Annotated in this window: 103 protein-coding genes, 4 tRNA genes and 1 pseudogene (2 of these 108 only partly in view); 56 read left to right on the top strand and 52 right to left on the bottom strand. The window is 35.2% G+C overall.

Annotation, left to right across the window (positions count from 1 at the left end; genetic code table 11):
• Positions 1-497, top strand: the 3' end of a protein-coding gene (locus EV142_RS02125) for a sigma-54-dependent transcriptional regulator (protein WP_132032253.1). 850 nt of this gene lie to the left of the window's left edge; 497 of the gene's 1,347 nt are visible here — the last part of the coding sequence; its start codon lies beyond the left edge, outside the window; it ends in the stop codon at positions 495-497.
• A gap of 325 nt (positions 498-822) precedes the next feature.
• Positions 823-2,148: a sensor histidine kinase gene (locus EV142_RS02120; RefSeq protein WP_132032251.1), complete on the top strand. Its 1,326-nt coding sequence runs from the start codon at positions 823-825 to the stop codon at positions 2,146-2,148.
• A 161-nt stretch (positions 2,149-2,309) separates the two neighbouring features.
• Here EV142_RS02120 and EV142_RS02115 read toward each other — a convergent pair whose 3' ends face one another.
• The 5 genes from EV142_RS02115 to EV142_RS02095 form a co-directional block, all read right to left on the bottom strand.
• Complete coding sequence (locus EV142_RS02115) at positions 2,310-2,636, bottom strand: MGMT family protein (protein ID WP_132032249.1); 327 nt, start codon at positions 2,634-2,636, stop codon at positions 2,310-2,312.
• Positions 2,637-2,791: 155 nt separating this feature from the next.
• Positions 2,792-3,427 carry a LysE family transporter gene (locus EV142_RS02110; RefSeq protein ID WP_132032247.1) on the bottom strand — a complete coding sequence of 212 codons (636 nt, stop codon included), beginning with the start codon at positions 3,425-3,427 and terminating at the stop codon, positions 2,792-2,794.
• A 40-nt stretch (positions 3,428-3,467) separates the two neighbouring features.
• On the bottom strand, positions 3,468-4,145 hold the full coding sequence (gene trmB / locus EV142_RS02105; protein ID WP_132033176.1) for a tRNA (guanosine(46)-N7)-methyltransferase TrmB: 678 nt from the start codon (positions 4,143-4,145) through the stop codon (positions 3,468-3,470).
• 240 nt (positions 4,146-4,385) lie between these two features.
• On the bottom strand, positions 4,386-5,768 hold the full coding sequence (locus EV142_RS02100) for an ammonium transporter (protein WP_132032245.1): 1,383 nt from the start codon (positions 5,766-5,768) through the stop codon (positions 4,386-4,388).
• Positions 5,769-6,031: 263 nt separating this feature from the next.
• Positions 6,032-6,523, bottom strand: coding sequence for a nuclear transport factor 2 family protein (locus tag EV142_RS02095; RefSeq protein WP_132032243.1), 492 nt, complete (start codon positions 6,521-6,523; stop codon positions 6,032-6,034).
• A gap of 331 nt (positions 6,524-6,854) precedes the next feature.
• On the opposite strand from EV142_RS02095, the gene EV142_RS02090 reads away from it, so the two are divergent.
• Positions 6,855-7,529 (top strand): hypothetical protein, encoded by a 675-nt coding sequence (locus tag EV142_RS02090; protein WP_132032241.1) that lies wholly within the window; start codon positions 6,855-6,857, stop codon positions 7,527-7,529.
• An 89-nt stretch (positions 7,530-7,618) separates the two neighbouring features.
• Here EV142_RS02090 and EV142_RS02085 read toward each other — a convergent pair whose 3' ends face one another.
• Positions 7,619-7,933 carry an HPF/RaiA family ribosome-associated protein gene (locus EV142_RS02085; protein WP_132032239.1) on the bottom strand — a complete coding sequence of 105 codons (315 nt, stop codon included), beginning with the start codon at positions 7,931-7,933 and terminating at the stop codon, positions 7,619-7,621.
• Between the two features lie 361 nt (positions 7,934-8,294).
• Here EV142_RS02085 and EV142_RS02080 point away from each other — a divergent pair, with 361 nt between their 5' ends.
• Positions 8,295-8,528, top strand: coding sequence for a hypothetical protein (locus EV142_RS02080; RefSeq protein WP_132032237.1), 234 nt, complete (start codon positions 8,295-8,297; stop codon positions 8,526-8,528).
• A gap of 248 nt (positions 8,529-8,776) precedes the next feature.
• On the opposite strand, the gene EV142_RS02075 is transcribed toward EV142_RS02080, so the two are convergent.
• Positions 8,777-9,562, bottom strand: coding sequence for an HNH endonuclease (locus tag EV142_RS02075; protein WP_132032235.1), 786 nt, complete (start codon positions 9,560-9,562; stop codon positions 8,777-8,779).
• A 205-nt stretch (positions 9,563-9,767) separates the two neighbouring features.
• Here EV142_RS02075 and EV142_RS02070 point away from each other — a divergent pair, with 205 nt between their 5' ends.
• Both EV142_RS02070 and EV142_RS02065 read left to right on the top strand, forming a co-directional pair.
• A complete protein-coding gene (locus EV142_RS02070) occupies positions 9,768-10,556 on the top strand; it encodes a HipA family kinase (RefSeq protein WP_132032233.1) in 789 nt (262 codons plus the stop codon).
• Positions 10,553-11,428 (top strand): DUF3037 domain-containing protein, encoded by an 876-nt coding sequence (locus tag EV142_RS02065; RefSeq protein ID WP_132032231.1) that lies wholly within the window; start codon positions 10,553-10,555, stop codon positions 11,426-11,428. The genes EV142_RS02070 and EV142_RS02065 overlap by 4 nt, the downstream gene beginning before the upstream one ends.
• A 171-nt stretch (positions 11,429-11,599) precedes the next feature.
• On the opposite strand, the gene EV142_RS02060 is transcribed toward EV142_RS02065, so the two are convergent.
• Positions 11,600-14,062 (bottom strand): AsmA family protein, encoded by a 2,463-nt coding sequence (locus EV142_RS02060; RefSeq protein ID WP_132032229.1) that lies wholly within the window; start codon positions 14,060-14,062, stop codon positions 11,600-11,602.
• A 262-nt stretch (positions 14,063-14,324) separates the two neighbouring features.
• On the opposite strand from EV142_RS02060, the gene trxA reads away from it, so the two are divergent.
• Positions 14,325-14,642 (top strand): thioredoxin, encoded by a 318-nt coding sequence (trxA, locus tag EV142_RS02055; protein WP_041516662.1) that lies wholly within the window; start codon positions 14,325-14,327, stop codon positions 14,640-14,642.
• A 196-nt stretch (positions 14,643-14,838) separates the two neighbouring features.
• On the opposite strand, the gene EV142_RS02050 is transcribed toward trxA, so the two are convergent.
• Together EV142_RS02050 and EV142_RS02045 are read right to left on the bottom strand one after the other, a co-directional pair.
• Positions 14,839-16,920: a tetratricopeptide repeat-containing sensor histidine kinase gene (locus EV142_RS02050; protein WP_132032227.1), complete on the bottom strand. Its 2,082-nt coding sequence runs from the start codon at positions 16,918-16,920 to the stop codon at positions 14,839-14,841.
• A complete protein-coding gene (locus tag EV142_RS02045; protein ID WP_132032225.1) occupies positions 16,921-17,625 on the bottom strand; it encodes a LytR/AlgR family response regulator transcription factor in 705 nt (234 codons plus the stop codon).
• Between the two features lie 203 nt (positions 17,626-17,828).
• On the opposite strand from EV142_RS02045, the gene EV142_RS02040 reads away from it, so the two are divergent.
• The 9 genes from EV142_RS02040 (at position 17,829) to EV142_RS02000 (ending at position 26,212) form a co-directional block, all read left to right on the top strand.
• Complete coding sequence (locus EV142_RS02040; protein WP_132032223.1) at positions 17,829-18,365, top strand: hypothetical protein; 537 nt, start codon at positions 17,829-17,831, stop codon at positions 18,363-18,365.
• Positions 18,366-18,432: 67 nt separating this feature from the next.
• Positions 18,433-19,026, top strand: a complete 594-nt coding sequence (locus EV142_RS02035; RefSeq protein ID WP_132032221.1) for a DUF4082 domain-containing protein — start codon at positions 18,433-18,435, stop codon at positions 19,024-19,026.
• Positions 19,027-19,123: 97 nt separating this feature from the next.
• The gene (locus EV142_RS02030) at positions 19,124-20,050 is read left to right on the top strand and encodes a DUF58 domain-containing protein (protein WP_132032219.1); all 927 of its coding nucleotides are present in this window, start codon (positions 19,124-19,126) and stop codon (positions 20,048-20,050) included.
• An 86-nt stretch (positions 20,051-20,136) separates the two neighbouring features.
• Positions 20,137-20,210: transfer RNA gene (locus tag EV142_RS02025), tRNA-Asp, on the top strand.
• Positions 20,211-20,690: 480 nt separating this feature from the next.
• Positions 20,691-20,764, top strand: a tRNA-Asp gene (locus tag EV142_RS02020).
• Positions 20,765-20,978: 214 nt separating this feature from the next.
• Complete coding sequence (locus EV142_RS02015; protein ID WP_132032217.1) at positions 20,979-21,800, top strand: AraC family transcriptional regulator; 822 nt, start codon at positions 20,979-20,981, stop codon at positions 21,798-21,800.
• A 386-nt stretch (positions 21,801-22,186) separates the two neighbouring features.
• Positions 22,187-23,497, top strand: a complete 1,311-nt coding sequence (locus EV142_RS02010; RefSeq protein ID WP_238698636.1) for a TolC family protein — start codon at positions 22,187-22,189, stop codon at positions 23,495-23,497.
• Between the two features lie 77 nt (positions 23,498-23,574).
• The gene (locus EV142_RS02005) at positions 23,575-24,627 is read left to right on the top strand and encodes an HlyD family secretion protein (protein ID WP_132032215.1); all 1,053 of its coding nucleotides are present in this window, start codon (positions 23,575-23,577) and stop codon (positions 24,625-24,627) included.
• A 1-nt stretch (position 24,628) separates the two neighbouring features.
• Positions 24,629-26,212 (top strand): efflux MFS transporter permease, encoded by a 1,584-nt coding sequence (locus EV142_RS02000; protein WP_132032213.1) that lies wholly within the window; start codon positions 24,629-24,631, stop codon positions 26,210-26,212.
• 61 nt (positions 26,213-26,273) lie between these two features.
• On the opposite strand, the pseudogene map reads toward EV142_RS02000, so the two are convergent.
• The 4 genes and pseudogenes from map to EV142_RS01980 form a co-directional block, all read right to left on the bottom strand.
• Positions 26,274-27,037 (bottom strand): annotated as a pseudogene (map, locus tag EV142_RS01995) (type I methionyl aminopeptidase).
• Between the two features lie 43 nt (positions 27,038-27,080).
• Entirely contained in the window at positions 27,081-27,440 is a 360-nt protein-coding gene (locus EV142_RS01990) for a nuclear transport factor 2-like protein (protein WP_132032211.1), read from the bottom strand.
• A gap of 131 nt (positions 27,441-27,571) precedes the next feature.
• Complete coding sequence (locus EV142_RS01985) at positions 27,572-28,045, bottom strand: YcxB family protein (RefSeq protein ID WP_132032209.1); 474 nt, start codon at positions 28,043-28,045, stop codon at positions 27,572-27,574.
• Positions 28,046-28,076: 31 nt separating this feature from the next.
• Complete coding sequence (locus EV142_RS01980; RefSeq protein ID WP_132032208.1) at positions 28,077-28,307, bottom strand: helix-turn-helix domain-containing protein; 231 nt, start codon at positions 28,305-28,307, stop codon at positions 28,077-28,079.
• Between the two features lie 163 nt (positions 28,308-28,470).
• Here EV142_RS01980 and EV142_RS01975 point away from each other — a divergent pair, with 163 nt between their 5' ends.
• The 11 genes from EV142_RS01975 (at position 28,471) to EV142_RS01935 (ending at position 39,626) form a co-directional block, all read left to right on the top strand.
• On the top strand, positions 28,471-28,626 hold the full coding sequence (locus EV142_RS01975; protein WP_306462524.1) for a hypothetical protein: 156 nt from the start codon (positions 28,471-28,473) through the stop codon (positions 28,624-28,626).
• A 514-nt stretch (positions 28,627-29,140) separates the two neighbouring features.
• Entirely contained in the window at positions 29,141-30,448 is a 1,308-nt protein-coding gene (locus tag EV142_RS01970) for a tyrosine-type recombinase/integrase (RefSeq protein WP_132032206.1), read from the top strand.
• A gap of 294 nt (positions 30,449-30,742) precedes the next feature.
• Entirely contained in the window at positions 30,743-31,030 is a 288-nt protein-coding gene (locus tag EV142_RS01965; RefSeq protein WP_132032204.1) for a helix-turn-helix domain-containing protein, read from the top strand.
• A 183-nt stretch (positions 31,031-31,213) separates the two neighbouring features.
• On the top strand, positions 31,214-31,453 hold the full coding sequence (locus EV142_RS01960; protein WP_132032202.1) for a hypothetical protein: 240 nt from the start codon (positions 31,214-31,216) through the stop codon (positions 31,451-31,453).
• 230 nt (positions 31,454-31,683) lie between these two features.
• Entirely contained in the window at positions 31,684-34,572 is a 2,889-nt protein-coding gene (locus EV142_RS01955) for a toprim domain-containing protein (protein ID WP_132032200.1), read from the top strand.
• A gap of 250 nt (positions 34,573-34,822) precedes the next feature.
• Positions 34,823-35,158, top strand: a complete 336-nt coding sequence (locus EV142_RS24185; RefSeq protein ID WP_132032198.1) for a hypothetical protein — start codon at positions 34,823-34,825, stop codon at positions 35,156-35,158.
• A gap of 153 nt (positions 35,159-35,311) precedes the next feature.
• Positions 35,312-35,476: a hypothetical protein gene (locus EV142_RS23955; protein ID WP_158286283.1), complete on the top strand. Its 165-nt coding sequence runs from the start codon at positions 35,312-35,314 to the stop codon at positions 35,474-35,476.
• Positions 35,477-35,682: 206 nt separating this feature from the next.
• Positions 35,683-35,847, top strand: coding sequence for a hypothetical protein (locus EV142_RS23950; RefSeq protein WP_158286282.1), 165 nt, complete (start codon positions 35,683-35,685; stop codon positions 35,845-35,847).
• A gap of 296 nt (positions 35,848-36,143) precedes the next feature.
• Complete coding sequence (locus EV142_RS01945; RefSeq protein ID WP_132032196.1) at positions 36,144-36,773, top strand: hypothetical protein; 630 nt, start codon at positions 36,144-36,146, stop codon at positions 36,771-36,773.
• 165 nt (positions 36,774-36,938) lie between these two features.
• Positions 36,939-37,460: a TlpA family protein disulfide reductase gene (locus EV142_RS01940; RefSeq protein WP_132032194.1), complete on the top strand. Its 522-nt coding sequence runs from the start codon at positions 36,939-36,941 to the stop codon at positions 37,458-37,460.
• 6 nt (positions 37,461-37,466) lie between these two features.
• The gene (locus EV142_RS01935) at positions 37,467-39,626 is read left to right on the top strand and encodes a peptidase domain-containing ABC transporter (protein WP_132032192.1); all 2,160 of its coding nucleotides are present in this window, start codon (positions 37,467-37,469) and stop codon (positions 39,624-39,626) included.
• 222 nt (positions 39,627-39,848) lie between these two features.
• Here EV142_RS01935 and EV142_RS01930 read toward each other — a convergent pair.
• Positions 39,849-39,930 (bottom strand) — tRNA-Leu (locus EV142_RS01930).
• Positions 39,931-40,038: 108 nt separating this feature from the next.
• Between EV142_RS01930 and EV142_RS01925 the strand changes: the two genes are divergently transcribed.
• The 4 genes from EV142_RS01925 (at position 40,039) to EV142_RS01910 (ending at position 44,197) form a co-directional block, all read left to right on the top strand.
• Complete coding sequence (locus EV142_RS01925) at positions 40,039-41,427, top strand: dipeptidase (protein ID WP_132032190.1); 1,389 nt, start codon at positions 40,039-40,041, stop codon at positions 41,425-41,427.
• Between the two features lie 394 nt (positions 41,428-41,821).
• On the top strand, positions 41,822-42,220 hold the full coding sequence (locus EV142_RS01920) for a toxin-antitoxin system YwqK family antitoxin (protein ID WP_132032188.1): 399 nt from the start codon (positions 41,822-41,824) through the stop codon (positions 42,218-42,220).
• 133 nt (positions 42,221-42,353) lie between these two features.
• On the top strand, positions 42,354-42,725 hold the full coding sequence (locus tag EV142_RS01915) for a BlaI/MecI/CopY family transcriptional regulator (RefSeq protein ID WP_127337971.1): 372 nt from the start codon (positions 42,354-42,356) through the stop codon (positions 42,723-42,725).
• Positions 42,722-44,197: a M56 family metallopeptidase gene (locus EV142_RS01910; RefSeq protein WP_132032186.1), complete on the top strand. Its 1,476-nt coding sequence runs from the start codon at positions 42,722-42,724 to the stop codon at positions 44,195-44,197. The genes EV142_RS01915 and EV142_RS01910 overlap by 4 nt, the downstream gene beginning before the upstream one ends.
• Positions 44,198-44,283: 86 nt before the next feature.
• Here EV142_RS01910 and EV142_RS01905 read toward each other — a convergent pair whose 3' ends face one another.
• Positions 44,284-45,648 (bottom strand): saccharopine dehydrogenase family protein, encoded by a 1,365-nt coding sequence (locus tag EV142_RS01905; protein WP_132032184.1) that lies wholly within the window; start codon positions 45,646-45,648, stop codon positions 44,284-44,286.
• 193 nt (positions 45,649-45,841) lie between these two features.
• On the opposite strand from EV142_RS01905, the gene EV142_RS01900 reads away from it, so the two are divergent.
• Positions 45,842-46,228 (top strand): DUF423 domain-containing protein, encoded by a 387-nt coding sequence (locus tag EV142_RS01900; protein WP_132032182.1) that lies wholly within the window; start codon positions 45,842-45,844, stop codon positions 46,226-46,228.
• 204 nt (positions 46,229-46,432) lie between these two features.
• Positions 46,433-48,037: a phosphoenolpyruvate carboxykinase (ATP) gene (pckA, locus tag EV142_RS01895; protein WP_132032180.1), complete on the top strand. Its 1,605-nt coding sequence runs from the start codon at positions 46,433-46,435 to the stop codon at positions 48,035-48,037.
• A gap of 166 nt (positions 48,038-48,203) precedes the next feature.
• On the opposite strand, the gene EV142_RS01890 is transcribed toward pckA, so the two are convergent.
• Positions 48,204-49,256, bottom strand: a complete 1,053-nt coding sequence (locus EV142_RS01890) for a phytase (RefSeq protein ID WP_132032178.1) — start codon at positions 49,254-49,256, stop codon at positions 48,204-48,206.
• 74 nt (positions 49,257-49,330) lie between these two features.
• Positions 49,331-52,141 carry a TonB-dependent receptor gene (locus tag EV142_RS01885; protein WP_132032176.1) on the bottom strand — a complete coding sequence of 937 codons (2,811 nt, stop codon included), beginning with the start codon at positions 52,139-52,141 and terminating at the stop codon, positions 49,331-49,333.
• A gap of 269 nt (positions 52,142-52,410) precedes the next feature.
• Here EV142_RS01885 and EV142_RS01880 point away from each other — a divergent pair, with 269 nt between their 5' ends.
• Positions 52,411-53,511, top strand: a complete 1,101-nt coding sequence (locus EV142_RS01880; protein ID WP_132033172.1) for a DUF4407 domain-containing protein — start codon at positions 52,411-52,413, stop codon at positions 53,509-53,511.
• A gap of 116 nt (positions 53,512-53,627) precedes the next feature.
• On the opposite strand, the gene EV142_RS01875 is transcribed toward EV142_RS01880, so the two are convergent.
• From EV142_RS01875 to ruvC, 8 genes are all read right to left on the bottom strand, one after another.
• Positions 53,628-54,335 carry a PH domain-containing protein gene (locus EV142_RS01875; protein ID WP_132032174.1) on the bottom strand — a complete coding sequence of 236 codons (708 nt, stop codon included), beginning with the start codon at positions 54,333-54,335 and terminating at the stop codon, positions 53,628-53,630.
• Positions 54,336-54,382: 47 nt separating this feature from the next.
• On the bottom strand, positions 54,383-54,754 hold the full coding sequence (locus EV142_RS01870; RefSeq protein ID WP_132032172.1) for an MmcQ/YjbR family DNA-binding protein: 372 nt from the start codon (positions 54,752-54,754) through the stop codon (positions 54,383-54,385).
• Between the two features lie 8 nt (positions 54,755-54,762).
• On the bottom strand, positions 54,763-55,113 hold the full coding sequence (locus tag EV142_RS01865; protein ID WP_132032170.1) for a DUF4260 domain-containing protein: 351 nt from the start codon (positions 55,111-55,113) through the stop codon (positions 54,763-54,765).
• Positions 55,110-55,517, bottom strand: a complete 408-nt coding sequence (locus EV142_RS01860; RefSeq protein ID WP_132032168.1) for a GNAT family N-acetyltransferase — start codon at positions 55,515-55,517, stop codon at positions 55,110-55,112. Before EV142_RS01860 ends, EV142_RS01865 begins: the two co-directional genes overlap by 4 nt.
• A gap of 33 nt (positions 55,518-55,550) precedes the next feature.
• On the bottom strand, positions 55,551-56,612 hold the full coding sequence (locus EV142_RS01855; RefSeq protein ID WP_132032166.1) for a DUF4421 family protein: 1,062 nt from the start codon (positions 56,610-56,612) through the stop codon (positions 55,551-55,553).
• A gap of 47 nt (positions 56,613-56,659) precedes the next feature.
• Complete coding sequence (locus tag EV142_RS01850; RefSeq protein WP_132032164.1) at positions 56,660-57,433, bottom strand: cyclase family protein; 774 nt, start codon at positions 57,431-57,433, stop codon at positions 56,660-56,662.
• 93 nt (positions 57,434-57,526) lie between these two features.
• Positions 57,527-58,663: a radical SAM family heme chaperone HemW gene (gene hemW / locus EV142_RS01845; protein ID WP_132032162.1), complete on the bottom strand. Its 1,137-nt coding sequence runs from the start codon at positions 58,661-58,663 to the stop codon at positions 57,527-57,529.
• 132 nt (positions 58,664-58,795) lie between these two features.
• Positions 58,796-59,350: a crossover junction endodeoxyribonuclease RuvC gene (gene ruvC, locus EV142_RS01840; RefSeq protein ID WP_132032160.1), complete on the bottom strand. Its 555-nt coding sequence runs from the start codon at positions 59,348-59,350 to the stop codon at positions 58,796-58,798.
• Positions 59,351-59,458: 108 nt separating this feature from the next.
• On the opposite strand from ruvC, the gene EV142_RS01835 reads away from it, so the two are divergent.
• Together EV142_RS01835 and EV142_RS01830 are read left to right on the top strand one after the other, a co-directional pair.
• Positions 59,459-60,403: a lysylphosphatidylglycerol synthase domain-containing protein gene (locus EV142_RS01835; RefSeq protein WP_132032158.1), complete on the top strand. Its 945-nt coding sequence runs from the start codon at positions 59,459-59,461 to the stop codon at positions 60,401-60,403.
• The gene (locus tag EV142_RS01830) at positions 60,400-61,503 is read left to right on the top strand and encodes a glycosyltransferase family 2 protein (RefSeq protein WP_132032156.1); all 1,104 of its coding nucleotides are present in this window, start codon (positions 60,400-60,402) and stop codon (positions 61,501-61,503) included. Before EV142_RS01835 ends, EV142_RS01830 begins: the two co-directional genes overlap by 4 nt.
• Before the next feature lie 69 nt (positions 61,504-61,572).
• Here the strand turns inward: EV142_RS01830 and EV142_RS01825 are convergent, their stop codons facing one another.
• Positions 61,573-62,058, bottom strand: coding sequence for a hypothetical protein (locus tag EV142_RS01825; RefSeq protein WP_132032154.1), 486 nt, complete (start codon positions 62,056-62,058; stop codon positions 61,573-61,575).
• Positions 62,059-62,218: 160 nt separating this feature from the next.
• On the opposite strand from EV142_RS01825, the gene EV142_RS01820 reads away from it, so the two are divergent.
• Together EV142_RS01820 and EV142_RS01815 are read left to right on the top strand one after the other, a co-directional pair.
• Positions 62,219-62,719 (top strand): DUF456 domain-containing protein, encoded by a 501-nt coding sequence (locus tag EV142_RS01820; RefSeq protein WP_132032152.1) that lies wholly within the window; start codon positions 62,219-62,221, stop codon positions 62,717-62,719.
• Positions 62,720-63,003: 284 nt separating this feature from the next.
• Entirely contained in the window at positions 63,004-63,603 is a 600-nt protein-coding gene (locus tag EV142_RS01815) for a DUF937 domain-containing protein (protein ID WP_132032150.1), read from the top strand.
• A gap of 83 nt (positions 63,604-63,686) precedes the next feature.
• Here the strand turns inward: EV142_RS01815 and EV142_RS01810 are convergent, their stop codons facing one another.
• From EV142_RS01810 to EV142_RS01785, 6 genes are all read right to left on the bottom strand, one after another.
• Positions 63,687-64,595 carry a pseudouridine synthase gene (locus EV142_RS01810; RefSeq protein WP_132032148.1) on the bottom strand — a complete coding sequence of 303 codons (909 nt, stop codon included), beginning with the start codon at positions 64,593-64,595 and terminating at the stop codon, positions 63,687-63,689.
• Between the two features lie 195 nt (positions 64,596-64,790).
• Entirely contained in the window at positions 64,791-65,747 is a 957-nt protein-coding gene (locus EV142_RS01805) for a geranylgeranylglycerol-phosphate geranylgeranyltransferase (protein ID WP_132032146.1), read from the bottom strand.
• 116 nt (positions 65,748-65,863) lie between these two features.
• Entirely contained in the window at positions 65,864-66,802 is a 939-nt protein-coding gene (locus tag EV142_RS01800; RefSeq protein WP_132032144.1) for a mevalonate kinase family protein, read from the bottom strand.
• Between the two features lie 2 nt (positions 66,803-66,804).
• The gene (locus tag EV142_RS01795; RefSeq protein WP_158286281.1) at positions 66,805-67,110 is read right to left on the bottom strand and encodes a type II toxin-antitoxin system RelE/ParE family toxin; all 306 of its coding nucleotides are present in this window, start codon (positions 67,108-67,110) and stop codon (positions 66,805-66,807) included.
• Positions 67,110-67,328, bottom strand: a complete 219-nt coding sequence (locus EV142_RS01790) for a hypothetical protein (protein ID WP_132032140.1) — start codon at positions 67,326-67,328, stop codon at positions 67,110-67,112. The genes EV142_RS01795 and EV142_RS01790 overlap by 1 nt, the downstream gene beginning before the upstream one ends.
• A gap of 30 nt (positions 67,329-67,358) precedes the next feature.
• Positions 67,359-68,462, bottom strand: a complete 1,104-nt coding sequence (locus EV142_RS01785; protein WP_132032138.1) for a diphosphomevalonate/mevalonate 3,5-bisphosphate decarboxylase family protein — start codon at positions 68,460-68,462, stop codon at positions 67,359-67,361.
• 228 nt (positions 68,463-68,690) lie between these two features.
• Between EV142_RS01785 and EV142_RS01780 the strand changes: the two genes are divergently transcribed.
• Positions 68,691-69,167: a TspO/MBR family protein gene (locus tag EV142_RS01780; RefSeq protein WP_132032136.1), complete on the top strand. Its 477-nt coding sequence runs from the start codon at positions 68,691-68,693 to the stop codon at positions 69,165-69,167.
• A 17-nt stretch (positions 69,168-69,184) separates the two neighbouring features.
• On the opposite strand, the gene EV142_RS01775 is transcribed toward EV142_RS01780, so the two are convergent.
• The 10 genes from EV142_RS01775 to EV142_RS01730 all read right to left on the bottom strand — a co-directional run bounded on the left by EV142_RS01775 (position 69,185) and on the right by EV142_RS01730 (position 84,222).
• Complete coding sequence (locus tag EV142_RS01775) at positions 69,185-69,931, bottom strand: hypothetical protein (RefSeq protein WP_132032134.1); 747 nt, start codon at positions 69,929-69,931, stop codon at positions 69,185-69,187.
• 211 nt (positions 69,932-70,142) lie between these two features.
• Complete coding sequence (locus EV142_RS01770; RefSeq protein WP_132032132.1) at positions 70,143-71,351, bottom strand: BaiN/RdsA family NAD(P)/FAD-dependent oxidoreductase; 1,209 nt, start codon at positions 71,349-71,351, stop codon at positions 70,143-70,145.
• Positions 71,352-71,476: 125 nt separating this feature from the next.
• Positions 71,477-72,154 carry a glycerophosphodiester phosphodiesterase gene (locus tag EV142_RS01765; protein WP_132032130.1) on the bottom strand — a complete coding sequence of 226 codons (678 nt, stop codon included), beginning with the start codon at positions 72,152-72,154 and terminating at the stop codon, positions 71,477-71,479.
• Between the two features lie 316 nt (positions 72,155-72,470).
• Positions 72,471-74,060 (bottom strand): alpha-amylase family glycosyl hydrolase, encoded by a 1,590-nt coding sequence (locus EV142_RS01760; protein WP_132032128.1) that lies wholly within the window; start codon positions 74,058-74,060, stop codon positions 72,471-72,473.
• A gap of 179 nt (positions 74,061-74,239) precedes the next feature.
• Positions 74,240-76,114, bottom strand: coding sequence for a glycoside hydrolase family 13 protein (locus EV142_RS01755; RefSeq protein ID WP_132032126.1), 1,875 nt, complete (start codon positions 76,112-76,114; stop codon positions 74,240-74,242).
• Between the two features lie 103 nt (positions 76,115-76,217).
• Positions 76,218-78,332, bottom strand: a complete 2,115-nt coding sequence (locus EV142_RS01750) for a glycoside hydrolase family 97 protein (RefSeq protein ID WP_132032124.1) — start codon at positions 78,330-78,332, stop codon at positions 76,218-76,220.
• A gap of 27 nt (positions 78,333-78,359) precedes the next feature.
• Positions 78,360-80,666 carry a glycoside hydrolase family 65 protein gene (locus EV142_RS01745; protein WP_132032122.1) on the bottom strand — a complete coding sequence of 769 codons (2,307 nt, stop codon included), beginning with the start codon at positions 80,664-80,666 and terminating at the stop codon, positions 78,360-78,362.
• Between the two features lie 174 nt (positions 80,667-80,840).
• A complete protein-coding gene (pgmB, locus tag EV142_RS01740; RefSeq protein WP_132032120.1) occupies positions 80,841-81,497 on the bottom strand; it encodes a beta-phosphoglucomutase in 657 nt (218 codons plus the stop codon).
• Positions 81,490-83,010, bottom strand: a complete 1,521-nt coding sequence (locus tag EV142_RS01735; protein ID WP_132032118.1) for an MFS transporter — start codon at positions 83,008-83,010, stop codon at positions 81,490-81,492. The genes pgmB and EV142_RS01735 overlap by 8 nt, the downstream gene beginning before the upstream one ends.
• A gap of 180 nt (positions 83,011-83,190) precedes the next feature.
• Positions 83,191-84,222 carry a LacI family DNA-binding transcriptional regulator gene (locus EV142_RS01730; protein WP_132032116.1) on the bottom strand — a complete coding sequence of 344 codons (1,032 nt, stop codon included), beginning with the start codon at positions 84,220-84,222 and terminating at the stop codon, positions 83,191-83,193.
• A 235-nt stretch (positions 84,223-84,457) separates the two neighbouring features.
• Here EV142_RS01730 and EV142_RS01725 point away from each other — a divergent pair, with 235 nt between their 5' ends.
• The 4 genes from EV142_RS01725 to EV142_RS01710 all read left to right on the top strand — a co-directional run bounded on the left by EV142_RS01725 (position 84,458) and on the right by EV142_RS01710 (position 92,805).
• Positions 84,458-87,433, top strand: a complete 2,976-nt coding sequence (locus EV142_RS01725; protein WP_132032114.1) for a SusC/RagA family TonB-linked outer membrane protein — start codon at positions 84,458-84,460, stop codon at positions 87,431-87,433.
• Between the two features lie 37 nt (positions 87,434-87,470).
• The gene (locus EV142_RS01720; protein ID WP_132032112.1) at positions 87,471-89,096 is read left to right on the top strand and encodes a RagB/SusD family nutrient uptake outer membrane protein; all 1,626 of its coding nucleotides are present in this window, start codon (positions 87,471-87,473) and stop codon (positions 89,094-89,096) included.
• Positions 89,097-89,115: 19 nt separating this feature from the next.
• On the top strand, positions 89,116-89,865 hold the full coding sequence (locus EV142_RS01715) for a SusE domain-containing protein (protein ID WP_132032110.1): 750 nt from the start codon (positions 89,116-89,118) through the stop codon (positions 89,863-89,865).
• Positions 89,866-89,937: 72 nt separating this feature from the next.
• Positions 89,938-92,805: an alpha-amylase family glycosyl hydrolase gene (locus EV142_RS01710; RefSeq protein WP_132032108.1), complete on the top strand. Its 2,868-nt coding sequence runs from the start codon at positions 89,938-89,940 to the stop codon at positions 92,803-92,805.
• Positions 92,806-92,874: 69 nt separating this feature from the next.
• On the opposite strand, the gene EV142_RS01705 is transcribed toward EV142_RS01710, so the two are convergent.
• The 4 genes from EV142_RS01705 to EV142_RS01690 all read right to left on the bottom strand — a co-directional run bounded on the left by EV142_RS01705 (position 92,875) and on the right by EV142_RS01690 (position 95,420).
• Complete coding sequence (locus EV142_RS01705) at positions 92,875-93,099, bottom strand: DUF6814 family protein (RefSeq protein ID WP_127337929.1); 225 nt, start codon at positions 93,097-93,099, stop codon at positions 92,875-92,877.
• Between the two features lie 10 nt (positions 93,100-93,109).
• The gene (locus tag EV142_RS01700) at positions 93,110-94,606 is read right to left on the bottom strand and encodes an MFS transporter (RefSeq protein ID WP_132032106.1); all 1,497 of its coding nucleotides are present in this window, start codon (positions 94,604-94,606) and stop codon (positions 93,110-93,112) included.
• A 397-nt stretch (positions 94,607-95,003) separates the two neighbouring features.
• Positions 95,004-95,291 carry a GIY-YIG nuclease family protein gene (locus EV142_RS01695; protein ID WP_132032103.1) on the bottom strand — a complete coding sequence of 96 codons (288 nt, stop codon included), beginning with the start codon at positions 95,289-95,291 and terminating at the stop codon, positions 95,004-95,006.
• Positions 95,292-95,347: 56 nt separating this feature from the next.
• Positions 95,348-95,420, bottom strand: a tRNA-Phe gene (locus EV142_RS01690).
• 99 nt (positions 95,421-95,519) lie between these two features.
• Here EV142_RS01690 and EV142_RS01685 point away from each other — a divergent pair.
• From EV142_RS01685 to EV142_RS01655, 7 genes are all read left to right on the top strand, one after another.
• Positions 95,520-96,254 (top strand): type III pantothenate kinase, encoded by a 735-nt coding sequence (locus tag EV142_RS01685; RefSeq protein ID WP_132032101.1) that lies wholly within the window; start codon positions 95,520-95,522, stop codon positions 96,252-96,254.
• The gene (locus EV142_RS01680) at positions 96,247-97,476 is read left to right on the top strand and encodes a hypothetical protein (protein ID WP_132032099.1); all 1,230 of its coding nucleotides are present in this window, start codon (positions 96,247-96,249) and stop codon (positions 97,474-97,476) included. Before EV142_RS01685 ends, EV142_RS01680 begins: the two co-directional genes overlap by 8 nt.
• Before the next feature lie 50 nt (positions 97,477-97,526).
• On the top strand, positions 97,527-98,078 hold the full coding sequence (gene lptC / locus EV142_RS01675) for an LPS export ABC transporter periplasmic protein LptC (RefSeq protein ID WP_132032097.1): 552 nt from the start codon (positions 97,527-97,529) through the stop codon (positions 98,076-98,078).
• An 11-nt stretch (positions 98,079-98,089) separates the two neighbouring features.
• Entirely contained in the window at positions 98,090-98,284 is a 195-nt protein-coding gene (locus EV142_RS01670; RefSeq protein ID WP_132032095.1) for a hypothetical protein, read from the top strand.
• A gap of 3 nt (positions 98,285-98,287) precedes the next feature.
• Positions 98,288-99,547, top strand: a complete 1,260-nt coding sequence (locus EV142_RS01665; protein ID WP_132032093.1) for a hemolysin family protein — start codon at positions 98,288-98,290, stop codon at positions 99,545-99,547.
• 109 nt (positions 99,548-99,656) lie between these two features.
• The gene (locus tag EV142_RS01660; protein WP_132032091.1) at positions 99,657-101,756 is read left to right on the top strand and encodes a peptidylprolyl isomerase; all 2,100 of its coding nucleotides are present in this window, start codon (positions 99,657-99,659) and stop codon (positions 101,754-101,756) included.
• A 297-nt stretch (positions 101,757-102,053) separates the two neighbouring features.
• On the top strand, positions 102,054-102,506 hold the full coding sequence (locus EV142_RS01655) for a hypothetical protein (protein WP_132032089.1): 453 nt from the start codon (positions 102,054-102,056) through the stop codon (positions 102,504-102,506).
• A 33-nt stretch (positions 102,507-102,539) separates the two neighbouring features.
• On the opposite strand, the gene EV142_RS01650 is transcribed toward EV142_RS01655, so the two are convergent.
• Together EV142_RS01650 and EV142_RS01645 are read right to left on the bottom strand one after the other, a co-directional pair.
• On the bottom strand, positions 102,540-103,454 hold the full coding sequence (locus EV142_RS01650) for a GYDIA family GHMP kinase (protein ID WP_132032087.1): 915 nt from the start codon (positions 103,452-103,454) through the stop codon (positions 102,540-102,542).
• 108 nt (positions 103,455-103,562) lie between these two features.
• Complete coding sequence (locus EV142_RS01645) at positions 103,563-104,876, bottom strand: hydroxymethylglutaryl-CoA reductase, degradative (protein WP_132032085.1); 1,314 nt, start codon at positions 104,874-104,876, stop codon at positions 103,563-103,565.
• 182 nt (positions 104,877-105,058) lie between these two features.
• Between EV142_RS01645 and EV142_RS01640 the strand changes: the two genes are divergently transcribed.
• The 6 genes from EV142_RS01640 to EV142_RS01615 all read left to right on the top strand — a co-directional run bounded on the left by EV142_RS01640 (position 105,059) and on the right by EV142_RS01615 (position 112,341).
• Positions 105,059-107,230 (top strand): S9 family peptidase, encoded by a 2,172-nt coding sequence (locus EV142_RS01640; RefSeq protein WP_132032083.1) that lies wholly within the window; start codon positions 105,059-105,061, stop codon positions 107,228-107,230.
• A gap of 34 nt (positions 107,231-107,264) precedes the next feature.
• On the top strand, positions 107,265-108,941 hold the full coding sequence (locus EV142_RS01635; RefSeq protein ID WP_132032081.1) for a peptide MFS transporter: 1,677 nt from the start codon (positions 107,265-107,267) through the stop codon (positions 108,939-108,941).
• Between the two features lies 1 nt (position 108,942).
• On the top strand, positions 108,943-110,427 hold the full coding sequence (locus tag EV142_RS01630) for a peptide MFS transporter (protein WP_132033170.1): 1,485 nt from the start codon (positions 108,943-108,945) through the stop codon (positions 110,425-110,427).
• Positions 110,428-110,480: 53 nt separating this feature from the next.
• Positions 110,481-110,948, top strand: a complete 468-nt coding sequence (locus EV142_RS01625) for a thioredoxin family protein (RefSeq protein WP_132032079.1) — start codon at positions 110,481-110,483, stop codon at positions 110,946-110,948.
• A 221-nt stretch (positions 110,949-111,169) separates the two neighbouring features.
• Positions 111,170-111,622 carry a thioredoxin domain-containing protein gene (locus EV142_RS01620; protein WP_132032077.1) on the top strand — a complete coding sequence of 151 codons (453 nt, stop codon included), beginning with the start codon at positions 111,170-111,172 and terminating at the stop codon, positions 111,620-111,622.
• Between the two features lie 269 nt (positions 111,623-111,891).
• The gene (locus EV142_RS01615) at positions 111,892-112,341 is read left to right on the top strand and encodes a thioredoxin family protein (protein WP_132032075.1); all 450 of its coding nucleotides are present in this window, start codon (positions 111,892-111,894) and stop codon (positions 112,339-112,341) included.
• Between the two features lie 21 nt (positions 112,342-112,362).
• Here the strand turns inward: EV142_RS01615 and EV142_RS01610 are convergent, their stop codons facing one another.
• From EV142_RS01610 to EV142_RS01600, 3 genes are all read right to left on the bottom strand, one after another.
• Positions 112,363-114,384: a ComEC/Rec2 family competence protein gene (locus EV142_RS01610; protein ID WP_132032073.1), complete on the bottom strand. Its 2,022-nt coding sequence runs from the start codon at positions 114,382-114,384 to the stop codon at positions 112,363-112,365.
• Positions 114,385-114,566: 182 nt separating this feature from the next.
• Positions 114,567-115,037 carry an Imm26 family immunity protein gene (locus tag EV142_RS01605; protein WP_132032071.1) on the bottom strand — a complete coding sequence of 157 codons (471 nt, stop codon included), beginning with the start codon at positions 115,035-115,037 and terminating at the stop codon, positions 114,567-114,569.
• Between the two features lie 198 nt (positions 115,038-115,235).
• Positions 115,236-115,343, bottom strand: the end of a protein-coding gene (locus EV142_RS01600; RefSeq protein ID WP_132032069.1) for a C40 family peptidase. It continues 375 nt past the right edge of the window; 108 of the gene's 483 nt are visible here — the last part of the coding sequence; the start codon falls outside the window, past its right edge — the gene reads right to left on this strand; it ends in the stop codon at positions 115,236-115,238.

Below are 115,343 nucleotides of genomic sequence, written 5' to 3'. Positions count from 1 at the left end.
CAGCAACGAACAGCGACATTAAAGCGGAAGTGAAAAACAAAAACTTTAGAGAAGATTTACTTTACAGGATCAACACGATGGAAATTTCCCTGCCATCACTTCGCGAACGAAAGGACGATATTGTTCCGATGGCGGATTTTATTTTAGATCAGATTGCAGCCAAATACAATCATCAGAACTGGCATTTTGAAGCCAATGTTGGGCCTTACTTAGAGAAGTATCCCTGGAAAGGAAACATTCGTGAGATGGAAAATAAAATCGAGCGCGCTTTGATTCTGGCAGATAATAATACCATTACTGTAACCGATCTGGATATTCTGGATTTCGAGGATTTTCAGGAAAACGACGATAACCCATTATCGGAACTGGAGAAAAATGCAATTGAAAAAGCATTATTCAAACATAACGGAAACATTAGCAAAGCAGCTGAGGAGTTAGGTTTGTCAAGAGCCGCTTTGTACCGAAGAATTGAAAAATACGATTTGAAAAACACATAGATGCAGAGTGGTAAATAGTTTATTCTCTCGCAGATTTTGGAGATTTAGCAGATCAATTAGCTTTAGAAACTTTAAACTTTCAATCAGTGAGAATCTGCTCAATCTGCCAAATCTGCGGGAACCAATATTAAGAAACAATTTAAAAGATTAGAATGATGAACAGTTTTTTACTCTCGTAGATTTTGGAGATTTAGCAGATCAATTAGCTTTAGAAACTTTAAACTTTCAATCAGTGAGAATCTGCTCAATCTGCCAAATCTGCAGGAAACCATTTTAATAAATCATGTGAAATCCCTTAATCTGTGGCCCTAAAAAAAATAAAATAATGAAAAACCTGAAATTCTACAATGCTTTGTTTTTAAGAATACTGTGTATCATGGTATTGTTTTTCTTTTGCGTTTTTCTGATTTACAAGGGACTTCATTACAATGCCATTTTGGTTGGCTTTTTTGTGGTTATATTAGTATCGGAGATGTATTTCTCGATCAGGAATCAGTTATTGTTTTACGATAAAACCCTGCTTTCGATATTGAAGAATGATTTTTCGACCAATTTTCCGGAAGAGAATAAAAAAGACAGCTATCAGACTTTATACCTTTTATACGAGACACTGAAAAATCAAAAACAGGAGCAGACTTCCAAAGAACTGATCTATCGTTCTATTTTGAACAGTATAGACAGCGCCGCTTTAATTCTGGAAAAGGAAAACGATGAATGGCATATTTTTTTAATGAACGATTGTTTTTCAAACCTGTTTAAAGTCCCAAAAGTCAGTCATTGGAAATACCTTAAAAATTATCTGCCATCACTTTGTGCTGAAATTGAGAAAGTTGGTTTTGCCGAATTAAAATCAGCTATTTCCATAAAAATTGAAGAACAGGATTTGCAGACTTTTATGCTGCAGACCTCCCTTACAAAAACATACAATAAAGAATATTTCATCATTTTACTGGACAGTATACAGCGTGTCATTGAGAAAAAAGAAAAAGAAGCCTGGATCAATCTGATGAAAATTATTTCGCATGAATTAATGAATTCCCTGACGCCAATACGCGCGCTTTCACAAAACTTACTGCACATTGTAGATCAGGAACAACTCGGGGAAGAAGATTTTGAAGATATCAAAAGCAGTATTTCAACGATCATAAACAGGAGTGACCATTTACAGGTTTTTGTAGAAAATTACCGAAAACTGGCCATGCTTCCCACACCCACAAAAGTAATGACGCCAATCAATGCGCTTTTTGACGATTGCATGCGAATCATGAGTCCGATTCTGAAAGCGGAGCAAATTGAACTGATCAACGAAATTAATAGTTCAAGATCGATTCTGATTGACAAAAACCAGATGGAACAGGTGATTATCAATTTAATTACCAATAGCGTTTATGCGTTGAAAGAAAAAAGCGAAAAGAAAATGTTTTTGTCGAGTTATACCGAAAATAACCGCTTTTTTATCACCATTTCAGACAACGGAAAAGGAATCGACAATGAAATCAGGGACAAAGTATTTCTCCCGTTTTTTACTACCAGAAAAGACGGTGCCGGAATTGGGCTAACGCTTTCTAAAAACATCATAGAAGCACACGGCGGCTACTTAAGCTACCAGACCGATGAAGACCGGACGAGTTTTGTGATTTGTTTGATTTAACTCTTGAACTTTTCTACCATATAAGTGATTATAAGTTCATTTAAGTTTTGGCTTAAAAACGTTTCAGAAATTTTACGAAGTAGCGTCTGCATATTTTACACATCAGCATAACATCCCTGTTATATGAACTTATAATCACTTATATGGTAAAATTAAAATATCTAAAGCTCAATTTGAGGTGTCCAAAAGTGTTTTTCGAGATCTATGATCTGATTGTTGACTACCTCAATACCTTCGCTTTCCAGAAGCTGCTGCATTAAGTTGGTTCCGTCAAAATGATGTTTTCCGGTAAGAAGTCCTTTTCGGTTGACAACCCGGTGAGCGGGAATATCTTCCCTATTGTGACAGGCATTCATTGCCCACCCCACCATTCTTGCAGAACGAGCTGTTCCCAATGCCTTTGCAATAGCACCATACGAAGTTACTTTTCCGTACGGAATTTGTCTGGCAACAGCGTAAACTCTTTCAAAAAAATTATCTTCAGCCATAGGTTGATTTTTTTCCTGCCACTCGATAGCTATAGTGATAAAAAGATAAAAATGATTTCTAATTAAAATAATCTGCTAAATCTCCAAAATCTGCGTGAAAAATATTCATCACAACAAGAATCATTTTAATCCTGTAATCTGTAGCAGGTGTATTTTTACCCGAAATAGTAATTCAGAATATTAAAAAGCGTTACAATAGCAATCAAACCGGTAATGCTTCCAATAATCGTATTCATGTTTCGCATCAGATAATCGGTTTTCTTTTCTATTCTTCCAAAGAAACCAATGTAGCTGTACAAAGCAGCAAATGAACCCACAACTGATCCGAGAACAAAAGTAAAAATGACATTGTTTTCAAAGGCAAAAAGATGATAAGAAGCCAGCGTTACACTGACTACCACATAATACGGAATCGGGAAGAAATTCAAACCCGAAAGCAGCATCCCAAGAAAGAAACGGCTTTTTTTACTGCTCTTTTTAATCTTCGATTTTTTGGCTTTCGGTTCCTTGGCGATAAACAAAAAGTAAATCGTCAGAATAGAAAAAATCGCAAACCCGACTTCACGTAACAAAGTAACAACGTCCGGTCTGTTATCGATCACCTGAGCAAATAATACCGCTAAAGATACCTGAAAAAGAATAACCAGAACAGCACCAATAACAAACCACAAAGCATTCTTTTTCCCTTCTTTCACGTTTATTTTAGCTGCCGTCATGTTAATTAAACCGGGAGGAATAATTCCGATGAAAGCGGCAATGAAACCTGAAAGTAATGGAGTAAGTATCGCCATTCAGTTAATTGATGGGTTAATATTTGTTTTTAAAACTAAATTAATCTTTAATTTTAAAACGAATATACGTAATTGCCTTATTAATTTCTAAATATTGTTTCTCGTAAAAAGTTTGGAAAGCAGTTACTTCTTCCGGACTTCCTTCGTTGGTATACACATTATGGTTAGCGTATAAAACTTCGTGTCCTTCTCCGTGAAGCAAACCTAAGGTATAACCGTGCATAAATTCACTGTCGGTTTTCAGGTTTACAACACCGTCTTTTTTGAGGATTTTTTTGTACAGTTTCAGGAACTCAGAATTGGTCATTCTGTGTTTCGTTCTTTTGTATTTAATTTGCGGATCCGGAAAAGTAATCCAGATTTCATCCACTTCATTTTCTGTAAAAATATGATCGATCAGTTCAATTTGAGTTCGGATAAAAGCAACATTATGCAGTCCTGTTTCTACAGCAGTTTTGGCACCTCTCCAGAAACGCGCTCCTTTAATATCAATTCCGATAAAATTTTTGTTGGGATATTTTTCGGCTAATCCAACAGAATATTCTCCTTTTCCACAGCCTAATTCCAAAACTAACGGATTGTCATTTTTAAAGAAATCAGTATTCCATTTTCCTCTTAAGGGCATTAAATTGCCTACCACTTCTTCTCTGGTTGGTTGAAAAACGTTTTCAAATGTTTCGTTTTCCCTGAATCTCTTAAGTTTATTTTTACTTCCCACTTTTACAAAAATTTTCAGCAAAATTAAGGAATATAAACGAATGAATTAGAGTGGTTTTGTTTTTTGCCACGAATTACACGAATTTGCACGAATTTTTTATGCGTAATGATATTTTTTTTTACCACGAATTACACGAATTCGCACTAATTTTTTCGCGTGTGCTGCTTAAATTAATTCGTGCAAATTCTTGTAATTCGTGGCAAACTATATTTTAATTATAATTCGTGGCAAACCAAATTTTTAATGGTATTGTGTTTCCGGTACGGCTAACATTTTAGGATCTAATGTCTCATCGTGTTGTGATAAATCCAGACCGATGTGTTCGGATTCTTCAGAAACACGCAGCGGAATAATAAAGTTAGTTACTTTGAATAAGAAATAAGCTCCGAAAAAAGTAAAGATCGAAACCAGCACCAAAGCCATCATATGATGACCAAATACACTCCAGCCACCGTGCAGTAAACTTGCCTTTTCGCCATGAGCAAAAATCGCGGTAAGGATCATTCCCATAATTCCGCCCACACCGTGACAGGCAAAAACGTCAAGCGTATCATCAAATCTTCTGGAGAAACTACAGTTCACCACATAATTGGAAACCAAAGCCGTTACAAATCCGAAAAACATACTTTCCGGAACCGAAACATAACCTGCTGCGGGTGTTATGGCCACCAGGCCTACCACAGCTCCGATACAGGCGCCGAGAGCCGACACTTTTCTACCGTTCATTCGGTCAAAGAAAACCCAGGTTAACATCGCTGCAGCCGATGAGGTAGTCGTTGTTGCAAAAGCCATGGCAGCGGTTCCGTTGGCCGCAAGTGCAGAACCCGCATTAAACCCGAACCAGCCGAACCATAACATTCCGGTTCCTAATAAGACAAACGGAATATTGGTCGGGATATGTAAACTGTTTTTTCTTTTCCCTAAAACAAGCACTCCGGCCAAAGCAGCAAAACCGGAACTCATATGTACTACGGTTCCTCCTGCAAAATCTTTCACGCCAAAATAACTGCCCAGAACCCCTGTCGGATACCAAACGGCGTGGCATAAAGGCGCATAGATGAAAATCGTAAACAAACTGATGAAAATTAAATACGATATAAAACGAACGCGTTCTGCAAATGAACCTGTAATAATCGCCGGAGCAATAATGGCAAATTTCATCTGGAACAAAGCGAATAACATAAACGGAATCGTGCTGGCTAATTTTTTATGCGGAAGAACGCCCACATAATCCATAAAAGCAAAAGTGGTCGGGTTACCAAAGAAACTGTAAAAATGCGCTCCTGAGCCAAAACCTACCGGATCTCCAAAAGCCAGACTGAAACCCACGGTAACCCATAAAAGCGTTACGACACCCAGGCAGATAAAACTTTGCAGCATGGTCGAGATTACATTTTTCTTACCGACCATTCCGCCGTAAAAAAACGATAATCCCGGTGTCATAATCAAAACCAGACAGCAGGAGGTAAGCATCCAGGCAACATCAGCAGGAACAATGTGGTCTGTAGTTCCAAATTCAGACAGTACGTAATTGTTTTCGGTAACCGTAGGCCAAAATGCACCTGTAATACAAACAATACTTATAATAATAAAGGAAATGATCCAGCGTTTTTCTATTTTCATTTTTCAGATACTTTATTTAAACCCTATTTTTTTTGGGGTCAAAGTTAAAAAAAAATAAATATTCAGCTTTTTAGGGCTGATAAAATAGAGGGCAGGGCTTTATTTTAGTCAATTTTGTAAAATTCAATACCTTTTTTTGATAGTATGCTATTTTCGGGATTAAAAAAACAGGCTTACTTGATAAATATGTTATAATTAAATCGATATTCGGTTTTGTAAAGCACTCAAAAAGTTAGGATTATAATAACAATCCCTGAATTTGTTTATTTTTTCTGAAGCTTTGCGATAAGGGCACCTTCAATGGGTGCTTTTATTTTGGTCACCGCATCAGCTTCTTCGTTCGGAACGGTCATCGATAAAACATAATGTTGAATTTTCCATTCTTTACCCACTTTCACCAAAACACCCGATCCGCGACAGATTTTCATTTGTGTATTGAGCAATTCATCAAACCACGCTATTTTCCCTGTTTTATCAAAAAAGATATGGCGTTCTAAAGCCGTAAAATTCCAGGTAGTTCCTTTGTCAAAAAAAGGCTTCGCCCAGGTTTTAAAATCCGGTTTGGTCCAGTTTTCTGTGGCATCTGTTCCGATATAAATAGCATCATCGGCGAAAGCATTAAAATAAGCCTCAAACTTTACCTCGGCAGCTGCTTTGTGCCAGTGGTCTAAAGTATTGTTGATGTTTTCTTTTTCAGCATTTTGTGCATGGGCAAAAGTCGCAACGAATAATAAAAGGAGAAGTGATTTTTTCATAATGGGTTTGTTTTGGTTTTAAAGTTAGTAAATATATTTAACCGCAAGGATCGCAATGAAAAAAGCGCGATCCCGATAGCTATCGGGAGCAAAGTTTTTAATCTTTGCGAACTTTGCGTAAATCTTAGCGCTCCTTGCGGTTAAAAACACAGTATTCACAACTTAAATGAACTTACATCCCTTATATGGTTTATCCCGCTACAATGTTAATCTTAGCGTGCTTTGCGTTAATCTTAGCGCTCCTTGCGTTTAAACAACTCAAAACTTAAATGAACTTATATCCCTTATAGGGTTTATTTAGTATATTTGAGAGCTCTTAAATAATACAGTTATGAATTCGAAAATCATTATAAGCTCCTTAGTCCTTTCTTCTTTGGTTTTAGTATCCTGCAAGAAGGAACTGGAACCACAGGAAAATACACCAACCTCTGAATTGGTAAAATTAGGATTGATAAAAGACACCACCAAAGTCAATACAGCTGCGGCAGCACCTGCGCCAGTTACAAACCCGAATACCGTTATGAACGCCACCGGAGGAATAAATCCGGCACACGGACAACCCGGCCACCGATGTGATATTGCGGTTGGCGCGCCATTAAATTCGGCTCCGACACAAACACAAACGCAGACCACGACTACTCAGACCGCACAAACCATGCAGGTCAATCCGGGCAAGCAGGTGGTTACGACCACAATGGCAGCACCGGTGAAAGTAGCTAAGGGAATGAATCCATCGCACGGGCAACCGGGACATAGATGTGATATTCCTGTTGGAGCACCGCTGAATTCTCCGAAAGCGAGTACAACCGCAACAACTTCGGCTCCTTCGCAAGGCGGAACGTTTTCTGAAAAAATCACCGTAACACCACCGACGGCAAATAGTACAGTTCCGGCATTGCTGAGTACAGAAACAGGCAATAAGGTAGCAGAAGGGATGAATCCCGCACACGGACAACCCGGACATCGTTGCGATATTGCGGTAGGTCAGCCGTTACCAAAATCATAAACACAAAAAAACCGAATACAAATCGTATTCGGTTTTTTGTTGCTACAAATTAGCAATACTGCTATTGGTAGAGTGGTAAACTATATAAATTAATACTCTTTCATTTTTTCGAAAGTCGTAGTAAGTGATTTTTTTGCTTTGGCCAGCGCACCAATGAAAGCTTTTTCAAGTGTATCGGAGTGGTCTGTTACAGTTAAGGGTTGTAAATTGGCTACACGAACTTCAATCACACATTTTTTATCGTTTAAGCTGAATTTCTCTCCGTTTTCATCTCCAAAATGTACTTCAACGCGGGTAATTTTTTCTTCAAAACGAGTTAAGCCTTTTTCTAATTCTTCAGAAAAGTAAGTCGCTAATCTTTCGTGTCCTTCAATGTTTTTGTCTGTATTAATTTGAATCTTCATAGGGTTTATATTTAATGATTGTTTCTCAAAGCTATCTTAATTAGATTGAAAAGCCAAGTGAGTTAATAAAACATTATGAAAATAATGACCCAATTTTATCATTTCGACGAAGGAGAAATCACATCACAAACTCCACAGCAATAGGTAAATGTAAATTGTAAGAATTTATCGCATATTTTTTTGTATTGATTCGTGGTGGTTCCCATCTTTTTTGGTATCTTCGCAGTCCTAAACGTTAAAAAATGAACTTGATTAAACTTTTGCCCGTGTGGTATGGTGGCGGTATTGGAAACAACCGCAACGCTTTTAACGGCGTAGGACACCTAAGCTATGCGGGCTTCATATTCCTAACCGTTAAATTATGAGTACCAACACCTTTTCAAAAGAAACCGAATTGAGGTTAAATGATTTCTTCACCCATTCAATTGATCCGGAGAGCATGGCCAAAACCATCAGACACGTCAATTATCTGCTTGCTCTTGGCGTCATGCGCGACCATGAACCGCTGCATTCAGATAAAAGAAGTCTCGAAGTTTGCTTTTATTGGATGAACGAATTAGCCGAAATCCTAAATCCTTATCTGGATGTTGACTGATTAAAAAACCGAAAAAGCCACTGTATTAGTGGCTTTTTTTTGTTTAAAGCCGATTTATTTTGAAAAAAAATCTGTTGTAAAATTTCTGTTGTAAAAAAAACTCCAACAAAATATTTTCAACAGTTTTGTTGTAAAAGTTTTGTTGGAAAAAAAAAGTACAACAGAAGTTTTACAACAAATTTGTTGTACAAATGAAATCAAAAAAGAAAAATACAACAGAGAAAAGCCACTCTAATAGTAGCTTTCTCTTATACGCTTATTTGTTTGTTGAAAATTGTGTCTAAATGATATTCGAGAAATTCTTTTCGGGGAGAATATTTTTGAGCTACAATGATTTTTTGATTTTCAAGAGAAGTAAAATATTTATTGTAGAACTCGCTTTCTTTTTTCTTTTTAATTGTGTCGGAGAATATTATCTCATGATTTGTGTTGATTCCGATTAATCCTGTATCAAAAGCTTTGTCGTAAAGAGCGGAAAAACAAATTCCATTCTCCGGGTTTAATCGATGTTCTTCATTTTTTGACCAAGGAATAATATGGCTTGCTAACAAAAGTTCAGGAATGTCAATACCTGTAATTGCACATTTATTATTATAGTTAGATAAAACCATTTGCCTAAAAACAGATTGATTAACTCTTGTTTTTACTGCCCGAATGATATCTTGTCCTTTGAGGTCTTTTAAATCGAAAAGTAGGTCTTCATATTTATTTTCAATTGAAGTATTCTCTTTTTGTGCAAGAATTTGCTCGCTTAAAAATATTAATTCTTCTTTGTTATTGAAAAATTCATTCCAGATTGGTTGAACTTGATTCATTCCGTTTTTTAAACCTACTACACCTCTATCAATATGAAAAGGATCAACACTGGCAAAATTTGCTAATCTCATTGCGATGGAACTAGGTGTCCTCTCTAGTATTTCAGCAAGTTTTTTAACTTCTGGAGTGGTTTTACTCACCTTAGCGTAAGGAAGTTTCAGGTATAAATTAAAAGCAAGAATAAGTTCTTCTTTTGTCCAAAGTCTTAGTGGTGGCATTTTTGTTTTTGGATTGGTTATATCAAATATAATGAAATAAGTGATTTTGTATTCCTATGAATGTTAAGGAAGACTGTCTGTACTTGAAATAAAAAGGTTTATTGATTGTGAAGTACGGTTAGGAGGTGTTAAAAGTAAAATTGGTAAGAAAAAACCATTAGTGTATTAAATAATCATTATATTTCCATATCAAAAATAAACTTTAATGCATCCTTTAAGTCTTTTCTCTATAGATAATATTGTTCCCGGAGGAAGTACTAAGCCTCTTTATATAACCGCTATCGATAAACAGCAAAACTCTAATGACTATGTTATGAAGCTGTTTAAACACGATTATGTTGAACAGAATTTTTCTGTAGCAAAAGAAATTTTAATAGTGGAATTAGCTAAAAAATTTGGTTTATCCGTTCCGGATTATGATATAATACAGATAGATGATTCTAATCTAATCCCGTTTTATAACCAGCAAGAAATAGATAAATTGCATAAAGGGTATAAGTTTTGTAGTAAGATTACTGGTCATTATGCAATATTCAATCCTAATTCAATTTCATTAAATTTTTTAAAAGAATATGAAGTCGCAAATATTTTTGCTTTTGACGTTTTAACTCTTAATGCTGACAGAGGCGGATTTAGAAAAAAATCAAATATTTTAATAAATGACAAAGATTTAGTGATTATAGATCACGAATTAACACTGCCGTTCATTAACAATAATATTGAGAATCCAAATTATTATAATTACATAATGCATTACCAATATAAACAACACGTTCTAATGAAATTTCTCAAAAATTACAGGACAAAGGGTTTATTTGTAGAGTTTTGCGAAATGTTAAAATATTTGAATGTTGGAAGTTTAAATCATACATTTGACCAACTTTCAGATTATAATATCCCATATGGTAATAAACAAGATATTTTAAATTATCTTCTTTGGGCAAAAAGCAAAACAGAATTTTTCGAAAAACATTTAAATAGTATAATCGTATGACAACCAAACATTATACATACAGCATTTTAAAATATAAACACTCTCCACTACTGGACGAGAGTATCAATATTGGTGTGCTTATATTTTTTGAAGAGACAAAGCGGTTTCATTTTAATTATTCTAAAAATCTTAGTAGAATAAAATATATATACCCTAATGTTCCTGAAAAAACCATACGGGAATATCTTAAACAGATAGATCGAAAGTTAACTCAATTCAATTTGGACTTTGGTTTTTTTACTGACAATGAATTAGAAAATTTATCAGATTTTATTTCAAAATATGTGCTTCCAATTGATGGAACAATTTTGCAATTTTCTGCTTTTAGAAGAGGATTGCAAAATAATTTCAGTGAGTCAGTTATTGAAAATACGATTGTAAAAAAGCATATAATAGAGGATATTAGGCTTAACAATAATCAGCCACAAGAACCAAAACTAGTTTCTACTTTGTTTCAAAATCTAAAAGAATTTGGGCTAAATGACATATCGTATAAACCTGATATTTTCCAGCAAGACTATACTTTAATTAATAAGTTGGGGACAGAATTTAAATTTGATTTAGCTTGGCAGAATGGTACCTATAATCTTGTGAAATCTATAGGTTTTGATTTAAAAGGTTCTAAAAGTATTGCTGATAAAGCTTATAAGTATTTTGGACAATTTTACGATTTAGAGAATGAAGCTCAGGAAAAAAAACTTAGATATGATTTATTAGTTGGTAAACCAACTCAAAAAGCATTATTTAAAGAGTATGACCATGCTCTAGAGTTACTTAAAAAAAATAATCATGTTGAAGTTATCGAAGAACAAGACTTAAAAAAGTATTCTGTAAAAGTCATTAATGCTATATCTGAACATTTAGAAAATTAAATCATTTTTATACAATTTATAGTTTCCAATATATCTATTTAAGGTGTTTTTTTACTTAGTTTCAGTTGCGAACTAGAATCACTCATTATAGATCAAATAAATTAAGATAGAAAACAGGAAAAATCGGGAAATAATTTTATGCCCTATGACCCTGCTGAGAATTACAAATTCCTACTTCCCCTTCTTCCCCCACTTAATTTTCATTTTCCCTTCATCGTCAACAGCCGTTAAATGCAGGACAAGACCACGCTCGCGAACCGCATCGCGTTCGGCCTGGGTGGCGAGGTTGATGTCGTTTTTGGAGTTTCGGAGTGGGATGGTGAGGGCGAGATTGGTGCCACGGCCAAAGGAATAAATACCTTCGGCATCGAGGTTTAGAACGCTCGAACTAATCGTGAAATCATTGACATCAACTTGCTCTCCGCGTAATTTAAGATTGCCCGATAAGTCGCTAAACGTTATATTCCTGACATCGCGAAACGGAAAAGCAAACTTTCCGATTTTTACAATAGGTTCGAATTCCAGCAAAGCGCCCTGTTTGACGTTGAAAGTCAGATTGCCGTGCATAGAATTGGTAATCAATCCGCCATTGCTGTTGATGAGACCCGTTACATTGGCCTGACTGCTGAGTTTTCCTTTGATATTGTTGGGATTAAAAGACGTAACGCCGAAGTTGTTGAACGAGCGTAAAAAACTCGCAATATCCACGCGATTGACCTGCGCGTCAGCACTAAAAGCGAAGTTTTTTCCGCTGGGCTGTACTTCGCTGTTAAACGTGATACTTCCGCCGGACGTTTGCAGCGAACCGTTTTTGATCACCAATTTCGAATCGACCATCTGGATGGTTGCAGTGGTATTCGTCGCCGTCAGTTTATTGTAATTGATTTTGTCGGCTTTGATGTCGATTACGACCAGACATTTATCGATTACGGTTCTTAGATGATTGGAGATTGTGGTTCGTTTGGTGGTTTTCGCAGCGGTTTTCTTTTTCTGGGAAGTAGCCAGAACACCCAAAAATTGCTTGAGATCGATGTTAGGGCAATAGATTTTCCAGTTGACAACCATTCTTTCGGGAGCATCATAATAGAGGTTCAGGAAATTGTCTATTTTTCCTTCTATGAAAACGGTGCTTTTTTTGTGTTTGTAAGCAATCTGTTTAATGAGCAGGGCTTTCTCTGTAAAATCGAGATGGATGTTGGTATTAACAGCCTGAATATCTTTTGGAATATAATGGAAAGAGGCGTTGTCGACGTCTATTTTGCCTATAAAACGTGGTTTTGTAATGTACAGATCGACAATGTCAAACTGAAATTTCAGGTTGGCTTTGGCGTGACCGGATGTAAACTGAATCCATTTGTCGTTGCTGATTTCGTTGAGTCTTTCTACCTCAAAGTCAGAACTTACGTTTCCGGTGGCGACAGGTTTTTCGAGATTGTTAATCGACAATTGCGGAATCGCAAGCGGAATATTTTCATATTCACCCACAAATCGGGTCAGAATAATCGCCGAATTGGCGTCGTTGAAACCTTCTTTGGGTTTGAAATTATTGGTAAAAATACCTTTGAAATTACAGTTTTTAATCTGTCCGTCGGGAATACTCAATTCGTTGTCTTTTATAATCGCCTGAACGACAATCTTCGGATCGCCTTCGGCATTAAAATCACCTCTGATGTCGCAATTTACATCAATAGGTTTGCTCAAATTGAATCGGTTTAGCTTCGAGCTGATGTTTGCAGATAAGACATTCGAAGCATTTTGCCATAAGATTGTAGTTCCGATATTGATTCCGAACAAGGCATTGCCCTGAGCTAAATTAAAAAACGCGGTGATGTCAAAAGCGTCCTTTCCGATTTTTAAATTTCGGGTTACGACATCTATTTTTTCTTTTTCGGAAGAGTAGGAAACATTAAAAGTTCCTTTTAGGTTTTTCTCCTTGGCAAAACTGCCATGTTTGGTATTAAAAGCCAGGCTTTTGATCTGAGTATCCAGAAACACATCGGTTTGCCAGTCGCTTCCGTCGTAATCTACTTCGGTTTTTAGGCTGGCAATATCAAAATCAAATAATTTATGCCCCAGTCGATTGTCCAGAATAAAATGTACATCGTTGAGGTCAACCTGATCTATGGTGGTTTCGGTATCGGATTTCTCTTCGGGTGCTTTTTTCTTTTTGGGTTTAAAGATATTAGCGTTCGAATATCCGTTTTCGGCTTTATAAACGTAAATATCGGCGTCGTTAATGAGGATTTTATGAATGTTGATTTCGTTTTGGAGTAAACTCCAGATGTTGAGACGGGCTTCGATTTCCCGGGCTTTTAAAAGAGTGTGTTGGTGTGTTTTCCATTGCTTGTCCTTAAGTTCAACGTCTTTTAAAGCCAGGGTAAAATTCGGAAAACCAACTAAAAATTTATATTGAAAATCACCAACATGAAATTCGCCATTAATGTTTTCGTTTATTTTAGTGTTTATTTTAGCGATGATTTCAGTCTTGTTCCGGTTGAAATAGAAAGACAGACTTCCGGCCAGAATAAGAACCAGTACAACGCATCCTGCAACGAAAAAGCCAAACCGTCTGGCGTATTTTCGAAAACCTGCCGATTGTAAAAAGTTTTTTATGTGTAGTAAAAGTGCTTTCATATAAACTGATTTTCAGGATTACTAAAGATACAGTAAAAATGTATGAAATTCCTAAAAACATGTACTTCAGACGGCTATAGGACAAAACTTACAAATAAGAATTTTAGTATTAATATAATTAATGACAATACGTTTATAATGAAAACTAATTTGGTTATGGCGTTTGATTGATTTAAAATTTCTAAATTTGTACTCAGTTAAGGAACTAATTAAAAATGCTCCCGAAAAGAAATTAACGGGATAAACTTTAAATAAAATTATTATGGCATTAGCAATAACAGATGCTACTTTTGACGAAGTAGTTTTGAAATCAGATAAACCAGTAATGGTAGATTTTTGGGCAGCATGGTGCGGTCCTTGTAGAATGGTTGGTCCGATCATTGATCAGATTAGCGAAGAATACGCAGGTAAAGTAGTTGTTGGTAAGGTAGATGTAGATGCTAACCAGGAATTCGCTGCAAAATATGGTGTGCGTAACATACCAACCGTTTTGGTTTTTCATAACGGTGAAGTAGTAGGAAAACAAGTAGGAGTTGCTCCGAAACAAACCTACGCAGATAGTTTAGACGCTTTGTTGTAATCGTAAGATTATAATTTATATAAAAAAGGTTTGGCGAAAGTCAAGCCTTTTTTATGTTTAAAAGGTTTTTTTTTGCCACAGATTACAGGATTAAAAAGATTTTTCTAATCTGTGAAAATCCTGTAATCTGTGGCAACATTTTCAAGCAAAATCAAAATAATTAATTCGCGGAAATTCGTGCCATTCGTGGCAAACTTTATTTTAAGAATTTAATTGTAAAAGTAGTGCCGGAATTGGGTTTTGAAGTTACTTCGATTTTACAATTAATAGCCGTGGCGAGATCGCGGATGAGGTGTAATCCCAATCCGGATTTGATTCCGATAACTTCGGAGTCGTCGTATAAAGCTTTAAATTGTTCCTGAGTTCCGCCGGGACCGTTATCGGTAATGGAAAGACAGGTTTGGTTGTTTTCTTTCCGGGCTTTCCAGATTATTTTTCCGTCGGGAGTTTTGTCCAGAGCTTTTATGGCGTTTCCGGTCAGGTTTCGGATAATGGTTTTCAGGTAATTTTCATCGGTATCTAAAATGATGTTTTCGGGATCTTCAAATGAAATTGCTACGGTTTCAATTCCCGAGAAATGTCTTTGCGTTTCATCAAATAAAACCGAAATCGGTGTTTTCTGCAGATGAGGTTTAAAGTTTTCCATCTGTCCTTTACTCCACAATAAAATATCTTCCATTGACGATAATAAATTCTCGGCCCCGCTAATAACTTTGGTTTGCATTCGTAAAGCAGTGGCTTCATCAATGAGTTCCGGACTTTCTTTCTGAAGGTGCAGGAAGTGAATTAAATTCGAAACCGGGCTTCGTAAATCGTGGTTCAGAATACTGAAAAAACGTGCTTTTATTTTATTGGCTTCATCTAATTCCTGATTCAAAACCTGTAATTTCTGATTGGTTTTCTTGCGGTTCTGGCTTTGTTTGAATAATAATAATCCGATAATGGCGACTGATGCCAGTCCGAAAATTAAAAATAAAAGCTGCTTTTTGGTTTCTTCAATCTGAATGTTTTTGATTGTATTTTGTGCTGACAAGCTTTTTATTTCCTGCTTTTTGGTTTTGTTCTGGTAACTTGCTTCGGCATTGGCAATACTTTGTTTGGCCGATTCCTGCATCATCTCGTCGTTATGTTTACTGTAGATTTCGTTATAGTAGAATGCTTCTTTCCAAAGTCCCAGTGCGGCATAACTCTGAGATAGTTTTTTATTGATATTTACAAACGATTCTTTATCGTATGTCAGCGCATTTTCCGAAGCTTTTTTTAAGGTTTCGATGGCCTTTTTGTATTCTCCTTTTTCATATAAAACTCTTCCCATTATGGCGTTTGCTTCCATAGTGATATCTTCATCATTCGATTTTTGTGCCAGGATAACGGCTTTTTTCGCATAACCTAATGCGGTATTTATTTTGCCTTCGTTAGCATAATATTCAGATACGCTTCGGTTGGCAAAACTTAAATTAAGAAATAGGGAATCTTTTTTAGAAGGGAATGTATATGTTAGACGGTAATATTTTTGAATGCTATCGAGGTTTTTTAAAGGAACAAAACACTGCAGGTAATAGTTACAGGAAAAAGCACTGACATATGGAGAAGTCTTTATATAGGGCTGGGCATAATTTAGATATTCAAGGGCTTTATTGTATTGTTTCATTTTAGTGTAGGCAGCTGCAATCTGACTGTAAGAAACGCCGATGGTCTCATCGTTGGCCACCGTTTTTCTGAGCAGTTTTTTGTAATTAATCGCTTTGAGCTGATAACTGATAAAGGTTTCATACTGGGCATTGTCCAGATAATATTCGCCCAGGCTTCCGTAAAGAACAGATTTGGTATAGCTGCTTTTTGTAGTGTCCAGCACTTGTTTGATGTGTGCTATTAATTGTTTTCGTTTTGAAGTTTCATTAAGGGCGTAATACGCATAACTGAGGCGCATCAAGGCTGAGGTTTCGTTTTTAAGATGTCGGGCCTTTTGTGCAAATTTTAAGGCAAGTTCATAATTAACGCAGGCTTGCTTGTTCTGATTGTTATTGAATTCGTAAGCGTTTCCTTTTAAGAAATAAAACCTTGATTGGTACGCGGGATGATCTTTAGAAAGTACAATTCCTTTTTGTGCGGCGATAAGCAGTCTGGGATAATCTTCGGAATCTAAAAACACATTGGTATATTTTAGCCAGACTTTTAGTTTTTCGTTTGTGGTTTTATATCGGGACAAATTCGGTTCTTGTTGTGCAAAAACAGAAAGGGTTATAAAAAACAGCAATAAAAAACCGGCCTTTTTCATCTAAATGAGGTTTAGATTTTCTTTATAACTTCTTCCCACAGGAATGGAAATGTTATTGTTTAAAATAATTTCCGTCGAATTCATTTTATGGATAAACTGTTTCTGAACGGCATAACTTCTGTGAATCCTGATGAAGGACTGAAAATGATCTTCTTTTAAAAGATTGCCGATACTCGATAAAACACAATGTCTCTTTTTTTCTGTAATCACCAGGGTGTAATCTTTAAGGGCTTCCAGATATAAAATTTCGTGTAGTTTGACTTTGGTCTGTTCGTGGCCTTCTTTGATGTAAATGGTATCGCCGCCAATACTGGCTTCAAAAAGAGATGCTTTCAGTTTAATTTCCATAAACTCTTCGATACGACTTACTGTTTGCGCGAAGCGATCGAGTTTTAATGGTTTTACAATAAAATCCAGCGTTTCTATTTGAAAACTTTCTACAGCATGTTCCGGATGTGCGGTTATAAAAATACAAACCGGAATTTCGAGTGCTTTTTTTCTAAACTCAATTCCGTTTAAGCCCGGCATATCGATATCCAGAAATAAGATGTCTACTTTTTGTTTTTCGATAAACGGAAGCGCTTCATCAGCCGATTCAAAAACACCTAAAATATCCAGAATCGGAAACTTTTTGGCAAACGATACTACCGTAAGTCTGTCTATTTCGTCGTCGTCAATAATAATGCAGGTGTATGTTTTATTCATTTAATTCGATTTTATGTCGTCTGTCTATTTAAAATGTCGTCTGTCTATTAGCTGTTTTTCCGCCTGTTTTAATCCCGCAAATTTGCTTTGTAATTAAGTCATCAGACACAAAGAAACGTTCTTTTAGAATCATTTGACTTTTACAAAAATAATGTTATTGAATTAAATAAGAATCATTTAGCCAAATTTAAACCAAAATTATTATGAAAACTTTAAAAACTATTTTTACACTTTTAATAGTTGCTATTTCTACCCTATCCTGCAGCAGTGATGATGGAACGGACGGAGTTGATGGACTTCCGGGAGCAGACGGGGCAACCGGAACAGCCAATGTTATTTACAGTGCGTGGATCACAGCACCAACGGCAGTTGCAGAAACCATTGACGGTACTTCGGGAATGTCTACGAGTATCAACGCACCCCAACTATCAGAAGATATTCTTGCAAAAGGAACCATATTGGTTTATATGTCTTTCGGGGCAGGAAACTATCCATTACCTTATACCTCAACAGCAGGAGGATTTGCTAACACCATTACAGCTATCTCAACGGCAAAGAAAATCAAATTGTTCCGATTTAGACATGACGCAGGAGGAACTGTCAATCTTCCAACATCACTTAGCTGGCGTTATATCCTGATTCCGGGAGGTGTTGCTGCTGCAACCGCAAAAACGGCACAACCGGATTATTCTAAAATGAATTACGAGGAAGTTTGTGCACGTTTTAATATTCAGCCTTAATTTTTGAGAAACAGATTAATACAGCATAAAACAATCCAATAAATAAAACCAGTTAAATTAAATCATTATGAAAACTTTAAAAACACTTTTCTTCCTCTTATCAATTGCGCTTATAACATTTTCATGCAGCAGCGATGACGATAAACCGGAACCAATTAAATATGCCGAAGAAAATCCTTTAGATGCTTATATGGCAGGTTCAGGATTCAGCCAAAAAGCGGTTGATGTAAAAAACTCAGGAATCTACGAATATGGTTTTAGCTTTAAACCAACGGTAACGGGAAAAATAAACGCTTTAGTGGTAAAAATTCCGGATGTAAACCCAACTTTGAGAATTACAGTATGGGATGCGGCTACGAAAACGGTTATAAAATCTGAAGTTATAAATGTAGCAACAGCCAATGTTACCGTCGAAAAAGCGATCACTCCGATTGCCTTGACGAAAGATAAAGAATATTTTTTTACTGTAAACAGCGACGACTGGATCAACAGAACCAAAACAGATGGATCAGCAGCGACTTATCCGATTGTAGCCGGAAACATAACCATTACAGGATATGCGTATATCTCAAGTACAGCTGCAGAAACTATTTTCCCGACAAATGCGCGTAATACCTACTATGCAGGAGATATGAGCTTTAAATTTCAACGAACTGAATAATTTTTATTTTGGATGATTTGAATTAGTTAAAAAGGTTTGGCGTCAGTCAGGCCTTTTTTTATTTTTAAATGATTTAATCTTTTAATACATTTGAAAGATGAAGATCGAATCGGAAATAGAGAAAGTATCCAGTTTTCAGCATCTTGAAATGCTGGCGAATCAGGTGGTGGAAGGATTTATATCGGGCATGCACAAGAGTCCGTTTCATGGGTTCTCGGCTGAATTTGCAGAGCATAAAGTCTATAATGCCGGAGAAAGCACCAAACATATCGATTGGAAACTGTTTGCCAAAACCGATCGGTTGTATACCAAACGTTTTGAGGAAGAAACCAATTTAAGGTGTCACCTTATTGTAGATAACTCGTCGTCGATGCATTATCCGGAACTAAAATCAAATCAGCCTTTTTACGAAAAGAAGATTGGATTTGCTGTTTTGGCTTCGGCAGTCTTAATGAATATTTTGAAGAAACAGCGCGATGCCGTTGGTTTGAGTGTATTCTCGGATACGTACGAATATTATGCTCCCGAAAAAGGAAGCGATCGTCACCACAGAATGCTGCTCAATAAATTAGAACAATTGTTAGAACAGCCAAAAGTCAAAAAAAGCACCGATACCATAACTTATTTGCATCAGATTGCCGAAAAAATGCATCGTCGCTCGATGATTATTCTGTTTACAGACATGCTGCAGTCGGAAGAGGATGAAAAGCTGTTTAATGCCTTGCAGCATTTAAAACACAATAAGCATAAAGTGGTGCTGTTTCATGTTATTGACGATAAAACGGAGCTGAAATTCGATTTTGATAATACACCAAGAAAGTTTATCGACTTAGAATCAGGTGAAGAAGTGTCGATTTTTGCCGATAATGTAATAGAGGAATATGAAAAAAGGGCTGAAGAGTATTTTAAAAGATTGGCTTTGATCTGTGCAAAGAACCAGATTAAGTACGTTCCGGTCAATGTGGGAGATAGTTTTGAAAAAATATTGACTACATATTTAGTTGAAAAACAAAACTTTGGCTAAGGATTTAAAAATTTATTCGATTTTTTTTAGCAAAACACTTGCAGAAATGAAATTCTGTACTATCTTTGCAACCGCAATAACGCAGAGGTTTGGTAGTTCAGTTGGTTAGAATACATGCCTGTCACGCATGGGGTCGCGGGTTCGAGTCCCGTCCAGACCGCAATATTGGGAGAAGCCTTTCTTAACGGAAAGGCTTTTTTGCCCAAATACGGTATCTAAGATTAGTTGTGTTGTTTGCTACGAATTTGTAACTCGTAGCTGGTTTAGTAGTTAGACCAATGAAAAGCTTTCCACTTTTGTGGATGGCTTTTTTGATTTAGGGCATATAGATAAATGCAAATTCCAATCCGAAGCCTCGGAATAAAATTCCAAATTCCAAATTTTTTAGTCGAAAAAAAATGCAATCCGGATAGCTATCGGGATCAAAGTTTTTTTAAGTTTTGCTCCCGATAGCTATCGGGATTGCGCTTTTAACCTTGCGCACTTTGCGCTTAAATGCAGTTTTTTTACTCTCTAAAATTGAAATTCTGGATTTTAAAAGATTGGAATTTAGTTCATTAAAAATTTCTCAATTTTAATTCATAAAAACCCTTGCAAAATCAAAGTTCTATTGTATTTTTGCAGTCACAATAACGCAGTTGGTTTGGTAGTTCAGTTGGTTAGAATACATGCCTGTCACGCATGGGGTCGCGGGTTCGAGTCCCGTCCAGACCGCAATATTGGAAGAAGCCTTTCTTAACGGAAAGGCTTTTTTGTTTTAGAACACTTTCTAAAATAAATTCCAATATTTAAATTGCTTCGCCTGTTCGCTAGCGCTCGAGTCCAAATTCCAATACTACTATAATGTCTTATTGGAATTTGGAATTTTTTATTTGGATTTTAATTTGCCTACATTTATATATCGCAAGAAAGATATTCAATTACTTCAATGGAACAATCCACTCATAAAGTAGACCAGTATTACATCAAAAAAGTAGATGCCGATCAAAAAAGTATTTACTGTCATCATGATGTGATGGGTGAATTGTTTGTTCCGACGCACAAACATGATAAAGCACAAATGCTCTATGCCGAAGGTGATGTGGTGTTTGTGACTACCGAAACCAAAACGTATTTTTTGCCGGCGCGACATTTTATCTGGATTCCGAGTGGAGTGGAGCATAGCATTCATCCCAAATCTGAAAATGTAATGATGCGAAATCTGTATTTTCCGGTTGAAAAAGACGAAGATTCTTTTTACCAAAACGAAGGGATTTATCCGGTCAATAATCTGCTGCTTCAAATGATGCTTTTCACGAATCAGTGGAATGGTGATCTAAAGAAAGATTCTCCCAATTTTGTGATAGCCAAAGCGATCAAAGCCATCTTACCTCAAATATGCCTGACGAATCTGCCTCTTGAATTACCACAGCCCAAAGATGCCCGCCTGGGTAAAATACTCCGTTATGTAGAGAATAATTTAGGAGAGACGATTCTGTTTGCAGCTGTTGCACATGAATTTGGTTACAGCGAACGCTCTTTGTATCGCTTGTTTCAGAAAGATCTTAACATGTCCTTCATTCAATATTACACCATCAGAAGGATTTTGAAAGCAATTGAACTATTATTGGAAAGAAAACTTTCTGTAAAAGAAGTTGCCCAGGAAGTCGGTTACAGCAGCGTACCAACGTTTAGTAATACCTTTTTTAAAATCCTCGGGCAACGGCCTTCCGATTACTTAAACGGAGAAGATGTTTTAAAAAGCCGATAAATTTATTTCTCCCGCAGATTTAGCAGATCAGGCAGATAAAAATAAATCTGCTCAATCTCCTAAATCTGCGAGAAAACATTTTTTAGACAAATACCTTCAGATTTATTTCTCCCGCAGATTTAGCAGTTTATTCTAAAAAAAGAAATCTGCCTGATCTGCAAAATCTGCGAGAAAACTCTTTTGCTTGGTAATGTATTAATTTTGAATATCTTAATAAAACGTTTTCGGAAATTACAATTTTAACATTTGTCCGAAATGAATACGTTATTGACTTTTTAGAATTATCAGTCACCAAAAAAATGCAGGAACTTTGCATTATAAAAATTATTTATAAATTCATGTTCCTTAAAACAACAAATTCTACAGCAGATTGTTTTCGCAAAATCGTGTGGCTATTTCTAATAGTAGTAACATTCAATAGTTTACAAGCGCAGGAAATTCATTCGGTTTCTTTAAGTGAAGCGGTAAAACTGGCTAAAGAAAACAATAAAAAAATCCTCAGATCTCAATTGGAGACAACGCTCTCCGAGCAAAACATCAAAGAAAGAAAAGAACTCCGTTTACCGGATATCGAATTAAACGGTGAATATTCCAGAATTACCAATATTACGGAATTCAAAGGAAGCGGTTTTTTAAATGGCAAAGAAGTGACCAAGGCAATTCCTGAAATTTATCAGGTGAATTCAACCTTTAAAATGCCAATCTACGCCGGAAATAAGATTAACAACGCCATTAAAATGGCCAGCCAGGAAAATGAAATTGCCAAAATAAAAACAGAAAAGGCCGAAAATGATATCGGGCTCGAAGTGGTGGCCAATTACCTGGCGATTTATAAAATGCTGGAACTTCAGAAGATTTTCGAGGAAAACATTAAGGAAGAAAAAAGCCGGTTAAAAGAAGTCGCGTCACTGCAAAAGCACGGAACTGTCACCAAAAATGAAGTCATCAGAGCCGAATTGCAGCTTTCGGACCGTGAATTGAGCGCGCTGACAAATTCCAAAAACATAAAAATCGCACTCCATGAGCTGAAAACTTTGATTCAGCTTCCGGAAGCCGAAGAAATTGCAATCGATACCACGGCTAGTCTTGATGAAATGAAGGGTTTGGACCCTTATGATTTTTATTTGAATAAAGCTTTTCAGAATGAGGAAATGAGAATGGCGAGCCAGGAACTGAACATCAAAAAAACGGAACTGAAGCTGGTCAAAGGGAATTATCTCCCGACTGTAAACTTTTTTGGGAATTATGGTTTTTACTATCCCAACTACAAATTTTTTCCACCGAATCCGTATTTGTACACTTTGGGACAAGTGGGTATCGAAGCGCATTTTGATATTTCGGCTTTGTATAAAAACAAAACCAAAGTACAGCAGGCGAATACGAAAATTGAATGGCAGCAGATGCAGTCCGAAATTATAAAAGATGAAATTCAGGATAAGCTGTTTAAGGAACATACCCAATATCAGGAAATCCTTGAAAAATTTGTGGTGGTCGATAAAGCCCTCGATCTGGCGAATGAAAATTACCGAATCGTAAAACTGAAATACCTCAATCAACTGGTTTTAATCACTGAAATGGTCGATGCTGATAACGCGTTACTACAGGCAAAATACAACAAGATCTCGACCCGACTGGATGCTGTTCTGAAACATTATGAATTGCTGCATACTGCGGGGATAATGCCGGAGGAGATTTAGGGTTGAAGTTAGAATTTAGAATTTAGAAGAAAGAAGCTAGAAGAAAGAAGTTAGAAAATAGAAAAGATATAGAGTTTATGGTTAAGATAAAAAATGAAACTAGGAGAAACAGGACGTTTCATATATTAATAACGATTATTGCCTGCGTATTGGTGGTAAGCGGGATCGTTTTAGGGATTTGGTTTTATGTGTTCAACAGAAACCATGAGGAAACCAATGATGCTCAGGTGGAGCAATACGTGACGCCAATCATGTCGCGTATTACGGGTTATGTGCAGGAAGTTCGTTTTGAAGAAAATCAGTTTGTGCACAAGGGTGATACTTTGGTGGTGATTGACAACAGGGAATACAAATCGAAACTGAATGTTGCCCTGGCCGATGTACAAAGTGCGAAGCAGAGCAGTGTCGTAGCCGAGAAAAATGTGACGACAACAGCAAGTTCTACTGCCATTGGAGAATCGCAGCTGGCAGCCGCTAAAACCAATCTCTGGAAGACAAAATTAGAATACGACCGATACAAAGCGTTGGTGCAAGACGAAGCGGCAACTTCGCAGCAATTAGAGAAAGTAAAAGCCGATTACGAGTCGGCACAGGCCCATTTTCAGGAAATGCGGGATCGAATCCAGTCTTCTCATTTAAACACTTCTCAGGCGCAGGCAAATGTTCCTGCGACGCAAACGAATATTGCATCCAAACAAGCAGTGGCCGACAATGCGGCATTGTTTCTTTCGTACACGGTAATCACGGCGCCTTATGACGGATGGGTGGGCAAAAGAACGTTGCAGCCCGGACAAATGGTCAAAGAAGGGCAATCGTTACTTTCGATCGTAAGCAAAGAAAAATGGATCACGGCCAATTTTAAAGAAACACAACTGCAATATTTAACCGTGGGTCAGGAAGTTAAAATTCAGGCGGATGCTTTAAACGATAAGGAATTTACAGGAATTATTACCTCGTTGTCACCTGCAAGCGGGGCGCGTTTTTCGCTGTTGCCTCCCGATAACGCCACGGGAAACTTTGTGAAAATCGAACAAAGGATTCCGGTGCGAATTCAACTAAAAGACACCGACAAACAAGCTGACTTTTTAAGAGCCGGAATGAACATTACCGTTATTGCGCAGCACAACTAAAATGGAAGATAAAAGTATTTTTAAATCCTGGGTTCCCAACTGGGCGATCATCATCATCTTGTTTGTATGTTTATTGCATTCTATGATTTTGCTAGGGGTTTACAGTTCGAACGTGGCCTACGCAGCAAGTTTTCTGGACATTGAAGCAGAAGATTTGCAGTTTTCCATGTGTGTAACCTATGGAACTTTGTTGGCTACAATCCTGATCGAAAGCCGGTTTTCGAATTACTTTCCTGCGAAAACGTACCTGATAGCGCTCTATATTTTGATAGCCGTCACCATAATTTCGTCGGGTTATGTAACCAATTTTGCGCTTTTTATCATGTTGAGGATAGCCGAAGGAATCCTGATGGCTTTGCCGGTGATGATCCTGAGACAATTACTGGTTGAACGTTTTAAGTCTAAAAATGCCATTATTATTGGTTTTTCCTTTTATTACGGATCACTTTTGCTCGCAACGCCTTTTATTATGAACATTGCGGTTTGGTTTCTGGATCATTACGATTGGAAATACATGCTGTACGTTTCCGGAATGCTTCAGCTGATTAATGTTTTTCTGATTCTGGTTACCTTCAGAAGTCATAGAATCACCAAGAAAATCCCTTTGTATCAGGTTGATTTGCTGAGTTATGTTTTGGTTTTGACTTCGATTTTAAGCGGGGCTTTCTTTTTTGTCTATGCCGAAAAGAAATATTGGTTTGAATCTTCGCAATTGATTTTGGCTTTGATTATTTGCCTCATTACAGGCGGATTGTTTATTTTCAGACAATTGCTGGTCAAACGCCCAAGTTTTGATTTTGAGGTTTTCAGGTATGCCAATTTAAGAACAGGATTTCTGTTGTTTTTTATTTTCTACATCGCCAGAGCCACTTTGAGTCTTTGTCACAGCGCGATGTTCAGCATCTGGAACTGGGATCCTTCCCGAGTGGCCGGAGTACAATACATCAACGGACTCGGAAATGTAATCGGGCTGATTCTGGCCGCATTTTTCCTGATGAAATCCATGGCGACCAAATACATTTTTATGATTGGTTTTACGCTTTTGGCGGTGTTTCATTTTTGGTTTACGTTTCTGTTTGTGTCCGATGTTTCATTGTCAGATATCGTGATTCCGTATATTTTACAGGGAATTGCCGTTGGTGTTTTATTTGTGCCACTGGTTTTGTTTACCGTTTCTGCAGTTCCTGCGAAAATGATGACTTCTTCCGGAATTGTCGGCGTTTCAGGACGTTTCTGGGGAAGCACGATTGGTTTTTGCATCATGCAGAACGCACAGGTATTTTTGAATAAAAAGCACTTTTTAAAACTCAGTCAGTTTGTAACAGGCGATAATCCTCAGGCGCAGGAAACCATTGCTAAAACAGCCCAGAGTTTCGCGGCAAAAGGATATTCGCTTGACGATTCTAATACACTGGCGCTAAAAAAAGTCTTTAGCTCCGTTGCCAGACAAGCGACTTTATTATCGAATATGGAAATCTACACCGTGGTAGGATATGGTTTATTGATTTTGGTTGTTTTGATTGGATTAAATCAGCATTTGAGACAAACCCTGAACGTATTTAAAACCAAAGTTTGGATTGGTTAAAAAATCAAAATGATATAAAATAAAAAATCCTTTAAGTTCAATTAAAGGATTTTTTTGTTTTCTAATTCCAGATTTCATTCATGGCTGTTAGTATAATCGGTTTGCCGTCGGTAACGACAATCGTATGTTCGTGTTGTACCATAAAACCGCCTTTGTTGCCGACCATTGTCCAGCCGTCCTGCAGCGTTTCGGCATAGGTTGAGGTTGTAGCAATGAAGGTTTCAATCGCAACCACAGAATTTTTCTTAAATCGGGTCAGATTAAATTTATCCCTGTAATTGGCTATTTCGTGCGGGGCTTCGTGAAGGCTTCTCCCAATTCCGTGGCCGGTTAGGTTTTTAATCACTTTGTAACCTCTTTTTTGGCTTCGGTTTCCATGATAAAACCAATGTCAGAAATGCGGACACCGCCTTTTATATTGTGTATGGCTTTGTGTAAAATTTGTTTCGAAGCCTCAATAAGTTTTTCGTGTTGGTTAACATCGGCACCAATCACAAACGAGCCTCCGTTATCGGACCAAAACCCGCCTAATTCTGCCGAAACATCAATATTAATCAGATCCCCTTCCGCAAGAATTCTTGTATCGGATGGAATGCCGTGACAAAATTCATTGTTCACGCTAATGCAAGTCCAGCCCGGAAAACCGTACGTTAGATACGGAGCCGATTTAGCGCCCATTTCATTAAGTATTTGCCCGCCATAATCGTCTAATTCTTTGGTAGACATTCCCGGCTTCGCAAATTCTCTCATTTTTTTTAAAGTGAAAGCAACAGCGTCACTGGCTTTTTGCATTCCAACTAATTCTGATTCTGTTGTAATTGACATAATTTTTCTTTTTATGAGAAAGTATTCAAAGATAAAAGTTTTATTATTCTTCTACCAATTCAATATCCATTGTATTGATGAGGTTGTTTTCGAAAGTATAAATATGCTTAACACTTCCGTCAAACATTAATTTGTCTTCCAGATCTTTTACAATTTGATGCACCACAACTTCCAGACTTCCATTTGGTCTTTCGTTAAATTCAGTTGGATATACTTTCGGATTAATTTCTTTCCATTGTCTGGTCCAGTAGGCGTTTATTTCGTCATGACCGCTAATGTAGCCGCCTTCCCAGGCCTTTGACCATTGTACATTAGGCTGCATGGTTTCAAGAGCTGCCTGTATGTTTCTGTCGTTGAAAGCTCCGTATGCCTTTTCGATTATCTTTTGAAATTCTGTTGCCATAATTTTTGATTAAGAGTTTTTATTTCCAGAAGAAATCCTGATAAAAGCTTAAAGATATCTATAATAAATGAATAGCCTCAAGTTTTAACTGGAGGTTTTTTACGTTTGGAAGGAAAGGCTTTAGCCGAAATTTATTTATTTTTAATCTTCAAAAACACTTCTTTTCTAAACCAATTTTCATCTTCTTGAGTTTCAAAAACTCGTTTTGGAAAATAGAAACATTGACCTTTTGAAATGTATAAAAGATAAAGACCTTTCAGTTCTAAAACTTTTATGAAACTTCCTATGGCAATTGTGCCTTCAGAGACTTCTCCCATGTTAGAAATTATTTTGTCCTTGAAAATTTCATATTGCGTTTCTTTGAAAAAAATCTCGTTTTCCTTTGAATTTGCAAATCTCCAATATTGAAATACTGTAACTAGCAGAAAAAGAAACCCAAAGGCAATCATAAAAATATCAGTAGAATCTTTCTGATCCTTAAATAAAAATGCTACCGAAAGGAATAATATAAAAGAATACAGCCACCATCGTTTTTTTAATAAAATTCTAATAATGAAGAAGAAATATTCTTTTTTTGTGAGATGGAATTTTTTGGTTTTAATCATTGAGGTTGGTGAAAATTAGTTTTGAAGGTTTTTATTTTATAGAAAAATCAAATAATTCTTTAGGTTCAACATCTAGCGCATTTGCGATTTTTACAAGAGTTTTTACACTTGTGTTTATTTTTGCAACTTCTATTCGGGATATTTGAGATTTGGTAATACCGCAATCATTAGCTAAATCTTTTTGAGATATGCCTTTCTTTTCACGTAGCTGTCTAACGTGAATGCCAAAATTTATTAGAAAAGTTTCTTCTGAAATATTCATAGTCCAAAAGTCCTAAGATTTATTTTCTAGTTGTAGGCAAATATGCCTACAATTTGTTATATTTGAAAAATCAAAAAATAAGATTATGACTACAGAAAACCTTTCAAAATAAGTTGAAAACCGACTAACCGAATTTTTCAGCAACACGATTGACCCGAAAGATATGGCAAAGACCATACGACAAGTGAATTATACGCTTTCTCTATGTACAATGAGTGGATGCGAAACAGTACAACCTGAATTAAACCATCTTGAAAGTAATTTTTATTGGCTGCATAGACTGGCAGAAGTTTTAGACCCTTATCTGGATGTGGAGTGAGCGAGTTTTGAAGGATATGGAAAACCGTAAAATAAAATCATCGCTATAAATTAGTTTTGGATTATTAATTAAAACCATAACTAAGATGAAATGCAGCAACTGCGGAAAACAAACATCGTTTATTGGTAAAGTCTGTCACTGGTGCAATAACGACAAATCAAAAGATCAGAGAACCAACTGCGTGATACTGATTATATCCATAATTGCGGTTGTTATTATATGGACGTGGTTTTGAAAAATTGGATTTTCGTTCCTCGAAATGACAAACCGCCTAAAAACAAAAAAGCTTCTGATTTCTCAGAAGCTTTTTTCAGTGCGGATAATAGTTTGACAACTTTCTTAATTTGTAAGAATTTAAAAATCACTAAAATCGAAAAATTTACAATAAAATTAATGCTTAACAAATTATTATCTTACAAATTAAATTAACTACAATTAAATAAAATTCAAATAAATTAAGAAGTTTTCGGCAATATTTCGGCAAAAAGTTATATTTGTTCTTTAATTTATTTTTATGAGAGTCTTATTTTTTATCGTCAAAGGTAAAAACGAAATATGTAGTATTCACGTTCGATTTGCCGATAGCAATAGATTTGATAAAAAAACCACAACAGGACTAACTGTAAATTTTAAAGACTGGAGCGAAAAAAAAAGCCAAGTTAAAATAATCGCTTCTAACGAACAAAAAGACTTTACAAATACAAAATTACGTGAAATCAAAGATTATCTAATTGAGCAGTATAATTTTGACTACAACATGCAAAAACACATTGGCAATACTTGGCTAAAAGATAAAATTAAAGAATTTTTTGGAAGAGCAGATAAAAACGAACTGTATAAAATTTACTTTATTGATTGGATACAAAAATTTATTGACGAAAGCCCTACAAGATTATACCAAGGACAACCAGTAAAAAAAAGAACAATACAGCACTACGTAACTACAAAATACAAGCTAGATAATTACGAAAAACATTTTAATACGAAATTACGTTTTCAGGATGTTGGATTAGAATTTTACCGAAACTTTTTATTTTACTGCCAAAATATTGAAAAAATAAATAACAACACCATTGGCGGTTATATTACCAATATAAAAAAATGGTGTAAAATTATCGACATTGAAGGGTTGCCTATAAATCCACAATACCGACACTCAGAATTTTCGACAATTTCAAATAAAACAAAAGATATTTATTTGACAGAAAAAGAAATTGACGCTGTTTTTAAGCATGATTTTAGCAATTCTGAAAGATTAGACAATGTAAGAGATAATTTTATAATTGGACTGCGTACAGGCTTGCGAATTTCAGATTTTATGCAGCTAAAAAAAATCAATATTATCGATGGAAATATTGAAATTGAAACTGCCAAAACTTCCCATCCAGTTGTAATACCATTGCACCAACAAATCAAAGAAATTCTACTAAAAAGAGACGAAAATTTACCCAATCAAATTTCGGACGCAAAATTCAACGAATATGTAAAAGAAGTTTGCAAAGAAGTTGGATTTACCCAAATGGTCGAGGGAGCAAAAATGATCAACAAAAAAGACGATAAAGATTTTTTTCCAAACATTGCAATAATTTCCAAAAACAAGAACCGAAAAGAGATCGGAATATACCCTAAATACGAACTTATTACATCACATACATGCAGACGCTCTTTTGCTTCTAATTTGTACGGAAAATTGCCAAATATGACTATAATGTCCATAACCGGACACAAAACAGAAGCACAATTTTTGAAATACATAAAAATTACTTCAGCAGAAAATGCAATGAAATTAAAAGAGCATTGGGATAAAGAGAAGTTAAAATAATTTAACAAAAAATTAACTATTTCACATAAAATATATTTTAAAATCACATGTGTCTGATTATCAGATTTATATGAAATATTTTAAAAATGGAATAACAGAAATTATTAGATTTTTTTGTAAAAATATAGTTTTTTGTAAAAATCTATAAATAAGAATCTTAATCGTATTTAACCAGATTGAAAGCGGACTAAAAGCGGATTGAAAGCGGACTAAATACCTATTAATCAATAGTTTAATTCAGATTAATTAAGTTTGTTAAAATTAATCAATCATCAATCAAAAAACGATTAAGTTATGACAAACGTACTACAACTGGAAAACACGAACGCCCTTGATTTCAAAAATGAAATTGTAAAAGAGGTTGTTGCTGCTCTTAAAGGTTTTGCAAACACTTTGCAACCCGACAATGAAAAACTACTAACGAGAGAGGAAACCGCTAAAATGTTATCGGTTTCGCTTGTAACCTTGTGGGACTGGACACGAAAAGACCTTATTCCTGCTTATAGAATTGGGAACAAAGTTCGCTACAAAAAAAGTGAAGTTTCTGAAGCTTTAAAGAAAATGAATAAATTTTCGTCTTAATCTGTTTCAATTGAAAAATTTTGTATGTTTGTCGTGAAACCGCATATCAGAGAGCAATCTCGAAAAACTTTATCGACAATAACGAAGCACCCCATGGGTAGCAATTCCGAAAGGATTGTACTTCATTCTCTGAATGTGGTTTCAACCCTAAAGGGTGTTTCGCCTATACAAAACTTTTTTCTTATGAAACCAGAAAAAACACCGTACGAAATTCTTAAAGCGAATTACGATTCTTTAAAAGACAGGCTCGACATTCTCTCTGAACTTAAAAACCTTTACAAACAAGACTTAGACCTGAAAGAAAAGGAACTTTATTTGTATAAGCAGGGAACGCCATCTTTTATAGAGCATTCCCATATTGATTTTGAAAAGGCAAAGATTTATGTAGAGCCCGATTTTTCAGAGTTGCAAATGCTTAATTAAAAATTTTGCAAAGGATTTGCAAAACCTTTGCAAAACCTTTGCAACAAAATTTGCAATCAAATAAATCATTAAAATGTAGATTTTTTTTAAGTTCCTGGACAAGCTCCGGATCAGATCTTAGCAAAATAAATCTACTTTTTAAATGCTTAAAGCATTACAATAATCACTTTAAATTTAACAAATAAGCCATTGCAACGGTTATTGCAATGGCTTATAAATTTTTCAATATTATGACAACTAATATTTTACGCAAAGATATAATTTTACAACATACTACGTCTGAAAATATTTATCTAAAATTTTTAAATCTTACTGAATTTCCAAAAGGTAATATTTCAAGCCCTTTTTCAGAAGATAAAAACGCATCGTTCAAGCTTTACAAAAATGGGTCTTTCAAGTGTTTCACTTCGGGGAAACAAGGAAAAGATGTTTTTCAATTCGTAGCTTACTTAAACAACTTGGATAATAAAGCCCAATTCAATGAAGTTTTAAAAATTGTTGCAATGGAAATGAATTTACCATTGCAACATCTTGGCAATGGTATTGCAACGAACGTTGCAACAAACATTGCAGGTTATAAAAAAGATGTGAGCGCAAGTAAAACAATTACATTAGCGAATTCCTCACAAGCTTTAGAAGAACCGTTGCAACATTCTCGCAATGATATTGCAACTTTTGTTGCAACAGAAAAAACACCATCAAAATTAACCGTATCAGTTAGAGAATTTAAGGAATTAGATTTAGCATACTGGAAAAATTTAGGTGTAGAAATAGCTGTGCTGGACACGTATAAAGTAAAATCTATTTCAAACTATAATTGGCCTGATAAAAAACCAATTTACACAAAAAATGAAACGGTTGCATTTGCTTACGAATTGGAGGGGATTTACAAAGTTTATGTTCCAGAACAAACAGTTTTTGGAATTAAAAAAAATGTTATTCCACATATTCCCGATAGTGTTTTTGGTTTGGAACAATTGGGAACAGAAAAAAAGGCGATTATTATAATTTGTGAAGGAGAAAAAGATACAATAATAGCTACTTCGAGAGGCTTTAACGCTGTTACTTTTGGAGCGTGCAACATTAGACCTAAAAAAGAAATCATAAAAATTTTACAATCAAAATGCAATCAATTATTTATTTGTTACGATACTGATGATTCGGGAATAAATGGAATGAATGATATTGTGAAAAATCACCCCGAAATCACCCCGATCTACTTACCAAAGAACGAAGCTATTAAAGGTTACGATCTTACCGATTATTTCCAAGAACACACCGCCCAGGATTTTCAAAAAATCATCGATTTAGCAGTAAAAAATAAAGCTGAAGTACAGCCAAAAAAATATAGCGAATATCAGTTCCCAGATGAAATAAAAGAACCAATTGAAAAATACATCAAGGACATAGAAAAATATAGAATGTTTATGGCAGACAATCAAATTTGGATTATGCAGGGAGATATAAAAAAGAATTTCAAATGTGTTTCCAATTTTGTTGTTAAAATCATTCAACATATGCAGGACGAAAAATTTCCAATGAAACTTATCAAAATTAGAAATGTATATAAACAAGAAAAAATATTTGATGTTCTTTCAGACAAATTAAACACCCCGCAAAAATTTGATGACATAGTTACTTCACATGGAAATTACCTTTGGTCAGGAACTCCAAAGGATTTCCACACGTTAAAAACTTATCTGTTTGATAAAATGGGGAACGGAAAGAAAATTGATTGCTTAGGATGGCAAAAAGAAGGGGATTTTTGGATATGGAATAATAAAGTAAATCTTTGTGATGGGAATCAAATCGAAATAGATGAAAACGGTATTTTTAAGCATAAAAACATTTCCTATTATGTTCCATCAGCAAACAAAGTTTACAAAGAAAATGCGTTTAAATATGAAACTCAAAAAAGAGTTTGCATAAAAATTGCGAATGTTCCAATCGAGACCTATTTATCTAAAATGTTCGAGGTTCACGGAATAAACTCAATATCAGCAATGCTTTTTACTATTTCGAGCATATTTCAAGATATAATAGAAGAGGAGATAAAAGGTTTTCCTATATTGTTTCTTCATGGAGAAACATCATCAGGGAAAGACCAGTTAGCAAACTGTTGTCAAAGCTTCTTTGGGAAACCGCAATCCGCAATAAATGTTGAGGGAGGTGTGTCAACTGCAAAAGCTCACATTAGGGAACTGGCTCAATTTTCAAATATAATTTCCCAATTTTCCGAATACAAAAACGGAGATAAGCAATTAGATGGAATGCTTAAAGGTATTTGGGATAGAAACGGGTATAAAAGAGGGACTTTAGAAAGTAACTCAAGTACTGAAACAATTCCTATCCTGTCGTCTTTGATTTTAACCGGAAACCATTCGCCCGATGACAAAGCATTGATTAGTCGTTTGCTTTGGATAGATATGAGCAAAAACGTTTTTACGGACGAGGAAAGGCAAAAATATAACGAACTTCACGATATGACTGAAAAGGGAATTAGTTCCTTTACTAACGACTTATTGCAGTATCGTAGCGTATTCAAAGATAGTTTTAAATCTAAATTTAGACTATACAAAACAAGTATAGAGGCTCAAATGCCCCCAAGTTCTCCCAGCCGAATATCTACTAATTTTGGTGTTTTGGGGGCTACTTACGAAATTTTCAAAGATTTTATAATATTCCCTTTTTCCTATAAAGAATTGATACGTCATTTTGTAAAAATAAGTGAGGTTCAAATGAATAAATTCAATTCTGCAAGTGTTACAAACAAATGGTGGGATTCCTTTTTAGCGTGTATAAAAAGTAACGGTGACAATAAACTGGAATTTGATAGAGATATAAAAGTGGAGGGCGATAATTTGTATTTTAATTTTTCAAATACTTACACAAAAATACAAAGACAATGGCACAATCAATACAAAGAATCCATACCAAGTAAAATGACAATGCAAGAATCTTTAAAAAAGGAAAGTTTCTTTGTTGAAGTGAAAAGTAGTTACCGATTCAGAACTGGAAAGGACGGCTCTAATACGTCTGCCTATGTCGTGGCTTTTAAAAAACTAAGCATTTATGAAGAGATAAACGAGCAAATTGTTTTTACAAATACACTGCCATAGGGCAGTAAAATAAAAAAGTGCTGTTTTTATCCCTTTTTATCCTATTTTTTTGAAAAATGCTTTTTTGGTTTCCAACAGTTCCAACAAACTCATTTATGTATGCTAACTTATTTATATATAGTATTTTATGTTAAAAAATAATTAAAAAAAATGTTGGAAAAGGTGTTGGAACGTGTTGGAACGTGTTGGAACGTGTTGGAACTGATTTTGACTTTCCAACACGTTCCAACAGTTGTAAGGTATTAAATATTTGATTTACAAGCTTGTAGGTGCTGTTGGAACGTTGGAAAGCGAAAATGACGATTTAAGTTTTTTTGATTTTATTTTTACTGTTAAAAAATGTAGATTTTTTTCAATCAGATCCGTGCCAGCATTTTGTCCAGGAATCAAAATAAATCTACATTTAAAAATTATTGTAAAAAAATACTTAGATTATTTTTTTAAACGATCAAAAAGTATACTTTTGGTTCTCGAAAGAAAAAACTGTAATAAATGGGGATTTATAACAAGACTTGCGGGTAGCTGTAGCTGGAATAGTTGTAGTAAATCTTATGTTTTAATAAGCGAAGAAACAAATCCGCCATAAAAAAAAGATTTAATAATTATTACGGAAAAACCGTAACTCATTTTATTAAGTTATCCCGATCATTGCGAAGTCAATTTTTTTAAATGACATTTTAAAACAATTATTAATTATAAATTTTAAATCACTTTTATGAAAAAATTAGAATTAAATCAGATGGAAAACCTTACAGGTGGAGGTCCAGGAAGACAATGTCTTATGATGGGTGTTGGAGTAGCGTTTTTAGCCGCAGCAACGGGTGTTGGCGGAGCTTTAGGTGCAGTTTTTGCCGGTGGCGCTATTGGCGGATACTTTCAAGCAGCTAGTTCAGGTTGCTTTTAAATTAAAATAGAATTATAAACACATGATGAGTAACACAAATTATGCAATTATTTTTATAGTCTTTTTTAATGTTTTTATATCAACTATATTAATACTAAATAGATACAATTTTATTTCCTTAGCCGATATTTGGTTTGGACTCATGTTAAATTTATTATTTATTTGGAACATCTTATTGTTATATCTTTTAATAAAAAAAATAAAAAATGAAAAAATTAGATAGAAAAAAATTAGAAAACTTAAAAGGAGGAACACTTTCATCAGCGCCAGGCTGCGGCACGATTGGTATCCTATTGATTTTTACAAGTGTTGGTTATGGTGGAAGCACTCCTTTCTGGAATGGCATGGCTAGCTCTTGTTGGAATAGTTAAATTTTAATAAAACTTTTTTAAATAATTCACTAATTTCTTTTTAGTGAATTATTTAACAATATTAAAATAAAATTTAAAGAATTTAGGCTTAAATAATCCGTCAACAACACTTTATTAGTAATAAGTTATTTTACAAAATTAGTTTAGAAATTAATAATATTTTAATTTCATGATTTTTATATCCTACATCAGATTAATTTTAGATGTTATGGATTTGTTTTTAATAAGCTACTTCACAATTTTATAGAGCAATAACAATAAAGTTTCTATTTTTCAACTCGTCAAATTTGTATTTTATGAAATCTCCATTTATAAAATGGTTAGTCCTTTCTATTGTCTTAATTCTTACCACTGAAATTTTTAAAAAAATAATCCATTTTGATGATTTGGTTTATAATTCACTTTCAGAACAACTTACTTCTCAGCAAGTTGAAAACTTCTTAGGCTTTCAAAAAAAATGGCAATGGGTTGGGTATATATTCATTCCCATTTTTCTATTAATCAAAACTTCTATAATTGCTACAATCGTTTATATTGGTTTATTTTTCTTTAATAAAAATTTTAACTTCAAATCTCTTTGGAATATTACCCTTAAAGCGGAATTTGTTTTTTTACTCGTTCCTATTTTTAAAACGATTTGGTTTTATTTTTTCCAACCTAATTATAATTTACAAGATATTCAAAATTTCTATCCGCTCTGTGCATTAAATATAGTGGGTTATAAAGATTTGGAAACTTGGTTTGTTTATCCGTTTCAAACCCTTAATTTATTTGAGCTTGCATATATTATTTATCTAGGATATCAAATTGGTCAACTAACGGGTACTAACACAGATCGGGGTTTAAAATTGGTTGCTTATAGTTATGTGCCTGCATTATTACTTTGGGTAGTAACAATAATGTTTTTTACACTAAATTATTCTTGAAATGCTAAGACTAAAAAAAATATTACTAATATCTTACTTCATCGTGATTATTGCACACATCATTGGGTATGTTTTTTACAATGAAAGTCTTTTTTCTTTGGTATTAGGATTACTGTCAATGGGAGCGATGATTTTGGTTGTAATACTATATAAAGAAGAAAAAAAATGAAACGATTTTTAAAAATAGTTTTTCCGATCGTATTTGCATGTTTTATTTGCTTTTTGGGTTATTTGATAATTACAAAAATAAATCGAAAAAAGGAATCAGCAGAAAACATCAAAACCATTCCTAAATTTTCATATAAAGATGTAAACGGAGGTTTTTTTACCAATCAGGATATAAAAATAAATACTCCAACTTTGTTTATTTACTTTAATACTGAATGTGAATATTGCAACGAAGAGACTAAAATGATAAAAGAGAATAAAGAAAAATTCCAAAACGTCCAACTCATTTTTGTGTCGTTTGAAAAACCGGAACTTATCAAAACATTTGCCACAAAACACCAACTTACTTCTCATGTTAATATTCATTTTTTATACGATAACAAAGTTACTTTTGCTACTACATTTGATGTTAATTCATTGCCTTGTTTAGTTTTATACGATAAAGATCAAAAACTAATAGAAAAAATAAAAGGGCAAACCAAAATCGAAATTCTTCTAAAAAAACTGACTTCTCAATAAAGCCTAATGAACCTAAAACATATTGAAAATACACATACGCTACAACTAGACCAATCAGATTGTGGCGTTGCTTGTTTAGTGAGCATCATAAGATTTTATCAAGGCAATAATACTCTTGAAAAAATTCGTGAATTAAGTGGTACAACCAAGCAAGGCACTACGATGTTAGGTTTGTATCAGGCTGCAAATAAATTAGGCTTTACTGCTGAGGGTTGCGAAGCCGATATTCAAGCACTTATCGACCACAAACAACCTTTAATCTTACTTGCTTTAATTGAAAATCAACTCAATCATTATATAGTTTGCTATACTTATGACGAAACAAAAGGCTTTCTAATTGGTGATCCGGGAAAAGGTGTCCTTTATTTGTCCATAACTGAATTGGAAAAAATTTGGGTTTCAAAAACCTGTCTTACTCTCGAACCAAATAAAACTTTTATCAAAGAAAAAACAGAGAAAAACGCTCAAATAAAATGGTTTTTAGAAATCCTGAAAGAAGATTATAAACTTTTATGGATTAGTATTTTATTAGGTGTTTTTATTGCTGGTTTAGGAATGGCAATGTCCCTATTTTCCCAAAAACTAATTGACGATATTTTGCCCTCTCACAATATCAAAAAATTAATTTCAGGTATTGGTTTGTTGACTATTTTATTACTAGCAAGAGTAGCATTAGCTGTTTTGAGAGAATTCTTTTTATTACAGCAATCTAAAGATTTCAATAACAGAATCAATAATCAATTTTTCTCTTCACTTTTGCATTTACCTAAAACGTTTTTTGATACTAGAAAAATTGGAGAATTAGTCGCTCGTTTAAACGACACACAACGCGTACAGAACGTTATAAAAACACTCACAAGTTCTTTAGTAATTGATATTTTAATTTCTGTTATTTCATTGGGCTTTTTGTTTAGCTATTCCCTGAAATTAGGTTTTATTTCTTTATTGAGCTTACCAATTTATTTTTTTATTATTTACAAGAATAACAAAAAAATAATCTACTTGCAAAAAGAGGTTATGCAAAGCTATGCCATAAATGAAAGTAATTACATCAATACCATACAAGGAATTTCGACTATCAAAAACGACAACAAACAAGAAATATTCAGTGAAACAAATAACCTTATATTTGCCAATTTTCAAGAAAGAATATTTAATCTCGGAAAAATAAATATTACTCTTTCATGGCAATCAGGTATGGCAAGCGTTCTGTTTTTAATTGTAGTTCTAATTTATGCTTCCATACAAGTTTCTAATAACGAAATGAAACTGGGGGAATTAATGGCAATTTTAGGAATCACCGGATCATTATTACCATCTATTGCAAACCTCGCATTGGTTGCAATCCCAATTAATGAGGCAAAAATCGCTTTTATTCGAATGTATGAATTTGCATCAATCGAAAAAGAGGAAAAAGAAGGTTTTGAAATTTCAGGAATTGAACAAATATCTATTCAAAATCTTTCATTTCATTTTGCAGGGAGGAGTGAATTGTTCAATAATGTTAATATAGAAATTAGGAAGGGAAAATTTATTGCTATAGTTGGAGAAAGCGGTAGTGGCAAAAGTACCGTCGGTCAGATATTACAGCGGTTTAACACTTATGAAGAAGGGAATATTATTATTAATAATCAATATGAACTTTCTGAAATAAATTTAGATAACTATAGAAATTTAATAGGTGTCATTCCTCAGGAAATAACAATTTTTAACGGTAATGTAGTAGATAATATTTTACTTGGGAGTAAATCCGCGCCTGAAACTTTAATCGATTTCATTGAAAATTATGGTTTTGATGTTTACTTTAATCAATTTCCACAAGGATTAGCTACAATTTTAGGGGAAGAAGGGATTAATTTATCTGGTGGACAAAAGCAGATTATTGCTTTAGCAAGAGTGCTTTACAAAAAACCACAGTTCTTAATACTTGACGAAGCTACTTCGGCCATGGATAGAAACACAGAAAATTTTACGATGACATTATTTCAAAAAATAAAACCAAATTGCGCTATATTTTTTATTTCACACCGTTTAAATATGCTTAAAAATGTAGCAGATACCATTTACATATTAGAAGATCAAACGATTTCTATATCAGGAAATCATCAGGAATTAATCGAAACTGATAATTTTTATAGTAATTATTTTAAACCCCAGTTTATTTAGCTTAGACGTTGCTTTTTAAGAGAGTTTAAGTAATTGATTAGGGAAGTGTATCGCTTAGACATTATATTGCCTTAAAATTACTTTTCGGTCAAAATAAACAATTGATAAGAATTAACTATTTTCTAATTGTATTAAAAACTGAATTTTCGGCAAATTTTCGGCAAATTTTCAAAGAAAAAACCCTTAAAATGTTGATTTTAAGGGTTTTGCAATTTTAATAAGTGCGGATAATAGGACTCGAACCTACACGCCTTGCGGCACCAGATCCTAAGTCTGGCATGTCTACCAATTTCACCATATCCGCTCAATTGTGGGTGCAAAGATAAACATAACTTCTAAATTTCAAAGCATTTTTGCAAAAAAATATTTATTCTCTTTTTTGTATTTTTGAAATTCTATAAAAATAATTGAAATGGAAAATATAAAGTCTTACGTTCAACAACATAAAGATCGCTTTATCAGTGAGTTGATCGAATTATTAAAAATTCCGTCGGTAAGTGCCGACACTGCTTACTCGCAAGATGTTATTGATACAGCCGAAGCTGTAAAGGAAAGTTTATCAAAAGCAGGCTGTGATTTAGTCGAAATTTGCGATACTCCGGGTTATCCGATTATCTATGGAGAGAAAATAATCGACCCTAATTTACCAACCGTTCTGGTTTACGGACATTATGATGTGCAGCCGCCGGATCCAATCGAATTATGGACATCACCACCTTTTGAACCCGTAATCAAAAACACGGAAATTCATCCCGAAGGTGCTATTTTTGCCCGTGGAGCCTGCGACGACAAAGGTCAGATGTACATGCACGTAAAAGCTTTAGAGCTAATGGTGCAAACCAATACATTGCCTTGTAACGTAAAATTCATGATTGAAGGCGAAGAAGAAGTAGGTTCGGCAAGTTTGGCCTGGTTCGTAGAACGCAATCAGGAAAAACTAAAAAACGACGTAATCCTAATTTCAGATACCGGAATGATTTCTAACCAACAACCGTCGATCACGACAGGTTTACGTGGTTTGAGTTATGTTGAGGTAGAAGTTACAGGTCCGAATCGTGATTTACATTCCGGTTTATACGGTGGAGCAGTGGCGAATCCGATTAACGTTCTTGCAAAAATGATCGCTTCGCTTCATGATGAAGACAATCATATTACGATTCCGGGTTTCTACGATAAAGTTCAGGAATTATCTACTGAAGAAAGAGCTGAAATGGCAAAAGCGCCGTTCAGTTTAGAAAAATATAAAAATGCCTTAGCGCTAAACGATGTTTATGGCGAAAAAGGATATGTAACCAACGAACGCAACTCGATTCGTCCAACGTTAGACGTAAACGGAATCTGGGGCGGATATCAGGGTGAAGGTGCCAAAACAGTTATTGCGAGCAAAGCTTTCGCTAAAATCTCGATGCGTTTGGTTCCAAATCAGGACTGGGAAGAAATCACAGCACTTTTCTCTAAACATTTCGAGAGTATTGCTCCGGCCGGGGTTACCGTAAAAGTGACACCGCACCACGGAGGTCAGGGTTATGTAACGCCAATTGACAGTATTGGATATCAGGCGGCAAACAAAGCGTATACAGAAACGTTTGGAGTTCCGGCAATTCCGGTTCGTTCTGGTGGAAGTATTCCGATTGTAGCCTTGTTCGAAAAAGAACTGAAAAGCAAAACGATCCTCATGGGCTTCGGATTGGACAGTGACGCGATTCACTCGCCAAACGAGCATTTCGGAATCTTTAATTACTTAAAAGGAATTGAAACGATTCCGTTGTTTTACAAGTATTTTGTAGAGCTTTCGAAGTAGGTTTTTTTGAAAAAGGTTCAAAGGAACAGAGGTACAAAGGTGCAAAGGTTTTGACACCGTATGTGTTTTAGATTATAGAGACTCCGGCTTTTAGTCGGAGTTTTTTTTGTTCTTAATCTTGGGGGTGTAATGATTTGGATAAAGCCATTTCTTCTCCTCTATTGTAAACCCGAGCTAAAGCTGGAGCCTATTGAAAAACCTCTGCGCCTTTACTTCTCAAAAAAACCTTTGTTCCTTTGAGCCTCTGCCTCTTTGCACCTGCCTACTGAACCTCAAAAGAAAACCTCAGAACCTTAGCAACTTAGCTCCTCAGAACCTTTTTTCTAAAAATTTCTTGCACATTAAAAATTAATCTCTACATTTGTAGAGTAGCAACTATAGATGTAGAGCAAAAATGAGAGATAAATTACTTTTTATATTAGTTCTGTTTTTATGGTTTGGATGTAAAGCACCGCTGATCAATCAGAAAGTTGACAAGAAGAAAGAAGGAAAATGGGTCGATGTTTATGTGCACGACAGTATTCAATACAAATCATTTGAATATTACAAACACGATCAACCGGTAAAAAAGTGGAAATCTTACATTAACGGAAAAATTCGCAAAACTGAAAAATATAAAAATGGAATTTGTACCGTCAAAAATTATTATGAAAACGGAAAATTAGAATCGAAAGGAAAAACTAAAATCGAAGTTAATTCAACAGAAACACATTGGTTTTATTTTGGAGACTGGAAATTTTATTCGGATAAAGGAAAATTAACGGAAATCAAAAAGTACAGTGATGGTGAATAAAGAGCATAGATTATAGAATATAGATTATAGAAGCAAGAAGCAAGACATGGAATAAAAATTATCTAATCGATTTAATCTGTGGCAAAAAAACTCAAAAACTTAGTAACTCAGAACCTTAGAACCTCAAAAAAAAATGCAGCTATCAAACTCAGAAGAACAATTAATGGAGCATTTGTGGAAGCTTGAAAAAGCTTTTATGAAAGATTTGCTTGAAGCGTATCCCGATCCAAAGCCGGCGACCACGACAGTCGCAACTTTACTAAAACGAATGATCGATAAGAAATTTGTTGCGTATAATGAATTCGGGAACTCGAGGGAATATTACCCTTTGGTCGAAAAGACGGTTTATTTTTCCAAACACGTCAACGGACTGATTAGTAATTTTTTTAATAATTCGGCATCGCAGTTTGCTTCGTTTTTTACCACCGAAACCAATCTTAGCACTTCTGAATTGGAAGAACTCAGAAAAATAATCGATTCGCAAATTCAAAAAAAGAAAAAATGACAGACTTTCTTATCAAATCAACGATCGCATTGTGTGTGCTTCTGGGGGCTTACTATTTGCTTTTAGAAAAGGAAAAATTTCATCAATTCAATAGATTTTTCCTGCTTGGTAGTCTTGTAATTTCGTTTGTACTGCCCTTTGTTACGATCGAAATTATAAAAGAAGTGGCAGATGTCGCAAATACAAATGTTGTGGTTCCGGGGAAAATTACCGCCAATATAGTAGCGGAGAAAACTTCAATTTATGTTATTCTTGGCTGGTTTTTATACGGAATAGTAACGACAGTTTTATTTTTCAGATTTGTAAACAATTTATATAAACTAATTAAAAAAACAAAATCCGGTGTTGTAATAAAACACCAAAAGGCAACCTTGGTTTTACTAAAAGAACAAACGCTGCCGTATACATTTCTCAATACTATTTTCATAAATGAAGAAGAGTTTCAAAACAATAAAATTGAAACCGAATTATTTACGCACGAGCTCATTCACGTTAATCAGAAGCATTCTCTTGATGTTTTATTGATAGAAATAATTAAAACTGTTTTTTGGTTCCATCCAATATTCATTTTCTATAAAAAAGCAATACAACTTAATCACGAATTTCTTGCGGATGAAAAAGTTGTAAAATCACATAACAATGTTTCGTTTTACCAGAATTTATTACTGGAAAAAGCGAATCATAATCCGATCTATTACCTGGCCAGTAATTTGAACTATTCTGTAACTAAAAAAAGATTAATTATGATGACAACCACAACCTCTGCTTCAAGAGGATTTTTTAAAAAGACAATTCTTTTGCCATTATTAACCGGACTGGTATATTTTTTATGTACTAAGACGGTGGCACAGGAAGCAAAAATCAAATCAACTTCAAATAAAGAAACTGATAAAAAGGCGAGTGCTTTGGATGCTTATTATGATAAGACCACTTTTAAAATAAAAGATGATAAAGGGATTGTAGTGGCTGAGAAAAAATATAAAGACCTTAGCCCGACCGAAAAGAAAGTAGTGCCAAATTTGTTTGAGGGAGTAAAATTTCCTGCGACCAAAGAGGAAATTGATTCAAAGCTCGAAAAGGGTGGTCCCGAATCTGTAGAAATCGATGTGTATGACCCGAAAAATCAAAAAGTAAAAAAAGAGGAAGGTGCAATTTATAAGACAAGTGATTTAACTGAAAATCCAAGTTACCCGGGAGGAATTGAGCTGTTTTATAAGTTCATTGGTCAGAATTATAAAATGCCAGTGACACCAGCAGATGTCAAATTAAAGGGAAGAGTTTATATCACTTTTATTGTAGAAAAAGACGGTGCTTTGTCTGATTTTAAGTTATTAAGGGATATTGGCTACGGAACAGGTGACGAAGCTATCAGAGTGCTTAAGTTATGTCCGAACTGGCTGCCGGGAAAAGTTAACGGAGAGCCGGTTGCTACGATGTACAGTTTGCCAATCACAATCCAGGCTCACGAGTAATTATAAAAAAAAATCCGCTTCTAAAGTTTAGAAGCGGATAAAATTAAAAACTAAAAAAATTCTCAAAAAAAATAAATAAATCAGAACTAAAATAAGTCCGGATTATATCCAAAATAAGGCATGGTTTGTTCGTTAAAAACGACACCATACTCTTCTAATTCTTTTAAAATAGGTACATAAACCTCTTTGTTTATAGGAAGTTGCACGCCCGGGGTTGTAATTTTTCCATTCAGAATCAATAAAGTAGCCATTGCAACCGGTAACCCAACGGTTTTTGCCATCGCGGTATACGTCTGATCGTCTCCAATACAGACCATTTTAGAATCGATTTGCTTTTTCTCGCCGTTTATTTCGTATCCGAATTTGTGATACATTACAATCATGTCTTTATCATCAGGTTCTAATGTCCAGCTGTCGGAAAGTATTTTTTCTAATATCTGAGCAGGAGTTGCATTCGACAAATTCACTTTTTTGTCAGGATTAAATAAATCCAGTTCCAAAAGTTTGTCCCACATAATATCGTCCTGATCAATTTTTAAGATCAATCGGGTCTTGATTTCAACAGAATCTGTTGGATGATACGGTAAAAAAGAATTCACAAACTGGCGGTAACTCATGTTTTCAGAATCTTCCATAACATAACTGTCATCGGTCATTCCAAGCTGCACAAACATATTCCAGGCTTTAGAATAACCCACTCTTCTGATGGTTCCTCTGTATAAAGTCAGGATATCATCCAATCCGTAAATAGAACGGTATTTTAACGAGTCACGATTAGAGTACGCTTCGAATTTTCCGTAACCTTCCACTTCAAGAAATTCAGTTCTTCGGAATAAATTGCAATACGGAATATATTTATAAGTGCCTTCCTGAACAAACTTGGCGGCGCCGCCCTGTCCTGCTAAAACTACATTCCGGGGTGCCCAGGTAAATTTATAATTCCATAAATTATTGTCGGATTCGGGAGCAACTAATCCACCGCAAAAAGATTCAAAAAGCAGCATTTTACCGCCTTTTACCCTGATTTCATCAATAACTTTCATGGCGCTCATATGGTCGATTCCGGGGTCAAGACCGATTTCGTTCATAAAAATCAGGTTGTTTTCTTTGGCTTCTTCATCTAGCGCCTGCATGGCATCACTTATATACGAAGCCGTTACGAGGTGTTTCCTGAATTGAATACAATCTTTGGCTATCTCAATGTGTAAATGTGCCGGAAGCATTGAGATTACAATGGATGCCTTTTCTATTGCCTCTTTTCTTTCTGCAATATTAAATATATCTAAAGCTATTGGAGTGGCATTCGGGTGTTGCTGCGTTTTTTTTTCGGCCAGGGCCAAAGACAAATCGGCTACAATAAGATGTAAATTTTCACTCTCTGATTTTGAGAGTAAATAACGTATCAGTGAAGAGGCAGAACGACCGGCTCCAATAATTAAAATGCTTCTCATGTTTTATATTTATAACACAAATATATTAAAATGTTATAAATATAACATTCAGAATATTCAAAAAAAATGATTTATTTTTAATTTTAAGAATAAAACGAACAAATTCCCTTTACTGCAAAAGATTTTTGAAAAGAGAAAAGTTTTTTGAATGGTTTGAAGTATTTTTGTTTAAATATTGAAAAACATAGAAAACATGAAAAGAAAAATTGTTTTGACAGGTGCATTTATCGGGATGTTAGCTATTATTTTGGGAGCTTTCGGAGCCCATCTTCTTAAAAAATGGTTATCGGTTGAACAATTAAATACTTTTGAAGTTGGCGTCCGTTATCAGATGTATCATGCTTTTTTTCTGTTTTTTCTTTCCACCAGAAAAGACATTGCTGAAAAAACCTTAAAGACCATCTATAGTCTGGCGGTTGCAGGTGTGGTTCTGTTTAGCGGGTCAATCTATTTATTAGTGACAAAAGAATACACAGTTTTTGACTCAAAAATTATCGTATTCGCAACACCTTTAGGAGGATTTCTATTAATTCTTGCATGGTTGGTATTATTTGCTACTATTTTGAGGAAAAAATCATAAAATCCCGAATAAAAAATTTTATCTAAAAATTAATCTTTAATTTTGTCTCATAAATAACATATAAGATTGCTTATGTGAATTTTTATTGGTTTTTATCTCTATTGATAAAAAATATAACAATTCATGTTTTAAGTATAAAAGCTTAGGAATCAAAGTAATTATGTTTGTTCACTAAAAAAAGAAACACACACAACAACAAAATTTATGGACACTAACACACTTTTCACGCAATCGATTTCGTTAAAAGAACTGGGAATTGAAAATGCAACAGTTCGCTATCAATTATCAGCAGATGAATTGCATGCGATTACTTTGCAGTCAGGCCAAGGTGTGGAGAACTCTACGGGAGCATTGGCAATTAATACGGGCGAATTTACAGGACGTTCTCCACAGGATCGTTTTATTGTAAAAGACAGTATTACAGAAGATAAAGTTTGGTGGGGAAATGTAAACATTCCATTTTCGCCGGAAGCTTTTGAAAAGTTATATAATAAAGTAACTCAGTTTTTATCTCATAAAGAAGTATTTGTCAGAGACTCTTACGTTTGCTCTGACGCCAATTACAGATTAAATGTTCGTGTAGTAACTGAAACGGCATGGTCTAATTTGTTTTGTTACAATATGTTTTTAAGACCGGAAGATTCAGAATTAGCCAACTTTACTCCGGAATGGACGGTAATTTGTGCACCAAGTTTTATGGCAGATCCTGCGGTAGACGGAACACGTCAGTCTAATTTTGCTATTTTGGATTTTACCAGAAAAATTGCCCTTGTCGGTGGAACAGGTTACACAGGAGAAATGAAAAAAGGAATTTTTTCTGCTTTAAATTTCATTTTGCCGGTTTTCAAAAATACACTACCAATGCACTGCAGCGCCAATGTTGGTGAAGCAGGTGATACTGCCATTTTCTTCGGATTATCCGGAACAGGAAAAACAACTTTATCTGCAGATCCTGATCGTAAATTAATTGGTGATGATGAACACGGATGGACTGCGGAAAATACTGTTTTCAATTTTGAAGGGGGTTGCTACGCAAAAGTTATTAACCTGACAGAAGAAAACGAACCGGACATTTTCAGAGCGATCAAAAAAGGAGCACTTTTAGAAAATGTGGTTTTCAAAGCAGGAACAAACGAAGTGGATTATGATGATGTATCCATTACTCAAAATACGCGTGTTAGTTACCCTATAACACATATCGATAATATTCAGCCGGGATCTATAGGACATAACCCTAAAAATATATTCTTCTTAACGGCAGATTCTTTTGGAATTTTGCCTCCAATCTCAAAACTGACTCCGGGTCAGGCTGCTTACCATTTTATCTCCGGATATACGGCAAAAGTCGCCGGAACTGAAGCAGGAGTTACAGAACCACAACCTAATTTCTCCGCTTGTTTTGGAGCGCCATTCATGCCTTTGCACCCAACTCGTTATGCAGAAATGCTGACTAAAAAGATGAAAGATGCAGATGTAAAAGTATGGTTGATTAATACGGGCTGGACTGGTGGTGCTTACGGAACCGGAACCCGTATGAAATTGAAATATACACGTGCCATGATTACTGCAGCACTTAACGGTGAACTGGACAATGTAGAATTTAAAAACCATGCCGTTTTTGGAATTGCAAAACCACAAAGCTGTCCTAATGTTCCAAGCGAGATTTTGAATCCTAGAAATACTTGGGAAGACAAAGATTTATACGATAAAAAAGCAATTGAATTAGCTCAGAAATTCAAAGCTAATTTTGCCAAATTTGAAGAATTTGCCAATGCCGAAATTTTGGCCGGCGCACCGATTACAGAATAAGGAAATTACTAATTCAAACCAGAAAAAGCTGTTCGTTATGAACAGCTTTTTTTATGTCTTGTTTTTAGTCTCAGTCTCAGTTTTCAGTCGCAGTTTTCAGTCCTCGGTAAGAAACTGAAAACTGCATACCGCCACTGTGACTGAACTCTGCGACTGCGACTCAAAACTACTTCTTATCGATACGTGCCTGAATCAAATCCCAGGAATAATACTGAAAAACCATTCCGTTGCTCATGGCTACGAAAAGCCCATTTTTATAATTTCCACCTAAATTAATGCTGGTTACATCGGCTCCGTCGCATTCGATTGTGGACGTTGGAATTTCTGCCAGCAGCGGATAATTATTTGGATTTCCCTTTACACCTTCTCTCGGATACACCATAAAGGTATTGGCCTGTTGGTTGGATACTAAAATGTAACCAGTAGAATCTGTTTTTTTGTAGATGGCGATTCCTTCATTATCGGCTTTGAAACCTGTTTTTCCAAAAAGTGCTATTTCCTTATTATCATTTAAAGCAGGATCAGCTTTGTATTTCCTGATTCCGAATTGTTCGTCACAATATAAAATGGTTCCTAGTTCATTATCGACAGCAATTGCTTCAATTTCTTTCTTTCCGCTATAGGCCCCAAATTTTCGAACTACTTTTGCAGTTGCCACTTTTCCGGCACCGGAAAGTTCGTACTGCCATAAATAACTTCCTGAAGGCCCTGATTTTCTTCCCACAATTGCAAAAATCTTTTTATCGTCCGGGCGTGTGTACAATGCAATTCCCATTGGGTCGCGTAATTCTTCACCTTCAAAAACAGGAATTCCCCCATTGTCAATGGGTTCTAAATCAGGTAAACTGAAAATCCTGATTTTGTTGCTTTCGCGTTCTGTAGTAACAGCAATATCTGTTTTTTTTCCGTCAATTAATAAGCCGTAAGCGATATCAACATTATTGGGTCTTTTTAATGGAATTGATTTTTTTAGAATTTTTCCATTCAAATCAAAAGCGTACAAACCACCATCAGTGTCTTTATCGGTTCCTATAATTATACTTTTTGAAGGATCTGTAGGGTGAATCCAGATAGAGGGATCATCTGTATCGTGAGGTAAAGCTGCTGTAAGGGCTGTTGGTTTTACGGCATTTTTAGCAATCGGAGCTAATTTGTCGTCTTTACAGGCGATTAATAAAAACCCTAAAAGTAAAAATAAGAGTATTGATTTATTTTTCATTTGGTTTAGTAGTTTAATGCAATTAGACAGAGCTATTAAGCCCTGTCTAATTTAAGAATTTTATAAATTGATTATTACAAGTCGAATTTCAATCCAAAATTATATCTGGCCTGGTAATATTCTGCTTGTTTGGTATGCGCTTCAACACCTTGGTAATAGCGCAATGGCTGGTTGGTTAAATTATTGGCTTCTGCAAAAAGACGAAGTTTTGGTGTGATTTTGAAAGAAGCATTGGCGTCAACAAAAAGTTGTTTATCGTAATAGCTGTCTTTGTAAGATTCTGAACCTAATTCATCTAAATAATCTGAAGTAAAGTTGGTCGAAACTCTGGCAGAGAATCTTTTGTTCTCCCAAGATAAAGATCCGTTAAACATATGAGGAGTGGTACCCGGAAGACTGATGTTGTTTCTTTCGTTTCCGTCTTCATCAGCAATTCCTTTTGCCTTAGATTTGGTGTAAGTATAGTTCAGATAGATTCCAAATCCTTTTAAAAATTTCCCTGGCAAGAAATCCAACTGACGCTGAAAAGCAACCTCAAAACCATAAACATCAACCGTGTCCCCATTTCTTGATTGTACAAATGACCAGTTTTCACCTGCCGGAATCGGATTTGCCTGATTTGGGAAATCAGCAGCAAATTTTGCATCCGTATATTGGTTGTCGCTGTAATTGTAAATGAAATCATTTAATCTTTTGTAGAAAACACCTCCTGAAATTAATCCGACAGATTTGAAATAATTTTCTGCCATGAAATCATAGTTATACGAATACGTTACGTCAAGGTCCGGATTTCCGGCTGTAATTTCTTTATCGGCTGCAATATTATTAACGTAAGGAGCCAGGGCGTAATAGTTTGGTCTTGCTAAAGCGGTTGTAGCAGCAGCTCTTAAAACTAAATCTTTTGTAGCATTATATTGGAAAGAGATGCTTGGCAATACGTTCGTGTATGAATTGGTAGTATTGATTTTACTTTCTAGTTCTTCTTCATCTAAGACACGATTTCCGGTATAATCGATATGCGTATTTTCAACACGGAAACCCAATACCATTGATAGTTTGTCATTGAAATCCTGATCCCATCTTACATAGGCAGCATAAATATTTTCTTTGGCATTATAGTTTACTGCCAAATATTCGGCAGCGTCAGCTTCTTTATCAAATAAAGTTGCGTTATTCAAGTCAAGACTTCCTAAGAAACCGGCAGAAGCAAAGGTTCCCGGAACATATTTGCTGCCCGGATTAAAATTTTTACCATCAAAATAACTTGTTGAAACATCAGATAATAATTCCATTCCATCGCCTGTTGGTTCGTACGAATAGAAAATATTATCTCTCTTTTTTTCTTTTAAACGAAGTCTAAGTCCTGTTCTAAGTCTTCCTTTTTGAGAAGGAATAATGGTGAATGGAAAACGGATGTTTACTTTAGCTCCAAATTCACTTTCGCTGGTATCATCGGTATTTTCTGTTACCGAATCAAATTTGAAATCCTCTACAGATTCTCCGGTTGTAGTTAGTAAAGGAAATCTCAGATCAGATAAATCTTCACTGATTTCCAAACCTTTCTGACGGTATTCAATATAACGTTCACCCGGACGGTATTCTCTCGCTTTGGCGTAATTCGCCGACCAGTCTAAATCTAATTTCGAATTGATTAAATGCTCTCCCCGAATAGAATAATTCTGAACACGCTGATCTTCTAATCTTCTGTTTTTGTTTCTGCTGTTATCAACTCCGCCTTTTGTCTGGCGTTTTACACGACCTTCAAAACCGGTAATGGTTTCACCATTGTAAATCGGTTCGATATCATCGTAAGTCGTTCTGAAACGATTTTCTCTGTCATCTCTCCAGTTATAAATAGCATTGGCGAAAATGGTATTGTTTTCATCAAATTTGTAATCTAAAGCAACAGATCCACTGCGGCGAATACGTTGTACATCGTACTTTCTAACTTCTGATGCCTGTAAATATTCATTTCCGAACTCATCTTTTACCCATTCGTTTTCAATGTTGTCAGAACCGTAATCTACATTGTTGTAAGATCCACTGAAAACAGCACCTAATTTATTATCAAAAAAACGATTTCCGTATACTAAACCTGCGGTGTAGCTTGCTTTTTCACGTATAGGCAAATAACCTCCTGCAAGAGTAGCAGAGATTCTTTCGCCGTTTGGAGTGGCTCTGGTAATTAAATTTACAGAACCTCCAATAGCATCTGCATCCATGTCTGAAGTCAGGGTTTTATTCACTTCGATAGTCGAAATCATATCCGATGGAATCAAATCCATTTGTACATTTCTGTTATCTCCTTCTGCAGACGGAATTCTGTCGCCATTTAGCGTAACAGAGTTCAAAGAAGGAGCCAAACCTCTAATAATAATATTACGTGCTTCGCCCTGATCATTTTGCATGGTGATTCCCGGAACACGTTTTAAAGCGTCACCCACGTTAGCATCGGGAAAACGACCTACCTGATCAGAGGAGATTACGTTTCCGATATTTTTATTGTTTTTTTGTTGATTTAGGGCTTTGGCCTGACCTTTTAAGATATCTCCGACAACAACTTCATTTAATTCGGTTCCTGAAGCTTTAAGAACAAAATCAAGTACATTGTTTTTACCTTGTTCTACAGTTATTTCATGCGTTATTGAAGTGTAACCAATATATTTTACTAAAACCTGATAAGTACCTACATTTATATTAAGCAATTCAAATCGCCCATTATAATCTGAAACAGTGTATTTGTTTTCGCCTACAATCTGAATCATTGCTCCCGGTAACGGGAGTTTGTCATCGGCATCTAATACCTTTCCGGATATTATCGCCTTTTGAGCATAACCGGACATGGTTAATAAAAAGAGTGTTACTACTAAATAAAAATTCTTCATTGTGTTTTTTGGTTTATTTTAATTGCGAAACTAAAACCTAAGTATTATTAAACTTGTTGAAAAAAATTAACATAGTGTTATGATTTGTGACCTGAATTACAAAAGGATTAATGTTTAAATAACATTTAATAAACATCATTTTGAAGTGGTCTAAGTAAAAACAAATCAACTATTTGCGTGAGAATCAAAATTTTGGCGCTAAATTTGCCCTATCACACGAGCCCGAAGGGCGAACTGACGAAGTAATCATCAATCAAAAATCATCAATCATGTTAAAACAATTTTTTATCCTTTGTTCAGGAGTCGACCGAGACTTGCTGGACGGTTGTTCAGAAGGGGAACAAACCAAATATGTGGGTATCGGCGCAACTGTTTTTTTTACTGCAGTTATGGCTTTCCTGGCCAGTGCTTACGCGCTTTTTACTGTTTTTGACTCCATTTATCCGGCTTTAATCTTCGGATTTGTCTGGAGTTTGCTAATCTTCAATTTAGATCGGTTTATCGTTTCGACGATTAAAAAAAGAGATCGTTTTTTAGATGAATTTCTTCAGGCTACACCGCGAATTCTTTTGGCGGTTATTATTGCCATCGTAATTTCGAAGCCATTGGAGATTAAAATTTTCGAAAAAGAAATCAATACTGTTTTATTGAAAGAAAAAAATGAAATGGAACTGGCCAACAAAAAACAGGTTGGCAATTATTTCAAATCAGATTTAGACAAGAATAAGGCGGAGATTACGGCTTTGAAAAATGATATTCTGAAAAAAGAGAAGGAAGTAAATGCCTTATATTCGACTTACATCACAGAAGCTGAAGGAACTGCAGGAACTAAGAAATTGGGAAAAGGCCCTGTTTATAAAGAAAAACGCGAAAAACACGACGCTTCCCTAAAAGAATTTGCAACGCTAAAGGCAGCTAACGAAGCAAAAATAGCTGAGAAAGAAAAAACAGGAAAACAGCTTCAGTCCGATTTAGATAAAAAAGTATCGCAAACACAACCCATCATAGAAGGTTTTGATGGTTTAATGGCGAGAATTAATGCTTTGGATAAATTGCCATGGCTGCCGTCATTCTTTATTATGTTGTTGTTTCTGGCGATAGAAACCTCTCCGATTATTGCCAAATTACTTGCTCCTAAAGGCGAATTTGATTTCAAGCAGGAAGAAGCCGAAACTGCTATGAAAGCTACTTTATCGCAGAATAAATACCAACGTGATTTATTGGTTAAAACCAGTGCAGAAATGCACGACAGAGTTTACTCGGATATAGCCGAAGATAAAAGCCTGTATGATCTGCAACGTAAAAATGCAAAAGAGTTACTGGAATTGCAATCTAATAGTTTTGTAGAAAAACAGAAAGCTACTTTGTAAAATTAACCGCAAGGAGCGCAAAGTTTATAAAAGAAAAAACCATCCTGTGAGATGGTTTTTTTATGCTTTTTCTTCGTGTGATTTGCGTAAAACTTTGATTTCCTTGCGGTTAAACACTACATGTAACTCAATATTTCTTTTTTGAATGTATCGTATTCACCTTGCATGATTAAACCGTTGTCGAGTAATTTTTTGTAATTCTGTAGTTTATCAAAAAGCTCTTCCTTGGATAATTCGCTTAATTTACGATCTCCGGTCGGAGCCTGAGGCTGAATTGGCTCAAAAGTCTCCGTGTAAGATGGCGTAACAGCCGGCATAATTTCTGCAAAACTGGTTACTTCTTCCGTTTCCACTTCTTCGATTTCGTCTTCTGTTTCAAATTCTTCTTCTTCCTGAACCGCTTCTGTTACAGGAGTTGCAGCAGTTGGGTTTTTTAATATATCCAGTTGTTCTTTAGCATAAGTAAAAATTTTACGAGCCTGAATTTTTGGAATATAATCTATCGAAGCCTGAATATCGGTTTTCGTAGAAAAAGAGAACTCTGAACCTAAAATGTTTTCTTTTACAAAAGTACCCACGATTTCATCCCAGGTGTAATCTGTAAAGTCCATTGAAAGACCTAAATTTTTAGGTTTACAAATAATAATTCTTTTGTTTGTTAATACAATACTATCAGGAAAAACAGTTATTGCTGGTTTTTTCTGAACCGCGATGTATCCGATTTCTTCACCTTTCATCAATAAATCATTGAGTTTCGAAGTGATTTTTTCAATCGCCTTTGGATCTTGTTCTTCGTTTAAAAACTTTTTAAATTGTTCTTTCATGGGGTATAAGTTGCTAAGTTTTTTTTCCTACGATGCAAATGTAATGCCTAATTTTCTAATTCAATAATTTCATTTTGAATTTTCTTTGTCAAACTTTTGAAAACCAGTTCATATGAATGATCAATTAATTCTTTTACGAATTTCGCTGGCAGATTTCCGTTTAGTGCAATTGTATTCCAGTGTACCTTACTCATATGAAATCCGGGTTTTATCTCTTCGTATTCTGCCCTTAGCTCCTGTGCACGTTCGGGATCGCATTTTAAATTTACGGACGGTTCGCTTTTTTCCCATTGCGATAAGGAGGATAAGGCAAACATTTTTCCGCCAACTTTAAAAACTAAAGTATCTTCATCAAACGGGAAATGTTCAGTCACTCCTTTTTTCGAAAGACAATATTCGTAAAACGTTTCTAAATTCATATCATTGTTTATTTACCTATTTCACCTAAATGGGTGTATTTAAATCCTTTTTCATACTTTAATCCATAACCAAATATTCGGTCCATTGCAGCATGCGAAAATAAAATAACGCCAACAAGCTGCAGCAATTCTATTTTTAAATAACAACCTGCTAAATACAGCAAAACGGAAAGCCCTTTATGATGAAATAGATTGTAGGAATAAGCACCAATTTTAGTATTCAGAATATAACCGAGCATCGAAAAATCCGGTGCTAAAATTAAGACCAAAAACCACCACCACTGATAATTTAAGAGACTGAATAAATAAATCCCAAAAATAAATAAGCCTAATTCTTCCAGTTTGATTATTGTTTTCATAGTAATTTCTTTTCCATCATTTTTTCAGGATGTTCCAATGCCTTAAACCCAAATTTCTCATATAAAAAATGTGCATCTGTTGTGGCTAATCTCCAGATTTTAATATCTTTCAGAACGGGTTCACTCATCATCTTTTCGATTAAGACAGAAGAGTAACCTTTGCCGCGATGTTCTTCGGTAATAAAAACATCCATCACATATCCGAAAACCACATAATCCGTAATCACGCGTGCAAAACCAATCTGTTTATCATTTAAATAAATTCCAAAACAAACCGAAGAATCAATAGTAGTCTGCACTTCTTCGATTGTTCGTGCCGCAGTCCAGTAAATATCTTTTAAAAAAGTTTGAATAAACGGAACATCAAGTTTGTTTTTATCTGTCGAAACGGTAATCTGATTCATGATTTGTTGCAGTACTATAGTTTTTAGGTGGTGTTACATTTTAATTTTCTCGTCAATTTTTTCAACTGGCTTTCTAATAAACCCCGGAGCATCAAAACGATAGCCAAAATACAATAATCCGTAGACTTTGTCATTAGAAATAATAGTAGATTTATCTTCGTTATACGAACTGTTGCTAAAGTTTAAGCTTGCTCCGCAAAGTATGCGATCGCTGTTATAGCCCACTTTTATACCGCCTTCAAGGTTTCGGGTTAAGTAAGTATGTTTCTCGATAGTTGTGACACCGGAATCAGTACTCTTGTCCTTTAAAAATTTTACGCCAAGCGATGGGGATAAATTGGGTGCAATATAAAACCTTTTCCCAATGATGAAATTATAATAATATCCCGCAGCCAATCGAACATCAAATTCTTTTTGTTTACCGTCAAGATCATCTGTTTTTGATTTAATGGTGTTGTAGGTGTAAATTAAGGAAGGAATAAAGCTTCCTGCGCTCTTTTTTTGCCATTCGGTAAGCGAGGTAATACTTTTTAGTGAAAATTTTGGGTTAAAAAGATAAGATGTTGACATTCCGTATTGTATTGTTTTAAAATCCGGAAACTGAAGATACGGATCTTTTCCCTCTACCCAGCCAGGTGAAAAATCAGACATATTGGAGACGTAATAACCTTTTGTTTTACTGAATTGGACTGTCTGAAGCCATCTTCCTAAAAAGAAGCGAAAATTGTAATCTGAAAATGAAGATTTTCCTTTTAAATTTTCATCTTTATTACCGCCAAAAAACTTCGGGTAGAATCCGTAACTAAATCCGATAAATTTATAATCGATATTTAAGAATAGCTTGTAGCTGTTGTTGGTCTCTAAATCTAAATTAGTCCCCTTTTTATTATTTAAAAAATAATTGTCACTTTGCGTGCTTACGTTTGCCCGAACCATTATTTTATCCGGATAATAAATAAAATTGGCCGTGTCTTTTTGTGGCTTGTTTTGGCTGAATATGCTGCTAAAAGAGAAAATAAAAACCGGAAGAAAAAGATAGGACCAAATTGCACGGTGACCGGTTCGTTTCAGGTTTGGTTTCTTTGCTGGTTTCATTTTTTAATATTTTTTTGCAGGTTCAAAACTACAAGTTAAAATTAGAATCAAAAAAATAGTACAGAATATAAAATTGGTTTACTCGGACTGGCATCATTTTCAAATGATGCAATTTGTAAATTTAGCAAATAGTTTCCATCTGCAATTTCATTGGGAACAAAAATCATTTCGGTAATTGTAGCGTTTAAACGCGCATCAGAATTTAAGTGTAAGGTGTCTTTTACGTTCCAGAATGCTTTATGAGCCAGGAGTTTTCCTTCGTCGTGTTCTTTGTCTACACTTGGCAAATCGATTAATAAATGCTGAATTTCGCTTTCGCGGATGAAAATTGCAGCTTCTTCAGATACATAAGGAGGATTGGTATTCGAATATTTTCTGGATTTTTTCTCTTTTTGATTCGGAATTGTTCTGATAATTAAAGCTTCAGTTTTAGCACTGGAAGTCCATGCATTTATCGCTTTTTCAACCTGATTTTTTGTAATAACCAAATCATCTCCCAATTTTTCAGGTTCAATGGTGATTAGTTGTGCAACAAAGAAAAACTGTTTCAGTGCTTGATTGATACTGTAAAAATTATTGGTAATATGTCCCAGGCATTCCGTGTGTGTGCCATGTCCGTGCGGATTGAAAAAGATATTGTTAAAATTGGTCGAAGATTTTCCTTCCGAAACTTTCCCGATCCATTCGCCAAAAACGACAGGTTCAATGGTTGGTTTTTCAATGTACCAGGCAATCGGATTTTCGTCTGTATTCGTTAACGGAATCGAGATGTCGATTGGTTTTGACAAGTCTATTTCGAAGTTGTTTATTTTTGCTAGCATAAGGGCACACGGATTTTACGGATATTCTAACGCGGATTTTACGGATTTTTTCAATCGGCGTTGCTGGCATCCGTTTTATCAGCGTTCTAATTTTTATTCTTCCAAATTTAAGTAAAACAGATCACTTGCGATTCCATCGGTTAAAAATTTTCCTTTTGCGGTTGGCTTTAGAATATTATTTTCAATAAAAACTAAATCGTCATTAAGAAATTTCTGCGTTTGTTTGTTCAGATATTCCAGATATTCAGATCCGAATTCATTTTCAATTCTGTCCAGCGAAATGCCCCAGATGGTTCGTAATCCTGTCATAATATATTCATTATAACGATCTGATTTTGATAGAATTTCAGTTTCAATTGGCAATACATTTTTCTGAATCGATTTGAGATAAAGTGAATTATTGGCAATATTCCATCCTCTTTTTTCACCATCATAACTGTGAGCAGAAGGCCCGGCTCCAATATATTTTTTGCCCAGCCAATAAGCGGAATTGTTTTTAGAAAAGTGATTCTCTTTTCCGAAATTCGATAATTCGTAATGAATGAAACCCTTTTTTTCAAGTGTTTCCACCAAAATCATAAAATGATTGGAAGCCACTTCATCTTGCGGTTCGGCAATCTTTCCGGTATCGATAAGTTTTCTTAAAGCTGTTTTTGGTTCCACTGTTAAGGCATAACTTGATATGTGCGGAATGCCGAAACTCAATGCCGTTTCAATATTCTGCCTCCACATTTCGTCGCTCATTCCCGGGATTCCATAAATTAAATCCAGTGAAATATTGTCGAAATATTTTGTCGCTTCTGTCAGACAATTGATGGCTTCCGCGCTGTTATGAGCCCGATTCATCATCTTTAAATCTTCTTCATAAAAAGACTGAATTCCAATACTTAGCCGATTTATGGGACTTTTAGATAATTCAAAAATTCTTTCTTTCGACAAATCATCAGGATTGGCTTCAAGCGTTATTTCCGGGTTTTCAGAAACCCTGTAATTCTCATAAATCGTATCAATCAGAAGCTGCAGTTCTGAATTTTCCAAAACCGAAGGAGTTCCTCCGCCAAAATAAATGGTTTCAACGATTTCATTTTCAAACTCACTTTTGCGCATCCCGATTTCTTTGGCAATAGCCAAAACCATCTGTTCTTTCTTCTTCATAGAAGTCGAAAAATGAAAATCGCAATAATGGCAAGCCTGTTTGCAAAATGGTATGTGGATGTAGATTCCGCTCATTTTTTTTAATTAGATAATTTGTCAATTAGAAAATTAGATAATGAGATCGCTATACGAATAAGAATTAACAAATTGGAAAATTAAAAGATACGCAATAAAGTAATTATCTAATTTTCTAATTGGCAAATTTTCTCATTTACGGATTTTGTCTTCATTCTGTTTCACAAAAGCATCCCAACCGGTATAACTTTTTCCGGCAACTATTTTTCCGGAGTTAAAGAAATGACAAACTGCAGCGGCCAAACCATCAGTTGAATCGAGATTTTTAGGTAATTCTTTTAAGCCTAAAAGCTGTTGCAGCATTTTGGCAACTTGTTCTTTACTGGCATTTCCGTTTCCGGTAATGGCCATTTTGATCTTTTTGGGTTCGTATTCCGTAATCGGAATATCTCTCGAAAGTCCCGCTGCCATTGCAACGCCTTGCGCACGGCCTAACTTCAGCATCGATTGCACGTTTTTCCCAAAGAAAGGCGCTTCGATGGCAATTTCGTCCGGATGATGTGTTTCGATTAATTCTATAGTACGGTCAAAAATAATTTTAAGCTTCTGGTAATGATTGTCATATTTAGAAAGCTGCAACTCGTTAAGCTGCAGAAATTCCATTTTTTTATTGATGACTTTAATCAATCCAAAACCCATAATGGTTGTTCCGGGGTCAATGCCTAATATGATGCGTTCTTTTGTCAAGTTTTTTGTTTCAGGTTTGAAGTTTCAGGTTGAAAGTTTTAAAAAAGGAATATAATTCATTTTCTAATTTTAAAATTGCCACATTTTCAAATTGATTACTTTTGCAGCATGATTTCAATTCCTCACAAAGCTAAACAATTCCTTGTTCTTCTGGCCAAACTTTTGATTGTTGGAGGTGCTTTTTATTTTATTTACGATCAGCTGGCGCACAACGATAAACTCGACTGGCAGAAATTTATTATTTTGTTTCGCAAAAATCAATCTGTATCAGGAATTGCCTTTATTTTGCTTTTAAGTGTTTTGAATCGTTATTTTGAGATTTTGAAGTGGCAGAATCTGGCCAGGGTAATTCACGAAATTTCAATAGGAGAAGCTACAAAACAAGTACTTGCCGCTCTGACAGCCGGAATTTTTACACCAAATGGAGTAGGAGAGTACGCCGGAAAAGCATTGTTTTATCCCAAATCGGAAGCAAAGAAAGTGGTTTTCCTGAATCTGATCTGCAACGGAATCCAGATGATTCTGACGGTGATTTTTGGTGTTTTCGGATTGCTGTATTTTAATGCGAAATACAATGTAATTACAACCAAAACCGTTGTCATTTTATTTGCCGTTTTCTTTTTGTTTTTTGCAATTTTATTTTCATTGAAAAAGATTAAAATCAAAGGGTATTCGATAGAAAAACTGCTTCATAAAATCAATGAAATTCCAAAGTCAGTTCATCAGAAAAATATATTTTTAGGCATTTGCCGTTACCTGGTTTTTTCACATCAATATTACTTTTTGTTTTTGGCTTTTGATGTAGAGTTGCCCTATTTTACACTAATCGCAACTATTGCGGTAGTTTATTTTTTGGCTTCATCGTTGCCGACTTTTCAGTTTTTGGACTTTGCAGTCAAAGGAAGTGTGGCTATTTATTTCTTCGGAATTTTAGGTGTTAACGAATGGATTGTCGTTTTTATTTCTACTTTAATGTGGTTTTTAAATGTTGTTTTACCGGTAATTTTGGGAAGTTATTATGTTTTGAATTTTAAAACGAAAGCTGTAAAATGAGTCTGGCCTTGTTCCTCCTGTTACAAATTTACATCATTACTATTGGCTTGTTGATTTATGGTTTTTTCAAAATAAAAAAATACCGGAAAAATAATTTAGATCCCCAGACGAGTTTTACGATTATTGTTCCCTTTCGAAATGAAGCTCATAATTTGCCTCATCTTTTGAAGAGTTTCACTGAACTTAATTATCCGGTTGATTTATTGGATGTGATTTTGGTTGATGATGAATCAACGGAAAAATTTCAGCTTTCAGCTTTTAAATTCCAAATTAAGATAATTGACAATATCAGGGTTTCAAAATCTCCTAAAAAAGATGCCATTGCTACAGCAATGAAGCACGTAAAAACAGATTGGGTTATTACGACCGATGCTGATTGTATTGTTCCTGAAAATTGGCTGCTGACTTTTGATAACTACATTCAGGAAAATGAAGTTTCAATGCTTGCAGGCCCTGTTACTTATGATTGCGAGAATTCGTTTTTGCATCATTTTCAGCAGTTAGATCTTACGAGTCTGCAAGGTGCTACCATTGGAAGTTTTGGAGTACAAAAAGCTTTTATGTGCAACGGGGCAAATTTTGCCTATAAAAAATCATTGTTTGAAAAGATCAATGGTTTCGAGGGAAATAATGCAATTGCAAGCGGAGATGACGTTTTTTTACTCCAAAAAGTTGCAAATTTAAATCAAAATCTGGTTCATTATCTAAAAGCAGAAGAAGCGATTGTTCATACAAAACCAACTCAGGACTGGGAATCGCTATTTTACCAAAGAGTGCGTTGGGCAGCGAAAACAAGTTCTTACGAAAGTTTATTCGGAAAAATTTTAGGACTGATTGTTTTCTTTGCAAATCTTAGTTTTGTAATCGGAACTGTATTTTTGTTTTTCGGAATCTGGTCGTGGCAACTTTTAACTTTATTGGTGGGTTTAAAGTTTATAATTGATTTTGGACTGCTTTACATCACCAATCAATTTTTAACGAACAAACGAATTAAGTATTTAGTTTTGAGTAGTTTGTTCTATCCTTTTTTCAGTTCGGCGGTTGCTTTGTATAGTTTGTTTGGCTCCTACAACTGGAAGGGACGAAGTTTTAAAGTTTAGTTTTTTATTTCAGAAAAAGCTATTCATGTTCGCTAAAACAGAACTTACGCATTCAAATCTTTCTAAAATTTACTTCATACTTTTTTCTGTGATAATGACAGGAAGAATAAACTGGGTTTTTACCGGAACTCCGCGTTTGATCGCAGGATTTACTTTTGGAAAATCAACCAGGCGCGCATGCAGGATGCTGTCGATCTTAATGGTGTCATAAGCGACCGAATCTTTTGGAAATTGGGGTTCGAATTTCATTGTGGCGTTAGGAAACACCGTTACTTTTACCTCAATAGTATCGAGTTCGGGATAAAGAATAGAAAGAGAATCTACATCTAATTTTTCCTGGATTAGTTGTGCCATTTTTTCGAAAAAGCATTGCTGACGCTGTTTTTTAGCTGCTATTTTTTCGCAATCGGCAACAGATGGAAATTCATCTACTTCTTTCCAGTTAATTGATTTCAGTTCTTTTTGTAGTAATTCTTTTTCAGACGGAACCTGCTTCTCAAAATATTGACAAGAATTGAAAAATAGTACGACTAAAAAAAGAGGGAAATGCTTCAAGATTTTGATGTTGAATGGAACTAAATTAATTATGGTATAAAAATACAATTATTTTTTTTTAGAAGCTTTGTATTACAGATATTCTTCGTAGCTTTCTAAAAGACATTGTTGTTTTAAATTGCAGTTTCATTTTGTTAAATAAAAAAATATTCTTTTTCGTATGGATATAGTATTGTTAGTACTTGGTTTTGTGTGCATGATTGTTGGAATATTCGGTAGTTTTATGCCGGTTTTGCCGGGATTATCCAGTTGTTGGGTGGGCCTGTTACTGTTATACTTAACGAAAGCAGTTGAAAATAATTATTGGGTATTAGGGATTACACTTTTAATAACAGTTATCATTACGATTCTGGATTATGTAATTCCGGCCAAAGGAACTAAGAAATTTGGCGGGAGTTCCTACGGAGTCTGGGGCACCAATATCGGTTTGATAGTCGGAATTCTTTCCCCAATTCCTTTTGGTGTGATTATCGGTCCTTTTGCAGGGGCTTTTATAGGGGAGCTTATTTATGATTCTAAAAATCACCGCAGGGCGTTAAAAGCGGCAACAGGATCCTTACTCGGATTTCTCGCTTCCAGTTTTGTTAATTTTCTTTTTTGTATCATTTTTCTCGGTATTTTTATCAGTATAGTGTGGCAAAACCGAAGTGGATTGTTTTAAATTTTTGCTCCGGGTTTAAGCTTTTTCTTATTTTTTTATTTTTTGTGAAAAATATTTTAATTTTCTTTCGTTTTTTTTTATTTGTTTTTGATAACGAAAGGGTTATGTTCATTGAGACTTTTTGAATTTGGTGTTGAATACGTCATAATTGCTTAGGGAAATTTTTAACTTATCTTTTGGAAATGTTAAAATATTTTATATTTTTATCCTGATAAACGATTAAAAGCCCCACTTTATCGGTTATTTTGAATGGATTTAAATAAATTTCTAAAAAATTAAATATTATGACTCCAAACCTACAAATTGAACTTAGACGTTTTATATCTTCCAATGTTGTTTCAAAGCTGAATAAATTTTATTTTGAAAATGATGCCCTTTTAATAAAAGGAATTGATGTTTCAATAGGTACAGTTCTAATGGGCTTGTACAATAAATCAGAGGAGTCAGGTTTTTATAAAGAAATTGTTTCATTAATTGGCGAAAATTCAACCTTTTATGGTGAAGTTGATTTTACTTCCGGAAGAATTTTATCAGTAGATGATTGTTATCGTGAAGAGGGAAATGATTTATTAAAAGAAATTTTCACCAACAAAAAGGGAAGAATTTCTGAGATGATTTCAAATGAAGTCGGAATCAAAAGTGAGACAGCAAGAGAAATTTTAAATTTTTCAGCACTACTGGTCGTTTCGTATCTTAAAAATAATATCCAGCTTTTAGACAGTTTAAAACTGTTATTGGAAGAACAGAAAAGAGATATCTTAAATAGTATTCACCCTGGAATCAAAATTATACTTGGCTTTTCGTGTTACGAATCAGTAGATGATAAAAATCAGGCCAATTTAGGAAGATCAATCTTTACACTTTTTGGTCACAATTTCTTTTAATATTTTCAAAATATTCTTAAAATAAAAAATCCCATTTTACAGCAGTAAAACAGGATTTATATGGATTGTCTGAAATCGTTTTATTAAACGTTTTTCAAGTTTATGACTTCCTGATCCGTTAGAAAACGCCAGTTACCACGTGGTAAATTCTTTTTGGTAAGACCGGCAAATGAAACACGATCTATACGCAAAACATCATAATCAAAGTTTTCGAAAATTGCACGAACCACCTTTACATTCGATGAACGTAATTTAAGACCCACTTCACTTTTTGCTTCTTTTTCAATATAGCTGATTTCCTCAACAAAAACGCGGTGTCCGTCAAGAACCAGACCTTTGCTGATTTTTTCTAAATCTTCAAATTTTAGATTTTTATCTAAAGAAACCTGATAGATTTTAGATGATTTCTGACTTGGTAAAGTAAATTTACGAATCATATCCGTATCGTTTGTAAACAACAACAAACCAGTTGTGTTTTTGTCCATTCTCCCAATTGGAGCAATCTTAGCGGTAGTAGAGCCACGAACTAATTCCAGAACATTACGATATTCCTGACCTTCATCTAAGGCAGTTGTAAAGTTTTTAGGTTTGTTCAACAAGATGTATTCTTTCTTTTCCGGAGTCAGAACAACACCGTCAAAGTTTACAACATCATTTAATTTTACTAAATATCCCATTTCAGTAACCGGTACACCATTCACTTTGACATTTCCGGACTGAATGTATATATCGGCATCACGACGCGAGCATACACCAGAATTTGAGATGTACTTGTTCAGACGAATTTCGTCAGCAGCTTTTTGCCTTTTTGGCGCCTGATTCTGTTTTTTAAGTTTTTGTGCCGCTTCTTCTTCAGCTGCTTTCACAGCAGGTTTCACTTTTTTCGGCCCTTGAGCACGCTTTTGCATGGCAGGTTTTGGCTTGTTAGAGTTTGATCTGGAGCTATTTGGTCTCGATCCGCCTCTGTCTTTATTGCCTTCCTTATTGTTCATATAATTCTGTAATTTGTGCAAAGATAGTTTATTCTTGCTAAATAATCCTAAGTTCATTGTCCTTAGATTAATAGCTGTTATTTTTTGGGCTTATTTACAGAGAGATTGACAAAGAATTCGACAGAGATTCGCAAAGGAATATATTTAATTTTTGTGCAGTTTTGTTTGAATTTTGAGAATCTGTGTGAATAATAATTAAGATTTCAACAGCAAACTCTTTCCGTGCCACAAAACACTTGGATTGATTAAAACAATGCAGAAAACTCCGGAGACAATCAGGAATTTCAATACGTTGTGCAGCAGTAAATATTGCCCTTTTGAGTTTGATTTCCAAAGATATAAAAGAAAAAAAAGCATTACCACAAAACAGATATAAAAATAAATATCCATAAAACCCACATCGTAAATGTTAATCAGGATATAAACGGGTAAAATCGTCAAAAAGGTTAAAACCGTAATGATTTGTTTTGAAGTGGTTTCGTTATATATTATGGGAATCGTTTTGTAATTGTTTACCAGATCACCTTTCAGATTCTCCAGATCTTTTATCATTTCGCGAATCAAAAGCAATAAAAATAAGAACATGGCATGTGCGGAAATTACCGCGAAATGACTCATGTGATCTTCGATTTCTTCGAAAGATATTTTGTTATAGAAATATAATAAGATGGCAAAAAAAGGAATTACAGCGAGTAATGCAGCGGTTAAATTACCAATAATCGGATATTTTTTTATCTTATGGGAGTAGAACCAAATTAAGAAAATATAAAGAGAAAAGAATAAAAAAGCACGCCAGGAAACGATTAGAGCCATTAGTACAGCGATAAAATTCAGAGTAAAATATACCGATAATTTAGTCTTCTGACTCACCAATCTATCCAGCATAGATTTGTTTGGCCTGTTGATTAGATCTTTCTGACTGTCGTAAAAATTATTGATAATATATCCCGAAGCAATAGTAATGGCAGAAGCAAAGACAATTAACAATAAATTGAAATCGAGTAAAATATCCAAAGCTCTTTTTTCGGGAGCCAATATGAAAATTGCCGATAAATACTGCGCTAAAACGATAATAGGAATGTTATAACCTCTCACCACAGAGAACAAACTAATAACTTTCATCGCTAAAATTTTATTCTTTCTGCTTAACATTTTGGGTTAACGGGTTATTTTTTAATAAAATAAATCAGACAAAGTAACAAAATAAAAAAAGGGAATAATGAGCTACACTCTCTATAGTAACGTCTAATTGGAGGGAAAATTATAATTTAAAATTGATAAACAACTTCCAGTTTGTAATCTTTCAGCGAAACTTTAGCACGCTCCAAATCTTCTGTAAAACCAAGAATATAACCACCGCCTCCGGAACCACAAAGTTTTAAGTAATAGTCGTTTGTGTCAATTCCGTTTTGCCAGATGCCATGAAATTGCTCTGGAATCATAGGTTTGAAATTGTTTAAGACAACCTTAGATAATTTTTTAGTGTTGGAAAATAAAGACTTCATGTCTCCATGTAAAAAGTTCTCGACGCAGGCATCTGTATATTTTACAAATTGGTTTTTAAGCATTGCACGGAAACCTTTGTCTTTCAGGTTTTCCATAAAGATGTTCACCATCGGAGCCGTTTCACCAACAATTCCTGAATCTAATAAAAACACAGCACCTTTTCCGTCAAAACTTTGAGTCGGAATTCCGGTTGCTTCAATATTGTCTTTAGAATTGATTAGAATAGGAATACTCAAATAACTGTTTAAAGGATCCAATCCTGAACTTTTCCCGTGGAAAAAACTCTCCATTTGAGAAAATATATTTTTTAACTGTAATAGTTTTTCACGGGTTAAATTCTCTAAAACCGTAATTTTTTGATGCGCATATTTATCATAAATTGCGGCAACAAGCGCACCGCTGCTTCCAACGCCATATCCTTGCGGGATACTTGAATCGAAATACATGCCGGTTTCAACATCATTTTTTAGGGAAGTCAAATCAAAAGTAACCAGTTCCGGTTGTGCTGTTTGTAAAGTTTCCAGATAAGTTACAAAACGTTTCAGGCTTAAGTTTGATGCAATCGCTTCTGCCGAAGGTTCTTCGGTTTTCTTCAAAGCACCATTGTAAAAATTATAAGGGATAGAAAGTCCTTTAGAGTCGCGGATGATTCCGTATTCTCCAAAGAGTAATATTTTTGAGTAAAATAAGGGTCCTTTCATGTTTATTTTATGTCTTTCTTTATTTTATTTGGGTCTTGTCGTGTGTCAAAAATGATATAAATTCTAATTTCATTTGAACCAAAACTATACAAGAGACTTGACTGTTTTGTTATAACACATTTTCGATATTTTTTATTTACTGATGATTTTGGGAAAATTTCAGGATTCATACTTATTATTGAAATTGCTTTATGAAATTTCACTAAATATATTTCTTTCGATTTTTTCGACCATCTGGCTTCAATAAAACTTAAAATAGTATTTAAATTCTTTTCAGCTGTTTTTGAAAAATTTACTTTAAGATTCACTACCTGTATTTTTTCATCACATCTTCATAACTGGTAAATTCTCCTCTTTCAAATTCTAATTCACTTTGAGCTACATCTGCTCTTTGTTCATCAGTCAAATCATCCCACCAATCTTTTTTCATCTCAGTCAACATTTTTTTGACTGCTTTAATGATTAAGGGATCATTTGTTTCTTCCAGTATTTTAATCACTTTAAGCTTTTCTAATTCAATGTCCATAATCAAAATTTTAACTAAAGATACGTAAAATTATAATGCAATTGCGCCGTCTCCAATCTGATCACAAATGTACTGACCATTCTGGCAAAATACAACTAATTCGTCCTGAATAAATTGAAGTACTTTTTCGCTAACGTTTTCGGGATATAAAACATGAACATTTGCTCCGGCATCCAGCGTAAAGCAAACCGGAATTTGTGTTTCATTCCTGAATTTCCAAATGGCATTTATGATTTGCAATGTATTTGGTTTCATTAAAATATAATACGGCATTGATGTCATCATCATTGCATGCAAAGTCAAAGCTTCGCTTTCAACCACTTTTATGAATTCTTCTAAATTACCACTTTCAAAAATCGAAATTAACTGGTCCAGATTTTCGTGCGCCTGAGCAAAACGTCTTTCGGCATAAGGATGGTTGTGCATCAAATCGTGTCCAACTGTGCTGGAAACCTGTTTTTCTCCTTTATCCACCAATAAAATCGTATCCTGATACTTCTTGAAATTATCATGAATGGTATGCGGAAATTCAACGCCAAATAAATCTGAACTTCCTTCAATATTCGCCTGTTTCCCCCAAACCACAACATTTCCTTTTACACTTCTGCAGGCACTTCCGGAGCCTAAACGGGCTAAAAAAGATGCTTTTTGAAAAAAATATTCATCACTCATCTCGGGATTTAATACTTTTTCCAAACTCATAAAATTCATTGCCAATGCAGACATTCCTGAGGCGGAAGAAGCAATTCCGGAGCTATGTGGAAACGTATTTTGGGTATCGATTGTAAAATGATAATCTTTTAAAAAAGGCAAATAAATTTCAATTCGTTCTAAAAACTTCTGAATTTTCGGTTTGAAATCTTCTTTCGGTTTTCCTTCAAAAAGTAAATCAAATGAAAAAATAGCTGTTGTCTCACTCAGTGGAGCCGAAGTATATCGCTTCGAAAAGCCTAACTTCGTAATGGTCTTGCAATTGCTTAAAGTAAAACTAACCGATGGATTTGCGGGAATCTGGTTGTCTTTTTTTCCCCAGTATTTCACTAATGCAATATTGCTGGGAGCACTCCATTCAAAGTTTCCGTTTTCGATAGTCGAAGTATATTTTTTTGGAATAAAATCAGTTGCTGTAAACATGAATTATAAAATTTTGGCAAAGATAGTTTTTAAAATATTTCACCATATAAGTTATATAAGAAAATGTAAGTCAAACTGAATCTAACTTGTATAACAATTTTATAAACAGTGTTTTTTGAATCAAAAATAAAAATGCACGTCAAACTAAGACTTAGCACTAAAATGAACTTACATAACTTATATGGTTTAACCTTTCTTTTGATTATTTTTGACTAAAAATTAAATAAAATGAACAAAATAGCCAAAATCGCAATTGCTCTGGTAGTTTGTCTGATGGTAGGATATTCGGCAAGTATGGTTACAAGACCGAGTGTTGAAACTTGGTATCCAACAATTATAAAGCCAGTTTTTAATCCGCCCAATTGGATTTTTATGCCGGTTTGGACGTTGCTTTATGTCTTTATGGCGGTTGCTGCAGGATTGGTTTGGGATAAAATAAAAGAACAGAATGCAGAAGTTAAAAAAGCATTAGGCTTCTTTGTGGTTCAGTTAATATTGAATGCCCTCTGGTCCTATCTTTTCTTCGGATTAAAAAACCCAATGCTGGCTTTAATCGAAATTGCAATTTTATGGCTTATGATTTACGAAACGTATTTAAAGTTCCTCAAAATCAATAAAACGGCGGGATATCTGCTGATTCCGTATATGGCCTGGGTAAGTTTCGCCGCAATTCTGAATGCGAGTATCTGGTGGCTGAACAGGTGATTTTTTTAGTCTCAGTCTCAGTTTTTAGTCTCGGCTTTCAGTTTTTTGAACATTTCATTTTTAGCATAAAGGAAATCCATTGTAGTTAATACGTTATTGTGTTCTAAAATAGTTTTAGATCTTGGGTCAGCGTCACAAAATTCGATAAATAACTCTTTTTCTTCGGGTTTTAATTTTAAATCTCGGGTAAAAAAATCTGAAGGAATCGACGCTGCTATAAGTTTTTTGAAATCAGTTTGCGAAGTTTTCTTTTTGAGCCCTTCCTTATCGTTTTTAAATAAATTTAAAAGCCCTGTTCCTATTCTGGTAAAGTCCATACCGTTTGTAATAGTTCCGTTATATACGCCGGTATATTTTTGCAGCGAACTGACATCTTTGGTAAATTTTATGGTATCAATATCGTGTTGGGAGATCTTTATTTTATCAAATTTTATCGCTGTAACGACTACTTCATCCAGTTCCTCAGGTTTTGTAATCATATTAACGAGAATGTTATTCTGATCAATCTCTTCCTGAGTAAGTTTCAATCTTTTGAAAAAATAGTCTTTTGAAAAAAAGAGCAAACTGTCTTTAGCCCTTACAAGAATCGAAAACTCTCCTAAATCATTTGTTCTCGTACTAGTTTTGGCTGTTTTGTTTATAACTTCTACTTTATTAAGCGGATTATTATTGAAAATAACTTTTCCGTGAACCAATTTTTCGGTTTGAGAAATAGAGAGCTGATACGTGAAAAAGGAAATTGTGGTAAGTAATTTTACTTTCATTTAGTGGTATTTAGTTGAAGGTAAAATTATTAGAATTGTCTTAATGAAAACTTAGCAAAGACGTAAAGTCTTGTTAATTTGGTTTTTGTTGTAGTTTACAGTCCCAGTCCCAGTCTCAGTTTACAGTTTTCAAGATTACGACTGAAAACTGTAAACTGGGACTGAAAACTGCTACTTTCCCCTCCGTATGATCCGTTTAAATTTCATTCTCTTATATAGAATTAGCCAAAATAAATCCGCTTGTCCAGGCATTCTGGAAATTAAACCCTCCCGTAATCGCATCAATATTGACTATTTCTCCGGCGAAATAAAGGTTTTGATGTAATTTGCTTTCCATGGTTTTAAAGTTGATTTCCTTTAAATCTATACCACCGGCAGTTACAAATTCTTCCTTGAAGGTGCTTTTTCCGTTGACCTGAAATTTTGCTTTTGTTAATTGGGAAGCTAAATTCTGCAATTGAATTTTAGATAAATCTGCCCATTTTGTTTCTGCTTCAATTTCGGAAGCGAGCACTAAACTTTCCCATAAACGATTCGGAAAGTCGAAAGGGGATTTTTTCGAAACTGCTTTTTTAGCGTGCTCCTGTTTTAAGTCTTTCAGGATTTTTTCTGCATCTTCGGTATCAACATCATTCAGCCAGTTGACGAAAATGGTAAACTGGTAATTTTTGTCGTATAAAATTCGTGCGCCCCAGGCAGAAAGTTTCAAAATTGCCGGACCGCTCATTCCCCAATGCGTAATTAACAAAGGTCCGGTTGATTCCAATTTGGTGTCTTTTACGTTTACGGTAACTTGTGCCGCAACGCCGGGTAATTCTTTAATGCGGGGATCTTTGATGTTGAAAGTAAAAAGGGAAGGAACCGGGCTTACAATTGCGTGGCCCTGCGCCTGAAGCATCTCCCAAATTTTAGGATTGCTTCCCGTGGCCAGCACTAATTTTTCAGTGGCATAATTTTCATCCTGAGTGTCGATTTTCCAATGATTTTCGGCTTTAAAAATGGACTGTACACTTTGTCCCGTCAAGACTTTAATGCCAAGTTTTCCGGTTGCTTCCAGAAAACAATCAATGATGGTTTGCGAAGAATTGGAAACCGGAAACATTCGGCCATCGTCTTCGATTTTTAATTCAACACCGTGTTTTTCGAACCATTCAATCGTATCACCGGAGCAAAACTGATGAAAAGGACCTCGAAGTTCTTTTTCACCACGCGGATAAAACTTAACCAATTCATTCGGTTCAAAACAAGCGTGTGTTACGTTGCACCTTCCGCCGCCAGAAACACGAACTTTAGAAAGTACTTCTTTGCCTCTTTCTAAAATAGCAATTTTCAGTTTCGGATTTTTCTCTGCAATATTAATGGCAGTAAAAAAACCTGCAGCGCCTCCGCCAACGATGATTATGTCGAAATTTTTGATCATATTTTATTTTTTGCAACGAATTGCACGAATTAGCACTAATTTTTATATGCCACAGATTACACAGATTTTGAAATCATTGTAATCTTTTATCCCAATATTTATCGGCAATGGCTAGATTTTTAATTTTATATTTTGTCCGGAAAATCAGTTATGATTCCGTCAACGTTATAACTTTTTATTTTTTGAATGTCTTCTTCAATATTAACGGTCCACGGTAAAACGAGAAATCCTTTTTTCTGCATTTCGCGAACATTTTCCGGATTCAGTAAATGGTAATACGGATGAATGGCGCGTGCTTTTATAAACTCAGCGAAAGCCAAAGCCAAATCAAGATTGGTTTCCGCTAAAACACCAATCGGAATTTTTGAATCTAAGTTGTGTACTTCCTGCAAAGCATTCCAGTCAAAACTTGAGACGATAAAATGCTCATACTTCCAGTTTTTTTCGGAAACATATTCATCGATTAAAGCAACAAGTTTTGTTAAAGCAGCTGCATTTTTCAGTTCGATATTGATCAGGCATTTTTTATTTACCAAATCAAAAACTTCTTTTAAAGTCGGAATTTCGTACTGACCGTCAATTAAAAATGATTTCAATTCGGGCAAAGACAGCGTATTTACAAACCCTTTTCCGTTAGTCATTTTGTCGATGGTTTCGTCGTGAATAACGATGATATGTCCGTCGGAGCTTAAGTGAACGTCGAGTTCTATTCCGTCAGCATTTAAATTTAATGCTTTCTGAAAGGCTTTTAAAGTGTTCTCAGGTTCGTAAGCTTTGGCACCTCGATGTGCTATTTTCAGCATGTCTAAAAAGTTTAACCGCAAAGGTCGCAAAGTTTTGCGCAAAGCACGCAAGGATTGTATAAAAAAGTTAGCCACTGAGTACACAGATTTACACAGATTTCGAAATCCTTTTTAATCCTTTAATCTGTGGCTGAAAAAATCTTTTCCGAGAGTTATCGGAATAAAAAAATTAAAATGTTTTTTGGTTCACGCAGATTTTGCAGATCAAGCAGATTTATTTAGAATCAAACATGCATTTATTTTTTAAATGCACCTTATCTGCAAAATCTGCGAGCGAAAAATTCCAGCACTAGATTTTAAGAAATCGTTTTGGCAACTAAGCAGGCTCCAATAAAACGAGTCCGAATTCAGAATCAATGAATGCTTTTCCGTTTTGAACTGTTGTTTCTTTTCCGGAAAAAGCATCTTTTAGTGGGGTACCGTCTTTAAAAATGGAGTCGACAGGAAGTTCTTTTAAACCAATTCCTAAATCTAACCCAATTACAACTTCATCTGTATAATTTCCATTCGTATAACTTCTCGAGAAAATATAGGGTTTTGCCGAAATCAGGTGGTGTATTCCTGCGCCCACTGCCGGATGATTTCTACGGAATTGACCCAGTTTTTGCCAATGCCAGAGTATTTTTTGTGTCTCGGAATTATTTTGAATATCATCCCAGTTCATGAAAGATCGTAAAGTAGCATCGCCTTCTGTACCTTCAATAACCAGTGAGCGACCTGATTCATCACCATAGTACACCTGAGACATTCCGGGCGAAAGCAATAATTTGGTTCCGGATTCGAACGTTCTGTTTCGATGCGCATCAAAAGGAGTGGGGTCATCGTGAGAGGATACATAATTTAATACACTATACCCTTTTAATTCATTTTGAAGTTTCTCCGAATATTTCGAAAAGATAAATTCATAATCGTTTTGGGCATCTAACTTAAACTCAAAATTAATCATGCAGTGAAAACCATGCTTAAAATAATTTACTTTTCTATCTCCAAAATCATAATCCTGACCACCGCTTATGGCATAACCGTACACTTCGGCAATGGTATAAAATGGGTTTTGATCTAAAACCTCTGAAGGATGATTTTTTTTCCAGATTTCAAAAGCGTAGTCACATTCTTTTCTGAAATCAACCCAGACAATTTCTTCGGTATGTTTTACGGTGTCGGCTCTGTAACCGTCAATTCCGAATTCCAGGATATAATCCGTGAGCCATTTTATAATGTAATATTTTGGTGTTCGGGGATATTTTGTTCTTTCGAAAAATTCATTTAAGGAAGTAACTTCTTTTTCATAACGGCCTTCATTTTTCCATTTTTTGATTAAAAAAGAAGGCAGCGCTACTTCCTGATTACTTTCGGTTCTGACGTCCGGAAGATTATCGACCAAAGTACACATGGTGGTATTTTCGAATGATTTGTAATCGCAGACCACTCCTGTTCTTACCCAGTCTTCCGGCCAAATGGGATCTTCGGGAGTTACCGGACCTGTATGATTGATAACGCCGTCCAGTACAATTCGGATGCCTTTTGCGTGCGCTTTTTTAACGAGATTGGCCAAATCTTCTTTGGTTCCGAAATTTGGATCTAAAGCCGTCCAGTCTCTTGCCCAATAACCGTGAAAGCCATAACTCAGCCCCGTTCCTTCGTCAACGCCATCGTGAATTTGTTCTACAATCGGCGTAAGCCAAATGGCATTTATGCCTAACAGCTCAAAATAACCTTCGTCGATTTTCTTCGTAATTCCGATAATATCCCCACCTTCAAAACCACGTAATTTCCCCGGAGTTTTGGTTCGGTTGTAATTTAAATCGTTAGCAGGATTTCCGTTATAAAAACGATCGGTAAGTAAAAAATAAACATTTGCCCCTTCCCAGATGAAAGGTATTTTTGAAGTATTGTCTTTATTCATTAAAACTAATTTTAAGCCATAAATATTAAAGATAAAGAAAGGAAAGTATAAAATTTAAAAAAATGCCACAGATTACAAGATTAAAATGATTTTTTAAAATCTGAGTTAATCTTGTAATCTGTGGCAGAAAATATTGCGAACCTTGCGATTGCCCTTGCTGACTTTCCGGTTAAACGTTTTTATTCCAATTCTAAAATAACAGCCGATTTAGGTTCTAAAGTGATTTCAGTAGCTAAATCGAATGTTTTTCCGGTAAGAATATCTTTTCCTGATTTAAAGTTTTTAATATTTTCTTTAAAACGATTTGTCTTAATTGTCTGCTCTTTTGCATTGTTATTGAAAACAACCATTACGGTTTTAACATCAGTGTATCTGAAATAAACATACGTATTGTTTTCCGGAATATAATGGGTCATTTTGCCGAAGTGAACAGCTTCATTTGATTTTCTCCAAGTGAATAATTTGGATGTAAAATCGAAAAATTTAGCCTGTTCCGCAGTTCTCCCTGCCGCGGTTAAAGCATTGTTTTTATCGCCGGCCCATCCGCCCGGAAAATCCTGGCGAATGTCTGCATCGCCGCTTTTGCCTTTATCACCGCCCATTCCAATTTCTGAACCGTAATACAATTGCGGAATTCCACGAACGGTAGCCAGTAAGGTCATGACCAGTTTGTATTTCGTGAAGTCATATTTGTAGGTATGATTGATACGATCTGTATCGTGATTTTCGGCAAAAACCATAATACTGTTCGGGTTTGGATATAAATAATCTAAAGCAAAATTGTTATAGAATTTAATCATGCCGTTATCCCAATTCGCTTCATTGTCATTAAAAGCAGAACCAATCTGATCCTGCAAAGTAAAGTCCATCACGCTTGGCAAATTGGAATTGTAATTTTCGATTGCACCAATTTTGCTGTCTTTTTGCCAATACGATAAATTCGCCTGATTGTGCATCCAGATTTCACCTACAATATTAAAATTCGGGTATTCGGTGGTAATTGCTTTTGCCCAATTGGCCATCGCGGTAGCATCAGAATAATTGTAAGTGTCAACTCTGAATCCGTCAAGATTGGCAAATTCAATCCACCAAATGGCGTTTTGCGTCAGGTATTTTGCAACGAGAGGATTTCTTAGATTCAAATCCGGCATTGAAGGAACAAACCATCCGTCAACACAAATTTCCTGATCTAATTTTGAGGCATGAATATCGGTAATTACTTCACGTCTGTGATGGGTTTGGGTGTAGTTTTCGAATTGATTGATCCACGATTTTGTTGGTAAATCTTTGATCATCCAATGTGTAATTCCCCAGTGATTGGTTACATAATCCATCACCAGTTTCATGTCTTTTTTATGCATTTCTGCTGATAGACGCGCATAATCTTCATTCGTTCCGTAGCGCGGATCAATTTTGTAAACGTCAGATTGTCCGTAAGTATGATACGAATGCTGTTTGTCGTTGTCTTCACATAAAGGAGTGCTCCAGATTGTTGTGGCACCCAAAGAAGAAATGTAATCCAGATTTTTGATGATTCCTTCGATATCGCCTCCGTGACGTCCACCCGGTTCAGCGCGGTTTGCTTTTTCGGTTAAGACAGCATCACTGTCGTTTTTAGGGTTTCCATTAGCAAAACGATCCGGCATGATCAGGTAAATCATGTCTGATGCATCGTAACTTTTTCTGTCGGCCGAATTGGCTCTTCTTTCCTTAAGCGAATATTTTTGTGTAAAAGCGACTTTGTTTTTCAATTTAAAGGAAAAAACCAATTCAGAAGCTTTGCTGTTTTGTGTATCGATCGTAACGAAAAGGTAGTTTGGATTTTCTGTTTTTTCGACATTTTTGATCGTCACATTGTTCGAAACCGAAGCGTCGTATTGCGCTATATTTTTTCCGTAGAACATAATTTGTACTTCAGGATTTTTCATGCCTGCGTACCAAAATGGAGGCTCCACTTTCTGGATTTGTGCTTTCGCGGAAGCAGAAATTAAAAGAACCATTAAGGCTAAAGTATAAATAGGAGTGGTTTGAAATAGTGTTTTTAGGTTTTTCATAGTAAAATAGAATTGAAACTATATAAGAAATGTAAGAACATTTAAGAAAAAAACTGGGGAATTTCTATTTAAATGGACTTACATTCTTATATGGTTAATTAAATTATTTATTTTCAATTATGCTGATCGCATAACCTCCGCCAGGAACGGATAACTGAGATAATTTTGATTTATTGGTTACAGCAATTTTTTTGATGGTGTAAGCCTGCGGATTTGTTTTGTAATGTGCATCCTTAGCATCAGCATAGATTGTTGCGGTGTATTTTTTACCTTTTTCAAGGAAAATGAAATTGATGTTTGAGGTACGGGAAGTTTCTCCGTTTACATTTCCAACGAACCAGTTGTTAGTTCCTTTTGCTTTACGGGCAACGGTAATAAAATCGCCTGGTTCAGCCTCAATGTATTTACTTTCAGACCAGTCTACCGCTACATCCTTAATAAATTGGAAGGCATCCGGAAAACGGTTGTAATTCCCAGGTGTATCAGCTGCCATTTGCAATGGGCTGTACATCGTAACGTATAATGCCAATTGGTTTGCAATGGTACTATTCACGTGCGATTTGTTGTCAGGATTCATTTTACTGATATCCATTTCGAAGATTCCCGGCGTATAATCCATTGGTCCGCCAATTAAACGTGTAAATGGTAAAACTGTAACATGGTTTGGTTTAGAACCTCCAAAAGCCTGGTATTCTGTTCCTCTTGCTGCTTCATTTCCAATTAAGTTCGGGTATGTTCTGCAGATTCCGGTTGGACGAACTGCTTCGTGAGCGTTCACCATAATTTTATAATCAGCTGCTTTTTCGATGGCATATTGATAGTGGTTTACAATCCATTGATCGTAATGGTTTTCACCGCGAGGCAAAATATCTCCAACGTATCCGCTTTTTACAGCATCGTATCCGTTGTCTTTCATGAATTGGTAAGCTTTGTCCATGTGACGTTCGTAGTTACGAACAGAACCTGAAGTTTCATGGTGCATGATCATTTTGATTCCTTTCGATTTTGCATATTCGTGCAAACCTTTCACGTCAAAATCCGGGTAAGGCGTTACGAAATCAAAAACATAATCTTTAGAGTGACCAAACCAGTCTTCCCAGCCTTCGTTCCAGCCTTCCACCAAAACAGCATCAAAACCATTTGCAGCAGCAAAATCAATGTATTTTTTTACGTTGGCATTATTGGCGCCGTGCGTTCCACTTGGTTTTGCTTTAGAGAAATCAGAAACGCCCAATTGTACGGTTGGAAAATCGTTAGTATACGACCAGGAGCTTTTTCCTGTAATCATTTCCCACCAGACACCAACATATTTTACAGGTTTAATCCAGGAAGTATCGTCAATTTTAGAAGGATCGTTTAGGTTTAAAGTCATTTTGGATGCTAAGATTTCTCTCGCGTCATCACTTACCATAATCGTTCTCCAGGGCGAGTGGCTTGGTGCCTGCATATACCCTTTGTCTCCTTTTGCATCCGGCGTTAACCAGGATTCGAAGATCATGTTTTTGTCATTTAAATTCAAATGCATACAGGAATAGTTGATCAGTGCCGCTTCGTGCAGGTTGATATAAATTCCATCGCTTGTTTTAAGCATCAGGGAAGTCTGAACTCCGGTTGGTGAAAAGTTTTTTTGCGAAACATTTGCGGTAAAAGCTTTTTCAGACAAACCTCTGATCTCAGATAATTTAGATTTGGTGTAATCGTATTCCTGGGTGTCGTAATCTCCCGGAATCCAGAAAGCCGTGTGGTCGCCCGCCATTGCAAATTGAGTTCTTTCTTCTTTGATTACGAAATAGGTAAGGTTCTTTTGTGTTGGAAATTCATATCTGAATCCTAAACCATCATCAAACAAACGGAAACGAATCACGATTTGACGATCTGTTTCTTTTTGGTTTAAAGTAACGGCCAATTCATTATAATGATTTCTAATTTGGTCCACTTCTCCCCAAACCGGTTTCCAGGTTTCGTCGAAAGTTGTTGTCTTAGAATCGGTGATCGTAAAATCATTCAATAAAGATTTTTTGTCGTCTTTAAGTTCAAGACCTAATTTACTGGTTTTTACAACTTCTTTATTTTTGTATTTTAAATTATAAGTCGGAGTTCCGTCATTCTGAAGCGAAAATTCCATTACGAACTTTCCTTCGGGTGATTTTAATTGCTGTGCATTTGCAATGGAGCTAAATGCAAACAAGAGTAAACTTGCGAAAAATAAGTTTTTCATGTTTTTTAGTTTTTAAAGTATTGTAATTTAATTAATTTGAACAAGTTGTTTATGGGCAACTACAGATTTTCCATTTACTATAATTGTTAAATCCTGATCTCCGTCTACTGTAAAAGTCGTTTCATTATGATTGACAGCAACTTTCAGAATTTGATTTCTAAAGTTTATTTTAAAAGAATATCCTTTCCATTCTTTTGGAATTTTCGGGGAAAAATGAAGCTGGTCATTTGTAACACGCATTCCGCCAAAACCTTCCACGATACTCATCCAGGTTCCGGCCATAGAGGTGATGTGACAGCCTTCTTCCACTTCCTTGTTGTAATCGTCTAAGTCTAAACGGGAAGTTCTTAAATAGAACGTATACGCCATGTCCATTTTGTCTAATGCAGCAGCCTGAATCGAGTGCACGCAAGGCGAAAGCGAACTTTCATGAACCGTAAAAGATTCGTAAAACTCAAAATTACGTTTTAATTCTTCCTTAGAGAAATGACTTTCGAAGAAATAAAAACATTGCAGTACATCGGCTTGTTTGATATAAGGCGAACGTAAAACGCGATCCCATGACCATTTTTGATTGATTGGACGCTGAGAACGATCCAGATCTTTGACAGGAACTAAATCCTTGTCTAAGAAACCGTCTTGCTGCAAATAAACTCCTAATTCCTTAGAGGTTGGGAAATACATATTGTCAGCCACTTTTTTCCATTCCTGAATTTCAGCAGCCGAAAGAGTTACTTTTTCTATAATGCGTTTGTGGTCTAAAGGATATTCTGAAGCCACTTTTTTAATTTGTTCTGTGGCATAATCAATACACCATTTTGCAATATAATTGGTGTAGAAATTATTGTTGATGTTGTTTTCGTATTCGTTTGGACCTGTAACGCCCAGAATCACATATTGGTTTTTGTCTTTAGAAAAAGAAGCTCTCTGGTGCCAGAAACGCGCAATTCCGATTAAAACTTCCAAGCCTTTTTCAGGGATATACGAGTAATCTCCGGTATAACGGTAATAATTGAAAATAGCAAAAGCGATCGCACCATTTCTGTGGATTTCTTCGTGTGTGATTTCCCATTCGTTATGGCATTCTTCCCCATTCATGGTCACCATCGGGTAAAGTGCAGCGCCATTTTTGAAACCTAAATTATCCCTGGCATTTTCAATTGCCTTGTCTAATTGATTGAAACGGTACGTTAATAAATTACGGGCAACCTGCTGATCTTTCGTCGCCATGTAAAACGGAATACAATACGCTTCAGTGTCCCAATAAGTAGATCCGCCGTATTTTTCTCCGGTGAAACCTTTTGGTCCAATGTTCAATCGGCTGTCTTTTCCTAAATACGTCTGGTTTAACTGGAAGATGTTAAAACGAATTCCCTGTTGCGCTTTTACGTCGCCATCAATCGTAATATCTGACATTTCCCAAATTTTACTCCAGGCGTCAATTTGATTTTGAAATAAAGTATCGTATCCTAAATGTAAGGCTGCTTTAATAACTTTTTCGGCAGCGGTTAACGTATTTTCATGATTTAAAGAAACCGTGTAGCCACCAATTTTCTGAATGGAGGAGGTTTGGCCTTTTGCGATAATAGTCCCGTATGTATACTGAACCCTGTCGGTTGTTGAATCGATTGTTGAAGGGGAAATGTTTACATTTTCTCCGTTTGCAAAAATCGTATTGTGCATGTAAGTCGTAACTTTAAAATGCGTTTTAAAAGTCTGCGCGGTTACAAAAGCTTCATTGGTACCTTTTTTAACTTCTAATGGCTCCCAGAATTTTTCTTCCCAGTTCGCATCTTCATTCGTTACGCCGGCATCAACATAAGGTTTGTAGACAATTTTGGCATCTTTGTTTAAAGGGGTAATATCAAATTTGATTACACCTGTCTCATCCAGGTCTAAAGAAAGAAAACGACGAACGTTTACGGCGATTTCAGTTCCGTTTTTCATCACGGCTTCAAAAGAACGATTGTACCATCCTTCTTTCATATTCAGTTCCCTGCGGAAATTTCTAACTTCGGTACATTGGTGTAAATCCAGGTTTTCTTCGTTGATTTCAACGTCAATTCCAATCCAGTTTGGTGCATTTAATACTTTTGCAAAATATTTCGGGTAGCCATTTTTCCACCAGCCCACTTTGGTTTTGTCCGGATAATAAATTCCGGCAATGTAACTTCCCTGAAAAGTTTCACCGGAATAGGTTTCTTCAAAATTGGCACGTTGTCCCATAGCACCGTTTCCGATACTAAAAAGGCTTTCCGACGATTTTACTCTTTCAGAGTCAAATCCTTCTTCTATGATGGACCAATTGTCTGGTTTTATATAATCTTGATTCATTTTTTCTTTAATTAGATAATAGGATAATTAGAAAATGTGTCAATTAGAAATTATTTTCCTATTGAATTTTTTAATTGTTTTATCCTTTAATTGATGTTGTTTTACTTTTTATAATTATATAATTGTCTTAATCATTAATTGCGTCATTCTCTCATTTTCTAATTGACACATTTTCTAATTGATTAGTTTCTCAATAAACGCTGTGCTTATTTGAGTGAAATCTTTAAAAATATAATCAGCTTCATGTAAAATTGTTTCCTCACCAATTCCTACACTAACCATTTCTCCTATGTTTGCTGCCTGAATTCCGGCAACTGAATCTTCGAACACTATTGCATTTTCGGGTTCAATGTTTAATAATTGCGCCGCTTTTAAGAAAACTTCCGGATCCGGTTTGGCATTGGTGACGTCATTTCCGTCTACAATAACATCGAAATACGAAAGAATTCCGGTTTTTTCAAGGATTGGTCTGGCATTTTTACTCGCAGATCCCAACGCAATTCCCTGATTTTTTTCTTTTAATAGTTGCAGAATTTTAAAAACTCCCGGAAGAATCTCGCTTTCGTCCATGTCAACTAAATAAGATAAGTAATCTTCATTTTTCTGAATCAGCCATTTGTCTTTGTCTTCCTGTGAAGCCTGAACATTTCCTAATTCAAGAATTATATCTAACGAACGTACACGACTTACCCCTTTTAGTAATTCGTTGTTTTCGTGTGTGAAATTTATATTCAATGCCTGTGCGATTTTCTGCCAGGCCAAAAAGTGGTATTTAGCGGTATCAACGATCACTCCGTCCAGATCGAAGATGAATGCTTTTTTGTTATTCATGAATTTCAATTTTAGTTCTGTTATTTACTCTCAGCGTTAATAATCCGGCGAATATCATCGATACACCCCCAATAATCAGAGCGTAAATAGGTTCATTGTGAAAGAATTGTTTGATTACAAATCCTAAAATGGTAGCAGCAACAATTTGCGGGATTACCACAAAAAAGTTAAAAACACCCATATAATAGCCCATTTTGGCTGCCGGCAAAGCCCCGGACAACATGGCATATGGCATAGATAAAATACTGGCCCATGCGATACCCACACCTAACATTGGCAGAATAAGCATTTGTTTATCACCGATGAAATAAATTGAAATTAAACCAACACCTCCAGAGCATAATGCCAGTAAATGTGTTGCTCTAATACCTACTTTTTTCGCAATAATAGGCAATAAGAAAGCAACTGCTGCTGCAATTCCGTTGTAAACGGTGAATAATACCGAAACCCAGTCGGCAGCATCGTTGTATACTTTAGAAGTCGTATCTGTTGTGCCAAAAATATGTTGTGTAACCGCTTGTGTAGTATAGATCCACATAGAAAAAAGGGCAAACCAGGAGAAAAACTGAACCCAGGCTAATTTTTTCATGGTAGCCGGCATATTCAGTAAATCCGTCATGATAATGGTAAAACCATTGTGCACTTTTTGGGTTCTTAACTGAGAAGCAATGATGAACAAAATTCCCATGAACACAAGTCCGATAAACAGAATGTATAGTTCTTTTGCTAGGCTGTTTTCAAAAATCAGAAAAGAAACCAGTCCTCCGATAATCGTTAAGAGCGCTCCCAGTGATAATTGTTTTTTGATGTTAGAAACCGATTCTGTTTCGGGATTCAGGATTACATTTTCTTTATCCTTTTTGCTTTCGGCTTCAAATGCCTCCAGCTGTTCAGGGGTATATTCTGTTGTTTTAAAAACAGTCCATAAAACAGAAAGCAGAAAAACAACTCCGCCAATATAAAAAGACCATTTTACCGAATCCGGAATAATTCCTTCCGCAGCCGTATTGCTTACTCCAAAAACATTGGTAAAAAGATAGGGTAAAACAGAACCGACGACAGCACCTGTTCCTATGAAAAAACTTTGCATGGCAAAACCGAGTGTACGTTGTTTTTCGGGTAAATTGTCACCAACAAAAGCGCGGAAAGGCTCCATTGAAACATTTATCGAAGCATCCATGATCCATAAAGTTCCTGCGGCAATCCATAAAGTTGGTGAGTTGGGCATTATGAATAGCGCAATCGAAGACAGAATGGCTCCAATTAAAAAATAGGGGCGGCGTCTGCCTAAACGAGTCCAGGTTCTGTCGCTGAAATAACCAATAACGGGTTGGATAATTAATCCTGAAACCGGGGCCGCAATCCATAATATTGGGATTTCGTCAATTTTAGCGCCAAGGGTTTCAAAAATTCTTGAAGTATTTGCGTTTTGCAGTGCAAAACCAAACTGTATTCCCAAGAAACCGAAACTCATGTTCCAAATTTCCCAGAAACTTAATTTACGCTTTTCCATTATCGTAATTAAAAAATTAATCAGACGATAAGCGCTTTGCTTATCAAAACTTACTTATTATTTCGAAGTAAAAGTAAAAGCTTTGAGCAGGCGTAAAAGTATTAATTATTTTTTAAAATAGCCTAACAAAAAAGCCATAAATATTATTTACGGCTTTAGAAAAGGTTGATTTTAAGATTTTTAGTCAGTAGATTCTCTTTTTATCAAATGGGTTTCGATAACCTCGGTAGTATAATTTTCGTTTTCTTCGTCGTCGTCATCGTGTTCGGCTTCCAGTCTTTCGATCAGCATTTTAGCCGCTTTATTTCCCATTTTTTCACCGCTCTGGCTCACTGTCGTGATACTTGGAGTCGAGTATTTAGAGATAATTCCGTCTGTAAAAGCAATGACGGCCAGATCTTCCGGCACTTTAAGTCCCATTTTACTGGCTGTTTTGATGATGGTAACGGCAAAAAGCTCGTTTACAGCAAAAACGGCATCAAATGCCCTGTCGTGTAATAGCTGACTGATGGTGATTTCGCAGGTATCGACATCTTCAATTTTAATAATTAAATCTTCATTAAAAGGTAATCCGTTGTCCAGTAAGGCTTTTTCGTAACCGTCAGTACGTAATTTCCCCACACTTACATAGTCAACAGTTGTTACCAGGGCGATCTTTTTTCGGCCATTATCGATTAAACTCTGAACGGCTTCGTAGGCAGCAGCTTTATCATCTATAATTACTTTGTCGCATAAAATATCATTGGTCACACGATCGAACATGACCACCGGCATTCCCTGATTGATCACTTCGGTAATATGGTGAAAATCGCCTTTGTACTGGGTTTCTTTAGAAAGAGACATGATAAAACCATCGATACTTCCGTTGGCCAGCATTTCCATATTCAGGACCTCTTTGTCAAAAGAATCATCCGATAAACAAATCACAACACTGTAGCCATTTTCGTTGGCCACCTGTTCGATTCCGTTGATTACGGTAGAGAAAAAATAATGTACAATTTCCGGAATGATAATACCAATACTTTTGGTTTTTCGATTTTTTAAACTAAGGGCAATATTGTTAGGCTTGTAATTGTAAAACTTTGCAAAAGCCTGCACTTTTAAGCGTGTTTCTTCGCCGATTTCAAGACTGTTTCGCAATGATTTTGAGACAGTTGAAATCGATACGTCAAGTTCCCTTGCAATCTGTTTTAGTGTTATTTTACGTTTCATATGATAAATTGAAAAAAATCTAATTATTAATAAAGGTATCTAATATTTCTATAATTGATAATTTTTGACTTAAAAGATTACAAAAAATAGAAAGTTTTCAACACTATCACGTTTTCGTAACCTTATAAAAATTGTAAGTCGTTGAGCATGTTAATAAATTCCTAATTTTGAAATTCGAAGTAAAATTAAAAACTTAACTAACAATCACAAACTCAAACTAATTTAAACAAAAAGTATGAAAACAATTTACAAAAAGTTGTTATTTTTATTCCTGCTGTTGCCCTTTACTGTGTTAGCTCAAAACACTTTAAGCGGAACTGTTGTTGATAAGGCGACAGGACAGCCGATACCGGGAGTAAATGTAAATGTACAAGGTGCTCCAAGTGGTGCATCAACCGGATTTGACGGGATTTACCAGCTGTCAAATGTTAAAACTGGTAACAAAATTGTGGTATCTTTTATTGGATACACAACGCAAACGATTGATTTCAACGGACAAAAAACACTAAATGTTTCTTTAGAGGAAGATACCAATCAACTTAAGGAAGTTGTGGTACAAGTAGGTTATGGTACTGTTAAGAAAAAAGACGCGACAGGATCTGTATCTCAAATTTCTGCTAAAGAATTTAATAAAGGAATTAACGTAACTCCGGAAAGTTTAATCAGCGGGCGTATTTCAGGTGTAAATGTTGTTGGAGGAGGTGCTCCGGGAGCCAAAGCGGATATTAGAATTCGTGGAGGATCTTCATTAAATGCTTCTAATGAGCCTTTAATCGTTTTAGACGGACTTCCTTTAAGCAACGCGGTTCCAAGTGGAGCTACAAGTATTTTGTCTACAATTGATCCTAATGATATTGAGTCATTTACAGTTCTTAAAGATGCTTCTGCTGCTGCCATCTACGGATCAAGAGCTGCAAATGGTGTAATTGTTATTACCACTAAAAAAGGATCAAAAGGTGCTGTAAAAGTGAATTTCAGTTCTCAGATTGGGGTAAATACAGTAGCCAATACAGTTGATGTAATGAGTGCTGATCAATACCGTGAACTGGTAAAGACAAAAGGTACTCCGGCTCAACAAGCGTTATTGGGTACTGCCAATACAAACTGGCAAGATGAAATTTTCCATACTGCCTTAACAACAAACAACAATATCTCTGTAAGTGGTTCTTTATTCAATAAATTACCGGTACGTTTATCTGTTGGAAATGTTGATAATCCTGGAATCCTAAGAAACACTTCTTTTGAAAGAACTACGACATCGTTATCGTTAAATCCGGTTTTATTTGATAATCACTTAAAAATTGACATTAGCGGAAATTTATCTTTTGGTAAAAATCAATTTCAGGACGAAGGTGCTGTTATCGGAAGTGCTATCGGATTTGATCCAACGCAGTCCGTTTACGAAGCAGGTTCCCGTTACGGAGGTTATTTCGAATGGTTAGAGCCTACAGGAAATTTACCATTATTGCCGGCAAGAAACCCTGTGGCAAGATTAAACCAGGATAACAGAAGAGCAACTTCTACAAGAAAATGGGGTAATGTAAGATTAGATTATAAACTGCATTTCTTTGAAGATTTAAGAGCTGTTGTTGAAGCAGGTATTGACAGATTTGACAGTAGCGGATTTACTGAAGTAAGTACTCAAAGTGCTTTAGGATATCAGCCAAAAGCGTTTAGTGATCCTGCTTACGTAAATTTAGGAAACTATTCAAGCTATACGGATGCACTTCAAAACAAAAACTTAAATGCTTATTTTAATTATACTAAAGATTTAGGAAAAATTAAAATTGATGCGACTGCAGGTTATAACTACCAGTTGTTCCAAAAAGAAAAGTATTCTTCTGGTGAGACAAGACAGCCAAATCCAAATGAGGATGTTGCTACGGATCCGGATGTTAACTTACAATCTTTCTTCGGACGTTTGAATTTAGGGTATGACAGCAGATATTTACTTACTTTAAATTACAGAAGAGACGGAACTTCCCGTTTTTCTGAAGATAATAGATGGGGTAACTTCGCAGGGGGTGCTTTTGCATGGAACCTGTCTGAGGAAGCTTTCTTAAAAGATAATGCTACTTTTTCAACTGTAAAATTAAGAGTTGGTTACGGTACAACAGGTCAGCAGGATATTTCTGCTCAGTACGATTATTTACGAAGAGTAACTTTAGGAACCATAAATTCTCAGTATGTTTTTGGTAATACTGTTTATTCTACTGCGAGACCTGAAGGATATAACGAAAATATCAAATGGGAAGAATTGGCTGAGATGAACGTAGGTATTGATTACGGACTCTTCAACGACAGAGTTACAGGATCTATTAACTATTTCGATAAAAAATCAACCGATTTATTAGCAGATATTGCAGTTCCTGATGGTGCCAACCTAAGAAACCAGGGTTTCTTTAATATTGGTAGCGTAAGAACAAAAGGGGTTGAGTTTAGTATTGCTTCTGATATTGTTAAAACGGATGATCTGACTTGGAATGTAGCATTCAATACGACTTACATTGACCAGAATATTTCTGAATTAGGAATTACAGTTCCGGGTTTTCAGGGCTATTTAGCCGGAGATAATATCGCTGGTGGAAATGGAAATAAAATCCTGATTAACTCAGTAGGATATGCGCCAAATTCATTCTTTGTATACGAGCAGTTATATGATGCCAATAAGAGACCAATTGCAGGAGCTTATGTGGATAGAAATGCTGATGGCAAAATTGATGCGGGTGACCGTTACAGAGCTGGTAAAACAGCGCCGGATTACACTTTTGGTTTGTTCTCTACTTTAAACTACAAAAAGTTTGATTTTACAATGAACTGGAGAGCAAGTGTAGGAAACAAAATTTTTGATAACGTAAGTTCTAACTTAGGGTATTCTGATGCAGGATTAAGAAGACAAACAGATTTATCTAATGTAAGCTCCGATTACTACAATACCGGATTTACTTTTGAAGATAACGGAACATCACGTTATTTGTCTGATTATTTTGTAAAAGATGCTTCTTTTATCAAATTAGATAACGTTACACTTGGATATACTTTTGATAAAACAATCATCAAAAGTGCTTCTTTAAGATTTACAGCAGGTGTTCAGAATGTTTTCATTCTAACGAAATATGAAGGTTTAGATCCTGAAAAATTCAACGGAATTGATAATAATGTTTACCCAAGAGCGAGAACTTTCCTGTTTGGAGTAAATGCCAATTTCTAATAGTAGCGTGAAAATCAAAAATTTAAAAACAAACAAAATGAAAATATCATTTAAATATATATCTTATTTTTTCCTATTCGTTTTAGGATTAAGTATGACGCTTACTTCGTGTACGGACGATTTAAACGTGACGCCAAAGGATGATGACGAATTTTTATCTGAGACCTTTTTTCAGGATCCGGCATCTTACAAACAAGTACTGGCAAAATTGTACGCAGGTTTGTATGTAGGTGGAAATGATGGTGATGGTGATGCTTCTCAGCCAGGAAAAAACCCTGATATTGCAGGACTTGGAGGTGATTTTAGCAGTTACTTAAGATTACTTTTCGTAACACAGGAATTTTCTACAGATGAAGCAATTATTGCCTGGGCTGATGGTACTTTGCCAACTCTTAATTCTCAGACATGGGCTCCGGCAAATGAATTTCTGGAAGGAACTTTCTCAAGAGCGTTTTATCACATTAGTGTTGCCAATGAGTTTTTAAGACAAACTACTGATGATAAATTAACAGCAAGAGGCGTTGATGCAAACCTGAAAGCTGATATCGCTAAATTTAGAGCTGAGGCTCGTTTCTTAAGAGCTTTCTCTTATTATAATTTAATGGATTTGTTCGGAAATGTGCCAATTACTACAGAAAATGATCCTGTTGGATTCTTTTATCCGGTACAAAAATCAAGAGCGGAAGTTTTTGCTTTTATTGAATCTGAATTGAAAGACCTGGACAATAGTTTAGTAGCTTCAAAACAAAATGAATATGGAAGAGTTGATAAAACGGCAGCTAAATTTTTATTGGCACAGATTTATTTAAATTCTAAAGTCTATACAGGAGTAGAAAGAAATAATGAGGCTGCAACATTATGCAGTGAAGTTATTAATTCAGGATATACTTTTGCAGATGTTCCTTACCGTTTTTTATTCTCTGCTGATAATAACAGAAATGGTGCTCAAAGCGAATTTATATTTCCAATTGTTGGAGATGGTAACGCCATTAGAGCAACTGGTGGAGGAATGAGTTTTATCATGCACGCTTCTATCGGAGGTAGCATGGATGCTGCTTCAAGAGGTATGGATGGTGGATGGCAGGGAATCAGAACTCGTAGAGAGTTTGTAAATCTTTTCCCTGACGAAACCGGAACCGGAGATAAAAGAGGTACATTTTATACAGCTGGTCAGTCAAAAGACATTAATAATGTTGGAACTTTTACAGACGGTTATGCTGTAACAAAGTACATCAACAAAAATTCTGATGGTACTGCTGCTCAAAGAAATGATATCCCGGATATTGATTTCCCAATGTTCAGACTAACGGATGCGTATTTAATGTATGCTGAGGCAACTGTAAGAGGAGCATCAACAGGAAATATTAATACTGCTTTAGGATATATCAACCAAATTAGAACAAGAGCTGGTGCGCAAACTATTACAACGGCTCAGTTAACACTTGATTTCCTATTAGATGAAAGAGGAAGAGAGTTGTTTTGGGAATGCCACAGAAGAACTGATTTGATTCGTTTTGGAAAATTCACAGGCGGATCTAAAATCTGGCAATGGAAAGGTGGTTCTGTAAATGGTAATGCTACTGAGTCTTACAGAGATTTAATGCCAATTCCTGCAAGAAACATTCAGGCAAATCCAACCTTGAAGCAAAATCCGCAATACTAACATCTTATAAAATATTAAAATGAAAAATAGTTATAAAATTTTAATCGCATTTATTGGTGTATTGCTGGTTTCATGTAATGCTGATGATGTAGAAAACAGACCTGTTGTTGATGCAGGAACAGCTCCTGTATTATTAACACCATTAACTGGTTTTAGTATCGTGCTCTCAAAAGAAACCGGGAAAGATATTGCTACAACAGTAACCTGGAATAAAGCAACCTACACGGGACAGCAAACCGTAGTAAATTATACTATTCAAATTGCAAAAGCGGGAACTAATTTTGCCAGTCCAAGTACGGTAAGTAATACTACAGCGAATTCAAAAGAATTGACTGTTGAAGAATTAAATTCTGCAGTACTTAATGGAGGTTTTACGCCATATCAGTCGAATGATGTTGATGTTCGTATTAAATCTGTTGTAGGAGCCACAGGTCTTCCTCAATATTCTAATGCATTTACAATTAAAGTAACACCTTATGCTGCCTGGGCTAACTGGGGTCTAATTGGTTCTGCAACTCCTAATGGATGGAATGATCCGGACACGGATTTAAATTATGATTTGGCTACTAAAAAATATTCTTATGTAGGACCATTAATAGTAGGAGAAATTAAGTTTAGATTAGATGATGGCTGGGCTGTTAATTACGGAGATGATGGTAATGACAAGAAATTAGATGCCGGAGGTGCTAATATTCCAATCACATCAGCTGGTAATTATACTGTTATCGTTGATATCGCTAATAAAGAATACACTATTCAGAAAAACTAATAATTTTTGAAATAGTAAAAGGGCTGTCTCAGGATGGCCCTTTTTTAATATAACTAACCAATCAACCACATTATGAAAAAAACTTTACACTTATTTTTCCTTTTGCTGTCGACGGCTATTTTTGCACAACAGCAAACAGTTACGTACTCCATAAATCCGTCAACTTTTGAGGATACCACTTCTATTACCATAACAATTAATGGTTCCAGTATTAATGAAAGTACCTGGAGTGTTACCGGTAATGCACTATACCTTTGGTCATGGTCCTATAATGTAAACGATGCCGCTCAAATGGACTCTCCTTCGAACGGTTCCTGGACAGTTTCAAACGAAGCCAGTAAATTCACTTATAATGCCGGAACAGATACCTATACCAAAACTTTTGTCCCGTCTGTATATTTTAATAGAAGCGGAATCGGCAGGATGGGCTTTCTGGTTAAAGCAAAAGACGGATCAGGAGGAAAACAATCTCAGGATATTCTGGTTGAAGTAGGTTCCTTTCAGGCCACTTTAACTGCTCCGACCGAAAATAGCGCCAGCGTTATTGCCTCAGGTTCCAATTTTACTATTTCAGCAACAAATACAAATGGTGCTGCAAGTTACACCCTGAAAGCAAACGGAACGACAATCAATACGAATGCAGGTACATCGGCTTATTCGTATTCTCATACTAATATCAGCAATAATCAGAGCTATGAATTAAGTATCGTTCAGGGAGCAACAACTATTGTTAAAAAGTTCTCTGTAATTGTAAATCCAAATACAATTTCAGCAGCAATGCCGGCAGGTTTAGCAGATGGAATTAATTATAATGCTGGCGATGCTACAAAAGCGACCTTGGTTCTGGATGCACCTCTAAAAGACTTTGTTTACGTTGCGGGAAGTTTTAATAACTGGCAGCCTTCATCGGCCTATGCCATGAAAAAAGATCCGGCTTCAGGGAAGTTCTGGCTGGAAATTACAGGTTTGGTTTCCGGAGTAAACAATACCTATCAATATTGGGTGGTTGATGCAACACCGCTTGCTAATTCGCCGTCATTGGTAAAAACAGCTGATCCATATTCTACTTTGGTGTTATCGCCGTATGATGATGCTGGAATTCCTTCAGCTTCATATCCGAATATGCCGGTTTATCCGACAGGTCAAAATTTTGAAGTTACGGTGCTTAAAACGGGTCAGACACCTTATAATTGGCAAGTAACTAATTTTACAAAACCGGAGAAAGACAAATTGGTCGTATATGAAGTTTTGGTTCGTGATTTTGATGCTGCCAGAAACTACCAAAGTTTGATTGACAAAATAGATTATTTTAAAAATCTTAAAATAAATGCGATCGAATTAATGCCGGTAATGGAATTTGAAGGCAACGAAAGCTGGGGTTACAATACCTCCTTTCACATGGCTTTGGATAAGTTTTACGGGACCTCAGATAAATTAAAAGAGCTGATCGATTTATGTCACCAAAACGGAATAGCGGTTATTCTGGATGTAGCTTTAAATCATGCCTTCGGAAGAAATCCGATGGTAAGAATGTGGATGAACGATCCGGACGGAGATGGTTTTGGTTCGCCAACAACCGAAAATCCATATTTTAATACGGTGGCCAAACATACTTACAGTGTTGGGGAAGACTTTAATCATCAGTCACTAAAAACTCAAAACTATGTAGATCGCGTCATCAAACAATGGATTCAGGAATATAAAATTGACGGATTCCGATGGGATTTAACCAAAGGATTTACACAAGCTTGTACTGCCAGTGATGAATCTTGTACAAACGGTTATCAGCAGGATCGGGTCGATGTTTTGAGAAAATATGCCGATTATTCCTGGAGCCTGGATCCTACACATTACACGATTTTCGAACACTTAGGTTCTGATTCAGAAGAACAGCAATGGGCCAATTACAGAATCACCGAAACACCAAGTAAAGGAATCATGATGTGGGGCAAAATGACAGATCCGTACAATGAATTGTCAATGGGATATGGTGGTAATATTTCAAGAATGACAAGCGGTAGTCATGGTTTTACGGCAAATCGATTAATGGGTTACGCAGAAAGCCATGATGAAGAGCGTTTGATGTATAAAAATGTACAATACGGAGCTTCCAACGGAACTTATAATGTTAAAAACTTAAATACAGCCTTATCAAGAATGTCTGCTATTGGAGCTGTTTCTTTATTGGTTCCGGGTCCAAAAATGATCTGGCATTTTGGAGAATTAGGATGGGATGATTCTATTTTCACCTGTCAGAATGGTTCGGTAAATGATTCCTCAGGAACCATTTCGGGAGATTGTAAATTAGACACCAAACCACAGCCTCAATGGGTTGAGAATTGGCTGGGTGATTCAAACAGAAATAAAATCTATAACGATTGGGCTAAAATGATTACGCTAAAAACTACGGAACCGGTATTTTTGGGAATACCGACAATTGCTAATGCAAGTTCATCAAGTGTCAACATAAAAATCACCAATGCAAATTTAGCGGCAACGCAATTAAAAGATGTATTGATTCTGGCCAACTTTGGACTTACGGCTCAAAATGTTGCTACAGGTTTCCAATACACAGGAACCTGGTATAATTTAATGGATAATACCAGTATGAATGTTACAGATGCTGCAGCTCCAATAAATATTCCGGCGGGAGAATACCGAATTTACGGTAACAAACAGGCAAGTTTAGCAATAGCTGATTTTGAAAAAGGGAATACGGTAAATCTTTATCCAAATCCGGTTTCAGATTATTTTACTTTAAATGTAAGTACAGCAAAAGTTCAGATTTACTCCGTTTCGGGTCAATTGGTAAAAAGTTTTGTAACGAATGGAAATGCAGATTTTCAGTTTTCGGTAACAGATCTGGAAACAGGATTGTATCTTGTTAAAGCAGTTGATGAAAACAATAAAACACAAGTGATGAAATTCATCAAAAAATAATAGTTTGTTAGTAATGTAAAAGGGCTGTCTGTAAATAGACAGCCTTTTTATTTTTGTGCTTTTGCTGCTTTATTTCTTTTCGTTGTATTCTCCAATAACGGCAAAATAACCAAAAGTTCCCAATCCCAGAACAATTAAAGGAGTTAGGATAAAAAGGATTATAATCCCGAATACAAGATCATCTTGTTTGTCTGACAGCAGTTTTGGTAAACCGAATTCAAAAACGCAAAAATACGCAGCTGCAATTGCCAGTATCACCCATAGAACACCTAAAGCCTGTTTGATTGTATTCATTTTATTAAATTTAAAGGTGATTAGTTTTGTTTTTATTATCAATGTAAATCATTCCAATTATAAAGCATACCGAAGCAATAATAATAGGATACCATAATCCCTCCAGATAAAAATCAGCTTTTCCTGTTTCTTTGGCATGTGTTACAAAATAAGTGGATATTGCAGGAAGCAAACCTCCAAAAATTCCATTTCCAACATGATAAGGCAAAGACATTGACGTATATCTGATTTTGGCAGGAAACATTTCTACCAAAAATGCTGCAATCGGTCCGTATACCATAGTAACAAATAAAACCTGAATAAAAACCAGTAAAATCAAGGCCCACTCATCATTAGAATTAATAGTGATGGAGACGTTGGTCTGGGCTTCTTTCTTATTGTTAAAAGTCGTTCTTTTTTCTACATACGAAGTTCCGTCAGTGTAGGTTTTTGAAATTGTGGTAATTACATCATTATTTTTTGTTGTTGCCGTATTTTGAGTTCTTTTTTCTACAATTTCAGTTTTGGTACTTACATCTGTAGTGGTATGCATTGTTTTATAAATAGGCCTGTACAATAAAATGGCAAGCAGCATTCCGCCCATCATAATGTATTTTCGTCCGATCTTGTCGCTCAGCCACCCGAAAACAATAAAAAACGGAGTCCCTAATAATAAAGCAATTCCAAGTAGTTGATCAACTTGCGAGGAATCGATGTTCATTACTGTTTTCATGAAGCTCATGGCATAGAATTGTCCGGTGTACCAAACCACACCCTGTCCCATGGTAGCGCCAAATAAGGCCAGTAATACAAACTTCAGGTTGTATCGATTGCCAAAACTTTCTTTTAAAGGATTTTTACTTGTAGTACCTTCTTTTTTTGCTTTTGCAAAAACAGGAGATTCGTCCATGTTTTTTCGAATCAGATAGGAGACTCCAACCATAACAATAGAAACCCAAAACGGTACGCGCCATCCCCAGGAATCAAAGTCTTCAGCTGACAGCACATTTTTTGTGGCTAATATGACCATCAAAGAAATAAACAAACCTACAGTTGCAGTGGTCTGAATCCAGGAGGTCCAATATCCTTTTTGTCCCTGGGGAGCATGCTCGGCAACATAAGTGGCTGCTCCGCCATATTCTCCGCCAAGAGCAAGTCCTTGCAGTAAACGCAGGATAAGTACCAGTAACGGTGCTAAAAAGCCTATCGTTTCATAACTGGGAATACAGCCGATTAAGAAAGTTGAGCCACCCATTAATAATAAGGTAGCCATAAAAGTATATTTGCGGCCAATGATATCTCCAAGCCTTCCAAAGAATAAAGCACCAAACGGGCGAACCACAAATCCTGCCGCAAAAGTGGCTAAAGTAGATAAAAAAGCTGCAGTCGGATTATCAGTCGGAAAGAATTTGGTGGAGATTACGACGGCCAGACTTCCAAAAATATAGAAATCATACCATTCTATCATTGTTCCCATTGAGGAGGCCGAAATTACTTTCCAAATGCCTTTTGTAGAGTTTTTACTCATAAATTGTCTTGTGTTTTTAATAACAAATAAAACCATAAGGTATCATTTAACGAATATATGAGATATTTTTTTATTTAGTTAATACTTTTTTAACAAAAACGCATTAATTCAAAACAAGTGTGTTTTTAACAGTAATAAACCTTGTTAAAATGTATAGATAGGAAGTAAAATATGATTTTAAACGCAAAGACACAACGAAAAAACGCAAAGGTTCACAAAGCATAAGCTAAACTTAGCTCCCGATAGCTATCGGGATTGCGTAAATCTTAACGCTCATTGCGGTAAAACTTTCAGAAAAGTATTAAAAACAAAAAACCCGAATCCCGAAGTCTCGGCACTATTCGGGTTTTAACGGTGGTGCCTCCAATCCCGACGCTTCGGGAGAATCAGGGACAAATTATGATTTTCTTTTAGAAAGAATATCTTTTAAAATAGAAGGATCATTAATTACTTTATTATTAAAGATTTTGCTTTTCATTCGTTTAATGAATTTTTCCAAATAAACAGCTTCTTCCTTATCGATGCATTCGAAAGTTAAAACGATTTTCCAGTCATTTGCTATTTTGGTAAAAGAATTTGAATAGTAATGGTTTATATGTTTTGAAATTCTGTTTTCTATATTATTGGTTTCTCCAATATAAAACTTTTGGGAAGAATCGGAATAGAGAATATATAAGTAATGCATTTGTTGAAAAATATTAAAAACAAAAAACCCGAATATTTCTATTCGGGTTTTAACGGTGGTGCCTCCAGGGATCGAACCAGGGACACATGGATTTTCAGTCCATTGCTCTACCATCTGAGCTAAGGCACCGTGCTGATTGCGGGTGCAAAGATAGAATCATTTTTCGTTTATCCAAAACATTTTTTAAAAAAAATCAATTCGTATCTTTGCATTTATAAAAAAGTAAACATGATTTTAACTGTTGATGTTGGTAATACCAGAATTAAAGCTGCTGTCTTTGAGGGAAGTACTGTTGTTGAAAATTTTGTTTTCGAGAAAAATGAGCTTGAAAAAAAAATTAAAAAAATTTTAAAAAAATTTCAAAATTGTTCCGATTTGGTCGTTGCTTCGGTCGGAAATATCGAAAAACAGTCTTTTTTGGCTTTCGAAAAGGAACTCAATATTCATTTTTTAACGCATGAAGATGTTTTTCCCTTCAACAATAAATATGCAACCCCAAAAACGTTAGGAATTGACAGGATGGTTTTGGCTGCCGGTGCCACTTTACAGTTTCCAAAACAAAACAGATTAGTAATCGATGCCGGAACTTGCATTACCTACGATTTTATCGACGAAAAGGATAATTATCTGGGCGGAGCAATTTCTCCGGGTTTGCGATTGCGTTATGAAGCTTTGCATAATTTCACGGCCAGACTGCCTTTGCTGACTCTGGAATCGCCGGAACACTATATAGGAAATTCCACAAAAGAGGCGATACACTCTGGTGTTGTGAATGGTTTCGTCTATGAGATTGATGGTTTTATCGATGAATATCGGGCAAACTTTTCAAATTTTATAATAATTTTAACGGGTGGCGATGCAGATTTTTTGGCTAAACGATTAAAAAATACCATATTTGCCAATTCAAATTTCCTTTTGGAAAGTTTGAGCCAAACATTTCAATATAAAATCGACAATGATTAAAAAAATTATAATAAGTACCTGTTTACTTATATCGTTCGTTTCATTCGCGCAACAAGGTACTGCTTCACCATATTCCTTCTACGGAATTGGAGATGTAAAGTTCAAAGGAACTCTTGAATTCAGATCTATGGCAGGTGTTGCGGTAGAACAGGATAGTATACATTTGAATATTGAAAATCCGGCAAGTTATGCCAGTTTGGGGCAAACGACTTTTTCTGTAGGTGGGACTTTTGGAACTTCTAAGATAAAAACAGAAGGTGAAACTTCAAAAGCACAAAGAACAACTTTTGATTATTTGGCAGTGGGAATTCCTATGGGGAAATTTGGTGCAGCGTTTGGTCTGGTTCCTTTGTCGGCTGTAGGATACAGAATTGCAAATGATAATACAGATGTTCCTGCAGGGGTAAGCAGTCAATTGGAAGGAAAAGGAGGCGTTAATAAAGTGTTTTTTGGTTTAGGATATAAAATTACGCCTAAATGGAACATTGGAGCAGATGTGCAATATGATTTTGGTAAAATTACAACCACCAGTATAGAGCTGGTAACAGACGTTCAAAATGCGACCAGAGAAGAAAATATTTCTAAAATATCCGGCGCTACTTTTAACATTGGTACCATGTATCAAACGAAGATTTATAAAAAAATGAATTTATATACGAGTTTGAGTTACAATTTTTCCGGTAATTTAAATTCAGATAATACCAGAACTGTCCAGGTTGACGGTGATGCAGATTCTTATACTTATCCTGTTGTTGCAACAGAATTGAAATTGCCCAGTAAATTTACGATTGGCGCCGGTGTCGGAGAAGCCAGAAAATGGTTGATTGGTACTACTTTGGCTTTTCAAGGAGATGGAAAACTTAACAATCACTACAATACAGTAGACAATGTGCGTTACGAAAATTATGCAAAATATGCTATTGGAGGTTATTATATTCCTAATTACACCTCTTTTTCAAGTTACTTTAGCAGAATCACATACAGAGCAGGTCTTAAATATGAAAAAATTGGTTTAGTAATAAATAATGAATCAGTTAATGATGTTGGGATGAGTTTAGGTGCAGGTTTGCCGATTACAGGATCTTTTTCCAATGTGAATTTTGGAGTTGAGTTTGGTAAAAAAGGAACTACCTCTTCAGGTTTGGTTAAGGAAAATTATCTGAACTTTAGCATAGGTTTTTCTTTCAACGATAAATGGTTCGTGAAAAGTAAATTCAACTAAGCAGAACTTAATGTTTTTTTAAGCTCATTACAATTTACTACATTTGGCAAATGAATTTACCAAAGAAATATATAATAACCATTGTCACAGTTCTAGCTGTGACAATGTTTTTTGGGTGCGAAAGTAATTTTAAAGAAGTTCAGAAAATTAACTTCTCAGAGTTTGTTCCCGGAAGTGACGCAGATACTGTTAATATAAAATACACAGATTCCGGACGCATAACCGGAGTACTGATCAGTTCAAAAATGCTGGATTATTCTAATCTTGACTTCCCGTTTACAGAATTCCCAAAAGGTATTGATGTCACCTTATATGATAAAAAACAAAAGCGTACTTTTATAAGATCGAATTATGCTGTTTCGTACAAAGAAACCGGAATTATCGACCTGCAGGGAAAAGTAAAAATCACTTCAGAAACAGGTCAGATGCTTGAAACAGAACAGTTGTATTTTGATCAGAAGAACGAATGGTTCTATACGGAAAGAAAATTTAAGCTTACCGATGCAAAAGGAGTTTCTTACGGGCAGGGAATAGATTTTAGTAAAGACTTTAAAGTGATCAATTCACAGCGAATAACAGGCGAATTAGAAGCCGAAGAATAAAAACACAGATTATGGGTTACTTAAAATATACACAATACGTTTACATATTGTTTGCGGTTTTTTTTATTTATGATGGAATTATAAAGCTAAATGAAGGAAATGATACTTCAACTTTAAGTTTCATAATTGCCTTCTTAGCCGTTTTTATGTTTTTCTTCAGAAGAAAATATGCTAAGAAGTTTGACGATCGTAACAAAAAACAATAAAAAATGGAGATTAGTATTATAATACTATGTTTAATACTATCAGCCTTTTTTTCAGGAATGGAAATAGCTTTTATTTCCTCGAACAAAATTTATCTTGAAATAGAAAAAAAACAAGACAATTTTGTTTCCCAAATCCTGACCAGACTTACCGAGAATCCTTCCAAATTTATTGCCGCAATGCTTATTGGTAACAATGTTGCATTGGTTGTTTACGGATTTTTTATGGGTGATCTTATTCTGGCTCAGATCCCTAAATTTGGATACCATTTTTCGGATCTTACAAGTTTATTGATTCAGACCGCTATTTCTACCTTTATAGTTTTAATAACAGCAGAGTTTTTTCCGAAAGTTTTTTTTCAGATTTATGCCAATTCATTAATTAGGATTTTTGCCATTCCGGCCTATCTCTTTTACCGTTTATTTTACTATATCTCCACTTTCTTTATCTGGATTTCGGATTTTATTTTAAGGAAATTTTTCAAAACAGAAGGAGATCAGGTGCAGTTGTATTTTAGTAAAATAGAACTGGGTAATTATATCACAGAGCAGATGAGCTCTGTTGAAGACAATGAAGAAGTGGATTCCGAAATTCAGATTTTTCAGAATGCTTTGGAATTTTCAGGTGTAAAAGCGCGTGATATTATGACGCCCCGTACAGAAATTGTCGATATAGATTTATTTGACAGCGTTGCGGAGCTTAAGGATTTGTTTGTAGAAACCGGCTATTCTAAAATTGTAGTGAGTCAAAACTCGCTCGATGATATTGTGGGCTACGTGCATTCTTTTGACTTGTTCAAAAAGCCGAAAACAATTAAATCTGTTTTAATGACAGTTGAGTTTGTTCCGGAAACTATTTCGATAAAAGACGCCTTGAACCTGCTGATCAAAAAAAGAAAAAATGTAGCTGTTGTACTCGATGAACACGGAGGAACTTCGGGCATAATAACCATTGAGGATATTGTAGAAGAGCTTTTTGGTGAAATAGAAGATGAACACGACTTAGACGAAGAACTGATAGAGCAGGAGTTAGGAGAAGGCAAATATCTATTTTCGACCCGCCTGGATGTGGAGTATTTGAATGAAGTCTATAAATTGGGTATTCCTGAAGAAGATTCCTACGGGACTTTAGGAGGTTTTATTGTGAATTCAACAAAAGAAATTCCGCAAATAGGGGAAGAAATCGTTATTGGCCGCTACTATTTTGTGATACAGGAAGCGACAAACAAGAAAATTGAATTAGTAAAAATGACTATAAAAGAGTAATTTTTTTAGTAATTAAAAAAAAATGTGCAAAATAAAACACTAGTTGTATTGTTATTAACTAGATAATTGTATTTTCGCAAACTGAATATAAAAATTAACGACAATAAAAATGGCAGTTTTAGCAAAAATCAGACAGCGTTCCGCTTTATTAATAGGAGTTATTGCACTTGCATTATTTGCATTTATAATACAAGATCTATTCACTAGAGGGACTTTCGGTCAAAGTTCAAAAGATGTGGGAAGCATCGATGGAAAAGATATTTCATTTGAAGACTTTAGAGTTAAAGTTAGTAATGTTGAAAAAAGCGGGCAAGGAATTTCTTCTACTGAAGCTGCAAACAGAGTTTGGGATCAGGAAGTTTCAATCGCTTTATTGTCATCTCAATTTGATAAATTAGGATTAAGAGTAGGTGAAAAACACCTGTTGGAGGTTTTAAAAGCAGATCCGAATATTGGTAAAAATCCAATGTTCCTGAATGCAGCCGGTATGTTTGATATCGCTAAATTCAAGGAGTACTTTAAAACAAATCCTGAAGCAGCACAATATATTTCTGAGAAAGAAAAAGACGCTACATTAAATGCAAAATTTCAAATCTACAATACATTAGTAAAATCAGCACTTTATACAACGGCTAGTGAAGGAAAACTGAAATATGAAATGGAAGCGAACAAAGTAAACTTTGCTTATGCTGCCGCATTGTATTCTTCAATTAAAGACAGTGAAGTGAAAATTTCTGATTCGGATATTGTGGATTACATGAAGAAAAACGAGAAGAAATTCAAAGCAGATGAAACTCGTGAGATTCAATATGTTTTAGTGGAAGACAAAGCGTCAAAAGAAGACGAAGCTGAAATCAAAGCTAAAATCACTGCATTATTATCCGGAAGTGTTGTTTACAATGCAAAAACTGGTAAAAATGATACTTTGCCGGGTTTCAGAAATGCAACTAACATTGCTGAATTTGTAAACTCAAATTCTGATATTCCTTATGATTCTACTTACGTGGCTAAAAATAATTTGCCTGCAGTTGACGCTGATAAATTATTCAGTTTAGCTCCTGGTGAAATCTACGGACCTTATGTTTATGGTAAATACTATTGCATTTCTAAATCTCAGGGATTTAAAGCAGGAGTTAACGCAAAAGCAAGTCACATCTTAATTGGATATACAGGGTCTCAGACTCCAAACACAAAAGAAAAAAGAACTAAAGAAGAAGCTAAAGCAAAAGCAGAAGAAATTCTGGCTCAGGTTAAGGCTAATCCGGATAGTTTTATGATGCTGGCTTTTACAAGCTCTGATGATTCATCTGCACAACAAGGTGGTGATTTAGGATATTTTGGTCCAAACCAAATGGTAAAACCATTCAATGATTTCGTATTCAGTAACGGAATTGGTAAAATTGGTTTAGTTGAAACTCCTTTCGGATTTCATATTATCAAAATCACGGATAAACAAGACGGAATTCGTTTAGCGACTATTGCTCAGAAAATTGAGCCTTCTGAAGCTACTTCTGATAAAGTATTTACTTTGGCTACCAAATTTGAAATGGAAGCTGCTGATAAAGATTTTGCTGCTACAGCAAAAGAATTAGGTTTAAAAATTGCTGCACCTGTAACGGCAAAAGCAATGGATGAAGCGTTTGGTCATCTGGGAAACCAACGTAACATTGTAAGATGGGCATTTGACAAAGAAACAAACAAAGGGGATGTAAAAAGATTTGAGCTGGCTAATATTGGGCACGTAATTGCACAATACAAAAGCGAAAACAAATCAGGTTTAGTATCTGTAAGTTTGGCAAGACCTTATGTAGAGTCAATCTTAAAAAACAAGAAAAAAGCAGAAATGCTAAAAGCTAAAATGACAGGTTCAACCCTTGAGGCAATTGCTAAAAGTGCTGGTGTTGCTGTTCAGCAAGCTGCTAACGTAACTATGGACAATCCGGTTCTTCCTGGAGGAGTAGGACAAGAGCCAAAAGTTGTAGGTAATGCATTTGCTTTAACTGCAAATAAACTTTCTGCTCCAATTGAAGGAAATACAGGTGTTTATGTGGTTAAAAATATTAGTGTAGTAAAAGCTCCGGCGATTGCTAATCATGCTGAATATGTTGCAAAAGTAAAAGCGCAAAGTGCATCTGATGCAAGCAGAATTTTACCAGCGTTAAAAAACAATGCAAAAATTGAAGATAACAGATTACAATTTAACTACTAGTTTTTAATGTAGTAGTTAAAATAAAATAGATAGCCCGAAATGTTCTTTTGAATGTTTCGGGCTTTTTTATTTCTATTTATTTGAGGGTTTTCATTTGTAATACTTATCACTCAATTTTTATTTAATTATATAGGAATAATAGAAATACAATCTAAAAAATTTGGGTTTTTCAAAATATTAATGTTAATTTGTCTGAATTTTTGTTTTAGCAAATGGTCTAAAATATTAAACAGGTTCAATAAATAAAAGAGACTATGACGAACAAATACTTTAATAATCAAGTGTTTAATGATTTTTATGTTTAAGTTATTTAAAAAGAAACCCAGAGTATATTCCAAAATTGAAAATCATATTTTTGGAATCATCACTGAACTATTAAAAGTGGGTAGTACCGACATTAATTGTGATGAATTGGGAGGGAAGTATTATTTAAGCAACGAAGAACAACACTTTAAAGTAACTATACTAGGACACGATAATGTAATCAGATTGACAAACACTCGTGATTCTGTTGCTGAAAAATACGACAAGATTTTTGTGGAGGATGTTTTAAAAGCTGTAAAAGAAGAAAAACACCGGAGAATGGAAGTAGTCTACGATTCTATAACCAACAGTATAGAAAAGATGGCAGAGCGTTTACATAATACGCTTATTGAGTCCAATTCCTCTGTTGATCCGAATGAGCAGGAAAACCAGATAGTCCGGCGACTCGAGACGAAACATGTTAAAAACAAAAAAGTAAATTATTAAAAGGCTTTTTATTTTAAAATAGAAATGATTTACCTACAAAATCATCTCATTATACGAAAGAATAGTTTCATAGCCCCTTGAAACGAAATAGTCCTTCGGATTTTCTTTCGAAATTGCCATTATAAAATCGCCCCCCCAGGCTCCAAGACTCTTAACGACACCATTAAAATCAGGAAAAGCAATCTCTTTTATAGTTTGTATTTCTAAGATCGTACTTAAATGAATTTCATGTTTCTCGATAGCAGAAGCAAATTCCTTTATTGTCTTAGCATTGATAACAGCAGCTGTGATTTTATCATTCGTCGCAATATTTTGTGCTAAATGCTCATTTTTGTTATTATAATAAGCATTGATCGCGGCTTTACTGCTTTGTTTTTTATTAAGATAGACAAAGTGAATATGATCTTTAAATTCAGGATTAAAATTAATAAGGTCTACCGTTGGGGAATTTTGATCCAGACGATATACAATAGGAGTATTGTTTTGTGCGCAGGCAATGTCATAACCACTACCGCCAAAGCTGTTTTTAAGCAATGTAAAAGCGTCAATTTTACTCCATTGTGCAATATTGTTCAACAAAGTAGAGGAAGTTCCCAGCCCCCAGTTTTTTGGAAATGTAAGTGCTGTACTTACCTTATAACCTTCTGAGGAATCAATAAAATCAGGATTCAGAAGATAAGCTTCATGTAAAATATTGATTAAGGTCTTTTTTACATTTTCGACTTTAGGGCCGTCATTGTTTATAATCTCAGTAAAAGTAATCGTGTCTTCAAACCAGACCTGATGATCAAAATCAAAACTTTTCCATTGAATCTGGTGTTCAGAATCGTCCTCCACGATTAAATTCTGACCAAATTTCGTTGGTAATGCAAGCGCTTCAGCACCATCTAAAACGAGATATTCGCCTGTTATTAAAAGTTTTCCGTTACTGTAATAGGTTGTCTTCATGCTTCAATTTTAAAATATATTCCAATTCCGAAGCCTCAGGATAAATTTCAAATTCCAATAATTGGGATTTGGAATTTATTCAGAAGCTATACTACTTGGAATTTTTATTTATTTTCTTAGATTTTCAATAAATTCAACCACCGCGCTGTGAGAAATCACATTTTTCTTAAAATGAGTTTTAATCGAATGACGCTCGTCTTCGGTAGCTTCAAATTGATTAATGATGTTGTTCAGGTGCATTTTCATGTGTCCTTCCTGAATTCCGGTTGTAGTCAGCGATCGTAAAGCGGCAAAGTTTTGAGCCAGTCCGGCAACCGCAACAATTTGCATTAATTCTTCAGCTGAAGGTTTTTCCAGTATCTCTAAACATAGTTTTACCAAAGGATGCAAAGAAGTTAATCCGCCTACAGTACCTAAAGCTAATGGAATTTCAAGCCAGAAGGTAAAAATTCCGTTTTCGATTTTAGCATGTGATAAACTTGCATATTGACCATTTTTTGCTGCATAGGCATGGACACCGGCTTCTACAGCCCTAAAGTCATTTCCGGTTGCAAGAATGACAGCGTCGACGCCATTCATGATGCCTTTATTGTGGGTTACTGCCCTGAACGGCTCGACTTCGGCAATTTGAACGGCTTGTACAAATCGTTCCGCAAAATCCTGTGGATTTGCAATATCTTTTTCGCTTAAATCTTCAACAGGACAGGAAACTTCGGCTCTTACAATGCAGTTTGGTACATAATTAGACAGAATACTCATGATTACATTTAGGTGTTCATTTTCATCAAATGCATCACAGTTCTGAAACTCCTCTTTTAAGGTTGATGCAAATTGCTCGAGACAAGAGTTAATGAAGTTAGCTCCCATGCTGTCTTTGGTTTCAAAAGTGGCATGAAGCTGAAAATAATGTTCCAGTAAGTTTCGTTTGTCTTTGAGCTGAATATCAAGAATTCCGCCGCCGCGTTGTTGCATGTTTTTAGTAATGCTTTGCGTATTGGAGAAAAACAACGGTTTTATCTGATCGAAGAACGATTGTAATTTTTGCCCGTCTCCGTTGAAAGTAAAATGAACCTGACCAATTTTTTGCGTATCTATTACAGTTGCTTTAAATCCGCCTCGGGTTGCCCAGTATTTTGCCGATTTTGAAGCAGCTGCCACCACGGAACTTTCTTCAATTGCCATTGGAATTGTTTTGTACTTTCCGTTTATCAGAAAATTAGGAGCAACTCCCAATGGTATATATAAATTGGTAATGGTGTTTTCTATGAATTCATCGTGCAGTTGCTGGAGCTTGTCGTCTGAATTCCAGTAATTTCCTATTATTTTAAGCGCCTCATCAGGAGTGGAAAAATAGGTTTCTGCAATCCAGTTTACTTTTTCTTTTTTGGATAATTTCGAAAATCCGGCAACGGCGTTGTTCATTCTCAGTATATTAAATAGTAATGTTGCCGCAAATATACCAATTCTGGGGTTTTGTTTGCAATCTATTTGAAAATTGAAAACTACGCAATCGTTATTTTTTTTAACATTTAACACTTGAAATGTGTATTATGTTTATTTTTTTTACTAAAATTGGGCTCTTTTTTATATTTAAAATAATTCTAATGAATGCAAGTAAAATTACTGTAATATTTTTGTTATTAGTTGGTACCGTTTTTGGGCAACAAAAAATCACTGTTGAGAATATTTATGGCGGAACTTTCCGGGCCAAAGGAATGGATGAACTACAGTCCCTGAAAAATACAGATCAGTGTACAGTATTGAATGTTGATCAGGCCAGCCGGAGCATGCAAATTGATTTATATGATTTTGCAACGCTGAAAAAAGTATCCAATCTAATTGATACCAAAAATCATAAGGAACTTGCAGACGGAATTGACAGTTATACTTTTGATGCTTCAGAAAAAAAGATTTTAATTGCCTGCAACTCCGATAAAATTTTCCGTCACTCTTTTACTGCCAACTACTTTTTATACGATATTGCTTCAAAGTCATTAACGAAACTGTTTGACTTTAAGATTCAGGAGCCAACTTTTTCTCCTGATGGAACCAAAATTGCTTACGCCAGAGAGAATAACTTATACATTTACGACGTAGCTTCAAAAAAAGCAACGGCTGTTACAACTGACGGCAAGAAAAATGCGATCATCAACGGTATTACGGACTGGGTTTATGAAGAAGAATTTGCTTTTGTAAAGGCATTCGACTGGAGTAAAGACAGTAAAAAATTAGCTTATATCCGTTTTGACGAAAGCGCCGTTCCGGAATTCTCCATGTCAATGTTTCATAAAGATTTATATCCGACCATTGAGACTTTTAAATATCCGAAAGCGGGAGAAAAAAATTCAGTAGTTTCATTACATATTTATGATGCTGCAGGAAATGCCACTAAAAAAGTTGATTTAGGAAACTACAATGATTTTTATATTGCCAGATTACAGTGGACAAACGATGCCAATACATTATCAGCTCAGGTGCTAAACCGCCACCAGGATAATTTAGATTTGTTATTTGTCGATGGAACAACGGCTGCTGCAAAAGTAGTTTTGAATGAAAAGGACAAAGCTTATGTAGATGTTACGGATAATCTGACTTTCCTGAAAGACAACAGTTTTATCTGGACAAGCGAAAAAGACGGTTTTAATCATATATACGTGTATGATAAAAACGGAAAATTAAAAAATCAGGTTACAAAAGGAAACTGGGAAGTAACTTCGTACTACGGTTTTGACGAAAAAACTAAAACTATTTTCTATCAGTCTACTGAAAATGGTTCAATCAACAGAGATATTTATCGTATCGCTTTAGACGGAAAAAACAAAGTGCGTTTGTCTAAAAATACCGGAACCAATGCGGCGACCTTAAGTCCAAACTTCCAGTTTTATATTAATACGTTTTCCAGCGCATCTCAGCCAACCACTTATACTTTAAACGAAGCAAAAACGGGTAAAGAAATTCAGGTTATCGAAAACAATCAGGCGCTTGCTGATAAACTGAAAGGATATAATCTTCCTGCTAAAGAATTCTTTGTTCTAAAAACGGCTAAAGGAAACGAGCTAAATGCGTGGATTTTAAAACCAAAAGATTTTGACGCTTCAAAAAAATATCCTGTTTTCATGTACCAATATTCTGGTCCGGGATCTCAACAGGTAAACAATGACTGGAATAATACAGATGATTATTGGTTTTTATCTCTTACACAACAAGGTTATATCGTAGTTTGTGTGGATGGTAGAGGAACCGGTTTTAAAGGTGCTGATTTCAAAAAAGTAACTCAGAAAGAATTAGGGAAATACGAGGTAGAAGATCAGATTGATGCTGCGAAAGTAATTGGCGCTTATCCGTATGTGGATGCTTCAAGAATAGGAATCTTCGGTTGGAGTTATGGAGGTTTTATGGCTTCGAATTGTATCTTCCAGGGGAACGATGTTTTCAAAATGGCAATCGCGGTTGCTCCGGTAACCAACTGGCGTTTTTATGACAGCGTTTATACAGAAAGATACATGCAGACACCTCAGGAAAATGCAAGCGGTTACGATCAGAATTCTCCAATAAATCATGTTGATAAACTAAAAGGTAAATTTTTATTGATTCACGGATCCGGTGATGACAACGTTCATGTGCAAAATTCAATGCAAATGATGGAAGCGTTAATTCAGGCGAATAAACAATTTGATTCTCAGATATATCCGGACAAAAACCACGGTATTTATGGTGGCAAGACCAGAATTCAGCTTTATAATAAAATGACTAACTTTATCAAAGAAAATTTATAATCTAAATCTTATTAACCTTAAAATAATGAATAATATGGGAGAAACTAAAGTAAAAACCGGGCATCCAAAAGGGCTTTGGGTATTGTTTGGAACGGAGATGTGGGAGCGATTCAACTTTTATGGAATGCGAGCTTTATTAACTTTATTTCTTGTGAATTCATTATTGATGAAGGAAGAAGAGGCGTCTTTGATTTATGGAGGTTTCCTTGGACTTTGTTACCTGACTCCAATGTTGGGTGGTTTTGTTGCAGATCGTTTTTTAGGGAACAGGAATTGTATCTTATTAGGCGGATTATTAATGGCAACCGGACAAATGTTATTGTTTACCAGCGGTAGTGTTTTTGAGAGTAATTTACCTTTGGCCAAAAGCATCATGTATTGTGGTTTGGGAGTTATTGTTTTTGGTAACGGATTCTTTAAACCCAACATTTCAAGTATGGTTGGGAGTTTGTATCCTAAACAGGAAAAAACAAAGCTGGATACTGCTTTTACTATTTTCTACATGGGAATTAACATTGGGGCTTTCTTAGGGCAGTCTATTTGTCCATTATTGGGAGATGTTAAAGATTCTGGTGGAATTAGAGATATTCACGCTTTTAGATGGGGATTTATGGCAGCTTCCGGAGCGATGCTTATCGGAACAGTTCTTTTCTATTTTTTGAAAAATAAATATGTGGTTTCTCCGGAAGGAAGACCTTTAGGGGGTTTGCCTTCTAAAAATGTCGCGGAAGATTTTGAAGAAGGAGAAGCTCAAAAGGCTAATTTTTCAGGTAAAGCCTTAACTATTGCAGGGATTGCATTTATAGCATTAGGATTGTTTTTTCATTATGTTGTAGGTCAGAATTTAATTTATACTTTGATTTACTCCAGCGGATTGTCATTGGCCGGATTAATTATTTCCGATACTTCTTTGACAAAAATAGAAAGAGACAGAATTATTGTAATTTATATCGTTTCATTCTTTATTATTTTCTTCTGGGCGGCCTTTGAGCAGGCTGGTTCTTCATTGACGTTTATTGCAGATAATCAGACAGACAGACATTTCTTTGGTTGGCAAATGCCTCCGTCAATGGTTCAGATTTTTAACGGACTGTTTGTGGTAGTAATGGCTGTACCGTTCAGTATTTTATGGGATTCTTTAAGAGCCAATAACAGAGAACCAATCTCACCGGTTAAGCTGGCTGTTGGTTTGGTCATAATTTCTGTGAGTTTCTTTATGATTGCAACTCAGGTTTCCTATATCGGAACTTCTGGTTTGTTATTGGTAAAATGGCTTATTTTATTATACTTTTTAAATACGTGTGCTGAGTTGTGTTTATCTCCAATTGGTTTATCATTAGTAGGTAAATTATCTCCAAAGCGTTTCGCTTCATTGTTATACGGGGTTTTCTTCCTTTCTAATGCATCAGGTTATGCCTTAGGAGGAACTTTAGGATCTATTTTGCCTGCAACAGGTGATAAATTTGAAAAAGCAAAAGAATTAGGAATCGATCTTCAGGCAGTTTTAGATAACAAAGTAACACCAACAGCAGAACAATTAGCTTTGTTGGACCAACATCAGATTAGTGCACACAATCACTTTTTTGCTGGATTTGAAATTCATAACTTATATGAGTTTTTTATGGTGTTTGTTGTTCTTACAGGTATTGCTGCAATTGTATTGTTTGCTTTGACTCCGTTTTTGAAAAAAATGATGCATGGAGTTAGATAAAATGGAGAAAACAATAACATTAGAAGAAATTCAGAATTTTAAGGGCAATTATCCGAAACAATTGTGGTATTTGTTTTTTGTTGAAATGTGGGAACGTTTCTGTTTTTACGGAATGCGTGGAGTGCTTACGTTTTTTATGGTAGATCAGCTTTTATTGAAAGATGAACATGCTAATTTGCAATATGGTGCTATCCAGGCTTTTGTATATGCTTTTACTTTTATCGGAGGTATTTTTGCAGATAAAGTTTTAGGGTTTAAAAAATCATTGTTCTTTGGTGGGATCGTTATGATCCTCGGGAATCTTTTGATTGCCTTTTCGCCACAAACTATGTTTTATTACGGTATCGCATTTTCTATTATTGGAACCGGTTTCTTTAAACCAAATGTTTCTTCAATGGTAGGGGAGTTGTATCACGAAGATGATAACAGAAGAGACGCAGGTTACGGAATGTTTTATGCCGGGATAAATGTGGGAGGCCTTTTAGGAGGTGCCTTATGTATTTATCTGGGTAAATATTATTCCTGGCAATTGTGCTTTTTATCTGCGGCCATCGTAATGTTTTTAGGTTTAGTTACCTTTTTATTCACTAAAAAATACTTAGGCCCAATTGGAGATTCTCCGTTGTTAAATTTAGAGCCTGGTAAGAGAAGAATCCGCGAAATAGCGGTCTATGCATTATCAATTTTAAGTTTACCGTTTATTTTTATAATGGTAAAAAATACGGATTATACCGATTATTTCATGTACACAATCGGTATAGTGGCCGTTCTTTACTTTACATATGAACTGATTAAGTTAGGGGATGTAAAATTGCAGAAAAAGCTATTTGCAGCCTTTTTGTTTGTGTTCTTTTATTTATTGTTTAATGCAATCTATGAGCAAAGCGGTGGTTCGTTATCACTTTTTGCCAAAGATAACTTAAGTAATAAGCTGTTGTTTTTTACCATTGATCCTAATGTCGTAAACAATAGTTCGAATACATTCTTTGTGGTCGTGTTAAGCCCGCTTATTGGTCTGTTGTGGATTTGGCTTGGGAAGAAAAGAATTGAGCCTAATACCTTAATTAAATTCGGAATTGGGTTTTTATTTTTGGGAGCTTCTTTTTATATTTTTTACCTAACGAAGTTCTTCGCAAATTCTGAAGGTATTGCCTCTTTAAACGTGTTTACTTTTGCTTATTTAATAACGACTATCGGGGAGCTTTGTTTAGGACCAATCGGAATGTCGATTATCACGAAGTTATCTCCAAAAAGATTATTTGGTATGATGATGGGATTATGGTTTTTAGCCAGTGCGTTTGGACAATTATTCGCAGGAAAGCTGGGTGCTGAAATATCCAGATCGAATACAGGTGATACTTTGCTTTCTAAATTGCAATCTTACACAGAAGGATATTATCAACTGGCTATTTATTCGGTTTTTGCCGGAGTAATTTTAATTGCAATTTCGCCAATTATTAGAAAATTAATGCAAGAAGTAAAATAGACGACATTTTACAATTCAAATTTTGTTTAGATTTGTAAAAAATTAAAACGATCATGAAAAAAATATTTTTAGTAGCCTTATTTATAGTAGGTGCTTTTACCTCACAGGCACAGGAATTAAAATGGTATACTGATGTCAAAGAAGCGATTACAATAAGTAATAAGGAAAACAAACCAATGCTGTTGTTTTTTACAGGAAGCGACTGGTGTGGCTGGTGTATCCGATTGCAAAACGAGGTTTTAAAAACACCTGAGTTTACAAAATGGGCCAGCGATAATGTCATTTTAGTTGAGTTAGACTATCCGAGAAGAACACCTCAGGCTCCGGAGTTAAAAAGTCAGAACAACGAATTGCAGCAAGCTTTCGGCATACAAGGTTTTCCAACCATTTATTTTACAAGTGCAGAAGCCAAAGACGGAAAGGTTAATTTCAAAGGCCTTGGTCAGACAGGATATGTTGCCGGAGGGCCATCTGCCTGGTTAGCAGTTGCTGACGGAATCGTTCATCCAAAGAAATCTTAAAAAGAATAATTACTCATAAATTTTTGTAAAACTCCTTACGGTAACGTAAGGAGTTTTTTTTGTTTAGTAAGAAAAAGTATCCACTTGTATTTGTGTAATTATTATTTTAATATTTAATTGTAATAAAAAAAACAAATAGTGCATTTTTTGTATTAATAAAAATTGGAAAATTAAAATATTATGTTAATTTCGTTATGCTAATCTAACCAAAACCAAACGATATGACCAAAAAAATACTTATCCTACTCTTTTTTTTAGGTTCATTTTTAATGCAGTCCCAAAATTTAGTCTGGCGAACTAATATGACCGATGCAATTGCAATAAGTAATGAACAAAGAAAACCCATGCTGATTTTATTCACCGCCTCAGGTGTGCCGGATAATCTTCAAAATGAAATTTTTAAAACACCTGATTTTGCTGTCTGGTCAAGGGACAACGTTATCCTCGTGAAATTGGATTTATCGGATATTAATGCATCTGATAGCGACAAAGAGCAAAACCTCAGATTAAAAAATGCTTTTGGTGTTGTAGATTTACCGGAGGTATGTTATGCCAGCGCCTCCATCAGGAAGAACAAAACCACTTTTAGTGCATTAGGAAAAATCGCTTACAAACCTGGCGGTGCCCGATCATGGATTTCAGAATCAGATGCTATTTTGCATCCCAGTGAATAAATAAAATTTAAATTAAGTTTCTTAGTTTAATTTGTAGAATCCCTTTTTGCTGCTAAGTAAAAAGGGATATTTTTTTACAATTAAAAAATAGCAGCTGAACTATTGCTATTTAAAACTCTGATTTTTTTTATTATGTGAAATATTTATCGTTTTAATAATAAATATCGTTTTACTTCATGTTTATTTGGTTTTTAGTGATAATATTTATTGTTTTTTATGTTCATTATGTTAATTTAGTTTTTATTTGTTAACTTAATTGACTGAACTTTATGAATAGAAAACTACTTATCCTACTATTTTTTTTAGTTACATTTCTGATGAAGGCGCAGAATGGAGTTTGGACCACAAACGTGACTGATGCAATTGCACTGAGTAATGAACAAAGAAAACCACTGCTAATTTTATTTACCGGAACAGGTGCCTCTGAAAGTATCCAGAGAGAGGTTTTTAATACGATCGAATTTCAGAACTGGTCCCGTAAAAAAGTGATATTAGTAAAACTGGATCTATCTGCTGAGACTTCAAGCGAGATAAAAGAGCAAAGTATTAAGTTAAAAAATGCTTTTAATATTATCGATTTACCGGAAGTGTGTTTTGCCTTCGCTAACACCAGGAATGGTAAAACAATGTTTCAGGCACTTGGAAAATTATCCTATAAAAATGAAGGAGCAAGGTCCTGGATATCGGAATCTGAATTGATTTTAAATCCGTCTGAATAGACCTGCCTATATATTAATTTCCTAGTTTAATTTGTAGAATCCCATTTCGCCTGTTGCGTGAAATGGGATTCTTTTTTTTGAACAACTGGTTTTCCAATAGTTCTGAATTGAATAAGAATTTGATGCATCAGCAACTATTATTTTTGGTTTCAGATCAAGTAAGACACGATCTAAATTGATCTTCGGAGACTGTGTAAGGATCAAAATGTCAGGAGAGCTGTTTCTCTTATAAACACCACTACTGTCAATCAAAAGTATTTTTTTACTGTTAAAAAAGAAGGTGTTTTTAATTTTTTGTATGTCGTGTAATGATTCAGTATTTCCAATTATAGAAAGGGCTTTACTATTTTTTTTCAAATCCTCATTTGTAAAAAGCAGCATTTTTTTTCCGTTTCTTTCTGTGATAATCGTTTTTTTCTTTACGTTATAAACAATCAGTTCCTGTTTTTCTTCCAGATCTTTTTTTGTCATAATGAAGGACAACTGAACAAGAATAACAGAAATAAAAATCGCCATTACTTTAGGGTAAGTTGGTTTTTTAAACCAAAAAATGATAGCTATAGTCAACAAATAGAAAGTGATTAAGTAATAAAAATTGAAACTAATATCACGAATTACAAAATATTCCATTGAAGCTATAGTATGGGTAATCAGGTTTAGGATATAAATACTTTTTTCAAAAATCTGAATTAAGAAAACGGGACAACTGAAAAACGCAGAAATTAGCATGACCACAATTCCGGTTATCATTGTAAATGATAAAACAGGGAGGATGAGAATGTTGGTTACAAAAAACAAACAAGGAAATTGGTGAAAGTAATACAAACAAACAGGAAATGTTCCGATCTGAGCGGCAAAAGAAACGGTTAAAGCTTCCCAGATGTAAGTCGAAATTTTGTTTTTGGGTTTCCATATTTCTTTAAGCAAGGGCTGTATCCAGAGAATCGAAAAGAGGGCAATATAACTTAATTGAAAACCGGCATCAAACAAAAAGTAGGGCTCGAATAATAAAATCAGCAGAATTGAAATTAGTAAAGTATGGTAAATATTGCTGCCTCTTCTCAAATGATTTCCAATTGCCAGAAAGGAGAACATGACAACAGAACGCAAAACCGGAGGTGAAAGTCCCGAGATAATCCCGAAAAGGCTTAGTGAAATCAAAATGGCGATTAATTTTATAAACGAACCTTTTCTGGTATTGGATATTGGTTTTAAAATAAACAGTATAAACAACATAATAAAGCCCACATGAAGTCCGGAAACAGATAAGATATGTGTTGCTCCCGAATATTGATAATCCTTAAGGATATCAGATGAAATTTCCTGACGTTGGCCTAAAATCAACCCCATTGCAACATTCATTTCAGTTTTATTGAAATGTGCTTTTTCAAGATTGCGGATTATTCGTGAGTTTAGCCTTGCAGCATAAAACCAAACATTCTTTCTAATTTTTTTACTGACCTCTATTTCAGCTTTAGAAAGATAGACCTGAGCATATATTTGTTTATTTGCCAGATATTTACCATAATCAAATTGATTGGGATTTTTTGGCGCAGTTGTGTGTTGTAAAGTTACTTTTGCCTGAATGATATTTCCAATAATAAGCGTATTACGGAGATTGTCTTTTTTAATATTTACAATAATTTTTCCTGTATACGTGTTGCTTTCAATATGGTTTAAAAGAGCGACATATCGATCATTATAACTATTGCTTTTTAATTGTTCCATCAAAGTAAAAGAAATGTTTTGCTCATTTTCGAACGCTTTTTTGCAATGAATATAATTCGATTGCTGAAGGGAGTCTGTGTGCAATAATAAGGTAATAATCCCAAGCCAGAATGAAATAAGACAGGTGCTTATTCCGAAAAAAAGGAGTAGTTTTTTGTTTTTTCCAGATAGGAAATAGAGCATTAAAAAAAGAATTGCCGTGATTATTATCGTCGCAACAGCAAGGAAAATTGTGGGTTGCCAATAATAACAAACCAATATGCCAATTATAAAACAAATTGTGATTTTAGCCAACGGGAAATCTAATACTTTCATGGTCTAAAAGTATTAAAATTTTGTAAGAAAAATAATATTTTATTGAAAAATAATTATTCGATTACCTGTTGATCTGAACAAACGAATTTTGGTAATACGGTTCTTTGGTTGATGACACGTTGGTCGGGCAGGGATCAGTTATTCGTTGTCCATTTCGTCGTAGCGGTAATCCTCTTTTGACTTCAATTTATAATGCTCTCTATTGAACTTATAATATTGCTGTGAAATTGAATTGATTCTCTACCTACGGGTATTTTGTCAATGAGAGTGGTTATTGAATCTCCATTGTGGTCGTATATTTTATTTCGTATCGGGTTTTTAAAGTAATGATGTGGGTAGGTGTCCATCTCATTTTTTTCTAGATTTCTGATTTTTGCAAAATAGCCTTTCTTCCAACATGAGGTGTCAGTAATTATCGGCGGTAGTAATAAGTTGTGTTTGTTTAACGATGTGTTTTCATCAAGCAATGGTGTGAAATTGTTGTATATATATATAAGGATGGCATTTTTAAATGGACCAACATCTATCTTTCCTAGGGAAACCATGCCATACCCAAAGCGCCCATCACTTAGGGAGAAATAAAAAACATCACCTTCCTTCGGCCATTCTTTATGCTTTTTATTTACTGGAATTACTGTTATTTTTTCCGCCATCTTATATTGGTCTCATAGTTCTTAAGCTATTTCTTACCACACTAAACAACGTTGAATATAGTTTTCTTTTGTGGCTGATGCTATTTATTTTGTTTTAAAAGTGTGGATTATTATAAATGAGCACGTTTTCTCTGATACTTCCATTGTCTAAAAGTATTAAAATTTTGTAAGAAAAAATACCATTTTATTGGAAAATAATTATTCGATAACCCTGTTGATCTGAACAAATGAATTTTGGTAATACGGTTCTTTAGTCGAGGAAATTATAACGCCCTTTGAAGTTGAAGAATGTATAAATTTTATTTC

The organism is Flavobacterium circumlabens (genome assembly GCF_004345565.1).
Classification (GTDB): Bacteria; Bacteroidota; Bacteroidia; order Flavobacteriales; family Flavobacteriaceae; genus Flavobacterium; species Flavobacterium circumlabens.
This window is presented reverse-complemented; position numbering and strand designations above follow the sequence as displayed.

Coding starts and splice junctions, on each gene's coding strand:
- EV142_RS02120 (WP_132032251.1), top strand. CDS start 823: ATGAAAAACCTGAAATTCTACAATGCTTTGTTTTTAAGAATACTGTGT.
- EV142_RS02115 (WP_132032249.1), bottom strand. CDS start 2,636: ATGGCTGAAGATAATTTTTTTGAAAGAGTTTACGCTGTTGCCAGACAA.
- EV142_RS02110 (WP_132032247.1), bottom strand. CDS start 3,427: ATGGCGATACTTACTCCATTACTTTCAGGTTTCATTGCCGCTTTCATC.
- EV142_RS02100 (WP_132032245.1), bottom strand. CDS start 5,768: ATGAAAATAGAAAAACGCTGGATCATTTCCTTTATTATTATAAGTATT.
- EV142_RS02095 (WP_132032243.1), bottom strand. CDS start 6,523: ATGAAAAAATCACTTCTCCTTTTATTATTCGTTGCGACTTTTGCCCAT.
- EV142_RS02090 (WP_132032241.1), top strand. CDS start 6,855: ATGAATTCGAAAATCATTATAAGCTCCTTAGTCCTTTCTTCTTTGGTT.
- EV142_RS02085 (WP_132032239.1), bottom strand. CDS start 7,933: ATGAAGATTCAAATTAATACAGACAAAAACATTGAAGGACACGAAAGA.
- EV142_RS02080 (WP_132032237.1), top strand. CDS start 8,295: ATGAGTACCAACACCTTTTCAAAAGAAACCGAATTGAGGTTAAATGAT.
- EV142_RS02075 (WP_132032235.1), bottom strand. CDS start 9,562: ATGCCACCACTAAGACTTTGGACAAAAGAAGAACTTATTCTTGCTTTT.
- EV142_RS02070 (WP_132032233.1), top strand. CDS start 9,768: ATGCATCCTTTAAGTCTTTTCTCTATAGATAATATTGTTCCCGGAGGA.
- EV142_RS02065 (WP_132032231.1), top strand. CDS start 10,553: ATGACAACCAAACATTATACATACAGCATTTTAAAATATAAACACTCT.
- EV142_RS02060 (WP_132032229.1), bottom strand. CDS start 14,062: ATGAAAGCACTTTTACTACACATAAAAAACTTTTTACAATCGGCAGGT.
- trxA (WP_041516662.1), top strand. CDS start 14,325: ATGGCATTAGCAATAACAGATGCTACTTTTGACGAAGTAGTTTTGAAA.
- EV142_RS02050 (WP_132032227.1), bottom strand. CDS start 16,920: ATGAAAAAGGCCGGTTTTTTATTGCTGTTTTTTATAACCCTTTCTGTT.
- EV142_RS02045 (WP_132032225.1), bottom strand. CDS start 17,625: ATGAATAAAACATACACCTGCATTATTATTGACGACGACGAAATAGAC.
- EV142_RS02040 (WP_132032223.1), top strand. CDS start 17,829: ATGAAAACTTTAAAAACTATTTTTACACTTTTAATAGTTGCTATTTCT.
- EV142_RS02035 (WP_132032221.1), top strand. CDS start 18,433: ATGAAAACTTTAAAAACACTTTTCTTCCTCTTATCAATTGCGCTTATA.
- EV142_RS02030 (WP_132032219.1), top strand. CDS start 19,124: ATGAAGATCGAATCGGAAATAGAGAAAGTATCCAGTTTTCAGCATCTT.
- EV142_RS02015 (WP_132032217.1), top strand. CDS start 20,979: ATGGAACAATCCACTCATAAAGTAGACCAGTATTACATCAAAAAAGTA.
- EV142_RS02005 (WP_132032215.1), top strand. CDS start 23,575: ATGGTTAAGATAAAAAATGAAACTAGGAGAAACAGGACGTTTCATATA.
- EV142_RS02000 (WP_132032213.1), top strand. CDS start 24,629: ATGGAAGATAAAAGTATTTTTAAATCCTGGGTTCCCAACTGGGCGATC.
- EV142_RS01990 (WP_132032211.1), bottom strand. CDS start 27,440: ATGGCAACAGAATTTCAAAAGATAATCGAAAAGGCATACGGAGCTTTC.
- EV142_RS01985 (WP_132032209.1), bottom strand. CDS start 28,045: ATGATTAAAACCAAAAAATTCCATCTCACAAAAAAAGAATATTTCTTC.
- EV142_RS01980 (WP_132032208.1), bottom strand. CDS start 28,307: ATGAATATTTCAGAAGAAACTTTTCTAATAAATTTTGGCATTCACGTT.
- EV142_RS01975 (WP_306462524.1), top strand. CDS start 28,471: ATGGCAAAGACCATACGACAAGTGAATTATACGCTTTCTCTATGTACA.
- EV142_RS01970 (WP_132032206.1), top strand. CDS start 29,141: ATGAGAGTCTTATTTTTTATCGTCAAAGGTAAAAACGAAATATGTAGT.
- EV142_RS01965 (WP_132032204.1), top strand. CDS start 30,743: ATGACAAACGTACTACAACTGGAAAACACGAACGCCCTTGATTTCAAA.
- EV142_RS01960 (WP_132032202.1), top strand. CDS start 31,214: ATGAAACCAGAAAAAACACCGTACGAAATTCTTAAAGCGAATTACGAT.
- EV142_RS01955 (WP_132032200.1), top strand. CDS start 31,684: ATGACAACTAATATTTTACGCAAAGATATAATTTTACAACATACTACG.
- EV142_RS23955 (WP_158286283.1), top strand. CDS start 35,312: ATGGAAAACCTTACAGGTGGAGGTCCAGGAAGACAATGTCTTATGATG.
- EV142_RS23950 (WP_158286282.1), top strand. CDS start 35,683: ATGAAAAAATTAGATAGAAAAAAATTAGAAAACTTAAAAGGAGGAACA.
- EV142_RS01945 (WP_132032196.1), top strand. CDS start 36,144: ATGAAATCTCCATTTATAAAATGGTTAGTCCTTTCTATTGTCTTAATT.
- EV142_RS01940 (WP_132032194.1), top strand. CDS start 36,939: ATGAAACGATTTTTAAAAATAGTTTTTCCGATCGTATTTGCATGTTTT.
- EV142_RS01935 (WP_132032192.1), top strand. CDS start 37,467: ATGAACCTAAAACATATTGAAAATACACATACGCTACAACTAGACCAA.
- EV142_RS01925 (WP_132032190.1), top strand. CDS start 40,039: ATGGAAAATATAAAGTCTTACGTTCAACAACATAAAGATCGCTTTATC.
- EV142_RS01920 (WP_132032188.1), top strand. CDS start 41,822: ATGAGAGATAAATTACTTTTTATATTAGTTCTGTTTTTATGGTTTGGA.
- EV142_RS01915 (WP_127337971.1), top strand. CDS start 42,354: ATGCAGCTATCAAACTCAGAAGAACAATTAATGGAGCATTTGTGGAAG.
- EV142_RS01910 (WP_132032186.1), top strand. CDS start 42,722: ATGACAGACTTTCTTATCAAATCAACGATCGCATTGTGTGTGCTTCTG.
- EV142_RS01905 (WP_132032184.1), bottom strand. CDS start 45,648: ATGAGAAGCATTTTAATTATTGGAGCCGGTCGTTCTGCCTCTTCACTG.
- EV142_RS01900 (WP_132032182.1), top strand. CDS start 45,842: ATGAAAAGAAAAATTGTTTTGACAGGTGCATTTATCGGGATGTTAGCT.
- pckA (WP_132032180.1), top strand. CDS start 46,433: ATGGACACTAACACACTTTTCACGCAATCGATTTCGTTAAAAGAACTG.
- EV142_RS01890 (WP_132032178.1), bottom strand. CDS start 49,256: ATGAAAAATAAATCAATACTCTTATTTTTACTTTTAGGGTTTTTATTA.
- EV142_RS01885 (WP_132032176.1), bottom strand. CDS start 52,141: ATGAAGAATTTTTATTTAGTAGTAACACTCTTTTTATTAACCATGTCC.
- EV142_RS01880 (WP_132033172.1), top strand. CDS start 52,411: ATGTTAAAACAATTTTTTATCCTTTGTTCAGGAGTCGACCGAGACTTG.
- EV142_RS01875 (WP_132032174.1), bottom strand. CDS start 54,335: ATGAAAGAACAATTTAAAAAGTTTTTAAACGAAGAACAAGATCCAAAG.
- EV142_RS01870 (WP_132032172.1), bottom strand. CDS start 54,754: ATGAATTTAGAAACGTTTTACGAATATTGTCTTTCGAAAAAAGGAGTG.
- EV142_RS01865 (WP_132032170.1), bottom strand. CDS start 55,113: ATGAAAACAATAATCAAACTGGAAGAATTAGGCTTATTTATTTTTGGG.
- EV142_RS01860 (WP_132032168.1), bottom strand. CDS start 55,517: ATGAATCAGATTACCGTTTCGACAGATAAAAACAAACTTGATGTTCCG.
- EV142_RS01855 (WP_132032166.1), bottom strand. CDS start 56,612: ATGAAACCAGCAAAGAAACCAAACCTGAAACGAACCGGTCACCGTGCA.
- EV142_RS01850 (WP_132032164.1), bottom strand. CDS start 57,433: ATGCTAGCAAAAATAAACAACTTCGAAATAGACTTGTCAAAACCAATC.
- hemW (WP_132032162.1), bottom strand. CDS start 58,663: ATGAGCGGAATCTACATCCACATACCATTTTGCAAACAGGCTTGCCAT.
- EV142_RS01835 (WP_132032158.1), top strand. CDS start 59,459: ATGATTTCAATTCCTCACAAAGCTAAACAATTCCTTGTTCTTCTGGCC.
- EV142_RS01830 (WP_132032156.1), top strand. CDS start 60,400: ATGAGTCTGGCCTTGTTCCTCCTGTTACAAATTTACATCATTACTATT.
- EV142_RS01820 (WP_132032152.1), top strand. CDS start 62,219: ATGGATATAGTATTGTTAGTACTTGGTTTTGTGTGCATGATTGTTGGA.
- EV142_RS01815 (WP_132032150.1), top strand. CDS start 63,004: ATGACTCCAAACCTACAAATTGAACTTAGACGTTTTATATCTTCCAAT.
- EV142_RS01810 (WP_132032148.1), bottom strand. CDS start 64,595: ATGAACAATAAGGAAGGCAATAAAGACAGAGGCGGATCGAGACCAAAT.
- EV142_RS01805 (WP_132032146.1), bottom strand. CDS start 65,747: ATGTTAAGCAGAAAGAATAAAATTTTAGCGATGAAAGTTATTAGTTTG.
- EV142_RS01800 (WP_132032144.1), bottom strand. CDS start 66,802: ATGAAAGGACCCTTATTTTACTCAAAAATATTACTCTTTGGAGAATAC.
- EV142_RS01790 (WP_132032140.1), bottom strand. CDS start 67,328: ATGGACATTGAATTAGAAAAGCTTAAAGTGATTAAAATACTGGAAGAA.
- EV142_RS01785 (WP_132032138.1), bottom strand. CDS start 68,462: ATGTTTACAGCAACTGATTTTATTCCAAAAAAATATACTTCGACTATC.
- EV142_RS01780 (WP_132032136.1), top strand. CDS start 68,691: ATGAACAAAATAGCCAAAATCGCAATTGCTCTGGTAGTTTGTCTGATG.
- EV142_RS01775 (WP_132032134.1), bottom strand. CDS start 69,931: ATGAAAGTAAAATTACTTACCACAATTTCCTTTTTCACGTATCAGCTC.
- EV142_RS01770 (WP_132032132.1), bottom strand. CDS start 71,351: ATGATCAAAAATTTCGACATAATCATCGTTGGCGGAGGCGCTGCAGGT.
- EV142_RS01765 (WP_132032130.1), bottom strand. CDS start 72,154: ATGCTGAAAATAGCACATCGAGGTGCCAAAGCTTACGAACCTGAGAAC.
- EV142_RS01760 (WP_132032128.1), bottom strand. CDS start 74,060: ATGAATAAAGACAATACTTCAAAAATACCTTTCATCTGGGAAGGGGCA.
- EV142_RS01755 (WP_132032126.1), bottom strand. CDS start 76,114: ATGAAAAACCTAAAAACACTATTTCAAACCACTCCTATTTATACTTTA.
- EV142_RS01750 (WP_132032124.1), bottom strand. CDS start 78,332: ATGAAAAACTTATTTTTCGCAAGTTTACTCTTGTTTGCATTTAGCTCC.
- EV142_RS01745 (WP_132032122.1), bottom strand. CDS start 80,666: ATGAATCAAGATTATATAAAACCAGACAATTGGTCCATCATAGAAGAA.
- pgmB (WP_132032120.1), bottom strand. CDS start 81,497: ATGAATAACAAAAAAGCATTCATCTTCGATCTGGACGGAGTGATCGTT.
- EV142_RS01735 (WP_132032118.1), bottom strand. CDS start 83,010: ATGGAAAAGCGTAAATTAAGTTTCTGGGAAATTTGGAACATGAGTTTC.
- EV142_RS01730 (WP_132032116.1), bottom strand. CDS start 84,222: ATGAAACGTAAAATAACACTAAAACAGATTGCAAGGGAACTTGACGTA.
- EV142_RS01725 (WP_132032114.1), top strand. CDS start 84,458: ATGAAAACAATTTACAAAAAGTTGTTATTTTTATTCCTGCTGTTGCCC.
- EV142_RS01720 (WP_132032112.1), top strand. CDS start 87,471: ATGAAAATATCATTTAAATATATATCTTATTTTTTCCTATTCGTTTTA.
- EV142_RS01715 (WP_132032110.1), top strand. CDS start 89,116: ATGAAAAATAGTTATAAAATTTTAATCGCATTTATTGGTGTATTGCTG.
- EV142_RS01710 (WP_132032108.1), top strand. CDS start 89,938: ATGAAAAAAACTTTACACTTATTTTTCCTTTTGCTGTCGACGGCTATT.
- EV142_RS01705 (WP_127337929.1), bottom strand. CDS start 93,099: ATGAATACAATCAAACAGGCTTTAGGTGTTCTATGGGTGATACTGGCA.
- EV142_RS01700 (WP_132032106.1), bottom strand. CDS start 94,606: ATGAGTAAAAACTCTACAAAAGGCATTTGGAAAGTAATTTCGGCCTCC.
- EV142_RS01695 (WP_132032103.1), bottom strand. CDS start 95,291: ATGCATTACTTATATATTCTCTATTCCGATTCTTCCCAAAAGTTTTAT.
- EV142_RS01685 (WP_132032101.1), top strand. CDS start 95,520: ATGATTTTAACTGTTGATGTTGGTAATACCAGAATTAAAGCTGCTGTC.
- EV142_RS01680 (WP_132032099.1), top strand. CDS start 96,247: ATGATTAAAAAAATTATAATAAGTACCTGTTTACTTATATCGTTCGTT.
- lptC (WP_132032097.1), top strand. CDS start 97,527: ATGAATTTACCAAAGAAATATATAATAACCATTGTCACAGTTCTAGCT.
- EV142_RS01670 (WP_132032095.1), top strand. CDS start 98,090: ATGGGTTACTTAAAATATACACAATACGTTTACATATTGTTTGCGGTT.
- EV142_RS01665 (WP_132032093.1), top strand. CDS start 98,288: ATGGAGATTAGTATTATAATACTATGTTTAATACTATCAGCCTTTTTT.
- EV142_RS01660 (WP_132032091.1), top strand. CDS start 99,657: ATGGCAGTTTTAGCAAAAATCAGACAGCGTTCCGCTTTATTAATAGGA.
- EV142_RS01655 (WP_132032089.1), top strand. CDS start 102,054: ATGTTTAAGTTATTTAAAAAGAAACCCAGAGTATATTCCAAAATTGAA.
- EV142_RS01650 (WP_132032087.1), bottom strand. CDS start 103,454: ATGAAGACAACCTATTACAGTAACGGAAAACTTTTAATAACAGGCGAA.
- EV142_RS01645 (WP_132032085.1), bottom strand. CDS start 104,876: ATGAACAACGCCGTTGCCGGATTTTCGAAATTATCCAAAAAAGAAAAA.
- EV142_RS01640 (WP_132032083.1), top strand. CDS start 105,059: ATGAATGCAAGTAAAATTACTGTAATATTTTTGTTATTAGTTGGTACC.
- EV142_RS01635 (WP_132032081.1), top strand. CDS start 107,265: ATGGGAGAAACTAAAGTAAAAACCGGGCATCCAAAAGGGCTTTGGGTA.
- EV142_RS01630 (WP_132033170.1), top strand. CDS start 108,943: ATGGAGAAAACAATAACATTAGAAGAAATTCAGAATTTTAAGGGCAAT.
- EV142_RS01625 (WP_132032079.1), top strand. CDS start 110,481: ATGAAAAAAATATTTTTAGTAGCCTTATTTATAGTAGGTGCTTTTACC.
- EV142_RS01620 (WP_132032077.1), top strand. CDS start 111,170: ATGACCAAAAAAATACTTATCCTACTCTTTTTTTTAGGTTCATTTTTA.
- EV142_RS01615 (WP_132032075.1), top strand. CDS start 111,892: ATGAATAGAAAACTACTTATCCTACTATTTTTTTTAGTTACATTTCTG.
- EV142_RS01610 (WP_132032073.1), bottom strand. CDS start 114,384: ATGAAAGTATTAGATTTCCCGTTGGCTAAAATCACAATTTGTTTTATA.
- EV142_RS01605 (WP_132032071.1), bottom strand. CDS start 115,037: ATGGCGGAAAAAATAACAGTAATTCCAGTAAATAAAAAGCATAAAGAA.